Origin of the sequence: Leptolyngbya sp. Heron Island J (genome assembly GCF_000482245.1) — a bacterium.
Classification (GTDB): Bacteria; Cyanobacteriota; Cyanobacteriia; order Phormidesmidales; family Phormidesmidaceae; genus Leptothoe.
In genome coordinates this window covers 1-115,343 of sequence record NZ_AWNH01000014.1, presented here as the reverse complement: position 1 = coordinate 115,343, position 115,343 = coordinate 1, and the positions used below count along the sequence as shown (strand labels likewise).

The following is a 115,343-nucleotide window of genomic DNA, read 5'->3' as shown; positions in this document are numbered from 1 at the left end:
TTATCCGTTGATAAATCTTTAGGATTGAGGTGGGATCGCTGGATATGTGGTGCTTTCTTGTCAAGATTCAGTTTCTTGTATAATTAAGGGCCGAACGTTTTATGGCGTTAATTTTCCTTGCCTAATAAGCTTAAGTAAGTGTTATTGGCTGATACTTTGCTCTTTGTCTATTTATATTGACTATCCCTAAATAAATTAGGTTAATTAGATGGATTGCTAATCAGATTTTTGTCTTAGCACGTTCAAATTTTTGTAACCATACGACCTATTTAATTAGGTATAAACCCATACAGAATTGATGTTTTTGTAGTGATTGAAGACAGAAAACTTATTGTTCAAGATATTGGATTGATAGCCTATGAATTGGCTTGGCAGTACCAAAAAGAAATGGTATCTAAACGCAAGCGTGTGCCTACTACCAACGATGCCTTGATATTGACTGAGCACCTGCCGGTATACACGCTAGGTACCGGCTCTCAAGACCGGTTTATCCATTTTGACCGCACTGATTCACGCTACAGCGTCTATCGGGTAGAGCGTGGTGGAGAAGTCACTTACCATTGTCCAGGGCAATTGGTGGGATATCCTATCTTGAACCTGTGTTATCACCGCAAAGATCTACATTGGTATCTGCGTCAGCTGGAAGAGGTTGTCATCCGCACGCTTGATCACTTTGGCTTGATGGGTGAGCGGATTCAGGGGCTCACAGGTGTGTGGGTTGACGGCTATAAGTTGGCTGCTATTGGCATCAAAGTAAGTCGATGGATCACTATGCACGGGGTTGCTTTAAATGTATGTCCGGATTTATCAGGATTTCAGCAAATTACTCCCTGTGGTATTGCCGATCGACCTGTGGGTTCAATGGTGCAGTTTTTGCCCCATGTCACTATCACAGAGGTGAAACCCGTTTTGGTGCGGCAGTTTGCTGAAGTTTTTAACCTGCTAGTTTCAGATAATAATGAACCCCAAGTACAGCTATGGGATGATTCGAGCAATATCAGCGATATAAAAGTTTAGGTATGGTTTGACGAACGGTTTGCAATCTGTAGGGGATACCGTGAATAGACCTGTCGATCTTGGATTAAGCCAGCTACTGATTGTCATACATAAACTTAAAATTGGCCCTAATCATACCGAAGCATAGCCGTTTAGAATAGCGAACGGGGCTGTCGGAGCCATACAATGGTCTGATAGCGGACATTAAGCCTATGCCCGATTACAGTTTTCCTAAGGCCAAGCCCTCAGATGGTTTTCACTTGGCTGCCAAGAGTTTAGTTAGCACCAATCAAAACCTAAGCCTTTCATCTTTGGTTAAACCTGTTCAGGAGCCTTGGAATCGCTCCCAGCAGAGGGGATTGTGTAATCCTCATCCTGAGATTAATGCTTTGCTGAGGCCCTTAATGTTTCATGCTGAGCCGTTGGCTCCCTTACGTCAGCGTGATGAGCAGGCATTGGAAGATATCTTTGACGATATTGAGGTTGAAGATATTTTGACCGATGTTTGCATACGACTCAGGCAGCTTCACCCAGAGCCTTGCTGGGAAGATGACCCGTTTGATTTTTTGCAGGAGTGAGTATGCGTGTTCCCTGTCAGAGCCCATGGCTCTGGCAGGGAACTGCCGTTGCTAGAACGGAATCTCGTCATAGTCAGGAGTCGTACTGGCGGGCTGACTTGTTTGGCTTGTTGGTGCTGGGTTTGATGCCGCCGGACTACGGTTACCTTCAGCGATAGGCGGTGCTTCTGCCATGATCATAGACTGCAGATCGGTAATCCGATGCAGACGCTGGACAGTAATCTCTGCCTGTTTTTCACGAAATCCCTCGGGTCGATCGACGGTTTTCATGGTGAGACGACCTTCAATCACTACTCGATCACCAGGGCCATAGCTGGCCTCCTGAATGGTTTGAGCTAGATTTCCCCAGCCGATGGCCTTGAACTGAGAGGGACTATCGTCCGGACGGAGGCCCGCTATTTTGACTTTAAATTCGGCAATGGGGGTTTGATTGTCCGAGGTATAGCGCAACTGCGGTACCTCTACAATCTCTGCCATGAGGATGCAATGGTTCATACTACTTGTTCCTCTCGAATGCCTTGCTCTTTTTCAATGAAACTTTGAACCCGCTGGCGGTAGTCCTGTAGATGGGTGTCTACCCAGTCACGATCGGCGCTATTGGCAAAAATGTGAACCAGTGGATCGCCAGCGTCCGGCAAAATCAACACCCAACTATCGCGAGTACGATCAATTACTTTCACCCCATCAACTAGTTCAAGGGTATCAGCAGGATGACTTTCCACAAGATAGCGCATGAGTGCCCCTTTGATGGTCCATGGACAGCGTAGGGTTTGTACCCGATGAGAAATCCGAGGCAAATCACCCCAGATGCGTCCCAGGGACTGCTCCTGAATGGTTAACATTTCGATTAACTTGGCGATGCAGAACATGGCATCAAAGCCCGGATGGAGCTGAGGAAAGATAAAGCCCATGTCGCCGCTGCCGCCAAGGACAACGTTACTGCTAGCCTGACAGGCTTCCATCAAGGCCGTGGGGTTGGCTTTGGTTCGTACGACGTTGCCGCCATGACGTCGGGCAATTTGTTCAATGGCTCCGGACGTATGTACAGGTACTACTACTGTTCCCTGGGGATGGGCTGTCAGAATCATATGGGTCATCAGGGCTGTGAGCATTTCCCCGCGAATGGGTGATCCGACTTCGTCCATTAGGACGAGCTGTTCACCGTTGGCTGATACCTGTACTCCAAACGTAGCCTGTAGGGCCTGTACTACTTGTCCTAGCTGACCTAGCATGGTCTCACGTTCAGTACTTGAGGGAGCCATTTGACTCAAACTGGCGTTGAGAACGACTGCATCACAGCCAAATTTTCCTAGCAATCGAGGTAGAACCGCTCCAGAGACAGCATAGGCATAGTCAATGACGACTTTCGATTTGCTGTGACGAATAGAGCCGACATTCAGGCGTTTTTCAAATTCGGTGGTGTAGGTGTCTACCAGGTTAGCTGGGTAAGATACCTCACCAATTTCGTGAATTTGCGATCGCCTTAAATTTTCCTTAAAGTAGGAACCCTCAATTTTCTTTTCTTTACCTTTCGGGATATCAATGCCTTTCTTATCAAAAAATTCGATCAGGAGGTGATCTGCTCGATCCGGGTGTATGCGGACATGAATTCCACCGGCTACATCCAAGGTTGGAATAATCACGCGGGCGACTGGAATCGCGGTGGCTTCCAGATTCTGTACATTGATACCTACGGACATCAGACCGGCAATCAATGAACGGGATACCATCCGGGCAATACTGCGCTGATCCCGTGAAACGGTGACATGGGAGCCGGGTTTTAAGGTAGATCCGTAGGCCGCTCCTAATTTGACTGCGAATTCAGGGGTGATATCAATGTTGGCTAGACCTGTTACCCCCCGCTGACCAAAGAGATTACGTTGGGCAGTGTTACCCCAAATTAGGTTGATATTCAGAGTCGCACCAGATTCAATCCGCTTACTAGGCCATACCCGCACACCAGGGCTAATTTGCGCTTCTTCTCCTACGGTAGATAGGGCTCCAACGACGGCTCCTTCCAGCACGTGAGCCCGACGATCGGCACGGGTGCCCCGAGCAATCACACAGGCTCTTAAATGGGTTTCATCGCCAATAATGGCTCCATTCCAGATAATGGGGCGTTTGAGGTCGGCATCACTGCCAACGGTGACATTGTCCCCAATGACTGTACCGGGCTCCAACGTGACCCGAGCGCCAATGCGGCAGTTGCGACCAATCAAGACCGGTGGTTTGATCACAGCGGTCGGATCGATGTGGGTGTTTTGCCCTATATGTACACCTGGAGAAACTTCAGGGTAGGCGAAATCGACCAATACTTTGCTGTCAAGGGCATCATATTGCGCCTCGCGGTAGGCTTCAAGGTGGCCGACATCACACCAGTAGCCTTCGGCGACGTAGCCATACATGGGGTCACCTTTTTCCAGCAACAGCGGGAAGAGATCCTTGGAGAAATCCTGTTCCTGATTAGCAGGTAAATAATCGAGCACCTCAGGTTCCAGAATGTAGGTGCCGGTATTGACCGTATCTGAGAAAATTTCACTGGTGGAGGGCTTCTCTAGAAACCGCTTGATACGACCCTCTTCGTCAGTAATCACTACACCGAACTCGATCGGGTTAGGCACCCGAGTCAGCACCAAAGTTGCTTTAGATCCTTTCTCTTTATGAAATCGAATAGCTTCTTTGAGGTCAAAATCAGTAATGCTATCACCGCTAATGACTAGGAATGTGTCATTGAGGAGTTCGGCAATATTTTTGACACAACCTGCTGTCCCTAAGGGCTGATCTTCTTCAACCGCATAGGTCATTTGCACGCCAAAGTCATGGCCATCTTGAAAATAGTCACGCATGACGTCAGGTAGATAATGCAGCGTGGCAATCACTTCCTTGATGTCGTGGCGTTTGAGTAGATTGACAATGTGTTCTGCAATTGGACGATTGAGCACAGGAACCATGGGCTTAGGCAGGTCACAAGTCAGGGGTCGAAGCCGGGTGCCAGAACCACCAGCCATGAGTACTGCGCGCATAATTCCTCCTGTGGGTATGTGAGAATTCAAACAATTGTTATTGGGGGGTTAACCGTACATGACCAACGACGTTAACCTTTGAAATGCACCCGTACAGTGTTTGCTGCGGGTGATGCTGTCATTACTTCATGTGCAGTGTTAATTGTACTTGCTTTGTTAAGCTGGCCTTCATATTCATTAAGAAGACCTTCAAAATACTTAGTCTACTGCTATGGCGTACGGTTGGCTGTGTTCTAGGCCCTTTACTATTGGTCTTAGGTACCCTTTGGACCAATTTGCTCCGTGCGATCGCTACTCTAATCATTGCGAGGATATAACCCATGCCTACTCTCTTAGGATTCATACTGCTGGCCGGTTACGGCTATGGAGCTTGGCGGTTTTGGACTGGCTTTAACCGCACTAATTTTAGTAGCGGCAAGCTCTACCTGACGCTGCTGTGGCCAGTTTTTATTATCAGTGCTTCCTATCGTCAAAATTTTACCAAGGCCCTGAAGGGACGTTAGAAACCCAGAAAGAGCGACAACGCGCGTTTGTATAGGTGTGAAATAGGAAAACCAAACATGGTGGTAGGTCAGCTGCAGGCAGTTGCTCAACGATTTGACCGGGAGTATCGGGGGGAAGCCTTTGAACTGCCAGACGAAATCGAAGAAATGGCTGTGTTTAGAGAATGGGTGGCTGGTAGCTTGACCCCTCGGATTACCACTAAATTTTGGGAATTAGCGCGACCTAAAAAAGGCCAACGCTGTCTGGATATTGGCTGTGGTCTAAGTTTTTTGATTTATCCCTGGAAAGAGTGGCAGGCAGTTTTTGTCGGCCAAGAAATTAGTAAAGTGGCCCATGCCGCCCTGAACCAACGTGGACCGCAGTTAGATTCAAAACTCTTCAAAGGAGTCCAGTTGGCCCCTGCCCACAAACTTGATTACGAACCCGCCACCTTTGACCTGGCCATTGCAACGGGAGTCAGTTGTTATTATTCCCTGGACTATTGGGAGCAAGTCATGACAGCTGTAAAACCCTGCTTAAAGCCAGGGGGATACTTTATATTTGACGTCATCAATCCAGAAGAAGAGGTGGCAGAAAACTGGGCAATTTTGGAAACTTACCTTGGGGCAGAAGTGGAGCTAGTGGACTTAAAGCAATGGCGAGCCTTAATCAAGCGGATGGGGGCTAAAATCACGAAGCAAGCCGCTGGTGAGGTATTCCATACCTATCGAGTGCAGTGGCCTTGAGCATGGGCACGTGATACCGATAGGGCTGGAATAGGCGGCAGTAAAAAGATGAAGCGTTTGCCAGTGCTGAGACTGGTGTAATCCTTTGTATTGATTGACGGGCGTCAGCGGTCATGGGGCATAGACCTAGGCTTGACTGATGTTTACAGACCTATGTTTGAGGAGAATACCCTTGACGGTGACGCCTGAGGTGCTATCTTGGTGTCTAAAATTTTGCGTCAGCGATTTTGTTTGACAGCTTATAGTTAAGCTTAAACCGCGTCTAAGCTGAAGCCTGTAGTATCTTCTATGGCTAAACTTCAGTTCTGGAGGTAGACAAAGCTGAACTGTTTGGTTGCCAAGCGTGACCTTGACCGCTATATTGCCTTCCATTCACTAGTACTCTTTTAGCTGTTCTATTGACCTTAACTGTCGGCCCTACTGTCGATCGTGCTTATGTCGCCCAGTCCCTCGCTACCCTTTAATTCACTTCCCGAGGGTAGTACCCTACCGGGTGGCACTCCCGTTTTTGCGCTCAAAGAGCTGGTGGCACGGCTGCAGCGGGAGCAGTATAAAATTCAGGATTTGCTGAGTTCTTTAGGATTTGCCCTGAGAAGTCTCAACAATATCAGTCAGTTTTTAGAGCTGATTCCCATGATTGCCAGCCGCGTCACTGACGCTACGGGTGGGGCGCTGGTTTTGTTTCGTCCCAATGGCCAATTGCGGCTTGAGCGTCTTTACTGCCCGACTAACGATACCTGTCAAACCGTGCGCTATGCCTTGGAATCGGCCACGCGGCAAATTACCTCTTCGCTGTCAGCGTCCCTGGGAGGGAAGGGCACCGATGGAGAAGCGACGGCTCTGACTCATCAAGCTGCCCGCAGTGCTATGGTGACCCTTGATCAGCAGCTAAATCACTTTTTGGCTCCCGATCTCAAACTATTTGGCACATCCATCATTGTTCAAAATGTTGAGCGTGGTCGTCTATATGTATTTAGCGATGATGGTGACTATGCCTGGACAGAAACTCGGCAAAAGTTAGTACGGCTGGTGGCTGATCAAACAGCCGTCGCGATTGAAAATGATGAACTGACTCTAGCCCTACGCAAAAAAGAGCGTCTGGATAGAGAGCTGGAGCTAGGCGCAGAGATCCAGGAGAAGCTGCTGCCGCGCGAATGTCCGGTCATTGAAGGTGTGGATCTGGCTGCCCGCTGTCAGACGGCTCAAAAGGTGGGGGGAGATTACTACGATTTTATTCCGACTACCTATGATCAGCTGCGTAGTCCTGCAACTCAGCTATCATCAGCGCAGCCCTGGAGTGTTGCCATTGGTGATGTGATGGGCAAGGGAGTCCCAGCCGGTTTAATTATGACAATGCTACGGGGCATGTTGCGAGCAGAGGTACTTAACGATCACTCTCCTGGACAAATTTTGCAGAATCTTAACTGCGTCATGCATAACGATTTGGAAAGTTCCAATCGGTTTGTAACGCTGTTTTATGCAGAATATGATCCCAGGACACAGCTATTTTCCTATGGCAATGCGGCGCATAATCCGCCGTTGCTATGGCAGGCTGCTAACAATACCATTAGCCGACTAGATGCCGATGGCATGCTGTTGGGGTTAGATATTGATACTCGCTACCACGAGGGACAAGTTCAGCTCTATCCCGGTGATGTAGTGATTTTTTATACCGATGGTTTTACTGATGCTGCCAATATTCGTGGGGAGCGGTTTGACGAAGACAATTTAATTAATGCTGTCAACTGGGCGTGTCGGAATCTGGACAGTTCTCAGGAGATCCTGGAGTATTTGTTTAATCTGCTATGCCACTTTATTGGACCTGATCGTTCTAAGGATGATGATACGACCCTGGTGGTGATGAAGGTGACCCAACCAGCAGAGTTTCGACAGTTGTCTGCAATTGAAGACTAAGCTGTTTACAAAATTGTGGACGGCTTGATGTTATTTATGTGTAGTGCAATGATCGGTTTGCTTAATTATCTACCAGTTTTTAGCAAGCCCCATGAAAATTGACACCTATGCAGGTACCTTTGGTGATTTCTCAATATCTGTCGCACCCATACTGGAGCAACCAGCCGCTGCGGTCCCTCAGCCCATCATTGCGCAACAGTTTGAAGATAATTTCTTTGATCGCTCTGGAGATATCATCGGTAACTTTGTTGAGTCTGGGCAGCTGTGGGCATTGCTAATTGGTGTGGTTCTGGGCTATGTAATCCGAGGGATTACAACTTACTAGTGCTATTGCAGGAGTTTTTACGATTTGAACATCTCATCTACCCCCTGGAGTCAACGATTTGAAACGGGGTTACATCCGGTTATTGCTGAGTTTAATGCCAGTATTGGATTTGATATTGCCCTGGTTGAATATGATCTGACGGGTTCTCAAGCCCATGCCAAAATGCTGGCTAAGGTTGGCATCATTTCTGATGCCGAAGGCCAACAGCTGGTGGAAGGATTAGAAACGATTCGCCAGGAATATCGGCAGGGAATGTTTACGCCAGGGGTAGATGAAGAAGATGTTCACTTTGCGGTGGAGCGCCGGTTGACAGAGCTGCTGGGACCTCTGGGTAAAAAGCTGCATACTGGGCGTTCTCGTAATGATCAGGTGGGAACGGATATTCGGTTGTATTTGCGATCGCACATCCACACAATTTGTATCCTGCTCAGAGACTTCCAAAAAGCTCTGCTTGCCCATGCCGAGAGTCATGTAGACACCCTAATTCCGGGATACACCCACCTTCAGCGAGCCCAACCCCTTAGCTTGGCCCATCATTTGTTGGCCTATGTAGACATGGCCCAACGTGACTACGAACGTCTCGGGGATGTTGCCAAGCGTGTCAATACCTCTCCCCTTGGAGCTGGTGCTCTGGCCGGAACTACCTTTCCCATCGATCGCCAGTACACCGCAAAGGAACTTGGATTTGAGCGCATCTACGCCAACAGTTTAGACGCCGTCAGTGACCGAGACTTTGTCATCGAATTTGCCAGTGCCGCTAGTCTCATCATGGTGCATCTGTCTCGTTTAGCAGAGGAAGTGATTTTTTGGGCTTCAGAAGAGTTTCGATTTGTCACTCTCATGGACAGCTGTTCCACTGGCTCCAGCATTATGCCTCAAAAGAAAAACCCTGATGTTCCAGAACTAGTACGGGGTAAGACAGGACGAGTGTTTGGCCATTTGCAGGGATTGTTGACCATGATGAAGGGGCTACCTCTGGCGTATAACAAAGACCTGCAAGAAGACAAAGAAGCACTGTTCGATACTGTTAACACTGTGCAGGCTTGTCTCCAGTCCATGACAATTCTTTTACATCAAGGACTTGAGTTTCGTCCCCAACGGCTGGCAGAAGCAGTGGCGAGTGACTTTTCTAATGCTACTGATGTGGCTGACTATCTGGCCGCTAAGGGAGTCCCGTTTCGCGATGCTTATAATTTGGTAGGTACTGTGGTCAAAACGTCCCTGGCAGCTGGAAAGCTGCTGAAGGATCTCACCCTGGATGAATGGCAGGCGATGCACCCTGCATTTGAAGCGGATATTTATGATGCGATCGCACCGCAGCAGGTAGTTGCTGCCCGTAATAGCCTGGGTGGTACAGGTTTTGAGCAGGTTAGACAAGCCCTGGCCAAAGCCCAGCAAATGGTTGAATCAGTTGATTAACCTAAAGCTACCTTGAACACAACAATGGGACGGTCTAGAAACATTTCCTAGAACGCCCCTACACCGTCCCATTGATTTTACCGATACCGAGAATCGTTCCAATCGTAGGTAGAAGAAGATGACGGCGGCTTAGGCGCTTGATAGTCGTAGTTACGCTTAGGATGCCAGGATGTTTCACCATACGTACCTGGTCGCCAAACCGTGCTGTGGTGGTCATGGTGGCTGTCATGTTCTGCCCCATAGCTAGCCGTCGCATACTCATCTGCCGCATATGCGGCTGCGTAGGATGGCTCATTGGCGACAGGATGACTGTCGGTAGTAGCTCCTCGTCTGGCTGCTCCGGCTCGCTGACACTTACGTAATAATGACTCCCAGGTTAGGTTAGGCTGTCCTAATGCAATCCTAAACTGTTCTAACAAGGCCATATTTGCCCCGCCTGCATGGGAAGCAGGACGACGTACCAACGGACGAGATGCTCGTAGAGGGTCTACTTGAACTGCTGCGATTGCCCGCCTGACAGCATTGCCAATGTCTTTGCGGAGTTCATGCTTAGCTTTGTGATATTGAGATTGCCAACCTTTTTCACTAACGGCATAGAGAGAGGGCAGCCGATTTAGAGCGTAGGTTTCTACCTCAATCGGCTTAACATACTTAAGAACACGAGTCGGTAGCTGGCGCAGCTGCTGCTCTACTTCTTCAGCCACCAACAGTTCCATGACGTTAATGTATTCCCGTGGTGGAGGTGCTTTTACATCAACCATGGCATTTGTCACCTACTTAACAACAATCCCGGCATAAAGCCCTTTAAACCAGGTCCCTGAACCTGTGTAATGTTGCAACTGAATTTCAGCTACATCATTAGATTCGGTGACACATCCAAAAAGTGACACTCAGGAAACGCTTCGAACGTAAGAAGGCATTAACTCAGTAAAAACAAGCACACCTTCTACGCAGGAATAGATCCAAACCGCTACGTGCTTTTCCGGATCACTGTTCGCAAATCGGGACAATTAATGATGGGAAACCTTTAAGTTATCCCTATGTGCCCGTAACTACGAAGCTTTATACAGGGGGTGTTACACCCTATCAGTATAACTATTGCATTGCCAAGTTACGGCGCTATTTGCGAATAGCTATTTTTCTTATAGAAACCCTGAAACAATGAAAGGTAAATGACGATTTACTCGGTTGACTAAGGGTTTTTCAACCTAAGGATATAAATATAGGTTAGCGTTTATCTTGAAAAAGAAGTATTACTTAAATTAAGTACATGTATTGACTGTAGAACAGTGCCAAAGTAGTGGGGACGACTAGGCCGAAATGCCTTGATTTGAAGGTGTTTGGCCGCTGCTTTCGATCGCCTATACCTCTACAGCATCCCTGTGAATTTATTGCTTCTTCAGAGAAATAATTCTAGCCAATATGTCACATTGGCGGTATTTCTGTGCTAATTCGAGGAAGTACTTGATTGAGATTTGTCTTAGCCTTAGAAAAGCAAGTGAAGCACTAACTGGCCTCTATTTGAAGCAGGCTGAAGACCATCAGCTAATAACCAGATTTGTCTTTAGTCAAATACCTCCTGAATTGTTGGATGGGTAGTAGCCTAATGTCAGACAAAGGCACGTATCCGTACTTTCACGGAGACGCCCTTTACAGCCCTTATCCACAAATTTTTACATCTAACGATGGATAATTGACTAGGGGGTGTCTCCCCACGCGTTACACAAATGGGCGTTGCTGATCCGAACTATGATTTTCTCTCAAAGATGTCACTATGTGGCGTTTCTAATCGATCGGTTCATCCGGTAAATCAGCAACGGCCAAAAACGAATAACAGGGCTCGAATAGTTTGAAGCGATAAACAATAAACGGGCGATGAGAGAACACAGTTTGTAAGCCGATTCTCCAGGGTTTGCATAGGAGAAAGCACTGATGCATGGGGACAACCTAACCTAGGTTATCCTATGGGGGATCTCTATCTTCATGCTCCCAGTTGATATATGGCACTTAATTCTGGTGATTCCATCGTAGCCCAATGCACTGAACTGATTGAAGGTCTGATACAGGCCACTCTCAAAGGGAAAATCAGCTCTAAGGCCCAGGTGTATCGTCAGTTAGAAGATGGTTTGCCAGTAGGGAGTGGGGAAATTTTTGAGCGCTGTTTAGCAGAGCGCATGCAAGCGGCAGAGCAGGATCAGTCATCGAAAGGGCCACGCACTGTGCGAGCCCTAAAAGTGGTGCAAGGAGAATGGGTCAATTTACAAAAGACGCGGCAGCGCCAGCAAAAAGTGTCAGCTGCAACCGCCCAAATTTCCTCGGTTGATGGGGAGGATCAAATAGATATCCTGCTCAAACTATTAGATCCCAACCAGCCTGAACCTCCCACCCGTGATCAGTTGCAACAGCTGGCTCAGTCCCTGACTGCTGAAAATAATGAAACCTTGGGAAAAGGCATTACCTCAGGCCTGGCGGCTTATAAGAATTTGGAGGGAGAGTTGATTAGCTGGCTCTACGAAGCCGGAGGTCGAGATATCGGTTTTGGTTCGGAACAACGTCGGGGACCCTGGCAGTATTGGGCCAGACGGGTGGACTATCCTATTCCCCAGAAATTATTTGATACCCTGGCGAAAGGAGAGTCCGTAATCGCGTTAGCAGAGGAATGGAGTTGTCTGGATGAAAGTAGCTGGGTACAGCTGGCAATTTTGCTTCATTATCTCAAGCAAGGCTTGGTGAAGTGGTTTGATCAACAACCCTACAATGTGAGACTTGGGAAAAAACTCTCCTATTCTACCTTCTTAATCTTCGCCACCATTGAAGCCAATTTAGCCCAGGGATTCCAATCTAGCCGACCCCACTTAGGACAAGGTTCATTCCAACTCATGCAACAAAGTCTCCGTAGCTTTGCCCAACGCGATGATTTTCCGTTGTATGGCGGTGTGTTTGTTGCCTTTGACGGCGGATATTTGCAAGATACTCTGGATTACTTCAGCGAACCCCTAAAGCAGATCCCTGGTACCCAGGATAAGGCGCGGTTATTGACATTGTTAGGGTATTCTCAACGCACCTTGGGGCGTTATGATGCAGCACTCATGTTTCATCAGGAGGCTCTTGAAATTGCCACCGCTGCCGAAGATCAATTTTGTGTGATTGCTAGCTTTAACCATCTGGCACGGGTGCATGTGCTACAGAAAAACTATGGAGAGGCTAGAAATTTTAGCCAACGAGCCTTGATTATGTCTCGCCAACAGGGAGATTCTTTGGGAGAGGCCAATGCCCTGGTGAACTATGGCTACAGTGAGGTATTTGCTGCTCGGGCTATCGATACGCCGGATCTCTCAGTATATGAGCAAGCGATTGGCTATCTAGAGCGGGGAAGGGATTTAGCCGAAACTCTGGGGGATTCTCAAAGTCAGGCACTAGCCTATAACAGTATTGGTATTGCCTATAGTATTGCGAGCCAGCCAGGGTTAGCGATTGAGAATTTAGAGAAAGCGTTGCCCCTGACCCAGGCGGCGGGAAATGTGTATTTGCAGGGGATAACCTGTACGTATTTGGCGGAGGCGCAGCGGGAGTTAGGGAATAGGGAAACTTCGTTGCTGTATGGGGCGTTGGGAATGTATTTGTTGCATCAGATTGGATCGTCGGAATGGCGGCAGGGGGCAGGGTTGTTACGGGTAATTTCAGGGGAGTTGGGTGCTGAGAAGTTTGAGCAGGTGTTGCAGGAGCAGCGGCGGTCGATAATTCAGTGGATTGGGGTAGATGGGTTTGATTATTTGGGGACGTTGTTGGCGGCGTATTGAAGGTTGTCACAGGTGGGTGTTTTGTAGGGGCGCACTGCTGTGCGCCCGATGAAATTATGAGCGATTGGCCTAGATTGCCAAGAGCGTACGCGTTACGCCCCCACGGCTCCCGATGTGATTCCTACCTAAACAACAGTCTCGCTTCAATGCTAGAAAAATTGTCTAGCCTATGGTGAGATATGCTCTAAACAAAGTCGGCTACGGTGATTGTGCTGGCGCTAACGCCTTCGACAATACCAATAATAGTGCTACTGGAGGTTATCGAAATCTCAGCATTGCCGGTTGAACTATTGTCTGTAATAGTTAGTTGCCCAAAGCTGAGCGAACCCGTTAAAGCAAACTTGTCAGTGCCATCAACAAAGTCTGTAATGGTGTCGGTACCTTGACCGATGATAAAGGTATCGCTGCCATTGCCACCAGTTACGGTATCAGCGCCGCCACCACCAGTGAGGACATCGGTACCACCACCACCGAGTAATGTGTCACTGCCATTGTTGCCCAACAGAGTGTCAGCACCACCGCCACCTTCAAGAGAGTCATTCCCAGCCCCACCTCTGATAGTATCGGCACCACCACCACCGAGTAATGTGTCATCGCCCCCTAAGCCTCGGATGGAGTCATTACCCCCTAAGCCCTCAATGGTGTCATCCCTGCCAGTGCCATCAAGTGTGTCGGCACCGGAAGTTCCGGTAATGGTGCCGGGGTTGCTAATGTCAGGCAAAATGGTATCTACTAAAATAGCGCCAGTCAAATCAGCGCCGTTGAGATTGGCCCCGGTAAAGTTGGCTTTGGTCAGGTCTGAATTTATTAGCAGCGCATCTTGGAAATTGCTGCCTAGGAAAACACCAACCTCTAAGCTAGCTGTTGTAAGATTTGCATCCGTAAAGTTAGTAAGACCGTTGCCAACGGCTTCTTTCAAGTTTGCACCGACGAGACTTGCCCCAGTGAAGTCTGCACCATTGAGTGTAGTTTTCTCCGCAAAGACACTATCTAGAATAGCTCCGTCCAATTCAGCTCCGGTGAGATTTGCTTCACTGAGATTGGCTCCGGTGAGGTTTGCACCGCTTAAATCGGCATTTGTTAGGTCAACTCCACTAAGGTCAGCCCCGGTCAAATCAGCACCTTCAAAGTTAGCACCGCTTAAGGTAGTATCGGAAAAACTAATACCGGTTAGTATCGTCTGTGTATCATCGGCAGGATTACCTGGTGTACCCGGATCGAAATTACGAAAATCAGCCCCGGCTAAATTGAGGTCGTCAGCAATAAAGTTAGTTAAATTGGCCCCTCGAAAACTGATATTGGTTGAGGTTGTGCCCTGAGGAGCCGAGGCATCACTCCACGACACATTACTCAGGTTGGCCAGATCGAAGGTAGCGTTGCTGAGGGTAATGTCTGAAAAGCTAACGTCTGTGAAGTTAGCACCTGTGAAATTTGTATTGACGATGATATTTTCTTCGAAACTAGCCAGCTGAAGATTGGCATTTGTAAAGTTAGCGTCTGTCAAGTCAGCAGCTTTGAGACTGGCTTCAGTTAAGTCTGCTCCAGAAAAGTTAGCCTCTATTAAAAGAGGTCGGTTTGACTGTTCTCCACTGAGTTCCGCTTTGAACAGGTTTGCACCCCGTAGATCGGCATTGGTGAGGTTGATGTTGTTGGTGCTAATCTCAGATAGATTCCCATCTCGCAGGTTAGCACCTGTGAAATCAACGTTCTCTAAGGTTGCCTTGAAGAGGCTAGTTGTTGGGAAGTTAGTACTGGGTCGAAAATTGGCACCACTGGCATCTACATTGAACCAGGTTGTTTCTTCAAAGTTAGTCCCTCGCAGTCGTGTGTCAATAAATGAGACATTGGTCAACTTTGCTTTGAAAAAGTTAGAACCATTGAGATTCTGTCCACTGAAAATATTGCCAACTAAATCCTGCTCGCTAAAGTTGAAAACAGTCATGGTAGATACAATCCTTAAGTAGAACTAAATGGGAAAATGAGTGTGCTGCCAAACACGTATGCGCTACGAAACGTAGAAATGCGCACACAAACAACACTCGCCCTCACCAGATCTCTGGCTACTAGCCAGGTCACATACCGGTCCCAAGTGATTGTTCTAAATCTTGAAAAATTGTTGCAACTAAAATTCAGACCACTACAAACTAGACATATGGAGCTAGCCAATAGGTCACCTGAGATTTGTTTGTTTCGATACTGAAGAATAGGTTTGAGAAAGTAATTCTGTCAAACAACCTAAGAATAATCTAATTAAGTCTTCAGCTGTGTGACAGATCTGTAACTTGATCTGCTAAATCTTGTTAAACTACCTTTAATGAAGGGAACCAGAGCTTAGAGATCTAATTCAGAACGGACTCAAACAAGACATTGAACAGGCTGTACAAGATTAATTCCTCCAAATAATTAGAAAATTCTAATAATTAGAATTTTCTAATCAAGAGTAAGAGATTTATCCCATAGATCTTGTTATCAATCCTGAAAACAGTCATACTTTGCTTTACTCCATCTGACACATGGGTCTATACGACTATACGAGCAGCCGATAACCAACTCCACGTACTGTTCCAATCACACCAGACCCCATTTTTTTGCGGAGATAACCAATATAGACTTCGACAATATTAGATCCAGGATCATAATTATATCCCCAGACCTTGTTGAGCAACTCTTCCCGACTAACTACCTGACCGGCTGCCCGAAATAATACTTCCGCCAGAGCATACTCGCGAGTGGCTAGCTCAATAGACCGATCTTCTACTTTAACGATTCGTCTACGTAGGTCTAAGACCATATTACCTGCTGACAATAGTGTTTCCTCGGTATCTTCTCGGGCAGCACCATCGCGTAATCTTAGGCGAATGCGGGCAACCAACTCTTCAAACTGAAATGGCTTGGTCATATAGTCATTGGCACCACCTTCGAGTCCAGCCAGCTTATCTTCAATGTTGTCCCGAGCGGTGAGGATAATAATAGGAAAGCTTTTTCCCTGACTCCTGAGATGTTCTAAAATGTTAAGTCCGTCTTTGCCTGGCAAACTTAAATCTAAAATCATCAGATCGCAATCATGGTGTTGAACTCGATTAAAAGCCTGCTGGGCATTGCTAGCGATGGAGGGGGCAAAATTGCGCGATCGCAACCCCTTTTCCAAAAACTCCGCAATGCCCGGTTCATCTTCAACGATCAAAATATTAGTCATAGCGAGCCATCTCCATAGGAGGGTCTAGAGGGAATATCAGGATGAATGTAGAGCCCATTCCTGGTTGACTATTCAGCCGCACCTCACCACCATGGGCTACTGTGATTTCTCTAACAATTGCCAGGCCTAAACCTGCGCCATCTGACTTACGGCGACTCTTAGATGCCCGAGCAAAGCGTTTAAATATATGCTCTTGTTCTTCCAAGGCAATGCCTTCGCCAGTATCCATGACCCAAAACTGCACAGATCTATTTTGAATTGAAGAGCCGAGAACAATGGCATCTTGAGGCTGAGTATGCTGAGCCGCATTTTGGGCAAGATTGATCACCGCTTCCGTAATCCGCTGGCGATCACCCACTAACTTGCCATTGGCAATCGTCTCTAGCTGCCAATTACGCTCAGCCAGCATACTAATCTTTGTAAATAATTCTTGGGTAAATGATTGCAAGTCGATTAAGTCAAATCTTAAAAAGTCAGGACGCTTTGCTTTGGCCAGTAACAGCAAATCTTGAACAAATCGATTCATCCGATCAAGTTCATTGATCACCAAATCAAATGTTTGCTGCTGCTCTTGTGAGACGCACTCCATTACCTCAAGCTGGCCACGGATAATTGTGATTGGTGTACGCAGTTCATGACCTGCATCATTCACAAAGTCACGTTGCGTAGCGAAGGCAGATTCCAAGCGATCCATCATGTCATTGAATGTCCCGGTCAAGTCAGCCAGCTCCCCTTTACCTTGCACTGGAATACGCCGGGTCAGATCAGTTGCTGTAATAGTACGAGCTGTCTCTGCTAATAGGCGCAGGGGGGATAACACCCGACCAGCCATCATCCAGGCAATTACTAGTGTCATTAACAACACAAACACCATAATTTTAAAGACGCCATTCAGCACGTCAAATGCTTCTTGCCGTTCTCCTGCATTTAAATGCAGAGCAACAAAAGTACCCAATCGCTGATCATTGGCCTTAATCGGTCGTACATGAAACAAAACACTCCCTACATCTGGATCGCCTGTCTCCTGTTCACCCTGGTAGGGGTGATTTTGCCTGATAAAGCCCTGAAATAAAGTAGACCCAGGCTGCAGTAGCTGAGGTCGGGCCTCAACACTAGCTAGATAGAACTCCGATCCTAAAAATGTCAAAAAAATTGTGTCATCTTCAGGGATGCGCCGTGTGACATAAAGCTGAAAGACCTGCTTTAAATCCTCTTGGTTATTAGGCGGCAACATTAAGTCTTGAGATTCTAGCTCTGCCTGCCCTAAACCAAATCTTTCTAAGACTTTATACTCGCCGTTCAGCAGCCCTTCAAAAGCTGCCATATCCTCAATTAGCTCTTCTCGCACACGGGCATTGACCTGAGAAATGACAAAATAACGCATCAGGGGTACTGCCATAGCGACACAAAGTCCCAACAGCAAAACGTACCAGAGCAAAATGCGAGTTCGAGCTTCTCCAGTCAGCGTTTGCCAACTCCGACGGGGCAAAAAATAGAGCGTCTGGAATAAGCTGCCGTACCGAAGCACAACAGGCCTAATGTAGTAAGAGCCTCAACTGGGTAACACTAATGGGCCTGCAATGGAGAAAAGTATGGCCTACCAGAGATATATGCTTCAAATCTCCACTTACTGAGCTAAGCCAGCCAATATTAAAAACACTCATGGTAATGCCTCTTATTTTAAAGTTAGTATCTTAAAAGAACTGGTGAGAAGGTCTTGCACAAGACCATTCTTACCAACACATGATGCATTAGTATTCCATAAAAGTCACATTTGCATCACACTAGGCGCACATGTGGTGCATGGACAAAACACTAAATTTCTATAGTAAGTACGAGCCTGAACAATTTCTACTTCTGCATAATTACTTAACTTCAGCCAGTCTCTTAAAAAAATGAACGTTTAAACGCTTGACTTATTTTTGAAATTGCGAGCATGTCGTCACCCATATATTACCAGGTCTCTTTCTCTTCTGTTTGCCAGCCAGTCTTATTATTCTTTATCTCTATCATCACTGGCTGAAGCAATCTGTAATCTCTCTTCTAACCAGAGCAGTGCGCCATCGCCTATCCAGTAGCGTCTACACATGCAAATCTCAGTGATTGTGGCTGATTTTTCTATTTTTTGGATGCCTTTACTCCTATCTTTTAGGACAGTTTTACTCACAACTATGGCCGAGCTGTTCAGCTCTTTCCTAATATTTATCAATGGGTTGCCAAAGTAATCCCCTGATTCTGCCACTTATGACTATCTTCTCCTATCTGTGTGGACTGCTCTACGGATGGTTGTAGTATCCCATGGGCAGCACAAAGCCTTTGTTGTTCAAGCTGTCATTGTCGGCATGAGTACATTCTGTAGCCTGCTGGGGCTGTATAGCGTTGTGTGGCATCTTCAATGCACAGAACCAGAATACCTTAAGCACCTGATGGCGAGCCCAGTACTTGACGTGAAGAGTCTTTTTTCGCCAGGGCAAGTTATGTACCGGATCAAGCGGTATACACCTTGCTCAGACCTAGCTTAGCCAAGCCTTTTCGATAGGCAATGGATGTCTTATCTGCTTCAATGTGGTACTCGGTCCGTAGATCCAGGGGCAAATCCTCGGGATACTGAGCTTCTACGATTTCTTGATCTTCGGTAAAAATTTGTCGATTAAATTCGTAGACCGGCTCCAGGGGCTGATCTTGGTCAAAGTTGCGACATAGGGGAGAAAACAGCCGCGTCTTGCGGGCTGAAACCGGAGATGGGGCATTCAAAATGCATAGCCGCCCACCCTCGGGAAAGTGAACGCGTAAAATAGCGGCGAAGGGCAGAAACACATCAAAGACCCGCAGCCATTGAAAATTATCCGGAGCCCGATGCTGTAGGGCCTTTGGGAAATTGCTCACCGTGCTTAGATACTCTGCCCGGAGGCCATGGGCCATGGGTGTGACCGTGTAGGGGGGCACCTCTGGATTATCACGACTAGCAAAGGCTTCGTGGTGGACCCAGGCAAAGTGGGCCACATCAAGAAATCCTTCCATCTGACGACCGACTGCCGCGTTGATATCGAGGCTATCGGGCAAGATCGGCTGATAATCGGGGCTATCCCATTCCGGTAGCTGAGGTAAGTTGGCATCGCTGCCGTCTCCGGTGAGAGTGGTCCACACTAGGCCATAGGCTTCGCGGACAGGATAGGTTTTGAGGCAGAGCCTGGCTGGGATGTTGGCCTGGGGATTGGCAGGAATCAGTGTGCAGGCTCCACTGGCGTCGTAGTGAAAGCCATGATACTTACAGATCAGCTGGTCGTTTTTGATATGTCCCATACTCATGGGTACACCCCGATGGAGACACAGATCATTGGCGGCGGAAACGCCCTGACTGGTGCGCCAAATCACCAGACGCTGATCTAATAGGGCGACGGCGACGGGGCTGTCAGTGATGTCTTTGCTAAAGGCGACGGGGAACCAGAAGGGTGCGATCGCATCCCAATCACTTTCAGAAAACGTACATCCTCGGGGGTAGTGACCCAATGATTTACCTTTTTCTATTGAAACCATAACTACCCCAGTCTACTAAAGCGTGTCTGTAGGAAATTCTATACTCGCTATCGTTGCCAACTGTCATCGCTTTGTCTGTTGCCGTTTTGACGGTTTTTAACGGCTGCCATCATGTTTACCGACGGGCCATGGAGGCTGTGGCGGAGGACGGAGGACGAAAAAAGTGGTCCGAAGTTGACAGGTTTCAAGGTTCTAAATTTTCTTCCACTGGCTCGTTTCCTGCTGTGTCTGGCTCATTTGTCCCGAGCCGTAGACAAAATCTGCACTATAATCTTTTAGTCTTTTCAATCGCACTGATAAGGTAAAGGTATCGTTACCCCCAGTTACATTTCTTAAGAAAAGGTACATAATGTATCTGGCCACTTATAGATTGGTTTCGGCTTTGAAGCCTTTGAAATCGCTCACTGAACAGGAATGACATCCTTCGTGCTAGGCAATTTACCATTTCCAGGACAGGGCGGCGACCAGGTTGTCAGCAAGGCAGTTAGTACTGCCATCGCAGCCTTGTTTAAGCGTACAGGCAAGCTTGAGGCAACTGTACGAGCTGAGCCTGTGGCTAAGCTTCTGCAGGGGAGCGTTGATGGCTTTGACTTTGTCGGCCACAGCATGCTGATGTACAACGGTCTTCGCATTAAGGCGATGGAACTGTTTGTGCAGGCTGTATCCCTCGATTTTGGTGCCATATTCAAAGGTCAGATACGTCTGAAGCAGCCCACCCAAGCATCGATGCGTGTAGTGCTGACTGAAGATGATTTGACGACCTCATTCAATACGCCGTTTGTGGTTGAAAAGCTCCAACGGATGGAGTTTGAGGGGCAAGCTCTCCATTTCAGTAATACTGAAATGAATCTGAATGATGATAGAACCGTTAGTTTAACCAGTCAGGTGCGCATAGGCAGTAGCTCTGCTGCACCTCAGTTTGTCTCGCTGACTGCTCGTGTGGAAGTGTATGACCGCACTAAGCTGGCATTTGTGGATGTGAGCTGTGGAGGAACGGATACGGACGTTGCCCTGGGTGAAGCAATTGTTGCCCATGTTAATGCCCTGTTAGATTTAGATTCATTTGCCCTAGATGGCACTCAGCTGCGTATTGATAAAATCCGTATGCGGAATAAAGAAATGATCTTCTACGGTGTTGCTCATATCAACCAGTTTCCTAAGAAAAAGTAGTGATGCAGCTGTAGAAAGCATTCAAAGTTAACGCTTACCGGCGACATCAGTCGTTTGAATACTAAAGAAACTACAGGGCCAACGGGTAGCTATCTCCGTTGGCCCTGTAGTTTCTTTAAACTGGGCAACCAATAATGGTGCGATCGCAAAAATAATTGCCGCCCAATTAATTGATAAACTCCGACGGTAGTTGTGTAACCAACCAATTTCTCCTAACAACAAGCACAGGTTAGCCCACCCCAAAAGTGAGATAGACTGCCCGCCATATTTAGAGAGGATTGTTTGGGCCGTATTTGGAATGGATTTTGCGATCGCACCACAGACTTCACCTGCGACAACCCTGTGTGAATAATGCCCGAGTCGTTTTGATAGCCGCCATAATAGTTGATTGGCGACCAGTTGGGACTAACGGGCAGAGGGGGTGGCGCGAAGTTGCTAAATTCTGCGGCTCCGTAGACGGGCTTACCATCCACAATCGTCAGAACAGATTCCAGATGCTTAATACGTTCCTCTGGTATAGAGAAATAGTCTTCTGAAAGTACTGCCAAATCAGCTAACTGACCGGGCACAATGGCTCCCTGATTACCTTCTTGGTTAGAGAACCAGGCAGTTGCAGCGGTGTACAACCTGAGCGCATCCATCCGAGCCAAACGATTATCTTCAGTGTATAGTGTGGTGCCGCCAACAGTTTTGCCAGATGCCAGCCAGTATAGTCCAACCCAAGGATTATAGCTGGCCACGCGAGTACCGTCAGTGCCAGCGGCCAGGGGAACATCTGCGGCCAGAATTTTCTTGATCGGTGGCGTGTGTTTGGCGGCTTCAAAGCCATAGCGTTCAATGAAGTATTCACCTTGGTAGGCCATGCGGTGTTGAATCGCGATACCGCCACCCAATGCTTTGACTCGTTCGATGTTGCGATCGCTAATGGTCTCAGCATGGTCCAAGATCCAGTGCATGTTGTCAAAGGGCACATCTCGATTAACCTGCTCAAAGACATCTAAAAATCGGGTGATGGATTCATCGTAGGTGGCATGGAGACGGAAGGGCCAGTTGTTTTCTGCCAACAGCTGAATCACCTCGGTGAGCTGACCTTCCATGTCTGCCATTAGGTTAGGTCGGGATTCGGTAAAGTCTTCAAAATCGGCGGCGGAGAACACTAACATTTCACCGGCACCATTAAGCCGATAGAAATCATCCCCTTGCCCAGGGCTAGCAATGTCAATCCAACGCTCAAAGTCTTCTTTCTCTGCGCCCGGATTTTGCGTGAACAGATTATAGGAAACTCGTACGGTGAGTAAGTTGTCGTCGTGAAGCTTTTGAATAATCTGGTAATCATCGGGGTAGTTTTGGCCTCCACCGCCGGCGTCGATTACCCCAGTAATGCCCAGGCGATTCATTTCACGCAGGTAGTGGCGAGACGAGTTTATCTGATCTTCGAGACCAAGGATGGGACCTTGTGCGATCGAAGCATATAGAATGGCCGCGTTAGGCTTGGCAATCAGCATGCCGGTTGGATTGCCCTGACTATCTTTTTCAATCACAGACCCCGTTGGGGGAACAGTGTTGCGATCGATGCCAAGAGCTCTAAGGGCAGCCCGGTTGAGCAATGCCCGGTTGTATAAGTTAAGGATAAAGACTGGCACATCTTGAGACACTGCGTTAATTTCTGCCAGGGTGGGCATCCGCCGTTCAGCAAATTGAAATTCGCTCCAACCGCCGATTACGCGCACCCACTGAGGGGCCGGAGTTCTAATTGCCTGGTCTTTCAACATGCGTAGGGCATCAGCAAGAGAGGGTACTCCATCCCAGCGCAGCTCCATGTTGTAGTTCAAGCCACCGCGAATCAGATGGGTATGGGTGTCGTTCAAGCCCGGAATGGTGGTGCGACCATTGAGATCAATCAGTTCGGTCTGATCGCCTCTGTAGGCCATAATCTCTTTCTCTGAACCGACTGCTAGAAAGCGATTATCTTTAATAGCAACAGCTTCTGCAAAGGAGTGGCTGCCGTCCTGAGTGGCAATGCGACCATTATGCAGAATCAGATTCGCTTTAGCATCAACCGGATTTTGGCCCCAGGTTCGGCCTTTATTAAGGAGAGTTGTAGAAAACCCGGTGGCTAATGCCCACTTGAGAAAACCTCTTCTATCAAAACCTTGAAACTTACCCATGATGATTACCTCCGTTGATAACTATCAAACAAACAACCACCTGAAGCACAATTACATAGTCTGCTGAGGTTCCAGGTTGTGGCCGCAGAATGTTCACACCCAAGTGTCCCTCAACCTGTCGAGCATCGGCGGCGATGCCCCTGATCCATTCTTCGTATCCAGCTTCATGCCCCGATCTCACCTTTATTTGCCCGTGCGCGCGCGGTAGCTCATCATCAATCCGCGATAAAGCGGGATATGGTTAGACAACAGATTGCCCAGCCCCTCCATATCGTTGCGCCAATCACGGTGCAGTTCACACGCAACCGCAAACCAGTTGAGCAACTGCACGCCAGCAGCACTCATCCGTTCCCACGCTGTGGCCCGGACACCCTCATCGAATGTGCCGGAGGCATCCGTAACTACAAATACCTCAAAGCCTGCCTCGATTGCTGACAGTGCCACAAAGGCCACACAAACATCGGTAACCACCCCGGCAATGAGCAGCTGTGTTTTGCCAGTTGCCTTAACAGCAGCTACGAAGTCCTGGTTGTCCCAGGCATTGATTTGTCCAGGGCGAGCAATATACGGTGCATCAGGAAACGCTTCCTTGAGTTCTGAAACCAGAGGACCATTGGGGCCTTCTTCCATGCTGGTGGTCAGAATGGTAGGCAGGTTGAAAAACTTCGCGACATCTGCCAGGGCAAGAACGTTATTCTTAAACTCATTGGGAGGATAATCTTGCACAAGAGAGACTAACCCCGCCTGGTGATCTACCATCAGTAAAGCAGCATTATCCTTATTCAAGCGATTGTAGTTATACGACGTAGCCATCTAACTCTCCTCTTCTATATCTTTTTAAGAGCAAAAAAACAAACTTCAAACTGAGGTAATAACCTGATGGTTTTAGCATCCTCTCGTTTGTAAGGAGGCAGAGGGATCTTCTAGCATACCGAGGTTTTAACAATTCCCCTCCATCCCTCTTAATCAGCAACCGTGTACACACCTCTCGAAAGGAGTTCAAAATCTTGCATTACCCTTCTTATCCCCCTTTGCAAGGGAGAACACAGCCCTCTCCCTTGCAAAGGGAGAGTTAGAGGGAGTTAGTCAACTGTAAATGCTATTTACGATCACTTGTGTGTACACAGTAGCCCTTAATAAGAGGGAAAACTGCAGAAAGTATGATGTTACTCATTAACAAGCCCTAAGCCATATCCTCTGTTTGATTAAGCATAATCTAGCTAATCCACAGAGCAAAAATCTTTTCTATTCTTGCGATCTTTCATCCTTTGTGGCGTTTATTTGTTGTTCAACAAGAAGATCTTCAAAGACAAGGCGTTTGCCCCCAATTTGAGGCAATTGTAAGATGTGACTCCTGTTGGCAAGAATCGATCAGATCGCTTGCCTGGAAATCATCTATTTTAGAAACTATTGTCTAGTTTCAGTCACATCAAGTTAGTCCGGACATAAAAAGCTATGGATGGATTTAATACCAGCTCTGCCTTGTTTCAAGAGCCTAAATTTTATGAGCCAGGGTTTATGAAACCAGGGCTGATACCCCTGATGATATCTGGGACTGGCTCAATGGATATCCTCACACAGTAAATGTATCCAACTTGGATTGGAATTGCTCAAGCCACTGACCTTGGGGATACTGCAACGGCCCAAATGTATACAAAGATTGCCGCCATAGTGGAACAACACCTCTGGATATTAGAATCGCACTGTAATAAATGTTGATATGTAAAAACAGGCGTTGCTGAGCCTCGGGATGATTTAATCTGAAGAGCTTTGAGCTCTTTATCAGGTGAGTTAATAGGTGTATCTCTTAAATCAGCAATAGCAAAAAACAAAAACACAATATTTCTAGCAAGAACTGACAAGACTTGATGTCTACCTTTCCCCTTAGAATACTCCTGACGTAAGTGAGGATGCACCACACACAATGAATGCCATTGAAGCCATTTACAAACGGCGCGCTGTCAAACAATATGACTCCGACCATAGGCTTTCCGCAGAGGAAGAGCAAACGCTATTGACAGCAATGATTCAGGCACCTACTAGCTTTAACATTCAGCACTGGCGATTTGTGATTTTACGAGATCCAGAACTCCGAGCCAAAATCCGCAAAGAATACGGTAACGATCAGGCTCAAATGACCGATGCTTCATTACTCATTCTGTTTGCGGCTGACATGAAGGCCTGGCAGAAGAATCCCGAGCGCTATTGGGCCAATGCGCCTAAGGAGGTGTCTGATCTGTTAGTGGGATGGATGGGACCATTCCATGAAGGACGGGAATGGCTACAGCGAGACGAGGCGCAACGCTCGATTGGGATGGCAATGCAGACCGTAATGCTGGCAGCGCAAGAGCTAGGGTATCAATCCTGTCCGATGATTGGCTTTGATCTGGCCAAGGTGGCTGAACTAGTTAAGCTACCAGATGATCATGTGATTGGGCCGATGGTGGCGATTGGTAAGGGGATTAAAGAGCCCTGGCCCAAGCCTGGTCAGTTACCCCTTGAACAACTTGTGGTTGAAAATTCTTTTTAGAGAAAAGGCGTACTCGTTATGGATGTCAATACTAGCTTTGTTGGTTTTGCATTAGCAGTCTGCCTGGGTTTGGTGCATGTATTTGCTAGCCGGACCCAGTGGGTACGTCGTATTCCTCAACGCTGGTGGGTGTCAATTGCAGGCGGTGTGTCGATTGCTTATATTTTTCTGGATATTCTTCCTGAGTTGAGTCAGGCCCAAGCCGAAGTGGAGCACAGCAGCGTACCGCTTGTGGCCTATTTGGAAAACCATGTTTATATTCTGGCATTAGCGGGTTTAGCTATTTTTTATGGGTTAGAGAAGTTGGCGTTGAGGTCGCGATCGCACCAACAAAAAACAAAAGGCAGTGACTGCACCCATCCAGGTGTTTTCTGGCTCCATATCAGTTCTTTTGCTCTCTACAATGGCATACTCGGTTTTCTGCTATGGGAGGCTGAAAGCCATGGATTAGTCGCCTGTCTGTTGTTATTTTTCGCCCTGTCTCTACACTTTTTAGTCAACGACATTGGCCTACAGGAGCATCACAAACAGGCCTATGATCGCGTTGGGCGTTGGATTTTAGCTGCGGCTATTCTCCTGGGCTGGATATTAGGACGTGGCATGCACGAAACTGGAGCTGCTATCGCTGCAATTTGGGCCTTAGTGGCAGGTGGCATTATCCTCAATGTGCTCAAAGAAGAATTACCGGAAGAACAGGAGAGTCACTTTGGCATGTTTGTTACAGGCGCTGTTTGTTATTCGGCACTGCTGCTAGTTCTTTAGCCTAAATTTTGCTAAGTGAACACTTGACGGTTTGCTGCAATGGCTGTGAATAAACTATTGCAGCAAGCCGTTTCTTTGATTACTAGTTTCATGCGATCGCAACTGCGACAGGGTCCGAAGTATGGGTCTACAAGGCGTCTGATTACTTGGTAGCTGAGGCTTCGTTTGTTTTGGGCAGCAAGATACGCTGCTAGGTAGACAAGTGCCCGGTCTTCACATAAATCAGACAGCCTGCATCACTGAACGGCGTGTGGATGCTGTCGGGAGGGTTGCGTAGCCAGGTGCCCTGAGGATATACACCGTGCTCATCCGCGAACGCACCTGCGAGTACAAAAATTTCCTCTCCACCCCAGTGACGATGGGACTGAAACCTTGTCCCTGGTGCCCACTTCACCAGCGCCACCTGCTCAGTACCGTAGGCGTGGAGCGGCAACACCTGGAGCCCTTCTACTAAGCCAGGAGCCCAACCCGCCTGAGTGGTGTCAATAGTGACCTGTTGTTGATCCTGTGGGTCCATTTGCCGCAGCTTGACCAAAATGGTTGCGCCTTCTTTGCTGTGGGGCGTGTGGCTGGAACCCACGGGATTCCGCACATAGGTGCCAGGTCCAAAGTCGCCGTGCTCGTCAGAGAATACCCCTGCTAACACAAAAAACTCTTCACCGCCGCCATGGGTATGGGCTGAAAAGTAGCTACCGCGGGCATAGCGGACAATGGAAGTCGCTCTGGCAACTTCTTCTCCATCCCGTTCCAGCATGCGGCGTTGCACACCGGCCATAGGAGAATCAACCCAAGGGAGATCGTCGCTAAAAACAACAGCTCGTTGATTCAGATCAGCATAGATTTTCATGGCTTAAACCTCTTAAAAAAACTGTTGAGTGGTATTTGGTGCCGTTGGGTCGGCTAGTTGTATTGGTTACGTCCAGCCATCACACCACCGTCAACGTCCCAAACTGCGCCAGTGACCCAGGTAGCCTTGCTGGAGAGTAGAAAGCTAATGGCTTGCGCTACATCTTCTGGGGTGCCTACACGGCCAATGGGATGGAACCCATTAAAGCTTTGTAATGTGCCATGTACCTCATCTTTGGGAATAAACCCTTCGTAAATTGGAGTTTCGACCACGGCTGGAGATACGGCGTTGACGCGGATGTTGTTGCTAGCTAACTCCATGGCCAGGTGTTGAGTTAAGGAATGGAGCCCGGCTTTGGCCATGGAATAGGCCGATGAGGGCGTGGCCTGGATGGCTTGTTTGGCCCACATGGAGCCGACATTGACGATGGCTCCACCTTCACCACGTTCTATCATCTTCTTAGCCACTGTTTGAGTGAGGAAGAAGGTGGCTTTGTTGAGGTCGAGGTATAGGTCGTAGTCAGCTTCGGTATGCTCTAAAAATGCTTTAGGTAAAAAAACTCCAGCCGCGTTGACCAACAGGGTGGCATCGGCATGTTTTGTCGCTAGAAGATCGCTCAGCGCCCGACGTTCTTCCGGTTTAGTAATATCGGCTTGCTCACCGACCACAGGTCCATATGCCTGGAGTTCCTTGACAGCAGCCTGGAGCTTTGCAGCTCGTCGGCCAATCAGAACGGCGGACCCACCCCCTTGCAAAACTAGCTGGGCAACACGTTTACCCATACCGCTAGTACCGCCAATTACGATAAGCTTTTGTCCTTCGAATTGTTGAGTCATTGGACTGTCTCCTTTTTAAATAAATTACCTACTAGTAGGTAGGTAAGCGAGTAAAAAAATTAGCCAGCGGTGCTGAGGGTTGCTAACAGAGGTTTGGCAATGGCATCAAACGCCATTTCGCTATCTGTTGCCGCACGGGCTATCAGCTGTGCCCCCTGGACCGTTGCCAGCAAAAGCGAGGCTTCAGTCTCGGGAGAGATGCGCGGTTGTAGGTGACCGGCGGCTTCCCCTGATGCCAGTAGATCTGTGAGCCAGGCTTGTGTCTCTGAAAGGAAAATTCTGACCTCCTCTTGAATGGAGTCGGGTAGGACTTCAATTTCAGCGGACAACATGCCACACAGGCACATCTGGCGTTCGCTGAGGCCACTCCGGTAGAGCCCCACAAACTGTTGTAGCTGCTGGTGCGGGTCGGACTCAGACTGCTCAATGGCTTTCAACTTTTGCTGAAAGTTGGTGTGGTATCGCTTAACCAACTCCTTACCGAGTGCTTCCTTGGAAGGGAAGTGGTAATGAATGCTAGCCTTACGAATGCCTACCTGCTGTGAGATATCGGCGTAGCTGAAGGCGCTATACCCCCGACAACGTACGAGATCTTGAGCAACATTCAGAATTTGTTGAGCCGTTCCTTTCATAGTTAGATTGTCTACCTACTAGATGGTAGATGTCAACCCTTTAATAAATTTTTTTGCGGTTAATGGGTGGCGGGCTCAATGGGGCTGTCTTCTGTTGAGTCCCAAGTTGACTATTCCCAACCCCTTTCCGGCCTTCTTTGGTAAAGGAGATGAGGTTGCCTCAGAAACCGAGAATGCCTCGCGATTTTAGGCGTGATCTTGGTAAGCCACTTGCTTTAAATGTTGTAGGTGGTGAGATGACATTTACCCCATATTTAATTTAACCCCGTAGCATGCTTCTACTACTTGCAAAAAAGACTCGACGACGGGTGATTGCTGATGCCATGCGATCGCAAGCTGCACCTCAGGAGTAGGTGGTTGTATCGGACGATAGGCAATGCCAGCCTGGGCAAGCCGACTCGACTTCGGCAGCAAGGTAATGCCCAAACCAGACGCTACAAATCCCAGAGTCATTAGCAGATCATTGGTTTCCTGCTTAACTTTGGGCGCAAATCCTGCCTGGTGGCATGCATCTAAAAGTCGCAACAATAAACCGCAGCCATCATTACTGCGCCCCGTCACCCAGGGTTCATCAGCAAGCTGACTTAGGTCAATGTGTTCTTCGCAAGTTAATGGATGGCTGTCAGCCAGAGCTACTATCAGCGGTTCAGACAAAAGTGGTGCAACTTTGAGTCCATCCTCTGCAGCAATGGGCTCAATCAGTCCCATGTCGAGTTGCTCTTGTTGTAATGCCTCCACCTGCTTGCCAGAGGGCATTTCTTGCATAATCAGCTCCACGTCTGGAAACTGGGTGCGAAACTGACGAATGATTTCGAGAATCAGCTGATTATGGGCAGCCCCTTCAAACCCCAGAAACAGCTGTCCCGCTTCACCATGGGCTACCCGTCGAGCCGCTCGAATACCCTGCTCCATCTGGTTGAGAATTTGGCGGCACTCTGCCAAAAATACTTCACCTGCTGGCGTTAACGCGACTCGTCGATTGGTGCGTTCTAGTAGTGTGAATCTCAGCGTCTGCTCTAAACTCTGAATTTGCCGACTAAGTGGGGGTTGAGCAATCTGTAATCGCTCTGCCGCGCGGGTGAAGTTTAATTCCTCTGCTACCACCATGAAATAGCGCAGCTGACGGATTGAAAAATCGGCATCCATATTTAAAAGGTATTATTGCTCGCTGATTGAGTATTGGACGGTATCGTTGACGGCATCTATTATAAATCTAAAGAAAAAACAAAAAACCTATTAATTCTGTAGTCGAACTATCTTAGACGTGGCCGAAGTTAGCCATTTTGAACTTCCACCGAAACTCTTCTTTTGATCCGCTGATGCGACATCTAATTGTCCAACTTTTGGAGGGAATGAAGACAACAGGGCCGGTCGAACAACTCTATACAGACTCTTTTCTTAATGCCGTAGCCGTGCATCTTCTAAAAAATCATGTTGCCTGCAAAAGGGATATACCTGACTATGATGGCGGTCTTTCCCGATATCAGCTGCGTCGTACCATTGACTATATCCGAACCCATTTAGATCAGGATATTAAGCTGGCTGATCTTGCTGAGTTGTTAGGTATGAGTCAGTACTATTTTTGCCGCCTATTCCGTCAATCAATGGGCGTCCCACCCTACAAATACATCATTCAACAGCGAGTAGAACAGGCTAAATGGCTGCTTCGACAACCGCAGAAAATATCCATTGCTGCGATCGCACTAGAATGTGGATTTGCTAACCAAAGTGCTCTCAATAAACATTTCCGTAATCTCACTGGCACAACACCTAACGCTTATAGGAAGAGACTTTGAACAGGGCACAATGATCGAATTGGCCGGTTATTTCAACAATTGATAGGCGTATCTCCCATTCTTATCTGAATTCTGGCGTTACTAAATGACGGGATGAATTTTGGCTGATTTTGAAAGCTTTGATATGGCAACTCTTCAGTAATTCGATGAAATGCAATGCATTCACAGATTTAGCAACGCCGACGTCCGACCCACAATGCCATTAATCTTGTATTGATAGACATGTATCAGTACCCTTCTATTTTACGCCGATGATAAACCGACCCACCAACATCTACGACCACTACCATGCCCATGTTTATTTCGATGAAAACTCCGTGACGACAGCTGTCGCCATGTGTCAGGAGGCTGGGGAGCGTTTTGGGGTAACGGTGGGTCGAGTACACCAGAAACTGGTTGGCCCTCACCCTCGTTGGAGTTGCCAACTCGCATTTGATAAAAACCAGTTTGATGGATTGCTCCCATGGCTTGAGAACAACCGGAAGGATTTGACAGTACTTGTCCATGGACTGACTGGAAACGATCTTGACGATCACACCAAACACGCTTCCTGGCTTGGAGAGCCTGTTGCGCTCAATCTGTCGATTTTCAGGGATTAGACTCGCTATCAAGGATGTAGCTGATATGAGCGTACTCTTGGGAGTGGGTAAGAGTACGCCTGCAATCAATGACCCCTATCAGGGTAAATAAAACATACTTTTCCATAACTACCCTATCGAAACTCCATACCTTTTCCATAACGACGAAAGTGGTAACCAGCAATTACTGTTGGAGATATTAGAGGACAGTTAAGAACTCACGTCTGCCTACGCCATGGGCTGTTTTTATCTTGACTGAATACTCCAACAACGAAACACTTTCGAGAATTAAGGAACCACTCATTGTGGCTAACTCTGTAGTGACCAATCTAATACCTGAACCCACCGGACCCAACGGAGAAGCTGGCGAACCAACATACCTATCGTTTCTCAATCGAACCGATGAAATCGCTGTTCAAAACGTAGTGGGTCTAGATCTTGCCAGTGCTGCCTTTGAGTATGCCACCGTTTAAGAGGTGTGTGATGAGAATTGCTCACGATATTACTCAATTAATTGGCCATACTCCTCTGGTACGGTTAAATCGTATTCCCCAGGCCGAAGGCTGTTTGGGCAAGATTGTGCTCAAGCTGGAGGGGATGAATCCAACATCGTCTGTTAAAGATCGCATTGCTCTCAGTATGATTCAATCAGCTGAAGCAGCTGGAGATATTTGTCCGGGTCAATCGATTTTGGTCGAAGCGACGGCAGGAAATACAGGCATTGCCTTGGCAATGGCGGCAGCTGTGAAGGGGTATTCTCTGATGCTGACGATGCCAGATGACATGAGTCTGGAACGGTGTAAGTTGCTGAGGGCTTATGGTGCAGAGTTATTGTTGACACCAAAACATGAGGGTATGCGGGGGGCGATCGCACTGGCGGCTGACGTTGTGGCTACGAACCCCAATGCTTACATGTTGCAACAGTTTCAGAACCCCATCAATCCTCAGGTACACTGTCAAACAACCGCCCATGAAATCTGGACTGATACTGAGGGACAGGTGGATATTGTTGTCGCTGGTGTGGGTACGGGTGGGACCATCACTGGCATTGCTTCTAGCCTCAAGCCGCGTAAACCCTCCCTGCAAGTGATTGCTGTAGAACCAGCGGCCAGTCCTGTGCTATTGGGAGGGAAGCCGGGACCCCATCAAATTCAAGGGTTGGGAGCTGGGTTTGTACCCGATTTAATGCGGGTTGACCTGCTGGATGAGGTGATACCCGTGACGGATCAAGATGCGATCGTTTACGGTCGCCGATTGGCTAGTGAAGAGGGCATCTTGTCTGGTATTTCCACGGGTGCTGCCCTTGGTGCTGCCATTCAGGTGGCGCAGCGTCCGAAGAATAAGGACAAGCTAATTGTAGTAGTGCAACCTAGTGCAGGCGAGCGTTACTTGAGCACTAGTTTGTTCAACAATTTGACGGCTCAGTCGATGGCTGTCGCCCAGCCACTGAAACAGTTGATTTCTGACGAGACGATCTCAGCTGTCACGGTCCCAAGCTATCACCGTACCTATGCGTCAGTGTCTTCCTAATCACTAGCTCGAACTTTGAGATCAGGACTCAGTGTCATGTTTGTTATTGCCATGCGACGGCGGTTGCGATCGCCACCAGAGACTCGATGTGGTTTAACCACCCATTATTTCATACCTCACAGGGCTTCCAATCGTTTGTGACTGTTCAAACCAACCAACAATTACTCAACTAAAGGAGATTATCATGACATTACAACTTGGCGATATTGTTCCGAACTTTACCCAGCAAACTACCGAAGGTGAAATCAACTTTTACGATTGGGCGGGTAATGATTGGGTCGTATTGTTTTCACACCCGGCTGACTATACGCCTGTTTGCACCACCGAACTGGGTAGCGTGGCTAAACTCAAGTCTGAGTTTGCCAAACGAGGGGCAAAGGTGGTTGCTCTCAGCGTAGATGGTGTAGAGTCCCACCAGGGCTGGATTAGTGACATTAATGAAACCCAAAATACCACTGTCAACTATCCCATCATTGCCGATGATGATAAAACCGTTGCAAACCGCTACGGCATGATTCATCCCAATGCTAATGCCAAAGTCACCGTGCGCACGGTGTTTGTGATTGACCCCCACAGGAAGTTGCGATTAACGCTTACCTATCCCCCTAGCACAGGGCGTAATTTCAATGAGATTTTGCGTGTGCTAGATTCACTGCAGTTAACCGATAACTACAGTATGGCCACCCCTGTTGATTGGCAAGATGGAGAGGATGTGGTGGTTTCACCCGCGATTTCCACCGATGCTGCGCAACAGAAGTTTCCTAAAGGGGTAACCGAGATTAAGCCCTATTTACGGATGACGCCCCAACCTAATCGATAGCTTATCCGGCCTTGTCGTAAGGTGCGTCACACAGAGTGGTGACGCATCAGACTCTTGTTTATCAGGGTGCGTTGGGCTATATTGCCGCAACACACCCTACCGCATTGCTCTAAGCGTCTCATATGATTATCCGCATTGCTCAACTCGATGATATCGAAACACTCTTTGATATCAGAACCAGCGTTACTGAAAACCATCAATCTCGCGCAGAAATTGCGGCCTTAGGCATCACCCCTGAATCGATCGCTGAAATGCTACAAACCGATTGCTGTGCCTGGATTGCTGAAATTGATCATCAAGCAGTTGGCTTTGCCATCGCCAATAAAACCGACAAAACAATTTTTGGTATATTTATTTTGCCTGACTATGAAGCATGCGGTGCCGGTCGTCGCTTAATGCAAGCTGCTGAAGACTGGCTATGGGCTGCAGGCATTCCAGAAATCTGGCTGGTGACAGAAAATGATCCTAATCTGAGGGCCTATGGGTTTTATTTACATCTGGGATGGATACCGGTGGGTATTGAGTCCGAGGGACCGTTTGCTGGTGAAATGAAGTTTATCAAAAAACAGAATTCAAGGCTTTGCTGTCAAAGTGATCACCAATTTTCTTCTAGTTGATGTGAATCCTTAGAATCATGATGGACAAATGCAGCTCATGTGGTGCAGAAACGCCCCGATCAACAACAGGAGTCACCCATGCCTATTTAGATGCTTCGCCAGGATGTTGGGCGAGATACGGCGAAGTGTTAGCACGGGAATATTCCAATGCCCAGTACTTTGCGGTGCATGCCATTACGGTTGATGCTTACGCCATTCAGCATCCTGGCACCGAAGGTCCTCAGACCATTAATTCCGTTAATTTACACCTAGCCAGTTTGTATGGGTACTACCAAAATCATGTCGAAATTGGCCAGCTCTCCCAGTTCAAGAGTGATCTCACCAAGCGCAAAGAGCAGTTTCGGTGGTTACCGCCTCCCCAAGATTTAGGAAGCATAACTATTAACAATATCTGGCAAGCTGATACGGCTGAGCAACACTGTGAACTGGTTCTGCAGTGGGGTGAAATTGTGTTTAACTGTTGGCGCGAATATCATAGCTATATTAAAGAGATTTGTTCATGAATACGCTGTGAATTTCTAAGACTGCTGGCAGTAAAGGCTTCTGGTGATCGGAAAAATAGTCTGTTTGTGGCACCCTATCCCTGCATTTCCATAGCGCCCAGATTTTTTAGAATTGCTTTTTGAGAATCTGTTAACCCTGTTACCCCAGTAATGTTCATGCCTTCGTAGGGACGCTTAGCCCTGAGAGTTTTCAGACACTCTCCCGTTTCAGGGCTCCATAGCCGAACGGTTTCATCCAAGCTACAGGTAGCCAACCAGGTGCCATCGGAGTTCCAGGTGACTCCTCTCACTTCATCGTCATGACAATTGAGGATGCGATCGCAATTGCCAGTAACCACATTCCATAATCGCACCGTTCCATTTTGGGACGCACTGGCCAACCAACGTCCGTCAGGATGCCAGGCGATTGACCAGATCTGGGCTGGATGTTCCAAGGTTTTCAAGCATGTTCCCGATCGCCAATCCCAGAGCTTCAGTGCGCCGTGCCTCACTAAGCCATCGTCAGAACTGCTGGCCAGCAAGTGTTGACAGCCGATAAGATCCGCAACAGTTGCTGGTGCAAATGCGAGGGTATATACGGTTCCTGTATGCCCTTCACAGGTCTGCAGACATTCTCCAGTGCTACCATCCCATATGTAAATCGGCCCCACCTGAACACCACTGGCTAAGATGTCGTCGGTCTCATGCCAGGCAACGCTGTTCACAATAAATTGATGTTTCAGAGTGTGGTGACATTCCCCTGTATCCGCCTCCCAAATTTTGACGGTGCTATCAACAGAGGCACTGGCTAGCTTTTTCCCGCTAGAATTCCAGGCGACGGCCAGGACGAGATTAAGATGTTCTTCAAAAATGAGAATACACTGAGCGGTTTCAAGGTTGAATAGCTTGACGGTTTTATCTTGCGAAGCACTGGCGAGAGTTTGACCGTTCGGGCTAGAGGCAATGGCCCAGATCAGACTGCTGTGGGCCTGGATTGTGTGGCAACAGATGCCAGTAGCGGTCTCCCATAAGCGAATGGTGCCGTCTTGATGGGCGGCTACCAGGTGTGGGCCAATGCTGCTGATATCCCAAATCGCTAAGCTATAGCCCTGCCAGGTTTGTAAACACTCTGCCGTTTTAGTGTTCCATAGTTTGATAGCTTGATCATCTCCCCCACTGGCCAGGATGTCTCCCGTTTGATTAAAGGCAGCGGACCAGACATTACTGATATGTCCCTGGAAAACCTTTAACAATTTTCCTGTGGCCGTTTCCCACAGTTCCACCACTGCATTTTGACAGCTGGCCGCCAGCATATGACCATCCTGGCTAAAGGTCAACGACCAGGCAATTCCCCAGTGACTGTGCAATGTCTGAATGCATTCATTGGTTACCAAATCCCAGATCTTAATCGTGCCGTCCTGGGCGCTGCTCGCTAACAGTGTGCCCTCACTATTGAGGGCAACTGACCACACCAGAGCCGTGTGACCGGATAACGCCCGCAGCTGTTTTCCTGATGTCGCATCCCAGATCAAAATTCTACGGTCGCCATCAGGATAGACTAAAAGACTACAGGTATCCCCTGACGATGTTCTACATTTTCCCCAAGCCACGAAGGCAAGACGGGGGGCATTGATATTCAATGTGTTGACCAGTGCTCCAGTTTCGACATCCCAGATATTGAAGCAGGGACCCAAGCCGACACTAGCCACCTGCGTACCATCCGGACTCCAGGCAATATAGCCAACGGGGGGGCCATGGTTGAGGCTGTTTACACACCGCCCGGTTGTCACATCCCATATTTTCACCATCCCGTCATAGGACCCACTGGCTAGCCAGCGGCCATCTGGGCTAAAAGCAACTTTCCAAATCCAGGTGAGGTGAGCTGAATAGACAGCCTTTATTTGCCCGTAGGGCATCTCTCGCAGGTAAATATTCCCCTGGGTATCTGAACTGGCCAGCAGCTGGTCGTCTGGACTAAACGCTACGGACAAGATATTGCTAAATGTCTCTGTAAAAAGAGATTTTGTCAGATCGCTATGGGCAAAGTTAACATCATGCAGCTCCACTTGCTGTAGACAGGCGTGCCAAATCTTGAGATTGGAAAAATCGAAGTTGGCAAGAGGTAGTCCTAGGTGATGACAAATATTGATGACATTACCGCCACCATAGCCTGAGCCCTGGAGCCCTAACTGCCGTAACCTGGCGAGTAGGTGATGTATTTGTTGTTCTAGCGCCGGAAGGGGCGTGCAGACGCGGCTGAATTCTTGGGCAATGGGTCCTAAGATTAGCTGTTGCTGGCTGTCGCGGACATATTCCACCACTGTTGTTTTCACCAGGGCATGGCGAGTTAATAAATCAAGGTTCCCCGTGGTTAATTCACTGACAATTTGTTCAATGAGACACCCACAGACATATTCCATAATGACGGGCTGTTGGGTGTAACGTCCCTTTCGTTTTTCCAGTAGGTTGCGCCGACAGAGGGCTTCTAGGGCATCCAAAATCCGTCCTTTGGAGACGGGGGGGACTACGTCTTCATGTAAGTCTGTGACCGTAGTCCACTCCCGATTAATGGCGAGCCAGTACATCAGGGTGTTTTCCAGTGCCGACAGCCGCGCAAACTGTTTGGCAAGCAGGGTACGCACTCCATTAAACAGGGGGGTATCCTGCTCTAAAAACAGATTAATGTTGCTGTCAAACAGATCCTGAATGGAGGTAGCGGCAATTTTGAGGGCCAGGGGATTACCGCCATAGGTGGCAATTAATGTTTGGCAATCAGCGGTGGAACCGGCTAATCCCTTTGCGGTCATTAGGGCGGTGGCCTCTGTTGCCATGCCAGGGACAATTTGCGATCGCACCGCTAGTGCCGCCCCTTCCTGGGTAGCCAACACCTCCGGTTTTTCTCGGCTGGTAATAATTAAGCAGCTCTGGTGCGGAGTGTCTCCCACCATTTGCAGCAGTTGTTCATAATCTTCATAGCCAGTCCGAAAAGAGCCCAGGGGTTGGGGTTGCAAAATCGTTTCTAGATTATCCAACACTAGTAGGCATTTATGAGCCCGCAGATGTTGCAATAGCGCATCAAGTCGGGGGCGAGCATCCCGCTGCTGGGACAGGAGAGGCACCCACTGGGTTAAGAGAGTTCCCAGGGATGGGGCATTGCGTAAACTACGCCAAACAACAATCTCAAAGTTATGCTGCAGCTGTTGCACCAGCTTAGCGGCCAGGGTGGTTTTACCAATTCCCCCCAGCCCCAAAAGCCCTACCAGACGGCTGTTATCCTGCAAAATCCAATGGGAGAGTGTAGCCAGCTCATGGGTGCGCCCCACGAAGAAAGATACATCGGGGGCCTCTCCCCAATCGATATCGGGCTGTTTGGCTGGCGGTGGGGCTGGCAACTTCACTGCACCAGGGCTAGTGGCTGTCTCCACTGGAGTTTGGTAGCGATGCAGGGCCTGCTGGAAGTTGGTTTTGCTAACTTTTTCCCCGAGGGCCTCAGACAGGACTCGCCATAGCTTGGGGCCAATGTCCCGTTTCAGATAGTTGATGGAATAGCCGGAATCTGCGGCGATTTGCTCGTAGGTGCGGTTTGCGATCGCGCCTGTAATAATCGCTGTTTCCACATCAGATAGGTAGCGTCCCGTTTCAGTAAAGACAGCTGTATTGGCCGCATTAAGGATGAGTTCTGTAGTTGTCATGCTGCTAACTAAGCCCCCTCGACCACGGCACCAACACGTCAAAACTGACTAAGGAATGAGGATTCAACTAGCTCCTATCTTTTGCCGTACAGGCGTGCCATGGCATGCCTATGCAGACAACATTGTTGGATCTGATAAAATCCTGATCCCTAAGAACTGACTAAATCTTACCTTGATCGAACAGGTTACCCCTTATATCAATTGGTCGGGTAAACATAAACGGACGGTCAAAGGGATTAATCTAATCACCTTGTACTACACCGATCTATGCGGTCATTCGTATCCCATCGACTTTTGCATTGACGATCAACGGGAGGGCAAAACCAAGAATGACTATTTTAGAGAGATGGTGCTCGACGTTAAGCCGTGGAGCATTAAACCGACGGTAGCTTATTCTGGCTCATGTAACTGAAGCCACCTGGGCTTGACACCATTAATAGGTTTTTCTCAATGGGTACTTCTATTTCTCAATGGGTATTTCTATATATACTCTCTAAGTACCAGAGATATTAATCATAGCGCTGCCCATTTGGCATAGTTGCCTGGTACAGATTTGCCTGATGCAGTAATGTACCCGTTAGGTCAGCACCCGTTAGATCAGCCTCTTTGAGATTGACTCCGGTCAAATCAGCATAGCTGAGGTCAGCCCCTTGTAGATTAGCCTCGCTAAGATCAGTAGGGAAACTCCCAGGCCGATAATCTTTGGCTAATTTAGCGCGGCATAATTTAGCCTGAGATAAATCAGCACCTCGGAGAATTGCACCGCTTAAAAGCGCGTAACTTAGCTCTGACTGACTGAGATTGGCATGTCCTAGATCGGTCCTCTGGTCTGTATTTGAACGTAAATCAGCATCAAATAAGCAAGCCATTCTTAAGTTGGCATTGCTCAAGTTTGCTCCACATAAGCTCGCTTTAACCAGATTGGCCTGCTCTAAGGTGGCGTCATTCAAAAGTGCACTACTTAAGTCTGTTTCTCGCAGCTGTGCATGCTTCAAATTAGCATTGCGTAAATCACTGCCCCAGAGAATGGATTCACTCAGGTTGCTATCCTCAAAATTAGCACGACAAAAGTGTGTACGCCCCAAGCGCGACTGTCTTAAGTCAGAGTTACTCAGGTTAATATCGCTTAAATCAAGTTGAAGCAGCTCAAGCTCTAAAAGTCTCAATCCAGAGAAATCGCGTTTACCAACATTATAGGCACTGAGAAGTTCATTGCTGTCCATAGCTGTATAGGGAGTGAATTCTTTAAATTAGCATGAACTACCGGATCGCTTAGCAAACTTCCATGGATGAGAACAACCATGGAAGTCATTGGATATTTCCGAGTACTAGGAGTTATTTCACCCAGATTGAGAGCTCGTGTGGGTTCTCCACTTTGTTCTATCGTACCGTTTCTCTCATGGCTTCGGCATCAATGGGGCGGAGCAGATAAAGATACAACAGATCCCCTAGGGTGCTGGTCACCAGGGTAGCCTTTCTCAAGATTTTCCAAATTTTAGGGGCTGATCCTTCGGCAATGGCTTTCATTTTTAGATTGCGGGCAGCGCATCGGTCCAGTCGCTTAAAGAATTCAGGATGATCGACATTCAGAATCACAGGGAATGCACGGGCTGAGGTGTTGTTGGTTTCGCGGATAACGTCGATATCAAACTGGGTGGCGTCGAGACCCAGCGTTTCATAAAACTTGGTGCGTTCGTGGACAGTGAGACTGTGGGTGGCAAAGACGGAGAGTAGAAAAAAGCGGCTCCAGAGACGAGATTGCCAGGTTTTCCACATGTTGGGTTGCGATCGCAACAACGCTTTAAAGATATCGCCATGGCGGTTCTCATCCTGACACCAGCTTTCAAAATAATTAAACAGCGGATAGAAGCGATTCTCAGGCTGCTGTTCTAAATGCCGATGAATCAGAATATAGCGCCAGTAGCCAATTTTCTCGGATAGATAGACCGCATAGATAATCCACTCCACTGGGAAAAACGTATAGTTTCGCTTTTTAGTGAGTTTGCCAAGGTCTAAGGAGATATTAAAATCTGCCATCGCCTTATTCAAAAAGCCAGCATGGCGGGCTTCATCTCGGGCCATCAGTGCAAAGATTTCTGCCAGCATTGGACTGCGGTTCTTGAGCTTGCGAGATAATTCCTTAAACAACAGAAATCCCGAAAACTCAGAAACACAGGAGCGCTCCAGATAATCTACAAATGCCTGTCGCTCTTCTCCCTGAATATGATCCCAGGTTTGCTTAAAGTCCTCGTTGCGCACAAAGTGATGACGATTATAGTCAGCCCTCATTTCCGATAGCATTGCCTGTAAATCCACCTCGCCTGCCGAAAGATCTAACGCCGCCGCCTTCTCAAAGTCGGTGGTGTAAAAACGTGGCGTCAGCAGGTTCTCTTCAACCTGGGATTTTGGACCCGTGGCAAGCTTGGCAGCGGATGGAGTAGTACTGACCATAGAGTTTTTCTACCTCAAATATCCATTCATAACTTTATAGGTATTAAAAGAATAATATGATCTGACCTAGATACACTAGGTTTCACATATTTTTATTTTTTGGCCATGGTTTCCATGGGTCTGCTCCTCTATAGGCAATAATGTCGGTCTCAAAAAGTAAAGTTTTGAAACTAAAAACAGAATGTAATTACTTAATCGCTATATGGTGATTAAAGCAAAACCTGTTGAAAAAGATTTACCCATGAGTCTTCAAGTTAAGCGATCGCAGGCTAATGCAGCTGCGGCTATCTCCGGTTCCCCCCCATTGCCACCCAGCGATAGTCGCCAGCGCTTCAAGCAATATGTAAAAACGTTGCAGGATAATATCTGTTCTGCCCTAGAGCAATTAGATGGCCAGGCAAAATTTCAAGAAGATAACTGGCAGCGTGACAGTGGTGGCGGTGGCCGCACCCGTGTGATTCAAAATGGGCGAGTGTTTGAACAGGGGGGTGTTAATTTTTCAGAAGTGTGGGGAGATACCCTACCGCCAGCCATCCTCAGCCAACGTCCGGAGGCGGCGGGCCATGAATATTATGCGACGGGTACCTCCATGGTGTTGCATCCGCGTAATCCTTATGTGCCCACCGTGCACCTCAACTACCGTTACTTTGAAGCCGGCCCCGTATGGTGGTTTGGCGGTGGCGTCGATCTAACCCCCTACTATCCCACCGTGGAGGATGTGGTTCACTTCCATACCACCCTCAAGCAGGCCTGCGATGTGCATCATCCTGAGTTCTATCCTGCGTTTAAGCGTTGGTGCGATGAATATTTTTATCTCAAGCATCGTAAAGAAGCGCGGGGTGTGGGCGGTGTCTTCTTTGACTACCTGGACTATCGCGGTAATCTCTACTCCGGTCCTAATTTAACTGGGGATGCGGCTACCTACAGTCAGCAGGTAGGCCCCGTTACCCAAAGTTGGGAAGATTGGTTTGCCTTTGTGCAAAGCTGCGGTAATGCGTTTTTGCCCGCCTATCTACCCATTGCCGAACGCAATCAGGATAAACCCTATGGCGAACGGGAACGAGAGTTTCAGCTCTACCGCCGGGGACGCTATGTCGAATTTAACCTGGTGTATGACCGGGGTACCGTATTTGGTCTACAAACCAACGGTCGAACTGAGTCCATTTTGATGTCGCTGCCGCCCCTAACTCGCTGGCAGTATGGTTACGAGCCCACAGCCGATACTCCAGAGGCTGATCTGACGAATTTCTTTCTTAAGCCCCAGGATTGGGTGAACTGGGTGCCGACACCTTAATAGCATTACCAAAGTTTCCTGGCAAGGGACAACGATGAGAATCTCCAATCAATCATCTGTAGATGCGAAGGAGGGCTCCCAACTCCTGAGTAAGCAGCTTTACTATCCCTTGCCTTTTTTCTTCCAGACGTTCTTTTGAAGATCGTTTTTGTTTGAGCAACATTCATCATTTGAGGTTATTTCCAATGGACCATAATTTAGCATCCTGTCTGCGAGAAGGCACTCAAAAGTCCCATACCCTGGCAGAAAATACGGCTTATATGAAATGTTTTCTCAAGGGGATTGTGGAAAGAGAACCCTTTCGTCAATTGGTGGCCAACCTATACTTTGTATATAGCGCCCTAGAAGAAGAAATACGCTGTCATGCCCATCATTCCGTAGTGGGTCCGATGTATTTTTCCTTGTTAGAGCGAGTGTCTCAATTGGAAAAAGATCTCGCCTTTTACTATGGTGACAATTGGCGTAATGAGATTACGGCCTCCCCCGAAGGCGTCCATTATGTGAAACGCATTCGGGAGCTATCCAACCAGAATCCTTCGTTACTGGTGGCCCACGCCTATGTTCGCTACATGGGCGATCTCTCCGGAGGGCAGGGCTTAAAGGCGATTATTCGCTCAGCCCTTGAATTACCAGAGGGTGTCGGCACCGCCTTCTATGAATTTGTCGATATCCCAACGGTGGAAGCTCGGCGTGCCTTTAAGGAAAAATATAGGACTGCGCTCAATTCCCTGCCGATTGAAAAGAGCCTGGCACACCAAATTGTGGATGAGGCCAATCTAGCATTTCAGCTCAATCGCGATGTCATGCATGGGCTGGAGCCATTGGTGAAAGCAGCCATTGGCGATCATGTATTTGATCTGATTACTCGTCAGGATAAGCCGGGTAGTACGGAACATCGCCATCATCGGTCTTCTGAACAGATCTCTGAATTGGTGTCTGCAGAATAACTCCTCAGGATTCCTCCTCTCTTATGGACCTCCAATCCCCCGCAAGGGGGATTTTTTTAGCCCTTAAATCTGCTTAGACAATGAAATCTTTGCTTCAAACCGTTGAATTTAATGCCGATTTAATTCAAAAATATAATCAGCCTCTGCCCCGCTACACCAGCTATCCGCCAGCGACTGAGCTCACAGAGAACTTTGATGCCCGATCGGTTGATGCGGCCTTTGCCACCGGCAATTATCAAAAGACACCGCTTTCTCTCTACTGTCATATTCCCTTTTGCCAGAGTGCCTGCTACTTCTGTGGGTGTAATACCATTGTCACCCAGAATGCGGCGGCGACTCATGCCTATCTCGATGCTCTCATTTGCAATATTGAGCAGGTTGCGGCTCGGACGGATGCAAACCGAGTTGTTAACCAGCTCCACTGGGGTGGGGGTACTCCCAATTATCTCACCCTGGAGCAGGTAAAGCTTCTATGGCAGGTATTACACCAGCATTTTTCCTTTGCTCAGGATGCTGAAATTTCGATTGAAGTGAATCCCGTCTCCCTTAGCCGCGATTATGTTCTGGGGCTGCGAGAGCTTGGTTTTAATCGGATTAGCTTTGGCATCCAAGATTTTAATCCCCAGGTCCAGGCGGCAATTAATCGGCTACAGCCAGAAGAAGTGCTGTTCCAGGTGATGGACTGGATGCGAGAGGCGGCCTTTGACAGTGTTAATGTTGACTTGATCTATGGTCTGCCCTACCAAACCCTGGCCACATTTAGCGACACTATTACTAAAACCCTATCCCTAGATCCAGACCGGATTGCGGTGTTTAACTTTGCCTATTTACCGCACATGTTACCGGTGCAGCAGAAACATATTGATCCGGCCACATTGCCGTCTCCATCGGAAAAGCTCGATATTTTGCACATGACCATTGATCAGCTGACTCACCGTGGCTATCAGTTTATTGGCATGGATCATTTTGCGAAACCAGATGATGAATTGACCATAGCGCAACAAACGGGGCAGCTACACCGCAACTTTCAAGGGTATACTACCCAGCCAGAGTCCGATCTGCTGGCCTTTGGCATGACGGCCATTAGCATGTTCCAAAATGTTTATACCCAGAATCATAAACAGCTGAAGGGATTTTATGATGCCATCGCGCCAGGGGGACAGGTTAGCACTCACCAACTCCCGATTGAACGCGGTGTTGCCCTCAGCCAGGATGACATTTTACGACGGGCCGTGATCATGGAATTAATGTGTCAGTTTGAGCTATCGAAAGGCGCGATTGAAGAGAAATATCACCTCAATTTTGAGCAGGATTTTGATACGTATTTTGCGCGCGAACGTCGAGATTTAGAAACCCTGGCTGCAGATGGTCTGGTGCGGCTGACACCGAATCATATTGAGGTCACCCCTGCTGGACGTTTGCTGGTACGCAACATTGCCGCCGTGTTCGATACCTACTTGCGAGATCGCAAAATTCGTCAATTCTCCCAGTCGGTTTGATTGCCGTTCACAATCACTGCACCCTTTTGATATCAGGAGGACCCTGTATGCGTATCCTTATGATTCAACCCAACTACCATTCAGGTGGGGCTGAAATTGCAGGCAATTGGCCACCTAGTTGGGTGCCCTACGTCGGGGGAGCTCTCAAGCAAGCGGGCTTTGATGACATCCGCTTTATTGATGCCATGACCAACTATATCGAGGATGAGGCCCTGGCTGTTCTGATTCAGCAACATCAGCCCGATATTGTCATGGCCACAGCGATCACCCCGATGATTTATAAATCCCAGGACACCCTGCGGATTGCTAAATCTGTGTGCCCTGATGCGATCGCAATTATGGGCGGTATCCATCCCACCTATATGTACCGTGAGGTGTTGCAAGAAGCCCCTTGGGTGGACTACATCATTCGGGGGGAAGGAGAAGAAATTAGCGTCAACTTAGTTCGAGCCATTGCCGAGGGCCGAGACTCTCAGGACCGTGAGTCAATTTTGGGCCTGGCCTATTTAGATGATGCCGGTCAGGTGGTGGTCACACCGGCCCATCCGCCGATTCGTGATCTAAATACGCTCTCCCCCGATTGGACCTTACTGGATTGGGACCGATACATCTACACACCCCTAAATGTGCGGGTGGCCGTGCCTAATTTTGCCAGGGGCTGTCCTTTTCGCTGTCGGTTTTGCTGCCAGTGGAAGTTCTGGCGGAAGTACCGGGCCCGGAAGCCCAAGCTATTTGTGGATGAAATTGAGCACCTGGTCAAAGAACACAATATAGGATTTTTCATCCTGGCCGATGAGGAGCCCACCATCAGTAAGGCTCGCTTTGTCAGTCTGTGTGAAGAACTGATAGATCGCAACCTGGGTGTTCATTGGGGCATTAATACTCGGGTGACCGATATCTTGCGGGATGAGGCCGAACTGCCGCTGTACCGTAAAGCTGGTCTGGTCCACGTGTCGCTGGGGACAGAAGCAGCGGCCCAATTAAACCTCGATGTCTTTCGTAAGGAAACCACCATTGCCGATAATAAACGGGCGGTAAAACTACTGCGTGACAATGGCATTGTGGCGGAGGTGCAGTTCATTATGGGCCTCTCGAATGAAACCCCTGAGACTATTGAAGAAACCTACCGCATGGCTCGGGACTGGAAGTCAGACATGACCAATTGGAATATGTTTACGCCCTGGCCGTTTGCAGAACTGTTTCAAGACCTCGAAGATAAGGTCGAAGTGCGAGACTTTTCTCATTACAACTTTGTGACGCCCATTATCAAGCCCGACAATATGACGCGAGAAGCGGTGCTGAAGGGGGTTCTGCGCAACTATGCTCGCTTCTATGGCTGGAAGTTTTTGGAATATTGGTTTACCCGTGATCCGTTTAAGCGACGCTATTTGTTGGGATGTTTATGGGCGTTTGTACAAACCACCCTCAATCAGCGTTTCTATAATCTCAAACGGGTGAAGCGTAAAGGGATGCATGCGGAGATTGAGCTGGGCTTTGATCAATCTCGGATTCTCTCTGCTGAAGATATGATTCGGCTCAAGGCGGCCAAACTGGCAGATGTTGAGTTCGCGAGTGACGTTTCTGCCTGTGGCGCGCCAGCAGCAGAGGTGAGTGAGTCTGCTAACGGTGCCATAGACGATGTGCAAGTGGTGATTGTGGATGGGGATGAAGCGGCGCGTATTGCTTTGCGGAAAGGATTGCGATCGCAAGCTGGCATCGAAATTGCCAGTGAAGCCACCAACGGTGAAACAGGACTGATATTATTAGACTCCATCGTTGTTGACGTCGTCATCGTCTCCGAGCCGCTGCCGGATATGTCCCTCTCGGAGTTTATGCAACGGGTTCAGCAACAAAATAGCTGCCAATCTTTCCGGCTGCTGATCTTGACGGATGACCCCACATCCTTGCCAGACATTGACTCCGTGAAAGTCGCCCATAGCCCACACGGCAGCTCAATGGAGCATCTGGCTCAGATCATTCACACCTGCCAATTCGATGAGATAGTCCTGAATCCCCAAGTGTCAACAGTCCCATCAGCCAAGTCTTCTAGTGTGGCATCCAGTCCCTAATTTCTATCCGCTCGGACCTGATTACTCAAGTGAATCTAGTCCAAAGCGGGTAACAGCGCTCGTCTCAGTAATCTACGTAACGACCTTAGCTCGCCTTTGTCCAAATGGCTAGAGAGTTTCCCAGGAAAGCACAGTAGTTACGACGACTTTTCAAGCTTTTCTTTTAGCTATGTTAGTTACCCCCTGTGACATGCAGAAAATATCTCAACAAATGCTAGAACCCTGAATTTATCGTTCTGTAACGATTGTACGAATGGATAAAGTCAAGCTTAGGAATCAGAATTTATTAATGTCCAGCTTTTCGCCCTCATCCTAAATCCTTCTCCCCCTGGGAGAAGGACTTTGAATCTGGCTCCCTCTCCCCCTGGGAGAGGGCTGGGGTGAGGGCTATCCGAACATCAGCAAAGTCAACACTGTTTACTCCCCATTCCTTAGCCAATAAAACTAAACCGATGAACGCATTTCCCTCTCTTCAAATTGGTTCATACATTGCTCGTTATCCCATTATTCAGGGTGGTATGGGGGTGAGGATTTCCTGTGCTTCCTTAGCCGCTGCCGTTGCTAACGAAGGAGGTATCGGCATCATTTCAGCCTCAGGGTTAGGGCTGAATTCTCCCTATTTCGATGCTGATGAACCCAATCCTAAAAAGCGTCACCATCAATTTCTAACCGCCAGCCGATTGGCCTTAATCGATGAATTAAACACGGCTCGCCGCCTGAGTCCGACGGGGATTATCGGGGTGAATATCATGGTGGCTGCCCGTGAATACGAACTGTTGGTACGGACCGCTGTTGAGCACGGTGCAAACGTCATTGTTGCCGGCGCTGGTTTGCCGTTGCAATTACCAGCCCATACCAAGGATCATCCAGAAGTGGCGCTGATCCCCATTGTCTCTAGCGTTCGCGCCGCCAAATTGATTTGTCGTAAATGGCAACGGCAGCAAGACCGCTTGCCCGATGCGTTTATCGTGGAAGATCCTCAGTTAGCGGGTGGCCATCTGGGGGCGACGGCAGACACCCTTAACGATCCGGAGTGGGCGGCAACGGCTGTCATTCCCGCACTGGTTTCTTACCTAAAAGACGAGTTTGAGACTCCCATGCCTGTGATTGCCGCTGGTGGCATTTGGGATCACCATGATATCGTTCAGGCGCTGGCTCTAGGGGCCAAGGGCGTGCAAATTGGCACTCGGTTTATTACAACCCATGAATGTGACGCCGATCGTCGTTACAAGGAATTTCATCTCAATGCCAGCCCGGAGGATGTGAGGTTGGTACCCAGCCCGGTGGGTTTACCAGGGCGCGCTTTACTCAACCCCTTTGCCGAAAAGATTATGGCCGGCACCCCCAATCCTCGAGGAAAATGCCTTGCTAATTGTCTTAAGAGCTGTAAATTTCGCGATCAGCACGAGACCTATTGCATTCTGCGAGCCCTGGATCGGGCCGCTCGGGGGGATATTGAAACCGGGTTAATTTTTGCCGGTACAAATGCGGGTAGATCGCAACGCATGATGTCAGTTGCCGAGCTCATGGAAGAACTGGTTACACCGTCACCAGTGCAGTTGACTTGACTGCACTGGCACTGAGCACAAGACGAGAACCCCATGGGGCATCTACAAACCCGAAGTCCGATGCTGGGACAATACCATGGCTGTTAGCACCGTGCTCGGATACTTTGCCGCTTGCGCCACATCCAATACTTAATATTTGATTAAATTACTATATGGTGATATATTCTTGTACATAAGATTGATTTTGATAAATCAATTGCTATTGTGTTTACTCTTCTGGATTAAGTCGGTGCTAATAACATGGTTCAAGCTTACCTTGCAGTTTTTTCTTTAGTCGTGGTCGTCGCGATCCTGTTTGTTGTTGGTGATGTCTAGTCCTGGGATGTAGCCGTTGCTTTTTTATAGATTTTTGCAAGCAGAATGAGGTACAAACGATGTTGTTTCGTCAGTTGTTTGATCAATCAACCTGGACCTATACCTATTTGATTGCAGATTTGGTGACCCGAGAGGCAGCGCTCGTTGATCCAGTTCTAGAGCAAGTGGAACGTGATTATAGGCTCTTGAATGAATTAGAATTGGTGCTGAAATATTGCTTGGAGACCCATATCCATGCTGACCACATCACAGGTACGGGTAAGCTGCGAGAGTTAACTGGGTGCGCAGGCGTTGTCCCCCAGAATGCGAATGCGGCCTGTGCCAACCGCTATCTCCACCATGATGAGATCCTGGTGGTTGGTAACGTTAATATTCAAGCGATTGAAACCCATGGTCACACTGATAGCCATATGTCATATCTGGTGAATGGCACTCATGTGTTGACGGGGGATGCCTTATTTATTCGCGGCTGTGGGCGTACAGATTTTCAGAGTGGTGATGCCGGTACGCTCTACGACCATGTGACCCAGCGACTGTTCACGTTGCCAGACGAGACACTTGTTTATCCAGGCCATGACTATAAAGGCCAGACGGTCTCTACGATTGGCGAAGAGAAATGTTTTAATCCTCGGTTCGTTGGCAAAGATCGGGCCAGTTTCATCCAGTTTATGAATAATCTCAACTTGCCTGATCCTAAGAGAATTATGGAAGCGGTTCCCGCCAATGAGCAATGTGGAAAAGTTGTTGTTACAGCATGATATTGCTGTTGATATAAAGGAACTTCCTGCTTAATGATTTGGTTAATTGGTCATCTTTTAGCAGTCTGTATTGGTCTAAGTTTAGGGCTGATTGGTGGCGGCGGTTCTATCCTGGCAGTGCCTATCCTGGTGTATGTCATGGGTTTGGGGTCTAAGGGTGCGATCGCAATGAGTCTCGTGATTGTCGGCACGGTCAGTCTGATTGGTGCCATTCCCCACTGGCTTCAGGGTAATGTCAACCTGAAGATAGCCGTAATTTTTACACCAGCCGCTATGCTCGGTGCCTATATGGGAGCCCGGATTGCAGGCTTACCGTTTGTTACGGGGACTTTTCAGCTAGTTTGTTTTGGCCTGGTCATGGTGATTGCGAGTATTTTTATGATTCGCAAGAACCATTCGAAATCGGCTTTAGCCCATGCTGGAATGTCTATTGATAATGCTATAGAAAAAGACCATGGCCATCATTGGCTCTTGATACCTGTAGAAGGTATCGGTGTGGGGGTGCTCACTGGATTTGTTGGTGTGGGGGGTGGGTTCATGATTATCCCCGCCTTAGTATTACTGGGCGGCATTCCCATGAAAGAAGCCATCGGCACCTCACTGTTAATTATTGCCGCCAAGTCAGCGACAGGGTTTCTGGGCTACTTAAACCAGGTGAATGTGGATTGGGCTTTAGTCACCTCCTTTACATTAGCGGCCAGCACTGGCACAATTTCAGGCTCCTATCTGACTCGATTGATTGATGCCAAGCAATTACAAAAGGGATTTGGCTATTTTGTTCTCGCTGTCGCAATTTTTGTTCTGATCAAGCGATAGGTCGCCATCGCTTCTGTGACAAAATTAGATCTTAGATCGCGCTTCAACTTTACTAAGGGTTGAGAATTTAATAACTTGCCGATCTCTCCCCTCTCGGGAGGGGTGCCGGTCAGGCGGGGTGGGTTTTGGTCACTTGCGCTAACGGCCAACCCACCCCATTGCCCCTCCCAGGAGGGGATAGGTGATCTCATTTTCATAGGTTATTTGGGATTTTATTGAACCCTCATTCCTTAGGAATGAGGGTTCAATAAAATCCTATCTTTTGTCTGCAGACAACATTTTGGATCTGATAAAATCCTGATCCCTAAGGCTTCTGTGCTTAGATAATTCCCCCGTTACCCCATCACTCATCCGCCCATCTACAGTCTTAACCTGGGACTTTTTTGTGCAATCCCCTAAGGCCGCTGCTGGCGCTGCTGCCTAACCAGGAGAAAACGTGTGATTTGTTTTCTCACAATGTTTTTTATCCATTCAATAACAGATCATTTGACGCGCTTTTCTGCCATAATTAATGAAAATAATTACCATTAAACTGATTATGGTGTTATCCGAATTACAGCGTGGTGAGTTGGCCGTTGTTGATCAAGTCAGTTCTGGACACAACAATCAGGCATTTGTCTACCGTCTGGCTGGGTTGGGACTCATGGCGAATAGTTCGGTGAGGGTGCTGCGCAAGGTGGGCTTTGGCGGTCCCCTCCATATTCGAGTCGGTGCGACTACGGAAGTGGCCATTCGACGCAAAGAGGCCGAACAGATTGTTGTTCGCCATGTTGAAACCCTGTGCCCATAGAACCAATAACTTGACAGTGCCTGACGGTTGCAGCGTGGGCATTTGCTGACTTGATTGAAGTATTCTTTGGTGCAGTTATGGTTCATCAGGGCAGAACAACAACCATTCAACCGGAAAAAGGTGTGAGGCGAGTGGCCTTAATCGGCATGCCTAATACGGGTAAGTCAACCTTTTTTAACCGGATTACAGGAGCGTCTGCGTTTGTGGGCAACTGGCCAGGGATGACGGTGGCATTGCTGCAGGCTCAGGTGGAAATGGGTGGCATCTGTACAGAGTTTGTCGACTTACCGGGTATTTATAATCTCAAGGGGTTTTCAGAGGATGAGGCTGTTGTCCGACAGTTTCTCCATGACTTTTCGATCGATTTAATTGTTGTTATCCTGAATGCGGTTGAAATTGAGCGCCAAATACGGTTGCTCTTGCAGGTGCAGGCCCTGGGTTACCCCACGCTGGCTATCCTCAATATGGCCGATGAAGCCAGACGCTATGGCATTCGCATTGACGATGATCAGCTCGCCCAGCGGTTGGGCGTGCCGGTTCTCCTAATCAGTGCTAAGTACGGCCAGGGCTACGGCAGAGCCTATGCCGCCATTGCCCAGCAATTAACGGCACCGTTGTTAGCGCATCGAATTCGTCATGACAACGATTGTTGGGGTGATGATGACATGGCGATCGCAGCTGAGATGAAGACCCTCTTAGCCGATATTGTGAGCTGGCCATCTCAGTTGGCAATGACCCTAACGGCGCGATTAGATCAGGTGTTATTGCATCCGATTTTTGGACTGCCGCTATTTTTTCTCGGCCTCTTCCTGGCCTTTTGGTTGATTTGGACGGTGGGTTTGCCTGCCCAGGGGGTGATGGGGCAGCTAACGGATGGCATCCAGGCTTACCTGATTGAACCGCTGCTGAGCTTTTTTCCGAACATCATTCAGAATTTTGTGATTAACGGTGTTTGGAATGGCATTGCCACGGTGGCGTCTTTTGTCCCCCTGATTATGTTGTTTTTTATGTTGATGGCAGTTTTGGAGGATAGTGGCTATTTGTCTCGTTCGGCGTATTTGATGGACGCCTTTATGGAAAAGCTGGGGCTGGATGGTCGCAGCTTTGTGCTACAAATGCTGGGCTTTGGCTGCAATGTGCCTGCTTTAATGGGCACTCGGGTGATGCGATCGCGGCCGCTGCGGCTGTTAACGATGCTGGTGATTCCATTTTCGCTGTGCTCAGCCCGGTTGCAGGTATTTGTCTTTATTCTGGCCGCTGTTTTTCCCGATGGCCGGGGTGCGATCGCCCTTTTCTCGCTGTATCTCCTCAGTTTTGTCGCTGCATTAATCACGGCGGTGCTGTTCCAACCGATGTTCAAGCATAACGAACCCTTTGTTTTAGAATTACCACCCTATCGTTTTCCTACCCTACGCCAGGTGGTACTGAGAAGCTGGATTGAAGTCAGAGATTTTGTCACCCGAGCTTCGGGATTTATCCTGTTAGGATGCATTGCCGTGTGGCTAGTCACCTACTTACCCATAGGGTCAACGGAGTTAGACACCCTTGGCGGGCAGATTGGGCAATGGCTTAGCCCGGTAATGGATCCGATTGGTATTGAGCCTCAGCTAACCCTGGCGCTGATCTTTGGCTTTGTGGCTAAAGAGGTCGTCGTGGGCTCTCTGGCGGTGATCTACGGATTAAATGATGCTACCGTTGGCCAAACGCTGGCTGAACAACTCACCTTTATTCAGGGATATAGCTTTTGTATCTTTTGCCTGCTCTATACCCCCTGTTTGGCCACCGTGGCTACCCTGCTGCAGGAGTCACGGTCCTGGAAATTTACCCTCTTTTCCCTGGGATTTTCGCTCATCCTCGCCTGGGTTACCAGTTTTATCTTCTATCAAGGTGCCTTACTGTTGGGGATGCACTAATATGCCTTAAACACATACGTCCTTTGACAAACATCAGTAGTTTAAAGACAAAATTCGCCCCTGAGTAAAGTTGAAGAAGGTATGCTTCTCAGCGAGCTCAACCCCCTCTAGCAGATCGTCAGGCTTGTGGCCAGCCACTTTCAAACACATGGGACAAACACACATATGTATGCCTTTTTCAATGAGCTTGGGAAGTAAGGTTTGGGTGGATTCAAACTCTCGAAATTCAATCGGCTTAGAGCCTTTGAGAGGAATTGCAACTCCCTTGATATCAAAGAATATCAGGACATCTTCATCCTCAGCCATCATTTCAGCTAATGTCAGGGCCATCAAAATCCGTTGAGGATTTTCTGCACCTCGACTAATGTGAATAAATAGACCATCTCTGGTAGTAGCCGCCATTAAATACGCTCCTGATGCAAAAACTTAAGTGCCTCACAGGGTTACTGTGGCATTGCCTACAGGGGCTAACTGTTTGGTGGCTATGCCGGCAATATGAGGACCAACAATCGGAAATGGAATTTGAAAATGGTCATAGTCCATGGGGACAAACCCTGCTTCGTCTAAGACTTTCCAAATTTCACGATTGGGATGACAGTTATCAAACAAAGTTTTCCAAGCAGGGGCAATCGTATCTTGAAGGTGACGGGACCAGGTATTCGATTTGGCAGCGACATGTTCGAGGAAAATAAATGTCCCACCGGGTTTAAGAACCCGGTGGATTTCCTCCATAGCCTGCTCTAAGTGATTCACTGAACAGAGCACATGGGTACTGACCACCGTATCAATGGTATTGCTCTTGGCGGGTAAGTTCTCGGCAGTACCTTCATGGAGTTCAACCTGTTGCAACCCCTGTCGTTTAGCCTCCTCTTGTAGATAAGAATGCATAAACCGGTTCGGTTCAACACCCAGCCAATGAATGTCTGTCGAGTAATAGCTGAGATTCGCTCCGGTCCCAGGACCAATTTCTAGAACATGACCGTGCAGATTACTCAGAAGCGCCTGCTTGAGATCGCCCATATTGGCATGGTGCTCACAGCCTGTTACTTTGATCGCCCGTAGATCGCCCGCCGTTGCTTTTGCCATACCCCAGGCCATCAAGCGCTTTTGTAGTTGAGAAAGGAGAGAAAATTGCATGGTATTTGGTGTTGGCTAAGCTGATTGTTGCATTGTGGATTGGGAGTCTGGAACGGGGCCAAAAATTCTGTCGCTAAAGCGAACGTACCAGGCTGCTGCCTGTACCTGAATGATGTAGGCCATGGCGATAATCAGGGCAATTTCAGATCCTTGTTCTTTGCCAAAGGCGGTCATGGCAATGGCTAATGCAATTGATAGGTTACGCATGACAGTACCGTAGACTAGTGCGATCGCATCTCCCCGCTTAAAGAAGAACTTACCGATGAGTGTGCTGAAGAGAAAATTCCCCACATATAAGATCGCCAGGGGAATCAAAAACGAAAGCAGTACTAGGGGATTGGCAATAATATCTTTGGCTTTCAGGGCCATTGCGACAAAAACGATCCCTAAAACACCCAATGTGGAAAAAGCGGGGAATTTCTGCTTAAGGTTTTTCTGATATTTATCTGCTCCAACAATTTGAATCAGTGTGATCCGGGTGACAAACCCCAAAACCATGGGTAAGAAAACGATGATAATAATTTGCTTAAAAATACTAGCCAACGGAATCTCCACCACTGCCCCCATTAACCACTTGGCATAAAAGGGTGTGGCAATTGAGCCCAAAATCAATCCAATGACCGTCATCTTAATGGCCGCACTAATATTGCCCTTGGCAAAGCCTGTCCAGGAAATGGTCATGCCGCTGGTGGGTAACAGGGAGGCCAACAAAAGCCCCAGGGCCACCAGGGGTTGGTCCGCAAAAAATAGCCTTCCCATGCCAAAGGCAAAGAACGGAATCACCGCAAAATTAATCAGCTGGGTGAGCAATTGGACCTTATAGTCTCCTCCCGATAGCACCTTCTGAATTTGCAAATTAATCATCATGGGGTAAACCATGAGAAAAGTCAGAGGAATAATCAAGGCTGTCAGAGGAGTCGGATTAGCGACAGCACCAAAGATCAGACCCGCGATCATAAATACAGGAACAGACCAGACTAAATTTTTCTGGATGAACCCTAATACCTTCCACACGACAATTATTCTCCTTGTTCGTCAAGTTTTTGCAAGTAGATCCGTGAATTACGCTTTCAAGCGATCGCGGTGGGTGGGCAAACCTACTTTTTGCCAGGCCATCATGCCGCCCGTGATATTAAACACTTGGCTAAAGCCCAGTTTGGCCAAAATCTGAGCGGCCATGGGACTGCGGTGAGCTGTTAGACAAATAACCGCGAGAGGTGCATCTCTGGGAAGTTCCCAAAACCATTGGGGCAGTACCAGGTGGCGTAATAGCGGCACCTGAGCCATCAGAATGCGCGGTAGGCTCAGATTAATGGCATCAGGAGCATGAAAAAGATTGTATTCAAGCCGACTCCTGACATCGATCAATTGCGAGACTTCAGCAGATTGAACAAAGTCTTCTGGGGACAGGTCAATAATAGTTGGCTTAGGGGGTGATGCGGAGACCATAGAATTTTTCTTAGAAAGAGTGTTCCAGGCAGGTGCGATTATCTTGCCATCAAGTCAGAACAAGACAATCGCACGCGCCAATGTGGGTTAGCTGTTGGCTGTGAGAGCAGATGTCATCTCTAGAGCTACAGGTGTTGCCTCTCCATTCGCTAATAACTCAGGAAAGTGGTGGGCATTGGGAGCATGCATGGATTGAATCCCCAGGGTTGCTCGGTTAATCAGATCGGCATAGCTGGGAATAACTCGCCCCTGGCTGTCTAATATGGACTGATTAAAGTTAAAGCCATTTAAGTTAAAAGCCATAGTGCTAATGCCCAAGGCCGCAAACCAGATGCCGATGGTGGGTAAAGCGGCTAACAGAAAATGAACCGAGCGGCTATTGCGCATGGCGGTGCCAGGAATGAGCAACCGTCCCAGATAGCCAGCATGACTGGCGAGTAGATTATAGGTTGCTTCCTGTTGACCAAAGCGATAACCAACGTTGGTGGACTCTGCTTCAGACGTTTCTCTGACTAAACTGGCGGTCACTAGGGAGCCATGGAGAGAACTGAGGAGAGCGCCACCCAAGATGCCAGTCACTCCCAGCATGTGAAGTGGATGCATCAAGACGTTATGCTGAGCCTGTAGCGCTAACATGAAGTGGAAAGTACCGGAAACTCCTAAGGGCATCCCCTCTGAGAAACTACCCTGCCCCATGGGATAAACCAACAACACAGCGGTTGCAGCTGCAACAGGAGCAGAAAAGGCCACGGCAATCCAGGGACGCATGCCCAGACGATAGCTCAATTCCCATTGGCGACCGAGATAGCACCAGATCCCGATTAAAAAGTGAAACACAATTAGCTGGTACGGGCCGCCATTATAGAGCCACTCAGCCACCGAACTGGCTTGCCATAGGGGATAAAAATGAAGGCCAATGGCGGCTGAAGTTGGCACAACTGCGGCAGAAATCAGATTGTTACCACTCAGAATTGATCCCAAGACAGGTTCACGAATGCCATCTAAGTCAACGGGTGGGGCTGAGATCAGTGCGATCGCAAACACCATGGTTGCAACCATCAGGGTGGGAATCATCAACACACCAAACCAGCCAATATAAAAACGGTTTTGTGTGCTCGTGACCCACTCAGAAAATTGTTCCCATAGGCTAGGACGATCAAGGGCAGATGGTCGCTTATATTCTATTAATGTACTCATCAGTTAAACCTCCAAGATGTGTAAGAGAGTTTGAAGGGGCTACCTGACTGATTACTTTGACGGGCCTGAGGCGAACACTGGTTTTCCAATGTGTAAGCTAATCTCAAGTCAAGTAACCTAGCCTTATTGACTCAACTACTTAGCCTTAGATGCATCGATAATGGCTAAGAAGCCTTAAGTGAGCGATAGGACGAAGTTGAGCGACTTAATCACTATACAACTAAGTAGCTATTTAGTCAATAAGTCGATTGTTTTCGAGATATCCGGCAGCGATTTGAGTCAATGGAACCCCAGCGAAGAGGAGCTAAGATTCCATTAACAAGGTCATTAGCCAACTGTTTGCTGAGCCTGATCGATTAAGGCAATTTCTACAGTAATCCAATGAACCCCAGGGATGGTTTCAACTTGTTCGATAATATTGTGGACTGCAGCTTCATTCTTGACAGAGCCAGACAGAAAGACTGCACCATTATCTACGTTGACCCTTAAGTCATCCTCATTAGAGATTCTGGAACTGATATTTTGGATCAGATCCTGATCGCTTTGAAAGCCTGTTTGTTCCTGTGCTATGCAAAGGCCATTGCACTGATCTCCTCTAGGCGAAATATAGAGATCTTCCTCAAACTTAAAAGTCTCCTGGTTGGGCCGTTGATGACTGATGTTTGAGATGGAAGATATGGGTTGTGGTAAAGCAATTGCGGGTGAGCCCATGATTGGAAACGTTAAGATAACGATTCCAAATAGCGCCATTAGAGTCTGGACTAGCTTTTTGGGTTGTATGTGCAACAAACTCACAAGCATGGTCGCGATCGCAATTGTAAAGACGACTGCAAAGAGATTACTCATCGCTTAAACTCCAAAGCTTAAGAAACATTTAAACCAACAGATTTATTCCATTAGGGTGTTCTCCCGTGGCCGTCGAGTTTTAAAAAGATATTCGACTGGACAAGAGATTTTTGAACTTTAGCCACAATTAATTTGTGACTGAGTTATGTTGAAACTATAAGTTGGGTTAAGAAAAACTACCTTGACATAAGTCAATTTAGAGATAGTTTTTTCGCTTTGAAGACTTTGGAGGCCATTATGATTCAGTTATCTCAGGAGTTAAGAGAATTACTTGGGAAAACCCAGCTTTTGCAAAACCTTTCAGATGAGAGACTGGATCGAATTGCCAAGATTGCAATCATGCAAACCTTTCAGAGTGGAGGCTTGCTCTTCTCTGAGGGGGAAAGGTGTCAGGGGAGCTTTCTACTGCTCTCAGGGCGCATAAAGGTGTTTAAGATTTCTGAGACAGGTCGGGAGCAGATCATGGGCTTGTTAGGTGCCGGAGATTGTCTGGCTGGTGTCCCCGCCTTTGATGGGCAGTACTATACAACATTTGCTGTGGCTTTGGAGGTGGTTAAACTCTTATATTTCCCCCGCGAAGCCTTTCTAAGGCTACTGCAACAAGATGCCATGCTGGCCTTTAACCTACTGACTATTTTCTCCCATCACTTGCGCAGGTTCTCCCAATTAATCGAAGATCTATCTCTTAAAGATGTGTCCGGCAGACTGGCGGCTTATATTTTGCTGCTCAGTTATCAGACTGCTAATAGCCGGGGTGTGGAGTTGGCAATCACGAAAGGACAATTGGCTGCTTTTATGGGTACGATTCCGGAAACCCTTTCTAGAGCATTACAAAAAATGGGCCATGACGGTTTGTTAGCAGTAGATGGCCCTAGAATTAGGATTCTTGATTTTCAGCGGCTGCAAGCCTTGGCAGGAGACTATACCCCAAATCATAGATGCCTTTACATATAGAATCCGGAAGTCTTGATTGTTTTTATTAATCGTTATATGGTTATATAAGATCTGAACATATTCCCTAATGAAATCGATGCAGGCACAAGCCGATAGGTGCTGAAGTCCTATGAGAGAAGCCGTGGCTCAGTAGGCCGGAATGCTACCTAATCTTCTGTGCAAATATCATGGGTAAATTTTAATGTTCAGGTGTTTAACCATTGCTGATCTAAAGCAGGAGATCTAAATCCGATATGTCTCATTCTGTAGCCGATCAAACGCTTGATTTCTATAGCGATACCTACCGCGATGCCTTTACTCGTATTAATGGCATCGTCATTGAAGGAGAGCAGGCAGCTTACGACAATTTTTTATGCCTGGCAGATCTGTTGCCAGAGCAGTCCGAAGAATTAACTCGACTGGGCAAAATGGAAGGTCGTCATCGTAAAAGTTTTGAAGCCTGTGGCCGAAATTTGAATGTTATTCCTGATTTGGCATTTGCCAACCAGTTTTTTGCTGACCTATGTCAGGCTTTCCAAACGTCGGCAACCGACCGTAAGGTGGCCACCTGTTTGTTGATTCAATCATTGGTGATAGAATGCTTTGCGATCTCAGCTTACAACGTCTATATTCCGGTTGCTGATGAGTTTGCTCAAAAAGTGACGAAAGGAGTTGTTGCCGATGAGTACCACCATCTCAATTTCGGAGAAGTTTGGCTTAAAGCACACTTTGAGACAGTCAAGGCAGAACTCGAGACTGCTAATCGCCAAGTGCTTCCTCTGATCTGGCGGATGCTCAATCAGGTTGAAGCGGATCTGCAAACCGTAGGCATGGATAAGCAAACACTAATAGAAGCCTTTTTGGTGAACTATAGTGAGGCACTCAAGGAAATTGGCTTTAACACCCGTGAGATTTTACGCATGGCTAGTCATGGTCTGACCAGCTCTGACCAACGCTAATTTTCTCCATGGGAGCGCAGAAGCTATTTTGTGGTGCTAGGCTTCAGTCAAGCAATTATGGCTCAACAACGCTCCCTCTCATTTAGTTCTCTCTAGTGCTGAGATTGTGCACATATCCACCCGTTGCTGGATCAATGGAGATATAAGCCAAACCATCTGCTTTCCAGGCATTAATTCCCCCTGCCATATGGGCAATTCTATCAATCCCTGCACGAATACATTTTTCAGCAATCAGCCGCGATCGTCTGCCTGACCCACAATACAACACAATGGGCTTCTCCACTTGTATTGGTAGTTTCCTGGGGTCAAAGGAGGCCATGGGAAACAGCATTGCTCCAGGAATATGCTCAAATGCATATTCCTGAGGGGTACGTACATCGATCAGAACAATCTCATGGCGTTCAAATCGTGCCTGTATCTCATGAGTAGTGAATGTTTCGAATATTAACCCATGCAGCTGTTCAGCTACGGCCATAGTTTTATGCTCCTAAAGGCTATTTATTTTGATTAGACTTAAGGGAATCAGATACACTATATAATCAATTAGTTATATGCGCAAGCTGTCAAACTCTGCTTTTCTTGCCATTATTGTTACCAATAACGGAATGGTGAGCGGCTTGCTCTGACCATTCCGCCGTTGAATGTGATAGGTAGCTGGATTATGCGTTACGTATTTCCCTGCACCACCAATACTGAGCAGGAAACATGATGTAGAACATAGTTGCTCACACTGCCCAGAAGCATTTCGGAAACACCTCCCAGACCTCGACGCCCCAAGATGATCAAATCGGCCTCCCATTCCTGGGCCAGATCGCGGATCAAGGGGCCGGGATGACCAATGGCACATCGAGCCTGAACCGGAATCTGCTGATCTGTTGCTTTGTCTGCATAACCCTTTAGCCAATGGCGGATTTCATTGAGCTTCTCATCTAATTGACTCTGTTGAAAACTAGCAAATGCACCCGATAAATCCGTCTCCATTTCAATTGCCTCAAAGGAGCCTAAGCCCACATGAAAGTCCCAATCCAGAGCAGTGAACATCATTAACTGGCTGTTGTTGTCCAAAGCTGTTTTTACAGCCTTAGCAAAAACGTCATCCGCTTGTTGAGAACGATCCAGGGGAACCAAAATTTTCGTAAACATTTCAATCTCCTAATTTTCTGAAGCAAATCATGCGTTCGTACTTTGCTCGTGAGGCGCGCTTTAGAGAATTACGCAGCAGAGGGGATGGAAGTATCTGTCGTAAAACGAATCATCAGATGATCGTCTTCTAATTTAGCTCCTGCTGGTTGCAAGGCTGCCAACGCCTGTGGGAGAACCAGATTGCGACGATGGTTGCCAATGCGAATGTTGAGTTCATCCCCCGTCTTATGCAAATGGATTTGCTCCTTGGGAATATTGGGAAGATAAACATCTAGGCAATACCCCTCAGACTGTTGAACGACGCGGAGTGTGGTCTCCCGGTAGTAAACCTGGGTCGGATCGTCATCGCCATAGAGAGTATCTTTCAGTCGCTCTAGGGCCGCCAAACCGCAGAGTTCTTCATTGTAAAGCGGCACTTCTTTGATGGGTAATGGTTGAAAGTTTTCTTGAATTTCCTGGCGATACTGTTGTTGCATCTCCTTCCAACGGGCAAAGAATGGATCGCTCACCTGTTCAGGAATAATGCGATTGGCGATCACCAGATCAGTTGCCACATTGTATAAACTCAGGTAAGCATGAGCCCGAAGAGACTCGCTAATCACCATTTTTTCGGGGTTGGTGACTAATCTCACCGTAGTTTGAGTGCTATCCGTGAGCACTCGCTCTAGAGCTTCAATTTGTTCATAGAACTCGTAGGGAGCATCCATCACCTCTCGATCGGGTAGTGAGAAACCCGTCATGCGCTTGAAAATGGGTTCAAACACAGGGCTCAGGGTATTGGCCATTCCCTGGAAAGGCTTGTAAAAGCGACGCATGTACCAGCCAGAAATTTCTGGCAAGCTGAGCAAACGCAGGGCTGTGCCTGTAGGGGCCGAGTCCACAATCAGAACATCAAAATCTCCCGCATCGTAATGGCGTTTCATCCGCACTAGGGCAAAAATTTCGTCCATTCCAGGCAGGACTGATAGCTCTTCTGCCTGTACGCCATCCATGCCCTGAGCCTGGAGTACGTCTGTAATGTAGCGTCGCACTGCTCCCCAGTTCTGCTCCATTTCTCTCAGGGCATCGAGTTCAGCCCCCCACAGATTGGGCCGAATCAGCGTTGGCTCATGGGACAATTCTAGAGCAAAGCTATCCGCCAAGGAATGTGCTGGGTCCGTACTCAATACCAGCGTGCGATATCCCAGTTCTGCTGCGCGCAGGGCAGTCGCTGCTGCGACCGAGGTCTTACCCACTCCCCCTTTTCCAGTCATCAAAATAATACGCATTCGTAAAAACCTCTTAGTTGATCACACCCACCAGGGTTGTTCATCAGTACGGGGGTCAGTCTCGTTCCAGGGGTAGATCCAGATGGCATCATCCTTAACCACCACATGAACTATCTTCAGGGGGAGAGGTGCAGGCCCACGCACAACGTTACCCTCCGGATCGTAAAGAGACCCATGGCAGGGACATTGAAACTGCTGATCTACGGGATTCCAGGGGAAGGTGCAACCCAGGTGAGTACAGTTATCAACAATACCTCTAGCCCCTAGAGAGCCATCGTCTTGGACGATTAAATACGTCGGTTCGCTGGCCAGTCCTGCAATCAAAGCACGAGTTCCAGGCGGATTAGCAAGGATTTGACTGGCTGGAATCGGATTGCCTAGTTTATCTTTTGCGAGAATTCCTCCTCCCTCAGATACCTCCCGAGGTGGGATGAAAAATTTGGCGACCGGGTAGAGGGCTGAACCAGCGGTTGCAGCAACTGTTGCCCCCGTTAAAAAGTTGAGTAGTTGCCGTCGCGATAAGGACGGTGCCTCATAAGGAATTGCGTTTTCCATGATTCAATTCGAATTCAGTGATTTCAAAAACATTCGGTCATAGATGAAATGTATGGGGAGAATAGGGAAAGAGACAGAAGGACTGTTGCTGTGATTGTCTCGGTATCTCCCCATACCAGTATGACGTCCTCAAGATTACAGGGATAGAACTCCCTGGCTTTGTCATACGTATTAGGTCAGCGAAAGGTTTTTAACTTGTTTTGATGTTTAACAGTATAACTAAGTAGTAATGGAATTGTAAATTAATTTATCAAGTACTTTATGACTTCTCTGGTTTGATTGAAGCGCCCAACGCTCTATAACTTGGGCCAATCATGGAACGCTAAAACAGATGATTCAGTTGACAGAATAGCATTTGCTACATAATATCTATATAACTATTTAGTAGATAAGTAATGAATGCCTGTCTGCCAGAAATCTGAGTCTGTGGCTGATCAGGTGTTTGATTTAGAACACGGAGGATAAGATTGAAGTATGGCAAATGTTGTTGTGATTGGGGCCGGTCTGGCAGGGCTGCCTGCAGCCTATGAGTTACGTCACTTGCTACCAAGCAAGCATCGGGTGACGCTAATATCCAGCGAGCCCAAATTTACCTTTATTCCAGGGCTGATCCAGGTGGCTTTGGGACTGAAGCCGCTGGAGCATGTGCAGTTGGATCTATCGCGGCTGGCACAGCGTCATCATTTAGATTGGGTGCCTGGTAGGGTGACAGCCCTTGATCCTCAGGCTCGCTCTATTACAGTCGAGGGGGAGAGAACAATTGAGTATGATTATGTTGCGATCGCAACCGGTGCTTCCCTGGCATTTGATCAAGTTCCCGGATTAGGACCCCACGGAGGCTACACCCAGTCTGTTTGCACCCCCGACCATGCCCTTGAGGCCCATCAAGCCTGGCTTGATTTTCTCAACAATCCAGGACCGATAGTTATAGGCGCAGCTCCGGGGGCGGGCTGTTTTGGCCCCGCCTACGAATTTGCTCTGATGGCCGATCACGAATTACGTCGTCGAGGATTGCGTGATCAAGTAACCATTACCTATGTCACCCCAGAGCCCTATGCGGGGCATCTAGGCGTCTCTAATGTGAAAAATGCGAGAGAACTGACTGCCAACTTGATGCACGAACGAGATATTACGATCATTGAGAACACAGCTATTACCGCTGTGGATGAACAGACCGTTACTCTGGACGACGGGCAACAGTTACCATTCAAATACTCGATGATCTTGCCCGCCTTTCGTGGAGCCAAATTTATTCAAGCAGTGCCTGGTTTGGGAGACGCTAAAGGGTTTATTCCGGTATTGCCGACCCAACGTCATCCAGACTTTCCCAACATTTATGCCGCAGGTGTCAGTATTAAACTGGCGCAGCCTGACCAAACCCGTATTCCCATCGGGTTGCCCAAAAGTGGCCAAATGGCAGAAGCCATGGCCACCGCAGTTGCCCACAACATTGCTGTTGAGCTGGGAGCGATTCAAGATTCTCTTAAAGTTCCAACCTTAGAGGCTTTGTGTTTTGCAGAGTTCGGCGATACTGGTATTGCCTATATTGCCGCCCCCGTTCTGCCTGATCCAGAAACCGGCAAGCGGAAGCGATCCTATGCAGTGCGTGGCCCATGGGTGGTCTGGGTAAAAGCAGCCTTTGAGGAATATTTCATGGTCAAAATGCGTACAGGAGTTGGCATGCCCTGGTTTGAGAACTTGGGATTACGCATTCTCTTTGGTCTACAGATGCTGAAGCCAACCACCATCAACTATGAACAAACGATGGTTAGCCCCTAAGCGTTCCATTGAATGAGATTTGGCCTTTGTTGATACTCAGCCTATGGAGACTCAACCTGATCCGGTGGACATCTGTCCAGTCATGTTAGAAAAGCGCTTTAAGCAAATAGCACAGCGATTTAAGCTATTAAGCGATCCCAGTCGGTTACAAATTCTCTCTGCTATTTGTAATCAAGAACGCAATGTAACTGAGATTTGTAAGCGAACTCGTTTAAACCAAGCTAATGTCTCTAAACACCTGCAGTTGCTTAAATGTTCAGGTGTTGTTGCCTGTCGACGAGTCGGTAACTGTCGCTATTACCGGATCATCGATAACGATTTATTGTCCCTCTGTGCCAAATCTCTGTTAGAGATCGAACAATTAAGTTTACCTTCCCATACAGGAGGCGATATTCATGTTCAGAATTCTATCCAAGACTATGCTGGCCTTCTCGCTAATCGGGCTTGTTATTCTCGGCTACCCAGCGATGGCCCAGGCTCAGCCGGAACCAGCCCAACTTGCCAAAGCTGTTCAGGAGATTGAAAATTTAGATGCTATGCGTAGCGGGCTAGCGGCTTATCTGGAAGATGCTGCAGAACCACCGACGGCTGAGACCATGAAGCAAGTGTGTAAACCCGTCGGTATGAAAGCCATGCAACTCAGCAAAGAGAACGGTTGGCAGGTGAAGCAACTTGCCAAAAAGTATCGTAATCCAGCCCATAAACCCGATAGTCTTGCAGCTACTAATGCCCTGTCTACATTTGAGCAATCCCCAGAGTTAATGGGATTTTGGGAGAAAGAGACTTTGAATGACCAGACTGGCACTCGCTATTATCGTCGCATCACTGTGGAAGCAAGCTGTTTAGCCTGTCATGGGCTCAAAGGTAATCGTCCTCAGTTTGTCAAGGATAACTACCCCCAAGATTTGGCATATAACTTCAAGGTAGATGATTTACGCGGTATGTATGCGGTATTTATTCCCGATTCAGTGCAGCAATCGGTTCAAACTGCACTGAGTGAATAAACTTGGTAGATAGGCATCATTAGGAGATTTTTATGATGTGGCAACGTGTACGCCAGCTGATTCTTTGGCTGATTTCTTTCAGCATACTATTAATCCTGCTCCTGACAGGGGTTGAAAATCTTGCAGTGCCAGCAGCCTCTGCCGCGATTCGCCAATTAGAAGAGGCTCCTGGCCAATTTGTCTATCAGTCGCGTCAGACCCTGCGCGATCAGCACAGTAATAGTTGGCAAGCGATCGCATTTAAACGCATTCGTCCAGATGGCAGCAGCTTTTTCTATCTCCGACTGGTTGGATTTCCAGGCATTGCAGAAATTGACCGATCGCAGCCCCTGGAATTAACCGACTCTTTAGGTAAGCTCCTAACTGCAAATGATGCCTCTCAACAAATTTTTACGGACGCCGCTGTCCCTGAACCCAACGTTGGCCAATATGATTTGGCACCGATTGTATCCGAGTTACAAGCAGCCATTCCTTTGAAGCTGACTTTACCAACAACTCAAGGTCAGCCAATTGAACTCTTGGTATCACCAGCCCTTGTCCAAGAGTGGCAGGCGCTATTTACTCAATTGTAAACAACCCTAGATCCCAAAATTCGAGCAACCAAGCTATTAAATCTAAGAGGAAGAATCATGAGACATAGATGTCGTCAACGCTCCCGTCATCAATATTGGCGCAAATTAGGTGCCACGGGGCTTTGCAGCATGGTGCTCTTGGCACCAGCATCTCCCATATCTGCTAGTTCTCGTCTGGATGATAGAACGCAACAAGCCATGATTGATGCGATCAATGATGAGTATCAAGCGAGAGCATTTTACACGGCAGTCATTGAAAAGTATGGAAACGTTCGGCCATTTAGTAATATTGTTCAGGCAGAAGAACGCCATGCCCAGCGTTGGTACACTTTATTTGCACGGTACGGGCTCTCCGTTCCTGAAGATACCTTTGCTGGTAATGTAGAAGCTCCCGAAACCCTTCAAGCAGCTTGTGAAATGGCGGTTGCAGCAGAGATTGCTAACGTACAAATGTATGATAGTTTTCTTGAATTTGTGAAAGAACCCGACCTGAGGGCAACGTTTACCCAATTGCGTAACGTGTCACAAAATAATCATAAGCCAGCATTTGAACGTTGCGTTAGCCGGCTTGCTGGCAGAGAACCTGGATACGTCAGTATCATAGGGAAAGGAGGATGTTCGAGATGGGTATAACGCTCTTATCTAAAGACTTTTAAGCGATTGCGAACCTGCTCAGCTGTGATATTCTGAGCGATTCCTGGGGAGAGAGAATCAGCCTGTTACTTTGCCTCCGAATATATCTCAGAAGTTCAAATGTGTTGCCAAAACAACGTCACAGAATCTTGTAACTGAGATTGAGTCATGCTCCGAATCTCTCCCGTCACCTACTGTGGCACTCTTGCAAAGTGCATCGAAAGCGTCACGATTAACTGAGAAATAGAAGAAGAGAAGCTTGACAATTATTTCGCTACATAGTTATATGGTGATTAAGCGTAAGCTTCTCAATCAAGTTCTTCTCGCTACAAGCAACATGGACTTATGACTAATACACTTCAGAAATATCAACAGGTCAGTTTGTGGGAGCGCTTTTGCGCATGGGTTACCAGCACTGAAAACCGGTTATATGTTGGCTGGTTTGGTACTCTTTTAATTCCGACTGCCCTAGTCGCTACGATTGTATTTATCCTGGCAATGGTTGCCGCACCGCCTGTGGATATGGACGGTATTCGAGAGCCTATTAGCGGCTCCTTGCTTTCTGGCAACAACATGATCACCGCCACGGTTGTGCCCTCATCCAATGCCATTGGTCTCCACTTTTATCCCATGTGGGAAGCAGCCAGCCTTGATGAGTGGCTCTACAATGGTGGTCCTTACCAGATGATCATCTTTCACTTTCTAATCGCTATCTATGCCTACATGGGGCGTCAGTGGGAGTTGAGCTATCGCTTGGGGATGAGACCCTGGATTGCCGTAGCCTATTCTGCTCCTGTTGCGGCTGCCACTTCTGTTTTATTGGTTTATCCCATCGGTCAAGGAAGTTTTTCTGATGGCCTGATGCTAGGTGTTTCCGGCACGTTCAACTTTATGATCGTGTTTACGGCAGAGCATAATATTCTCATGCATCCTTTCCATATGCTTGGGGTAATTGGTGTATTTGGTGGAGCCTTGTTCTCGGCCATGCATGGTTCATTGGTGACATCGTCTCTAGTAAGAGAAACCACCGAAGTTGAATCCTTAAATGCGGGCTACCGCTTTGGCCAGGAAGAAGAAACCTATAACCTAGTTGCAGCCCATGGCTACTTTGGTCGACTGATCTTTCAATATGCCTCTTTCAATAACAGCCGGTCTCTACACTTCTTATTAGCCGCCTGGCCCGTTGTTGGTATTTGGTTCGCAGCCCTTGGTATTAGCTCCATGGCTTTTAACCTCAATGGCTTTAACTTTAATCAGTCAATCTTGGACAGTGAAGGTCGCGTGATTAACACCTGGGCAGATGTTCTGAACCGAGCCAATTTAGGCATTGAAGTCATCCATGAGCGCAATGCCCACAACTTCCCACTGGATTTGGCAGCTGGAGATCCACAGCCTGTCGCTCTGACAGCACCAGCTATCGCCGCATAAGTTCGGATTGGTTCCTTAATTCAAAATTTGATTTGTTTACCATGGGGAGTTTTCTACTCCCCTCTTTTGTCAACAGTTCGTGTGAAGCATCTATATGACAGAAAATTCAGTCCAGAAAAATGCAGCAGCCAAGACGCCCTTGAATTGGACAACTGTTACCTTTTTTACACTTGTTCATATTCTTGCTTTGCTAGCTCCCTGGTATTTTTCATGGCAGGCTTTGGGCCTTACCTTATTTCTCCACTGGCTCTTTGGTAGTATTGGCATCTGCTTGGGATATCATCGGCTTCTCAGCCATCGCAGTTTCCAAGTGCCAAAATGGCTGGAATATTTGATTGCCGTTATCGGGACATTAGCCTTGCAGGGAGGACCAATCTTCTGGGTGGCCGGACATCGCTTGCACCATGCCCATACAGAAGATGAACAGGAAGATCCCTATTCTGCTAAGCGAGGATTCTGGTGGAGCCACATGCTCTGGATGCTATATCCCGAGGCCAAGTTTTTTGACTCAGACCAATACAGCCGTTATGCTCCAGATTTAGCCAGAGATCCTGTTTATCAATGGTTAAATCGCTATTTTCTACTCTTGCAAATTCCTCTGGGGGTATTGCTATATGGCTTAGGCGGTTGGTCTTTTGTTATTTACGGCATCTTTCTGCGAGCAGTGTTACTATGGCATAGTACCTGGTTTATAAACTCGGTTACCCATATGTGGGGATATCGTACTTTCACTACTCAAGACAATTCTCGAAATCTCTGGTGGGCTGCTATTTTGACCTACGGAGAGGGCTGGCATAACAACCACCATGCCTATCCTAATGTAGCTCGGGCTGGATGGCAGTGGTGGGAAATTGATGTCACCTGGTGGGCCATTTGGCTATTGAAAACGCTTGGACTTGCTAAAAAAGTTGTTAAAATACCTGCCCATGCGAGTCCACTACTCAAGTAGATTCTTTAACTACTCTTTACAAGGAGAGTCACTATGCCACTGACTGAAAGACCGACTAATCTTCCCCCAAATCATCTCAATATTATGGGGTATGTCAACCGTTCTGAAGTGAATGGTCCCGGATGTCGGGCAGTGGTATGGGTGCAGGGCTGTTTACGAGAATGTCCGGGGTGTTTCAATCCGGACTCCTGGTCCTTTGAACCTAATCAAGTAGTTTCTATTGATGAGCTAGTTCAACGTGTTCTCAGTGAACCTAAAAATGAAGGAGTTACCTTCTCAGGGGGTGAACCTTTTTGGCAGGCCGTTGCATTGGCCGAAGTAGCTCGACGGGTTAAAGCCCATGGGTTAAATGTGATGTCCTTTAGTGGATTTACCCTAGCAGACTTACAAAAAGAAAATGCCCCGGAAGGATCTCAAGCACTGTTGGAACAACTTGATATTCTCATCGATGGCCCCTACATTGAATCCATGGCTATTCATGAGCCCACATCGCCTGTTTCATCCCGCAATCAGCAAGTACGGGTGTTTAATCCTGCTTTAGCAGACCAGATTACATGGGCCAGCGATCAGATAGAGGTCCATGTGTTCAAAGATGGTAGCCGATTGATTACGGGCTATCGTGGATATTCAGAGACTGAAATTTAGACTAACCCAGCACTCAATTTTGTCTCAACCAGCGTTCATCATGCTCAGGAATCAGAATTTTTAATGTCCAGCTTTTTGCCCACTCTGCGAGAAGCCACTCAGGCATCTTCATCCTAAATTCTTCTCTCAAGGAGAGAAGAACTGTGAATCTGGCTCCCTCTCGTCCCGAGAGCTACCGTGTATACATAAGTTGGAGAGTAGTACCAGTTTTCGAACCCTCATCCTAAATCCTTCTCCCTCAGGGAGAAGGACTTTGAGGCCAGCCTCCTTTTTCCCTGAGGGCTACGGTGTACACACAAGTACTGGAAACTAGCGTTTTTAGCCTCACCCCCTCTAACTCCGCCTAAAGCCCTCTGGGCATGAGCTAAAGCCCTTGGTAAGGGGAAAACTGGAGTTTTCCCCTTACCAAGGGCTACTGTGTATACCATATCTAGAAGATTAGACTGAAAAGTCGCTCTAGGTACTGCATTGGCCCTCACCCTAAATTCCTCTCCCAATCCTGGGAGAGGGACTTTGAGATCGTAGGAAATTTTCTGGCAAAAAATCTGTATAAGGTGGAGAACGCCTATCCATAAAGGTCTAGCTCCCCTTCTCCCAGAATTGGGAGAAGGGGTTGGGGGATGAGGGCCTCCGACAAATGACGCAACTCTCCGATTTATGATACACGGTAGCCCCGCGAGGAGAAGGGGTTGGGGGATGAGGGGAGGGCTATCCGAACATCAGCAAATTCGACACTGTTTGCTCCCTATTCCTAAGAAACAATCAGTGTCTAGTTTTTTCTAAAAGCTATTGGCCTATTGATTTTGGTTAATGCTCTCACGACTGCAGTGATACATAGCTGAGTATGTTGTTTACTTAAATTGTTGAGATCTGTTTTTACAGATGGCAATGATTTTGTAGAGCTGGTGGTATCTCCTGGGGTGGTTCAAGTGTGGCAAACACTGTTCATATCGATTGAGAAGCGATATCTAAGATTAATTACGAAAACTCATCTATCAATTTTGATAGTCGCGCCATAGTTGCCTTAATCTCTTCGGGGGTTTTATGTTCCACTCCCATGGCCACTAGCAACAGTCCCAAATCGACAGCATCGTTAAGTTTTAAGATTAAACCTAAGTCTTCAGTATTGTCTAGCAATTCTGGCTGACGGCTCGGATTTTTAACCTTAAAGTCCACATGCACCATGGATGGATTTTCTTGCTCATGTCCTGGAATCTCTTCAACCCGAGCAACCTTAGTACCTGCAACCGTGACACTGGCATGGTTGCTGATGACGGTAATCTCACTAGTAGCTAAATCTTGAGTCAAAAGCTGTTTTGTTTTCATAACTACCTTCTATTCGTATCTACTATTAGCCTAGTAAAGTATTAATTAATTATCTCATTATATGAGCAATTTATTATATAAAATGCGTTCAAAATATACTTTGTAATATCTGTAAGGATCTAGAGAGACGATTAACGTCTTCAACTAAAAACGATTATGGGTAAATAGCATGGCGGTCAGAGAGCCTGACGACACTGTTTAAGTACAAAAATATAACTTTTTAATCATATGGTGTAATAATAATCTCCAAGCTGTGTATATAGCTGGTTTATGAGCGAGCAACCCTGGCAATTTCAAGAAACGATTCTATCCTTGCAAACAGGTTGGTTAACCTTGCTGGGAGAAAAACTGAAAACACCTCAGGGTGAGCGATTAGATTATTGGCGTGTTGAAAAAGCAGACTCGGTCATTGTATTACCTGTGCATCGGCAACACCTGCTGCTGCCGCCACCGGTCTATCGCCCTGGAGTAGGTCAATCTACCTGGGATTTTCCAGGCGGTCGATGTCCTGACGGTCAAAGTCTTCAATGTGCCGCAACAACTATTCTCGAACGGGAACTAGGTGTTGCTGATTCAGGGCTATCTTGTCTGAGCCCGATTAACCAAACCGGCTGGCCCATTAATAGCTCTTTTTCAAATCAGCGTTTGCATGGCTTTGTCGCTGAGATTAAGCCTGATGTTTCCCTGGTGCCTGAAAAACTGGGAGCGACTTACCCACTGACTCACCTAGGCATCCAATCTCTATTGGACAGGCTGATATGTCTCCAATGCAGAGGTCTATTTATGGAATGGTGGATGGCTGAAGGGGATGAGCTACGTGAATGTGAATGAAATTTTCTTAGTAGCGCAGGTACTAATGTTTTATGGGCACCAAAATATGATGAGAATTTGGGCTTAAAATGGCTAGATGCCCTAATTTTTTATTGAGGGACTGTTTATTCGATCTGATTACCCAAAACTCTAGACCCTTGATGTAGGCAGGTATGTTAAATCTCACCCATCTATAGCCTCAACCTGGGACTTCAGTATCAAGGGGAAGGCTATGGGCATCATGTCCAGCTGTCTTCAACATATTGAGAATTTGGTTAAGATGTTGGTGTCCACGGATGAGCAATGAAAATTCTAAGATTGCCGATTGGACTGGTAGACCCGTAAACATACGATGGTGCTCCACTCCGACAATATTGGCCTGGGTTTCAGCAATGATTTGAGATACAGCTGCCAAAGCGCCAGGAATATCGCGAATATTCACCTGTAGCCTTACTAGACGCTGGTCTCGAACTAGACTACGTTGCAAAATTGAAGAAAGAATCAGTAAGTCAATATTGCCTCCGCTGAGAACAATACCTACTGTCTTCCCAGTGAATCGTTCGTGCTCCTTTAGCAGGGCCGCTAACCCCACCGCACCAGCCCCTTCAACCACGATTTTCTCAACTTCTAAAAGCAGTCGAACCGCCTGTTCAATTTCTGTTTCTTCCACCAGGACAATATCATCCACCAGATTTTGAACGATGGGTAATGTCAAACTGCCTGGGGTTTTAACGGCAATCCCCTCAGCAATCGTGCTACAGCCAAAACAAAGCTGTTTACCAGCAATTGCCTGATACATGGATGGATAGCGAGTAGTTTGTACACCAATGATGTTGATACTGGGACGCATCTGTTTAGCCGCAATGGCAATGCCAGAAATTAAGCCACCGCCGCCAATGGGGACAATGATGCTGTCGAGGTCAGGACAATCCTTTAACATCTCTATGGCAACAGTTCCCTGCCCGACAATAATAAATGAATCATCGTAGGGATGAATTAATGTAAGCTGACGTTCCTGAGCCAGTTGTTGGGCCAGGGTTTTAGCTGCATCCAGGGTGTCGCCATAAAGATGTATCTCTGCACCAAAGCTTTGGGTGCGTTCAACTTTGACACTAGGAGTGAATTGAGGCATGACAATTACGGCTGGAATCCCTAACCGTTGGGCATGGTAAGCAACTGCCTGGCCATGGTTGCCTGCTGACATGGCTACGACACCTTGCTGCTGCTGTGTGGTTGACAGCGACAGCAGTTTGCAGAGGGAACCGCGATCTTTGAAAGAACCAGTAAACTGAAGATTTTCAAATTTTAATGCAACTCTTGTATTTGTCAGCTGTGAGAGTTTGGTGGAGTAGACACAAGGGGTATGGACAATGCCTGAGTGGATTTGCTGAGCAGCCTGGCGAATTTGATCGAGGGTAATGGTCATTGGCAGTTCCTACAATAGCGACGGCAAGACTATCGAGTGAGGTCCATGTCTGCCAGTGCTGCCAACAGACGATTGATCTCAGCTAATGTGTTGTAATGCACTAGACCAATCCGTAACAGTCCACCTTGATCTTCAACTCCCAGTCTGTGTGTTAGATTGAGGGCATAAAAATTGCCATGCCACGTAAAAATTCCTTGTTCTCCTAATGTTTTTGCAATAGCTGCTGGGGGATGCTTTGTCATGCGAATTGCCACTGTTGGTAAACGCCACAGTATCTGTTCTGGTGCAGTAATGCCATACACTGTTATCCCTGGCAGCTGTAACAGTCCCTCAATCAATACCTGACAAAGTTGTTCTCCAGAGTGACGAATTGCTGTCATCGCTGCGAATACAGCCTCACGACGATTGCTCACTTGGGGAGATACAAGCTGTCCCAAGTCTGCTAGATACTCTATAGCAGCAGTCATACCAGCTAATCCTTCATGGTTCTGGGTGCCGGTCTCCCATCGATCGGGAATCACATCTGAGGCTGGTCTCACCTTATAGGGATGCAGCCGCTCCAGGTGTTCTCGTTTGCCATATAAAACACCCATATGGGGACCAAAAAATTTGTAGGGAGAACAGACTAAAAAGTCACAATCGAGCTGGTGGACATCGATCGGCCCATGGGCGGCATAGTGGACTGCATCCACATAGACCCAGGCTCCAGCATCATGGGCGAGTTGAATAATTGTTGGCAAATCATTGAGGGTACCCACCGCATTGGATGCATAGGTGATAGCTAAGAGGCGAGTACGGTGATTAAGCTTACTGATTAAATCTTTAAGATCTAGGGTGCAGTTTTCAGGATGTATGTCGACGGTGTGAACGATGATACCCTGTTCTCTTAATGCTAACCAGGGAGCTACATTGGCATCATGGTCTAAACAAGTGACTAAAATCTCATCCTCTGGAAGTAGCCCACGGCCAATGGCACGACTGATGGCAAAGGTGAGGGTGGTCATGTTGGGACCAAAAACAATTTCGTTAGGGTTACATCCCAAAAAATCAGCCATGGCCCCATGGGTCGCTGCTATAACCTCATCGGTACGCTGACTGGTGGCAAACGCTCCATGGGCATTGGCATTGCTATGGATGAGATAATCTGTCATGGCATCCATCACCCGTTGGGGCACCTGGGTGCCACCGGGACCATCGAGAAAGGCGATCGGGCTACCATTCATTGTCTGAGCCAGGGCTGGAAACTGGGAGCGAATCCAATCTAGGGGTAAAGTGACGGTGTCAGGAGCGGGAACAACAACAGATTGAGACACTGGAAATACTCCTTTACTCAGGGAGATTAAAGGGAAGATCTGGGCAGGTGAAGACAAAGACATCGCGGTAGCCGCTTTCCTCTACAGCCATAATTGGGGTAGTGTAGTGGAAAAACTGGTGGTCATTAAATACGAGCAGCTCTCCAGGATTAAGCACCTTACGGAAAACGGGGTCAGATCCTTTTAAAATAGATAGTTGGGTTTCAGCGCCTGATACGCCATGGCGAGCGATGCAAAGAATCCCAACCAGATCGACACCGTCATGGTGAATGCCCTCGGGGGCAGGATTACCCGTCTCGCTCTGGTCTGCGGTCACGCGAATCTGATGTACGCCCACTTCATGAAACGGTGAACATTGTCTGCAGAACTCAAAAAATGTGAGGAGGGTTTGCTGAAACGCATCAGATTGAACCAGTGATCCAGACAGTTCTTCATAGTCTCGCTTAACATTACCCAATAGGGGATTGTAGGTCTTGCTCTGATAGAAAAATGCATGGGGCAACTGCATCAGCTGTTTGTTTTTTTCTTGAAAATGAGAAAATCGCCGAAACCGGTAATGACCTTCCAGGTAGGGATCGGGTGGTAATCTCTCAAAAAAGGGTTGGATAGCCTTGAGGTTGCGATCTCTAATGGTTTCAATCGCATAGCTACTCAGACAGCTAAATTGTTTTCTATTTGATATCGTTTGAATTGTCATGGGTTGTTCCTTGCTCAGGTGCAGATGTGGTTTGAAAATTCTTATCCCTTTAACGTTTTGGCGAATAGAGAAGCAATTTGTTGCGAGGCTGGAGAGACATTGTCGGCTGCGAGATGCACATCAAAGAGGCAGAAAGACTCAGATATACGTGCCTGATTAAATGCCTGGCGGAGTTGTTCACCCGTTTTGATCAAAAAACCCCTACCGCCCATCAACTCAGCTAGCTGGGCATAATCCAAACGAGGAATCTTCACAAAGTCCGCTGTTTGATGGGCCATCATCCGCAATGACGCATAGGCACCGTTGTTAATCACAATCACAATCGGGTTCAAACCTAGACGTTTAGCTGTGAGTAACTCCATCCCCGTCATCTGAAATGCCCCATCCCCTACCAAGACAATGGTCCGCCGGAAAGGATCAGCAAGCTGGGCTCCAATCATGCCAGGAATTCCAAATCCCATACTGGCGTAGTAGGCTGGACTTAAAAAGGATGTACCCTCTTTCATCCAAATATCATCGGCTGCAAAAATAACATCTCCTGAGTCTGTTACCAGGAGAGTGTCACTGTTGATAAACTGATTCAATTCATAGATCACTCCTCCCATGGATAGTGTGCCAGGAGAACGGGCAACACGAGGAGCTATGGCCATAATGGATGATGGATCACGATGCGGTAAATCCTGACTTTTCACCAATGCACGAATAAAATCGCCAAATCGAACATTGGGATATTGGTGATGCTTCACCGAGATATGCTCTGAGGTCGCGGAAATGGCATAGGCTGGCTCTAAGTGAGCGCTAAACAGACCCAAGTTAATATCAGTCAAAAACGTGCCTAACATTATCAGACAGTCGGACTCTTCCACCACATTGGCCACATACTTATTGCCAACCGCCCCGTTATAGATGCCAACATATTGAGGATGACCTTCCGGAAATGCAGATTTCCCCAGCATTGTCGAACAAACGGGGATACCCAATCTTTCCGCAAAATTGACAATTTGTGACTGTAAGCCAAATCGATGCACCTCTGTACCCACCAATATAACGGGCGATTTAGCCTGGTTTAGCATCGTCAGTATTTCCGCAACAGCTTCTGCCAGCGTGTCTGGATCTGTCTGTTTCAATGGAATCGGTGGATAGTCAGCCAGCTCAATCTCGGCATAGACCATATCGCGAGGAATTTCTAAATAAACAGGCCGCTTAAACGTCAGGGCCTGATCCAAAGCTCGATGAATTTCAAGATCGGCTGTTGCCGGATTATCCAGTGTGGCCGCGTAGATAGTCMCCTCATCGTATMCCCGCCGTTGGGAATCAAAGGATTTGACCTTGTGGTGTAATAAGTCTCTCTCATGGCGTTCCTGCAGTCCTGGCCCTCCACTTAAGACGACCAACGGTGACTTTTCGGCATAGGCTCCCGCCACGGGGTTCACCATGTTCAAACCACCCACACCATAGGTGACAACAGCCAACCCCAAACCTCGAATGCGTGAATAGGCATCAGCGGCAAAGCCAGCCGAGGGTTCATGGGTCATCACAATAGGTTGAATCTCACTTTCAGCCAACGCATCGTAGAGCGTTAAGGCAAAATCTCCAGGAATACCAAACGCATGTTGCACCCCTTGCTGATGCAACATATTAAAAATATGTGGTGCCAACTGAGGCATCTTACTTCCCCCAAAGGCTTGACTTTAATTTAAAGAATTAAGTCGATCCTAATCTCTTTTCTATGTAGATCATGGACGAATCAAAATAGAATGTGTGGATTTTGTTAAGAAAAAAAATATGATGGAGGACTCGTTGAAAGCAAACGTTTTTCCAGGTATAGAATTCAGGGCTCAGAAGTCAGAAGTCAATCGGTGACTATATTCCGACTTCTATCTTCTGAATTTTGGATTCTTCCTACATCGGATTTTTAAGATTAAGGGGTACCCATAAAAAGCTGTGGTGACCATGTTACAAGAGATGCCAGAACCCTTGATATCAGAAAGGAACAAGCTATGATAGTAACTGTAACAATAAACATCTTCTAACAGCACTTGATTACCCGTCTGGGACATCACCTAAAACGGAGAATCTTTTCTTGAAGAAAACGGTCAAAACCCAAGGGGCAATATTGGTACCCTCACTGGTTCCTGGCTCCTGATTTCTGACGCCTCAACCTAACCAGGATTTCTCGATTTCCCTTTTAGCTGTTGGCAGCTTTGCTTTTGTTTTAGCGAGAATAGGGCAGCCATGCTTTTGATCACAGGTTCCCAAGGTCAAATTGGTAGCGATTTAGTCACCGCGCTGCAAAACCGTTATGGTGTCGATCAAGTTCTAGAAAGTGGTCGTCGAGCTAGCGATAAAAATCTTTATGAAACTCTAGATGTAACTAATCATCAACGTTTTCGAGAAATTATTAGCGCCTATAAAATTGATACGATTTATCACCTGGCAGGTATTTTATCTGCCAAAGGAGAGTGTTATCCAGAGCGCTGTTGGCAGGTGAACATCCACGGTCTCAAAAATGTGCTTGAACTAGCCAAAAAATATTCCCTTAAAGTGTTCTGGCCTAGCTCTATTGCTGTATTTGGCCCCCATACCCCGAAACAAAACACACCCCAAACTACGATCGAGGATCCCGCCACCATGTACGGTATTACTAAGGTGACGGGAGAACTGCTTTGCCAATATTATGCACAGCGTTTTGGCGTGGATGTTCGGAGTGTTCGGTTTCCTGGCATCATTAGCTACCAAACCTTACCCGGTGGCGGCACCACAGATTTTGCAGTTGAAATGTTTTACGCTGCCCTACAACAGACTCATTACACCTGTTTTGTTAGGCCAGATACTCGATTACCGATGATGTATATGCCCGATGCTATTGGCGCTATGCTCAAGCTGATGTCTGCAGATGCGGCAGCACTGACCGTGCGTTCTAGCTATAATCTCACCGCCATCAGTTTCTCTGCCGCTGAGCTATTTGCAGAAATTCAGAAACATGTGCCCACCTTCACCTGTGACTATTGTCCTGATTACCGCCAGGCGATTGCTGATTCCTGGCCCTCGATAATTGACGATACTCAGGCTCGACAAGATTGGGGTTGGCAGCCCACCTATGGCCTATCGGCCATGGTGAAAGATATGTTGCATCAACTGGCAATGCGGATTGAAGGCTCTGGTTTCCCTGTCGCTGGCTTCGACTCCGCTCAGCCAGCTAAAAGTCTGTCTATCCAGATTAGTCAATAGAAGAGGGTTGAGCGGAGTCGAAACCCGTCCACTACCTAGAGGTATTGCTATGTTAACGTCTGTCTCCACTAACTTTGAGGACATTCTCACAGACATTCAACAGTCTGGGTTATACAAAGCCGAACGGATGCTTTCGTCCCCCCAGGGCGCGCAGGTGAGCGTTCAAGGGCAAGCAATGTTGAATTTCTGTGCCAACAACTATCTGGGATTGGCCAATCATCCAGCCTTGATTGAGGCGGCGAAGTCAGGTCTTGACCAATATGGGTTTGGGCTGTCGTCGGTGCGGTTTATCTGTGGCACTCAGACGATTCATAAACAGCTAGAGGCCAAAATTGCTCAGTTTTTGGGGACAGAGGATGCCATTCTCTATAGCTCCTGTTTTGATGCCAATGGTGGGTTGTTTGAAACGCTGCTGGATGCTGACTGTGCCGTCATCAGTGATGCTCTGAACCATGCCAGCATTATTGATGGTATTCGCCTCAGCAAAGCCCAGCGCTATCGCTATGGCCACAGTGATATGGAAGACCTTGAGACTGCGCTACAGGCGTCTCAGAAGGCAAAACGACGTTTGATTGCCACGGATGGGGTATTTAGCATGGATGGTGATGTGGCTAAGCTCAAGGAGATTTGCAACCTGGCCGATCGCTACGATGCCATGGTGGTGGTGGATGACAGCCATGCCACCGGATTCTTTGGACCCACTGGGCGCGGTGCTATTGAGCACTGTGGTGTCATGGGGCGAGTGGATATCGTCACCAGCACTCTGGGTAAAGCCTTGGGAGGAGCTTCAGGCGGGTTTACAGCCGGGTGTAGATCTGTAGTGGAACTTTTAAGGCAGCGATCGCGACCTTACCTATTCTCAAATACCCTAGCCCCGGTCATTGTCTACACCAGTCTCAAAGCTCTGGATTTAATTGAACAGAGCCATGATCTCAGGGAGCGATTAAATGAAAATACACGCTATTTTCGGCAGCGCATGTCAGCCCAGGGATTTGCCATTGCACCTGGCACCCATCCCATTGTGCCAATCATGCTCTATGACGCCCATCTAGCTCAAACTATGGCAGCAGAACTTCTGAAAGAGGGCATCTATGTGATTGGTTTTAGCTATCCAGTGGTGCCTAAGGGTAAGGCCCGCATTCGGGTGCAGATTTCTGCCGTCCATAGCCGTGAGCATCTGGACCAGTGTATTGGGGCGTTTACAAAGGTGGGCAAACAAATTGGCTTAATCTAGTGCAACTGTAGGATATCTTAGCAACTGGCTTCGCTTGTTACTGGTTATTCGTTACTCGTTACTCGTTATTCTGCAACAAACCTAAGACATCCTTCCCAAACTTTATCTACGCAATCAGCTGTAATCCAGGGCCATGGCGCTTACTGCGATAAGCTGTAGCTCTGCGTATGCGCTGTTCAGCTATCTCAATTGCAATTTGTCGAGGGAGCTTACCCGTACTTGCAACGTTTTCCAATATTAGAGTTGTGTTCTTGCGAATTTTTTCCTCAATGGTTTGAAACGCGATCTCCTTGGTACCACCGCCATATTCTACGGCCCCACAAATCACACCACCCGCATTGGCAATAAAGTCAGGGATGACCAGGATATTGCGGTCATGACAGATTTGTTCTGCCTTAGCTGTAAATGGAATGTTGGCTCCTTGAATAACCAGTTTAGTCTTGAGCCGATCTACGTTGTCAGCGTCAATAACATCGGGTCTAGCCGCAGGAATCCAGATATCACAAGGAACATCAATAATAGCATCACGAGACAGTTTACCTCCGTCAGCATAATCAAGCACACTCTTGCCTTGATGTTTTAATTCTGTCAGTTGATCAATGTCGATGCCATCAGCATTAAACAAGGTGCCCTGGGAGTCGGTTACAGCAATCAAAAGGGCTCCCCTGGCGGTTAGAAAATTGGCTGCATGCAGCCCTACTGAACCAGCTCCTTGAATCACAAACTTGGCTTTGCTCAGATCAATAGAACAAAATTCGCTGGCCACATCGGCAACAACGCTAAGACCATAGCCAGTGGCTCCAATTTCATCTAAGGGAATACCACCAATTGCTGATGGTAAACCAATGGCTCTACCTGTTTCCTCCTGCACCCAAGCCATACAGGCTTCATCTGTGCCCATGTCGGGGCCGGGAATGTAGCTAGTTATTTCTTTAATGGCTACCCCGAAAGCTCTCATCAAGGTTTCTTTTTTTACTGCAGGCACTTTTGGGTTAGTAAGAATAGCCGCTTTCCCACCACCATGGGGGAGATTGGCTGCTGCATTCTTAAACGTCATGGCTCGTGCCAGTCGAAAGACTTCTTCCGTAGTGACATCGGGAGCCATGCGAACGCCTCCCATGGCAGGACCACAAGCAACGTTATCTACCACGAGAATAGCTTTTAATCCGCTATGGTGGTCATAAATATGAACAATTTTGTTTGGCCCTAGAGAGTCACCAAACTCAAATATATTCTTCATTATAGGTTTCCTCCGAAGTGACATTTCACTGTCAAGGTATTCGGAGCACATTAGGAGATACCTATAGTGTGAAGAAAATATTTAATACTGTGTTGATTTTGACAAAAAACATAATGTCTTAGCAAAAATCCTTAGGCTTCATATTTCACCAGTGCCCACAGGGGCAACGTGCGAGGTTCTTTAACCTTAAAGACATACTCGCTGTAATCAGCTAAATCGTCGAGCTGAACAAAGGTTAGAAAAACCTCTGTAGCAATTAGAAACAGGGATCTCACTAAAAAGAGGGAATTTGCATTATAAAAACTCCAGGTAGTGCATATGTACTTCAATCCTAGCAAATATTATTTAGTGACTGCAGAGAGAACTTGTCCCCGACATTCGCCAAACCCAATTTTTTTGTAACCTGGTGCCTCACAATATCCTCGTAAACTGATTTCGTCACCGTCAGCCAGAAAAAAGCGCTGTTCTCCCGTGGGTAACTGGATGGGCTTTTTGCCCTGGTGGGTAATCTCTAAGAGTGAACCCCAGGTATCCGATGTGGTGCCTGAAATCGTGCCACTGGCTAATAAATCCCCTGGCTGTAGATTACAGCCGTTGCTGGTGTGATGGGTAATCATCTGGGCAGCTGTCCAATAAAGTTGGGCAAACGATGCCTGACTGAGGTGTATAGGCGGTATATTTTCCTGCAACATCTGGGCTGATCGTAACCATACCTCCACAGTCAGCTTAATTCCAGTCAAATCATCAGCCATCTTTAAATAGGGGAGTGGTTGTGGATCATCTACAGGGCGCTCAAAGGATGGGCAGCGGAAAGGGACAAGCGCATCCAGTGTGACAACCCAGGGAGACAGACTGGTGGCAAAACTTTTACCTAAAAAGGGGCCTAAGGGTTGGTATTCCCACGCTTGAATATCGCGGGCAGACCAGTCATTGACCAAGCACAGGCCAAACAAATGGTCTTCGGCATGGTCAATTGCGATCGGCTGTCCTAAAGGGTTTCCCTGGCCAATGAATAGCCCTACTTCTCCCTCATAGTCGAGGCGTTGACTGGGACCAAACCCTGGGAGTTTTTCTGAGGCTGCAGGGTGCTGTTGGCCTTGGGGCCGATAAATGGGAGTGTCACTCACCACAATGGATGAGGCACGGCCATGATAGGCAATGGGAATGTGTTTGTAGTTTGACAACAGTGGTTGATCGGGGCGGAATAACTTACCAACGTTGGTGGCATGATTAATCGAGGCATAAAAATCGGTATAGTTGCCAATTTGAACAGGCAACAACATTTTGACATCGGCCATGGGCACCAAAATCTGTTGCTCAGGAGGCGTGGTTGATATTTCAAGTAACTGGCTAAGCTGATGGCGCAAGGTCTTGATAGCTGGTTGTCCCAAAGCCATGAGCTGATTCAAATTGGTGGCCAAGCAGGCGGCTTTGACCAGTTCTGGTAAATCATCCAGGATATTGTGTTGGATGCAAATCGACAAATCCACAATGTGTTTACCAATGGCCACTCCTATCCGGGGCTGTGATTGATGCCGTTGAAACACACCAAAGGGGAGATTTTGGATAGGGAAATCAGTGTCTAGAGTGTTGGCACTGGCGACCCAGCTTTGTCGATGTGGGTCATGGGTGGTGTCAGGTAGAGAGGACATAGGACGGTATCGACGCAGGATCATTGAACAGCTTCAAACGGTAAAGCTCGGCCAAGGGTGCTTGGAAAGAACAGGAACCAATTCCTAAGAAATAACGGCTGCGTACACGGGCAAGGATATCTAATGGTAAATGTCCCGCTATTGTGGATAGCTCTGATTCCTGTAACCAGAGGGGGCTATGGCAAATAATCTCGTGTTCCGAGAAAATTAGATCATTGAGGGTATCGATTTGTAAAATGCTAGCAATCTCGGCTGCAGTTGCCCCATAGCCATAGGCAAAAGCGGCTGCGATCGCCAGATTAAGAAAGCCATGCATCTGAACCGAATCACCGTTGGGCAAGGTTTGCCAGCTGTGTAACGGATGGTGTAGTCCGGCAGTCGCTTTAAAGGGAAGTCGGGCCGCAGCGCAGGTGACCAGAAACTGGGCTAGGGCTTCAACGGTGGGAAAATCAGCTGCGGTCAGCCCCCCCGTACGGACCTTGACAGCTGCTCGAGTGCCCTGGAGGACGGCAATGTAGTCAGTGAGTGTCGCATCCAGAGGCACTTCAAAAAAGAGAGTGCTGCGGGGAGGTAAGTGGGGGATGAGAGATGCGATCGTGTCAGCGCCAACTCGTCTGTTCGTATCTACTGCGCCCAATTTAAATTCAAGTGCTGAAATTGTAAATCGGCTTGGGTTTTCTAACCACGGCGCTAACATCTCTAATGCTTGGATTGAGGGAGGTAGAACAACACTAAGGGGCCAGAAGGCAGCGGCATATTGTTGAGCCAAGTGATTTAAACAATCTTCAAACTGTGTTAGCTGCGACAGGGGTAGAACAAATCTACCGAGCATCCAACGATGGGCAGTGGTGTTGTAATACTCATAGGCAGCAACCGCTGCTGGCAAATTTAACCGTGCAGGAGGGAAGAGTCCTGCATAGTCGACTAACGTTGATAGAAGTAATCGGAGAGAGGGGGCGACCATGGGTGATCAACGCATGATGGAGCGTACGTAATAATTTGTGACGGGGATTAAGGAGAAAGAAAATTGACAGGAATAGCAGCGATGGATCAAACCATACTAATTATAATCTCCCCTACCAATCTGATGCATTCGCTATAATGGGCATGAGACATCTTGGTAAGAGTGTCACTAATGCTGATAAGCCTCTAATGGAGGCGATTATTATCCCTGCGCTAACCAGACTTGAAGTATCTGTGCTAGAGGTGTTTTGTTATAAACTCTTCTAAACCATTGCCTAGCTAGCTTTTGACCTGAGATTCAAGCCGAAATAGGGCTTTAGGGAGGAGGCTATTTGGGGTTATGAAGACTATTTGTCCCCTGGTGGGTTTGGATCATTTGGAATTTTATGTGGGTAATGCTAAACAGGCCGCTTACTTTTATGAGCAGCAGTTTGGCTTTGCCCCCATTGCGTTTCGCGGCTTAGAGACTGGCTATCGTAAGGCAGCCTCTTATTTACTACAGCAAGGTCACATTCAATTTGTGTTGAGTAGTGGTCTAGGGGATGACAATACCATCAGTGAGATGCTTGCCCGTCACGGTGATGGTGTGGCTGTAATTGCGTTTACAGTGACCGACGTCCGTCAGGTTTATCAAACATTGTTACAACATGGGGCAACGGCAGCAATTCCGCCAACGAGCATTGACACTGAGGCCGGTCAGTGGAGGTTTGCAGCTATCCATGGCTATGGAGATGTGCTCTTTAAGTTTGTTGAACGTCGCCACGGCATATTTGCCCCTGGATTTGTACCCTACTCTGAAACTATTCCTTCCCGGAGAGAAACCGGTTTATTTGAGATTGACCATGTAGTGGGTAATGTCGAGTTAGGAGCGATGGACCGATGGGTTAACTTTTTTATCCAGGCCCTGGGGTTTGAACTGTTGGCACACTTCGATGACAAAACCATTGTCACTGAATACTCGGCCCTGATGTCCAAGGTGGTCCAAGATCCAACCGGCAAGATTAAGCTACCGATCAACGAGCCTGCGCCAGGTCAGCGCCAGTCTCAAATTGATGAATATTTGCAATTTAACAATGGACCTGGAGTGCAGCACATTGCCCTAGCCACCCGAGATATTATCCATACGGTGCGACGGCTGAAAGCAGCCGGTGTGGCTTTTCTGAAGACTCCGCTGACTTACTACGACAGTTTAGAAGCACGGGTGGGGAAGATTAAGGAGCCTATTGATGAGCTGGCTGAGTTAGGTATTTTAGTCGATCGCGATGCCAGGGGCTATTTGCTACAAATTTTTACCCAGCCGGTGGAAGATCGTCCCACTCTATTTTTCGAGATTATTGAGCGACATGGGGCTACTAGCTTTGGCGAGGGTAACTTTAAAGCTTTGTTTGAAGCTATTGAGCGAGAGCAGGCCCGCCGTGGCAACCTTGAGCCGGTCGGGAGGATGGCATGACCTATTACACTCACCTGGGCCAGATCCCCCATAAACGCCACACCCAATTTCGTCAGCCCGATGGCACTCTCTACCATGAGGAACTGATTGGTAACCAGGGATTTGCTGGCAATCACTCGCTGGTGTACCATCTGCGCCCACCTACGGAGATTGCGCAGGTGAATGTGATTGGGGTAACCCGGTTGACCTATGAAGAGTCTGAGGCATTACGACCGCGACATTTTAGAACAGCAGAGGCCGGGGGAGATGCGAACTGCCAGGTCGACGCGATCGCATCTCGCATTCCCTTACTCTCCAATGCCGATGTCACCCTTGCCATCGCCCATCCTAACAAGCCCATGACCTACTGGTATCGCTTTGCCCATGGGGATGAACTTTTGTTTATTCACCAGGGCAAGGGGCGTTTGGAAAGTCAGCTGGGAGAACTTCACTATCGCTCAGGAGACTATCTAATGATTCCGGCAGGTATTCTTTGGCGGCTGATACCAGAAAGAGGAGTGGCGCAAATCCATCTATCACTGGAAGCCTCGGGGCATATCCGGACACCGCAGCAATATCTCAGTCCCCAGGGACAATTTTTAGAACAGGCTCCCTACTGTGAGCGCGATATTCGCCCACCGGAGAGACTATTGACCCATGATGAAATTGGAGTCTTTGAAGTACGAGTGAAAGCCAGGGGCAGCCTCACCCAATACTGTTACACCCATCATCCCCTAGACGTGGTGGGATGGGATGGCAGTGTATGGCCCTACGCGTTTAATATCAAAGACTTTGAACCCATTACCGGACGGGTTCATCAGCCTCCATCTGTGCATCAAACATTTGCAGGACCTAATTTTGTCGTGTGCTCGTTTGTCCCACGTTTGTTTGACTATCATCCCCAGGGAATTCCTGCCCCCTATAACCATGCCAATGTCGACTCGGATGAAGTAATTTACTACGTCGAGGGTCATTTTATGTCCCGTAAAGGCATTGAGCGTGGTTCGATTACCTTCCATCCCAGCGGACTGTCCCATGGTCCTCATCCCGGTACCTATGAGGCTTCCATTGGTAAGTCTCGCACCGAAGAACTGGCGGTTATGATCGACACCTTCCGACCGCTGCGGGTAACAACCCAGGCCAGCGCTATTGAGGATGTTGATTATGTCTATAGCTGGTTGCCCTTGAAATCTCGGAAATTAACACTTCAATAAAACAACATTTCGCTAAGTTGGGTTTCATTGCTGCAACCCAATCTACCCCAATTGTCCACCCGGAGTTCCTACCATGACCTATACACTGCTTTCTCCGCCTAAACCTCTAAAAATTTCTTCCCGAATTCAAACTCGTCTCTATCGCGGTGAGCTAGCATCTCAACAGGTTGAGACGTTTCAAGGCTTTTTAAGTGAGGTTGAACGACGATTTTTACACCATCGTATTATTTTAGACAATGCCTATACCCACTGGTTTAGCCAGGGTTTAGCCAGTGATCAAGAATTACGTCACTTTGTTCAACAGTTTTCAGTATTTTCAAATCAGTTTTTAGTCGCTGCCCTCAATAAGGTAATCAATGCCCCCACATTGGACCAGTCACGGGCCAGTCGTGAGATTTTACTCAATGAGCTGGGGGTGATTTATCGTAATCCTAGGGCTGTAGACAAGACTCTCACTACCCTGAGCGAGAATGACAAAGATCGTCAGGGAGATCCAGCCTTAGTTAGTACTGAAGGCACTGTTGACGGTGGTATTTGCCGATTTCGGGCTGCCCACTTTGAGTGGCTTTTGAGCGTCGCTGAAGGCTTGGAACTGACCTATGACGAGTTGGGACAGCGTAAACACGGCAGTGCTACAACACTCCACTTTTGCGATGAGCTGATTCGTCTCTATGGCAGCGACGATCCCAACATTGCCGAAGGATCCAGTTTTGCCGTCGAAAACTGGGCCGCCGCTGGCTTCTGGCAAGAGCTAGAAGACGGTCTCTTAAAAATAAAACAGAGTCGCCATCCTCAGCTAAAGCTGGCTTTCTTCACCTGGCATAACCGGGTAGAGGCCCAGCATGCTGGCCATACTTTAGAAGAACTGGAGTCGGTGTACTTCCATCCTGGATTTAATCACGACAAGTTTCTTGAAGGGGGACAAGAGATTTTAGAGGCGATTGCTGTGTTTTGGGATGGGTTGAATGACGATCGCCTGAAGGGAGAAGACGTTGCTAGTTCTTAGTTCTTAGTTAGTTGCTATTCGGTGTGAGCTAAATAGAGGCCTTCAACTTAAAATCCAACACTTAAAACTCTCTCCCAGAGGTCTTTGCCATGTCTCTTGCTACTCTCCCCAATAACCAATCTGTCTGGTGTCCCACTACTGACCAGATCCAGCGTACGAATATTACTGCCCTGCAACGCCAGCTGAGGTTCGATAGCTACGCTCAGCTATACCAGTGGTCCATTGAACATCGCGATCAGTTTTGGCATCAGATGATTCAGCGGCTGGGCATTCAGTTTCAACAGCCTTACACCACTGTTTTGGACCTCAGGGACGGTGTGGAACAGCCCCACTGGTTAGTGAATGCTCGATTTAATATTGTGGAGAGCTGCTTTTTAGCACCCAAGACGGATACGGCGGTGATTTTTCAAGCGCCAGGTGAGCCGCTGCAGTACTGGACCTATGGTGAGCTGGAGCGGTTGGTGAACCGAGTGGCGAATGGACTGGTGGCGGCGGGCTATGGTGCGGGGGATGCGATCGCAATCGTCATGCCCATGACCGTAGAAGCCGTTGCCATCTATCTCGGCATCATCAAAATGGGGGGTGTGGTGGTTGCCATTGCCGATAGTTTTGCCCCGGTAGAAATCGCTACGCGGCTCCACCTGGGGCAGGCGCAGGGCGTCTTTACCCAAGTCAGCCTGCGACGACGAGGTCAGGAGTTGCCCCTCTATAGCAAATTGGTCATGGCTGTTGCCCCCCGGGCTGTGGTGATGCCCACAGAATTGCCCTGTAGCCTACGTCCAGGAGATCTAAGCTGGGATGATTTTCTGAGTGAGGATGATCAGTTTACGGCGGTCCCGTGCCAGCCAGATACCCCCCTCAACATTCTCTTTTCCTCTGGAACGACAGGAACTCCAAAAGCTATTCCCTGGACCCATACCACCCCAATTAAGTGTGCTACGGATGGTCACTTGCACCACGACATTCATCCAGAGGATGTGGCTGCCTGGCCCACTAGTCTGGGTTGGATGATGGGCCCCTGGCTGATCTACGCTACTATGCTCAATCAGGCGACGATGGCCCTATATGGTGATGCGCCCCTAGAACGCGGATTTGGTGCTTTTATTCAAGCTGCTGGAGTCACCATTTTGGGAGTCGTTCCCAGTTTAGTCAGTGCCTGGCGGCGCAGCGGCTGCATGACCGATCTAGACTGGCATCGCATCAAAGCCTTTAGCTCCACAGGTGAATGCTCAAATTCGGCGGATATGAAGTTTCTGATGGCCCTGGGGGACCACAAGCCGGTGATTGAATATTGCGGCGGCACAGAGATCGGTGGCGGTTACATTACCGGCACCCTGGTGCAGCCCGCTTATCCATCGACATTTTCCACCCCGGCCCTCGGGCTAGCGGTGGTTATCCTTGATGACCAGGGCCATCCCAACAATACGGGTGAAGCCTTTATTGTCCCGCCGTCCATCGGCCTATCCACCACGTTACTCAATCACGATCACCATCAGGTTTACTTTGACGGCACCCCGTACTGCCCGCTACGCCGTCATGGCGATCGTCTGGTAAAACTGCCTAATGGCTATTATCGAGCAGAAGGACGAGTGGATGACACGATGAATTTGGGGGGCATCAAAGTCAGTGCCGTTGAGATTGAACGGGTGCTGCAAGCGTTGCCTAATGTGCGAGAGGTTGCTGCCATTGCCAGCACATCCCATGGTCCCAGCGAACTGGTAATCTATGTGGTGCTGAGTTCATCTGAACAACCTGCTGATTTGCAGAACTGCTGTCAGCAGGCAATTCGACAATCTTTAAACCCTCTTTTCCGGATTAAAGATGTTGTCATTGTTAATGAACTTCCCCGTACAGCCTCCCAAAAGATTTTGCGACGAGAACTACGAAGACAGTATAAAAACCGAAACCTATGACCTAGAAAGACTTGAACCTAGCCCTAGCTCGAAATTGACCTGTTGCTGAAACGATAACAACTGTAAAGTACTGTTGCGAAAGCAGGGAAATTGTGTTTGCTATAATGAATGTAAGAAAACACAAGCTTGACACCTATTGTCTATCAAAATACTACAAAATACTGTCCAGGCTTGTTTTTCTTAGAGATAGAGCGTCTTACAACATTTATATTGAAACGAAAAAAGACTGGTCTACCTCTGATGATGCTACGTGTCCCGATAGCCAACATACTCATTGCGCCTAAAGGTCGTTCGTTTTGAGTGTGTCACCTTGAAAATTGGATAGCTATTGAGGCAGTACTATTCACACTTGTCGTAGAGCGCTAACAGCTGTTGGACATAGCCTGAGTCGTTAAATTTCAACAGGTCAGCTCCGCTAGTTAAGAGAGGTATTCTTTGGGACATTCCTGTAAAGGACTCTACACCACACCATGTGAATCAGTCACTAATAGCTGGTAAACGTGGGCTTTTGCGGAGCCCAAGGAGGATCTTATGGATACACCTGGAACACTATCATTAGAGCAAGAATTTCAACTTAAAGTCCTAAGGGAACAGGTTGAAAATCTTGCACCCACTCAAGCTCAAGAGTATTTGCTTGAAGCCATGCGTCAGCTCATGCTGAAAGATAATTGGATCAAGCACACGTTCAAAGAATGTTATTTGAAGCTATAAAGCCATGCTCAAAGGCGTGTAAGTGGGCTGATCGAGTTACTCGATCAGCCCTTGGGTTAAGGAGGTTACCATGATTAAACAAATGGCTTGGCTATCCCAGGATGAGGGAACAGAGAAAATTTTGCATTTGCGCATTGAAAAGGGAACACCCTGGCGTCCTTACACCATGTTCCCTCAGTTTACAATCCCTGATCATATGGCGATTGGTTCACGAGGATTCTCCACGTTTCAAAAACTGTTGCGTGAAGGTTGGGAGATTATTGCCAGCGATAAGGCCAATCAGCTATCGCTGTCTAATGGCTCAGAGCCAGCATAAGGGATCGATAGATACTTTAATCACTGACTACTAAGTACGGCGATGCCAGATTTTTGATTGTCTGGTGTCGCCGTATTTAGGCTCAATCCCCATGAAGAGAGTCTTATAAAGCCTCTGGAGATTGTTTTCACTAAAAAGCTGGTGATCCGACTCGAACGGATGACCGGCTGATTACAAAAGAAATGCTCAAAGGCTAAATCTTTGGTCTAAAAAGGCTTGCAGGATAAATGGAAAGTCCTGTGCTAATTCTTCGCGTTATCTTTCGTAAAGAATTTGTCGAGAAGTGGCGGGGGTGAGAATTACTCAGCGATTCTATTTTTGTACTAAAGATGGAGCGATTTCCAGGTTAAAAGTCGTTGCTCCTAATTGGTTGTTGAAAACATGGTGAAAGACTGACCCCAGACCTACCAGATAGCTTTCACTATAGGGGGGCGCTATAAATGTAATGCTGGTGGGAATACCATTGCCTTGGAAGCCATTAGGGATTGCGATCGCACTTAAATCCAGCAAATTTACAAAATTCGTATAATATCCCAGATTAGAATTTAGCCTCAGGGGTTCTGCTTTAATCTCCTCAATGCGATAGATCGTCCCCGTTGTGGGTACCACCAAACAGTCAATCTCTTGCCAAAGGGACTGAATTTTTCGCTTTAGCGTTTCCATTGCGTATATACCTTCAAATGCTTGAGATGCGGTCATATCTTTGGCTCCGAGAATAATCTCACGGGTGATAGGAAACACACTATCTAGATTAGCCTCGATAAATGCCCCTACTGAGGCATAGCGCTCTGCTACCCAAGGCCCATTAAACAATAAGCTGTTAGCCTGCAAGAACGGTTCGTAATCAATTTCGATACAGACTCCACCTAAATTTGTGAGGGCTTTGATAGCGTTGTCGTAGCAGGTTTCTACATCTGCATTGCCAAAAAACTCTCGCTGATTAGCTCGAGGTACCCCAAATCTAAAGGATTGCTGGGTCTGATCAGAGTTTAAAGACGCTGGAGGAACAATAGCTGGCCGAGAAAAAGGATTGTCTGGATCATACCCTTGGGCAATTTCTAGTACAGTCTGGGCATCTATTGCCGTCAGCGAAAAAATTGAAAGACAGTCCAATGTCCTACAAGCTTCAACCGTATGCCGAGTACTCAATAAGCCTCGCGTGGGCTTCAGACCGACAATGTTGTTAAATCCAGCCGGTACCCGTCCAGAGCCCCCTGTGTCTGTCCCAATGGCAAAAGCCACTAGCCCATGGGCAACAGATAAGGCGGCTCCCGAGCTGGACCCACCAGGGATATGGTCTTTTGAGAAAGCGTTATGGGGAGCCGTATATCCAGTGCGTATCCCCACGAGGCCTGTGGCAAACTGGTCTAGATTGGTTTTGCCGATGAGTATGGCCCCAGCATCAAGTAGTTTTTGAACGGCTGTATTGGTGTGGGTGGCGTTGTATGCAAAGGCCGGGCAGGCTGCCGATGTGGGGATGCCTGCCACATCAATACAGTCTTTGACACTGAAGGGAATGCCCCACAGAGGGAGTTGCGATCGCTGGCTTGCGGACATATTAGTCAGAGCCATAGCTCGTTCAATTAGTGTTTCTTCCGATAGCGTGTAGATCCAAATGCCATCGTCTCCGCGCTGTTTCAGCTTGGTGATAATGGTTGTAATCATCTGGACAGGCGTGAGTCTTCCCTGGGTATAACTTTTTTGAAGAGAAGAGATAGTAAGGAGAATATCTGTGTCGGTTTGCTGAGCCATAATTGATTTCTTTATGGAATACGTATCGCCCAGATTTTGGCATCAAGTGCAATGGGGCGAGCTATGGGAACAGCAGTATAGAGACAACGCTGTTTTCTGACAAGGGGAGGCAGGGTTTCGGGGCTTTGATGGATTTTCAGAACAAATTTTATCGATCCATAAATTTTATTGATTGATAGAAACGACCGTACATAAAGATTGGTAGTGAACGATACGGCTCAAATCTCTACAGCTGTCAAAGTATTTTCTAACGTGCGAGGTATTGGCATCAAGCCATCAGCACTCATAAGCATTGGAGGCGACCATGCAGCGATCAGTAACCCGTTTTTTTAACCGGCGTAAGTTTTTTGCACTCAGTAGTTTAACGGTTTGTTCCTTAACCCTGGCAATAGCCTGTGGGCCAACAGCGGACGTTAGCCAGCCCGTTGAAGAGACAGCAAAAACAGCCGCTGTTGCTGCATCACCGACATCAGATTTGCCTAAGGTGAGAGTAGGATTTCAGACCGGTGATATTAATAACATCACCATGGTTGCTTACAACGAAGGGTACTTCGAGCAAGTGGGCCTGGATGTGGAACTAAGTCCCTACTCTTCCGGTGGAGCGATGGTGCCTGCCCTGGCAGCGGGTGAAGTGGATATTACCTGGTTCTTTCCTTTCCCTTCACTGACAGCGTTTGCCACGGGTATTGATATTGAGGTAGTGCTTTTAGACCATGCTCCCCTGACGGCAGAACGCTTGATTGCGGGTGAATCGGCAGCAGATGTGCCTAGCCTCAAGGGTAAAAACGTTGGGGTGACCATTGGCACCTCCGGCCACCATTCTCTCCTGGCTGCCCTGGATCAAGCGGGGTTGAGCCAAGACGACATCAACATGGTAAATCTAAAACCGTCTGAAATGGCGGCGGCCTTCTCTGCCAAGCAGATTGATGCTGCTTGGACCTGGGAGCCGGCGGCTGGCAAGCTCAATGAGCTGGGGGGTAAGGACATCGCCACAGCAAAATCAGTGGGAGCCTATGCAGTTGCTCTATGGGCTGCTCGTAAAGAGTTTGCAGAGGCCAACCCTGAGGTGATGATCAAGTTTATGGAAGCCTGGGACATGGCCCAGCAGGATTATTTGGCCGATCTAAAATCTGGGCAACAATGGGAAGCCGAACGTCTAAATCTGACGCCTGAAGAGTTTGGAGCCATGGTTGGTCGGCAAGGATCAACAGTGGTGTTAATGGCAGATCAGCTGACTGACGAGTGGCTGGGTACCCCTGGACAGCCTGAGTCCACTAATCTGTATAAGGCTTATGAGGAATATGCTGTGTTCCTGGTGGATCAGGGCCGATTGGATAGTGCGCCAGAAGATTTGACGCCATTGATTAATTCTTCCTACGTGGCGGAATACCTGGAGTCGAAATAAGCGCCTAGCGTTCCATCCACACCCAGTTAAAGACCTGTCTAATTTTTGTCAGTATGTCCCAATCTCCTGTCCAGGCAACGGTTAGCTCTCGTGAGCAGCAGGGTCAACTTGAGGGAACTCAAGCTGAGATTGTTGCGTTAGATGCAGTCTCCTTTGGGTACAGTCGTAGGCGCTTGGTGCTACAAGACCTAAACTTGAGTATTCAGCAAGGAGAGTTTTTAACGTTGTTGGGGCCATCGGGATGTGGAAAATCGACTATCCTAAATCTGATCGCTGGATTTTATAAACCATTAGCGGGTACTGTTGCCCACGGTGGAGAGGAGGTCAAGGGGCCATCCGCCAGGCGAGGGGTGGTCTTTCAAAGTAATGCCCTGTTTGATTGGATGACGGTTGAGCAAAATGTTGGGTTTGGCTTTCGGTTTCAATCGCTTTCAAAGTACGAAAAGCGACATCGGGTGGAAACTATTATTAACCTGGTGGGGTTACGGGGTAATGAGCGCAAGTACCCCTATCAGCTTTCGGGGGGAATGCGGCAACGGGTGGCGGTGGCTCGGTCCATGGTGGTGCAGCCGGAGATTTTATTGATGGATGAACCCTTTGCGGCAGTAGATGTTCAGACCCGTGAAGGGTTACAAGAGGAGTTGTTAAAGCTTCATGAGCAAGTAGCTGGGGCTATTTTATTTGTTACCCACAGTATTGAGGAGGCTGTTTTTCTAAGCGATCGCATTGTGATTTTAGATCGCAACTTAGGCGGTATCGCCCACAATATTGAGATTCACCTGCCTGAACCCCGTTACACGGCGATGAATCGGGTGTCGGATGCGTTTAATCAGTATCGAACGGATCTCTATTTGAAAATGAAGGCGATTAGTTAAAGGCGAAGAGACGTTCCATGGAACGTCTGTAGGTCAGAGGGGAAATAACCTGATGCAGTTGAAGGTGTCTAAACAAGACGGGGTGCCTGCTTTTAAAGGGCAGGATCTGCAAACCCAGGCATTGCGTGAGAAAGGGGTGTTGTTTTGCGTTGCGATCGCAATCCCCACCCTGATCCTCATCCTCTGGGAAATCACCACTCGCATGGGTTGGATCGACGAACTTTTTCTCCCCAGTTTATCTGGCATTATCACCGAGTTCTTAGCCATGACCCGAAAAGGATATGCTGGCACCCCTGTCCTGAGTCACGTCCTAGGCAGTTTGCGGCGGGTATTCACGGCCTTTAGCATTGGCACCGTTGTCGGGTTACTTCTAGGTTTACTTATGGGTTACTACAAGTATGTTCGGGCGGCCTTTTATATCGTCACTGAGATTCTGCGACCGATTCCCCCCCTGGCCTTTATTACCCTGTTTATTCTCTGGTTTGGTATCGGTGAAGTCTCCAAAATTTTAATTATTCTCTATGCTGGAGCCCTGATTGTCATGCTCAATACGATGGCCGGTGTGCAGTCTTGTCCTAAGGATAAGATTTTAGCAGCCCGCACCCTGGGGGCTAACGATCTAGCTATTTTTCTATATGTGATTCTACCTGCGGCATTACCCAATATCTTTACCGGCATGCGGGTAGCGTTGTCTGTAGATTTTGGTATTTTAGTCGCCGCTGAGCTGTTGGCAGGGGATATAGGCATTGGCTACATCATCCAAGATGCCAGTGTTTTCTTTAATGTAGAAGCACTGTTTGTTGGCATTTTGATGATTGGTTTTTTTGGGGTGCTGTCCGACTTTCTCCTCAGGGCGATTGCCTCAAAAGTTGTGCATTGGCAGGGCTAGATTTTTTGATTGAATCTTTAGAAATGTTGGCTATGAGGCATATGTCATCCAGGCCCCCTAAATCCCCCAATACTGGGGGACTTTGAACCTTTTCCCTTGAGGAATTCTAAAAGAAATAATCTCTGAAGCCTCCATTGTTGGGGGGTTGGGGGCCTCCGATAGGTTTGCCTTACATCAGGATATTTCGCCAACAGCATCAAACTCAGAGGTAGGGGAGGGCCTCAGTATTTCACTGATTATTCAACTGATCACTTACCGGAGTGCATTCAATGTTAGAAACCCTCTCTACCCCATCACAACTGACCGATCTACAGGAACAGATTCTCGCAGGTATCACCCAAGAGAAATGCGTGCAGCTGATCAAAGACCTGGTACCCACTGGACAACCGGGCTGTGGTAATTCCATTGACCCGGAAGCTCCCATGGCCCATGAGGAAGATATCTCGCGACAGGTGGGACAGCATCTACAGTCCCTAGGGCTAGATGTGGAATGGGTATCGGCCATTGAAGGTAGACCCAATGTAGTCGGTCGCTGGAATGATGGACTACCTGGACCTTCTCTCATTTTTAACGATCATCTGGATACTTACCCCTCCTGTGATCCAAAAGAATGGCATATGTCGGGCCATAACCCCTACAACGCTACCCTTCGCGGCAAGTATCTCTACGGTCGAGGCACGTCCGATACCCGTGGCAACATGACCTGTCAGCTGATTGCCATTGAGATGCTGCGTCAGGCTGGGGTAAAAATCAACGGCGAGCTGATTTGTGCCTACACTGTAGATGAAGAGCGCCATGGCAAGGCAGGAGCGCTACATTTGTTGAATGACTACGGCCTCACTGCCGATTATGAGATTACGGCGGAGCCCACCTCCTGGACCGAGGGAGACGACTGGGGCATTGGCATCGCCCTGGCTCACTCAGGTCTATGTTTGGTGGATATTGAGACCACGGGGGTAAGGTCTCACATTTGGCGTCCTGATGAAGGAGTCAATCCCGTATTGCACATGGCGCAGCTGATCGAGACATTGCGCAACACTACCTTTACCCACGACGCACCACAAATTTATGGCCCCACACAGCCCAGCATTTGCCCCGTCAAAATAGAAGCCGGACAAATTGGGGAAGGGCAGTTTACCCCACCTTCTTGTAAAGCCAGAGTGTGGGTCATTGGTCTGGTGCCGGGTATGACCTATGAGTCCATTGTGCAAGATATGGAAACGGTGATTGCTGAACTACAGGCCAAAGATCCCACCTTCCAAGCGACGATTACCCAGGTAGAAGGAGAAACGTTTGTGCCTGCCTCCATAGAGGTATCAGAAAATGCAGAACATGTACAGGCGTTATCGAGAGCGTACCAGCAGATTTTAGGTAAAGATCCAGTCCTCTATCGCAAGAATGCTTACTGCGATACGCTCCGTTTTGCCCACAGTGGGATTCCGTCCATTACCTTTGGTCCGGGTGAAGATGGTTGGCCGCCGGTAAATGAGTTTATCGACATGGATAAGGTTGTCGCCGCGACAAAAATCTATGCATTGTTTCTGTTGGACTTTTTTAAGGTACAGCAGGGCTAGCCATCTGATCTCGGGAGCAATCAAGTTTCAAGGTAGGCGTAATTCCAACAGACAGTCCATCTCACACACGCCCTAGCTTTGCTAGGGTTTTCTTTTGATCATGAACGTCCATCAAATTACGGTTCCAGCTAGACCCTATTCTTTAAAACTCGACCTGGCGCATACAGCGCTGTTGGTGATCGATATGCAAAATGACTTTTGTACCCTGGGGGGGTGGGCCGATTGTAAGGGGTTTGATGTGAGTCAGACTCAGAAGCCGATTAAACCTTTGCAAACATTACTACAGTCATTGCGGCAAACCCCCGTGACGATTATTCATACTCGTGAGGGACATCGTCCGGATTTAAGTGATTGTCCGCCCCATAAGTTGGCGCGTTCTAAAAAACAAAACGCAGAAATTGGCAGTGAGGGAGTTATGGGGCGGTTGCTAACCCGAGGTTCCAAAAGCCATGACTTTGTGGATGAGCTGCAGCCGATATCAGGAGAGATTGTGTTGGATAAGCCAGGGAAAGGGGCTTTTGTAGCGACGGATTTGGATTTAATCTTGAGACAGCGAGGGATTCAGCAGCTGTTACTTACAGGGGTGACAACAGAGTGCTGTGTGCATACCACATTGCGAACGGCCAATGATTTAGGCTATGAGTGTTTGCTATTAGAAGATTGTTGCGCCTCGTTAAAACCAGAGTTTCATCGGGTATCGGTAGAAATGACCCAGACAATCTTTGGTTGGGTAACAACGTCTAAACAATTGCTGACAGCCGTCAATCTACAGGCTGCTTGATAGGCGTGTGCGGCTACATTGGCAAAATTACGCTAGAAAATTATTGGCATTGCTGATCCTCGGGATGGTTTTAGCTATAAGGTCCGTCAAATAGCAACGGCTACAGATTGGCCCATGTCCTAAATCAGCGATCGCAAGTTATTATCGCTCAAGGTTTAGTGAGGCTTAGTTGAATGGCAAGTTTTGAGCAGGCTTATCCCCATATCACCTCATGGGTCCAAGATGGCTGCTTGGAAATTGGCAGTATTAGCTACTATGATGACTCGTTTATTCGCGCAATTGATGAAGGAGGGACTGTTTGGGAGAGTCCTGCACAGTTTGAGACTCTAGATGAGGCATTGGCAGCGGCAGATAGGGGAATTGCTGAATGGTGCAGTATTAATATGCCTGAACTTGTTGTAGAAAAGGATGCTCAGCCGTCATTTACAGCAAAGCAGGGGCAGTATTTGTCATATATTTATAATTACACTCAAATTCATGGACGTCCGCCAGCACAGGCTGATATTCAGTCATTTTTTAGGGTAACGCCACCGACTGTGCATCAAATGATCTTGAAGTTAGAAAAAGAGGGTTTGCTAGCACGGGTCGCTGGTGAGGCGCGCTCATTGCATGTTTTGATTCCAGCAGAGCAGTTGCCAGTACTAGTGCGACCATAGAAATCTGCAAAAATAAATATTTTTCAATATTGTTGTGGTAGCACATATATAACTCCCCTATGTTGAAATTTATGCGTCAAATATTGAATATAAGTTCTGTGAATTTGGGACTATCCTGCAAACGTGACGGATAACATTCAGCAAATCAGCATCATGGAGCTTATCTGGTATTGAATTATAAGTCAGGCACTCTAAATTCCCTTTGAAGATGGATATTAAATTAGAGAACTTTATAGGTAGAGTATTTAATAAGTATTAATTCCTCTCGCTAGTTAGAAAATGTCAAAGTCTGGCAAATGGAAAAGTAAGCTTATTTCATCCAGTTTGCCTCTGGAGTTTGAAGCAGCCAAGTTTTTGGTTTCTCAAGGTTTTTCAGTTAGCGCTGATTATACTTATGCCCGTGATGACTCTGGGGTTGTCAAAGATTTTTCAGTTGATCTGCAAGCCACTGCCTACTTGCCTTTTTCCCAGCCAGATAGAATAACCGCTCAGCTTGATTTGTTGATTGAGTGTAAACAACGAAATCCCAATGTAAGATGGCTCTTTCTCCCAGATCCAAATCCTCCTGACTTCTCACCTATTACATTTGGCAGGACAATTCGAGCCATCGATAATTTTTCGTTAAAGTTCTTCCGACCAAGTGCAACAACTGATTTCGATGCATCTATTAAACATTGTTATAAGGGAACAGAAATAGATGAATCCAATGGAAATGTTTATGATTCTGAGCTAAAACATGGTATTTCGCAACTGCAATATGCGCTTCCTCGTTTGCTCGCAGAAACAGCTTTAGATAACTTGCGCAAACATGAAGATGACAACATACCTTTCCTCATATGTCCAATTCTTCTTACAACTGCCGATTTAATGGTAGCCAAACGAAATTTAGATACAAGCATGATTGAGTCAGCTCAATGTCTATCAGATATCTCAAAATCTGTTCCATATTTAGTCCTCTATTCTGATTATGGTCCAGATTTTCAAAAACACTGCATCAAGGAGTGTATTCAATTAGGGAAAATAGAGTCCAAAATTCTTGATAAGTTTGATAGAAAACGATTTGAGGCTGGAGAATATAGCTCCATCTCAACTTCCTTTCTTTGTCAATGTCTTGCAGAAGGTATGCGAGCTGATTTAGTAGACTACTTTACACAGTTTGTAATCTGCCAGACTTCTAGTCTCAAAAGTTTAATTCGTGATATTAAAAAAATATCATCTATTTCTGCTCGTACATTAAGAGCATATAAGTGAAACTTTCAGCATATTCTTCTGCTACTTGCTGTTAGATATTGTTACCGAAACATCTAATAAATGCACGGGCAATATTAGGTTTAGTGTGCCTCAAAATATATTTACATCGTCAATACATTTGCTAAACTATTAACATAGATGTGTATTTTTACTCAACAGTATTATATTTATCTGGAACAATGAAAAAGTACAAATCAATCCCCAGAAGCATGATGGCGTAGCGTTTCAGCGGCTTGCTGAAGCATTCTTTGGTCCGCTTCTGGTTATTGTTGGCACTAGCCGTAATGACGAAGCACGAGATGCCATTATCGGGCTAGATAGGCGTTGAAATCTCTTGTACGTCGTTTTCATTGAGCGCGAGGACGACATGATCCGCATCATTTCAGCTCGTAAGGCCACACGTAAGGAACGTGAATACTATGAAAACTGACGCATTGAAAAAACGGTTAGACAGGAATCGCCCAATGACAACAATCACAATTCGGATGCCCGAAGATGTGATTGAAGACTTGAAAAGGCTTGCCCCCTTACTTGGTTTTTCGGGGTGTCAACCGTTGGCTCGTGCCTATATTGGACAAGGTCTTCGTGCTGATTTAGAGCGTTTAGAAGGAGATACTGTATCCGTGCTGATCGCTAGCTTAAAGCGCCGTGGTGTCAGTGATGAAATCTTGCAGGAAGCCCTTGGGGAAGTTACTCAGCGATAGCTATACGTTTACTGCTCGCCACGTCCCATTACAGCTAGGCCAATGCCACCTAAAATCAGCAAAGACGCCAAGACCAATCGTGTGCTCAATGTCTCTTGCAAGAATAAAATCCCCCCTAATGCAGCAATCACAGGCACTGCTAACTGCACCGTTGCCGCCCGCGTTGCCGTTAGGCCCTTTAGCGCCGCATACCACATTGCATAGCCCACACCAGAGGCCAGCGCCCCTGATAACAAGGCTAAAACCACACCCGTCAGAGTCAAATGCATCTCCGATAGGCTGATCAGACTCACCCCAACGGTAAAGGGAACAGCCCGTACAAAATTAGTCGTTGTATAGGCTACTGGGTCCTGGCTTCCACGACCGAGCAGCGAGTAAAATCCCCAAGCGACACCTGCCATCACCATCAAGATAGAACCCACCACTGGCGGCGCTGCCAAACCGGGTGATACCAGATATAACAATCCCATCAGCGCCAGTAGTAATCCTGCCCATTCCAACGGATGTGGCGTTTCTCCCTGTTTTAAGGCAGCTACAATCATCGTTACCTGCACTGAGCCAAAAAGAATTAAGGCTCCGGTGCCTGCGGCTAGTTGCAAGTATGAAAACGAAAAGGTAACTGCGTAGAGAAACAGCATCAATGCGGCTGTCCATTTGCCCTGAAGTTTTACAACAGACGTTCTTTGAGAGAACGTCATAATAGCTAACAACATGGCTGCGCCAGAAACTAATCGCAGCGTCATAAAACTGGCTGCATCAATGGAGCCTGGACCCAGGGCCATGCGGGTAAGTAAGGAATTGGCGGCAAACGCAATTAGCGTGCAGCTAGTCAGAATTGACGTTTTCAGGGCAGGTGCATGATAGGACATGGATTTAAGGTAAAGCCATTCCTGGTCTAAAAGCCAACGCGCTCAGTGTCTGAGGATCGTTAAACAACAAACAGATGCTTATAGAGCTGTTGTTGTCTGATTGAGTATATGATTTTCTGTCCGCTCTACAGACGGAGAAAATGTATGATTCAAACCAGTAGCGATCGCAGCAAATACCTGTGACAAAGGAGCCTCTCCATCGGCTAAAGGTAAAGGCTGACCCCTATCACCTCCCTGACAGATCTGAGGATCGATGGGCACCTGGCCCAACAGCGGCACGGATAGTTCCTGGGCCATTTGCTCTCCCCCACCGCTACCAAAAATTGATGTGCGCTCCCCACAGCAGCCACAGATCAAGTAGCTCATGTTTTCTACCAGACCGAGGACGGGCACACCCACCTGACGAAACATATGGATGCTACGTCGCACGTCTGAGACTGCCACCTGTTGCGGCGTTGTTACCATCACCACGCCGCAGATGGGGCTCTCCTGAATAATAGTAATCTGGGCATCGCCGGTACCGGGGGGCAGATCAATTAAAAGATAGTCTAACTCTCCCCAATCCACGTCTTGGATAAACTGGGTAATAATCTTATGGAGGACAGGACCACGCCAGGCTAAAGGATGGTCAGGCTCTGCTAGCAGTCCCACCGACATGACCTTAATACCATGGGCCTCCAATGGTTTGAAGCGCTGCCCCTCCGGTGTGTCAATCACCTCAACCGTAGTTTGAGCAAGTCCCAACATCTGGGGCACATTGGGACCGTAGATGTCAGCATCGAGCAGACCCACCTTGGCCCCGGTTTTTGTCAGGGCAGCGGCTAGATTCACAGCTGTGGTGGACTTGCCAACACCTCCCTTGCCGCTGGATACGGCCAGCGTCGTGTGCACACCAGGAATTGTGCAAATCTGAATGTAGGCTTTTTGACACCACTCTAAATCTCCCAGGGCTAACTGGGCCTGTTCTTTGAGCTCATGTTGATGGACACCGATATAAAGCTTCAGATACACATAGTTATCCACCACTCGCAGGTTTCGCACCATGCCCAGGTCAACAATGTTTTTGTTGAGAATCGGTTCAACAACCTGCTTGAGACATCGAATAGCCGCCTGTTTGCGGATGGCTATCACCGGGCTATCGGGGATGGCATCGGGGGACTGGTGAGGGGCACGAACAAAGGGAGAATCATGGTTAGGCATTGGACGCTTCCGCTAGCTGATCCTGAATCTTTTGGATGGCCCGCTGAGAGAAAATTTGTACATCCCGATCTGGGTCATCGAGAGTTTGTTTTAGGGCTGGTAGGACCTCAGGATTACCTAAGTTACCCAGGGCAATGGCGGCATCTCGTCGCACATCGGAATACTCGTCAGAAAGGGCTTTGATCAGGGTGGGAATGGTCTCATTGGTGGCAACTTTTTGTAGGGCGCGGGCGGTAAATTTGCGCACCTGCCAGTGGTCATCGGCCAATGCCTGGGTTAGGGCTGGTGTGGCCGCAGTGGTGGCATGGAGGTCAAGGGATTGGGCTGCGTTACGCCGCACCTGCCAGTCTGGGTCGGTTGCGATCGCACTACACAACATCGGCACCACAGTCTCATCACTCAAATACCCCAGGGTCAAAATAGCCGAACGTCTGACCTCATCATTGATATCTTTGGCCAGGGCGAGGGCAGGCTCACAGCGCACCACCTGGTTTAGATACCGCAGGGTAACAACAGAGGCCTCCCGCAGTACCGGATTCTCAGACTCAAAGAACGGCAGAATATAGGGCAACGCCTGGGCATCGTGAATTTTGCGCAGCAGGATCAGCACATTCAGCTGCACATTTTCGTCATCGACTTGAATCGCATCCAACAGCTTGAGTAAATCGTCAGGAGCGACCAGTTCTTTCAGGGCAGATAGGGCCTCTTCGCGCACCTCGGGTTCATGGTCAGACCTTAAACAGTCCAACAGCGGCGGGATAACCACTGGGTTTGCCATTTCCCAAAGAGCGGTTACGGCAATCTCCTGAACCCTCGGACTCTCATCATTCAAGCTCTGGATCAGGGCGTCAATGGCATCTTCATCCCCCAGGTGCTGTAGTGATTTGGCAGCCACCAAGCGGTCGTTGAGGTCTTGCGATCGCAACATTTCTACCCACTGCACCACTTCTGGATCAAGGTCGGTATGGGCCATGGTGAGTTTTTCTCCCTAACGCAGTAGAAACGGAATCTGAACAGTAATGGCATTGGTGGGACATTCCTTCTCACAGGGAAGGCAAAACCAACATTCGTCGTATTTCATATAGGCTTTGCCAGTCTCAGGGTTTTTTACCAACACATCCAGGGGGCAGACTTCGATGCAGGCCGTACATTTTTCGAGACATTTAGATTCGTCCACAATTACTGGGACATCAACACGCTGGGTGGTTAGAGCCATAGATGGGTTTCTCAATTAAAGAACAGAAATTTTTCGTCCTTTGTAGAGGCGTTCCATGGAACGCCTCTACAAAGGATCCCTACCGTACCGCCACGTCATACACTTCCTGCTGAAGATCCACCTCCACAATATAAGGAGTTACCGAGCGCTTAAACATTTCCATCTTGCCCGATTCTGTTTTCTTTAAGTTCACATGACAGAACCATTCCTCATCATTTTTCTCAGGATAATCCAGACGATAGTGATACAGTCCCCAACGACTCTCCTTACGATAAAGAGATGCTCGGGCCGCCATTTCGGCACAGTCCCGGATAAAGTGCACCTCCATACAGCGCATCAGCTCATGGGGGTCTCGGGCTCCCATCAGAGCCAGGGTTTCGTGATACCGCTCAAAGGCCGCAAGACCAATATCCATCTTGGTAGGAGATTTGGGCGGCTGTAGATAATCATTCACATAGCGACGCAGCTTATACTCCACCTGGGTGTGAGGCACGCCATCAGGACGGTCCAAGGGGGCATAAATTCGAGCTTTTTCTGTTGCAAGAAACTCTGGGTCGGGGTCCACATGCTCTAGGCCTTGGACATACTCCATGGCATTGATGCCGGACAGGCGTCCAGAAACAAAAGCTCCAATCATGTAGTTGTGGGGCACACTGGCCATATCACCAGCGGCGTAGAGACCGGGCACGGTGGTTTCAGCCTTGTCACTGACCCAAACGCCGGAGGCGCTGTGGCCACTGCAAAGACCGATCTCTGAAATGTTCATCTCCACCCCGTTGGTGCGGTAGTCTTCCCCTCGTCCTTCATGGAAACGCTCACGGCTGGGGCGTTCATTGGACCAGAGCACCCGCTCAATTTCGGAAATGGTGTCGTCATCCAGATGATACATCTTCAGGTGTACCGGCCCCTTACCAGAGTTCAACTCTTTCCAGGTTTCCAACATCATCTGGCCACTCCAGTAGTCGCAGCTGATGAAGCGATTTCCCTCGGCGTTGGCGGTGTAGGCTCCAAAGGGACTGGCCACATAGGCACAGGCGGGACCGTTATAGTCTTTGATCAGAGGATTGATCTGAAAACATTCAATATTGGTCAGCTCTGCTCCAGCATGGTAGGCCATGGAATAGCCGTCACCTGCATTGGTGGGATTCTCATAGGTGCCATAGAGATACCCGGAGGCCGGTAGCCCCAGGCGACCGCAGGCCCCGGTACACAGCACCACGGCTTTCGCTTGAATAACAACAAAGTCTCCTTTGCGCACATCGAAGCCGACAGCTCCAATCACCCGCCCTTCTTTTACCATGACTCGCGTGGCCATTACCCGGTTGGTGACCCGTACCTTATGGCGTTTAACCTGGCGAGAAAGAATCTTTTTTAGGTCTTTACCTTCGGGCATGGGCAGTACGTACTTGCCCACGCGGTGTACTTGTTTTAGGTCGTAGTTACCTTCAGTGTCTTTTTGAAATTTAACACCCCAGCTTTCCAGCTCTTGGATGACTTCAAATCCCCAGCGCCCGGTTTGGTAAACATTTTTTTGCTCTAAAACGCCGTCGTTGGCAATGGTAATTTCTCTCACATACTGTTCTGGGGTGGAGTTGCCGGGGATCACGGCGGTGTTGACGCCATCCATGCCCATTGCGATCGCACCGCTACGACGAATATTAGCTTTCTCAAGGATTAAAACATCGGCATCGGGGTTAGCCTGCTTGGCCTTGATACCCGCCATCGTACCGGCGGTACCTCCACCAATCACTAAAAAGTCTGTTTGCAGATGCTGAGTATTCACACAAAAGTCCTCATTTCCAATAAGGTGATCAAACCTCAACCGGTTGGAGGCTCATCAAAAGCAAGCATTAGCTAGTACTTTCTTAAGCCATGGCTTCAGCGGTGTGGTTTCTATAGAAAACTCGCGGTCTAATCTAAAAATCTCAAGTGTCGAACATGGCTTCGTTAAGCTGGCGTTGTTTGGAAATATGCATACTTTTCCATGTCCGTTATCCCTATTCTAAAGAGACTCAGTGATCGCCTCAAGATCCTTTGTATCAAAAAACACTGTTTTTCGATTCAACTTTTTTATATACTCATAAAAATCAGAAATAGTATGTTTAGCTGTACGGCCATTAAATTAGGTAATTAAGAGACTAATTAGAGAGGTTACTTGTGCCAAATTTGATTGATTTGGTTACCTGATCGAGTCTTACAGTAGGCCTTTAAATCGTCGCCTAGTTCGCTAGCGATTTTGTTGTGGAAATTTATCATTTAAGAGTCTTTTTAGAGGTCGCACGCTACCTAAGCTTTACCGAAGCAGCAGATGCTCTAAACCTGACCCAGCCTGCTGTGAGCGCTAAAATTAAGTCCCTGGAGGCCAACCTGGGTGTCGATCTATTTCATCGGCTTGGTCGCAAAATAAAGCTAACCACGGTGGGCAGCTATTTACTCGAAGCAGGCCCTAGTCTACTGGCGTTAGAGAGTCGTTTAATCAATGAAATTAATGAAATTAAACAGGGAAAATATAGCCGTTTAAAAGTTGGCTGTACTGTCAGTATTGCTAGCGGATGGTTATCTAAAATCCTGTTTAAGTATCGTCAGAAATATCCTGATATCGAGCTGAAATGTTTGCCCTTTGACACATCGCAACAGCTACATCAAGCCATCACATTGGGAGAGATTGAAATTGGTTTTGCCGAGACAAATCTCAGTGAATTTGATGAAATAGACTCATTGCCCATTGATAGTTTTCAATATTTCTTGATGGTAGCTGCTGATCATCGGTTGGCCCCGTGCCAATGGCTGAGCCTGCGCGATCTAACCTCAGAAGCATGGGTATTTCCAGGTGCGGGTACACCAGGGCGAGTGGCTTTAGAAGCAAGGCTTGCAGAGTTGGGTATGCACCTCTCGGACTTTGCCCACCGAGAGTTTGTCCAATCGGCTAGCTTATTAAGCACATTTTTGACCCAAGGGCACTATCTAGGCTTTGGCTCCAGCTTACAGCTTCAAACAGAACGTCAAGCCAAGCTCTTGGTTACCATTCCCTTGCAGGAGTTTGCTCTGGATTATCAGCTGTTTATGCTAACGCCTAAACGACTCTCCAGGGCTACCCCACGCCACGCCCAAAAACATCGCGCCGAAATCCAACCCACTGAACCCCTACAACAATTTATTCAGCTGGTCTCCAAAGAGTCTGAACGGGCTCAGCGGATTAGAGCACAGAAATCATCCTCCAAATCGGCTACGACGGCCCACTTACAATCCCCTAGCCTATGGCTACGCCAGGCTCACGGAGCCTCTTCAGAAACCTTGACGCTGGCTATCGGTACCCAAAACAAAACCATACAAACGGTAACTGCGGGGGTGATTATTCAACGATTGGGACTACTCGAACATTTTTTGCCCAGAAGCGGTCAGTACAGCAAGACAAACTATCAAATTAAATGGCATGACTTTACTTCGGGAGCTCCCATTGCCAAAGGTCTGCAAACCCAACAGCTAGACATCGGTATTTTAGGAGATTACCCTTTGTTACTCAGTGGTCTGGCCGACAGTCTAACCTCAGAGAGTAACTCGTCTTCTGCTACCAAAACTCGATTAGTTAGCTTTGTTGCCAGCAACCCTGATGGGACAGGGAATACCATTATTGTTCCTGGTCGTTCTTCCCTAAGTAGCTTAGATGATTTACGAAATCGAATACTTGCCGTTCCCTTTGCATCATCTGCCCACGGAATGGTGATGCGTACGCTGTTCCAGGCCAATCTACTCCATGAAGTCACCTTAAACTCAATTGATAACCTGAGCATTGATCGCCTCACCCCCCGTAATGACCAGGCCGATGGCTATGCCTATTTTGCTCCTCTCCATGAAATTGCCAGTCATCACGGTCGGTTCAGGCGTCTAGTTGATGCCCCTGATTTGACAGAATTACCGACATTCCATGGGATTGTTGTCAGAGAGTCCTTTGCTGAACAGCATCCAGAACTAGTGGTTGCTTATCTGAAAGCCTTGATTGCCGCTCAGCATTGGTATATCAACACACCGAGTGCTCTTTCCCTGGTTAGTAATTGGGTCAGGTTAGATCCTGAAATTGTTTCTAAAACCCTTGATTACCAACAGTCAAATCGCACGGGACTGTTTTTCCCAGAAACGCAAATTCGCATGGACTGGATTACAGATCATATCCAACAACTCAAAGTCGTTCCAGGTAATGAGCAACTGGGTGAGATTGATGTCAATAGTTGGATACAGCCTGAATTCTTAGAAACGGCTATAAACTCCTTCTAAGAGATGCTGTTGCTGATTTAAAGGATGAACCGAACTGTTGGATATGCTCTGTGCCAATCTCTTTCAGATAAAGTCATATCGAGGATCAGCAACGCCAAGATATCAATAAAAGACCTTGATTAACCCCAAACTGAGTAGTGAAATAAAGAACCATGCGGCTCCCCCTAGATAAATTGGTTTGAGACCAGTTTGTTTCATCTTCAGGAGGTCTGTTTCTAACCCCATGGCAGCTAATGAAATAGCCAAAAGAAATTTATTGCCTTGAATTAAACTATCTTTTAAGGCTGAAGGGAACAGATCTAGACTATTGATTCCAATGAGTACCACAAAGCCTAAAATAAACCAGGGGACAGGTAACTGTCTGGGTTTAAACGAGGCAGAACGCAGACGATGACCGAGGTCTGATCCCATTGAGATAGATCTCAGCGTCAGCATAATCGGAACTAGAAATAGCATTCGAGCTAGCTTAGCTACTGTGGCTAGTTCCCCACTAACATCTCCTTGTTGAAAGGCTGCTGCTACTACCTGAGCCACCTCATGAATAGACGTTCCAGACCATACACCAAAAGCGGATGGTGTGAGCTGGAGCATAGTTGAGAGCACAGGGTAAAGTAACATTGAAATTGTGCCAAACACTGTCACGATCGTAATGGCATAGGCTACATCTTCGTCTTTTCCCTCTACGAGAGTATTTGTAGCAACTACAGCCGATGCGCCGCAGATTGAAGTACCTGCTGCAATTAGATGGGCTAGCTTACGGCTAACGCCAAGCTGACGCCCTAACCAACAGGTAAATACAAAGGTAGAACTGACAGTAGCGGCAACAATCATTAGCCCGACGGGACCAACCTGGATCAGCTGGAGTAAGCTTAGCTGTAGTCCCATTAAAATAATCGCTAACCGTAAAACGCGTTTGAGCGAAAAGGTGATGCCTGGCTGGCAGACTTTGGGAACTCCAGCTGTATTTTTGACCAAAATACCCAAGAGGACAGCTAAAATTAAGGGACTAAATAATCCTAATCCTGGTAGCTGTTGTAAGCCTGTTGCAAGTAAGGCTATTCCAGTTGCCAAAGCTAGTCCAACCAGCGTCGTCGGGCCGGTAAGGTTAAGCATGTGTTGTATGGATAAAATACCCAGATGTTGGAGAGACGTTCCATGGAACGTCTGTACATTCAATTAGTATGAATCTAGTTGATTTTATTTCCTAGTGAGTCTCCATACTCTTTAGTGTTTCTTCTCGAATTAATTCAAAGACCTGACGATTAAGCTGGCTAAACTCTGGCGTTAGCATGTCATCAACATGGCGAGGTCTAGCTAGGGGAATATCTAACTCTGCTTTGATGCGACCTGGTTGTACACCCATTACAAAAATGCGATCGCCCAAAAAGACCGCTTCTTCGATATCGTGGGTAACAAAAATGACCGTAGTTTTTAATGTCTCCCAGATATTGAGCAATAACTCCTGCATCATGTGACGAGTTTGAGCATCTAAGGCTGCAAAGGGCTCATCCATCAACAATACTGAGGGTGAATTAACCAAGGCCCTAACAATGCTGGCTCGCTGCTGCATTCCGCCCGAAAGCTGTCTGGGGTAGGCATTGCGATATTTGCCCAGCCCCACTAGATTTAGATATTCTCCCACCATATCCTCTCGTTCTGCTTTGGGGATACCCTTAATCTTTAGACCAAACTCAACATTTTGATAGGTTGTTTTCCAGGGGAGTAACGAATACTGCTGAAAGACAAACCCTCGATCGGCCCCTGGTTTTCTAACTTGTTTTTGGTCGACCATGACATAGCCAGCCGTGGGTTTGATAAAACCGGCAATAATATTCAGCAGCGTGGATTTACCACATCCTGAGGGGCCTAAAAGACAAACCAGTTCCCCCGGCTTTATGTGTAAATTGACCGAATCTAAAACCTGGGTGGAGTGGCCCTTTCGATTAAAGATCATCGAAATTCCTTCCACGTTGACCGAGCCTTTGGCTTTAGATGTTGTTGCCGCTGATGCTGTCACAGCCTCTTTTATCATGGTGGGCACTCCTAATGATTTAAGCATCCTGTTTTTTGATCACACGCCAGGGCATCAAGGCCGCTGTGCTGCGCCCAACCGCCCACGAACTCAGGGCCCCCATCAATCCAATCAGCAACATGCCCATGACAATGGGAGGATAGTTGGATGTAACATAGGACTCCCAGGTAATGTAGCCCACACCGTACCGGCCAGCCAAAATCTCAGCAGTCACTAAGCAAAACCAGGCATTGCCCATGCCAATGGTCAATCCACTGGCAATACCAGGCAAGGCTCCTGGAATGACAATATCTTTGAAAACATGCCATTGATTGGCCCCCAGACATTGACCTACCCGAATTAAGACAATGTCGTGCAGAATATTCTCAACCGCACGAATCGTGCTGATTAAAACCGGGAAGAATGCGCCAATAAAGGTGATATAAATCATTCCCGTCTCGGCGTTGGGAAACATTAAGATGGCGAGCGGAATCCAGGCGACAGCTGGTATGGGTCTAAGCAGTTCTAATGCTGGCATTAAAAGATCTTCAGCAATTTGAAACCAGCCAATGATAATCCCTAAGACAATCGCCAAAACAGATGCTACAGCAAACCCTACCAATACCCGTACCACGCTAGAGCGGATATGCACCCAGGGGTCACTGGTAAAGAAATCAACAGTGGCTTTTGCCACCTCCCATGGAGAGGGGATCAGCTGAAAGTTAATAAAGAACTTAAAGCCAATCATACATAGGATTTGCCAGATGCCAAAAAAGAGGATTAGGGCGATCAACCGCCTGATGGAGCGGCCTGACAAGATGACCTGTAGGGTTTGATATAAGCTTGACATCGGACTAGAGCTGCGAGTCCGAACGTGAGATTGAGGCAGGGTGCTAGCCATAGGAGAGAATTATTAACGGAATGTTTGAGACGCTTACGTATTCCTAACCCGCCAACGCTGGTACAGCCTCCAACAGTGCCTGCTTCAAATCCTCCATAGTTAAACGGCTAATGCGAGCTGGCTGAGGTCCGTTGGCATAGGTCTGTAACAGACTCTTAAAGGTGGTTACCTGGCCACCGGACTCAGAAGCAAACGCCTGGGCATCGGCTTCTAGCAAAAAGGCCGATACTTCATCTCCATTTTTGACATAGTGAGAATTCTCCGCAAACAGCTTCCAACCTTTGTTGCGATCGTGAACAAAGATCACATCAGAAGCTTTGCCATCAGTCTGTAGCTCGTTGAGCTTTTTGATCATGTTGGGAATGGTGGCAAAATTAGTCACTGTAGGCTCTTCTTGAATCCACAGCTGGGCTGCCATTTTTGGCTCTTCAATCGGCTCGTTGGTGAGGGCGTCATTTCCGGTGATGACATAGCTTTCGCCCACTTCAATCACTTCGTCATAGTTCAAGCCCATGTTGTCCATGGCTGTTTTTAAGAAGCTTTCATCGACCCACTGGGTAACATCGTCTGGGTTGACCGGGGATTCAATTTTGCCCAGACTAATCAACGTGGCAATACTGTTTTTGAGCGCTTCTAACTGCACTTCACCAATACTTGGGTTTATAGGCTGTAGCCCAGACGGCCCCAGGAACATATAAACGACTTCTTTCTCGATACCTGACCATTCTTCAATTTGGGCAGAGATCTCTTCAGGCTTCTCTTGAAACGTTTTGTTAGCTTCCAGCATTGCCTGAAGATAGGCCTGAACGATTTCGGGGTGCTCTTCGGCAAAATCTGAACGAACAACAATGCCGTGTAGGGTGGGAACGCCTGTTTGGGCTCCATCAAAAATCTTCTTGGCAAATCCTCGGAAGGGGAATAGTTCTCCAAAGGGCACAAAGTCAGCGTGGGCATCAATTTGACCCGTACGTAGGCTGGTACCACCGACTTCCGGTGCTTGGCTAATCAGTTTGACATCTGACTCTGGGTCAATGCCAGCGTCGCTCAAGGCTTTGAGCACCATGCCGTGAGCTGCGGAGCCAAAAGGAACGGATACAGAGCCTCCTTTTAGATCCGCTAAAGAGGTGACATCACTGTCCTTGGGAACAACGACCGCATTGCCTGCTCCATTAGGGCTATAAGCCAGGGTGCCAATAAATGTGGAGGTAACTCCCTCAACCTCCTCTTGGAATTTAATCAGATTAATAACGGCTGGAAAATCTCCCATTAAACCAATATCAATCTGGTCAGCAAGCATTTTGTTGGTAATAGGTGGTCCTGAGGTGTAGCTAGACCATTGAATATCGTATTCTACATTTTCGTACTTACCTGTTGTTGGCAGATGTTTTTCTAATAACCCTAATTCTCGTACGGTGGCACCACCGACAGCCGTGTTAATTACCTGGTCTTGGGTACCAATAGAAATACGGATCACTTCTCCATTGCCTGTACTGGCTGTATTGGCTGAACCCTCAGCATTTTCGCTGGGGCCAGAACAGGATGCAATCAAAACTGAAGAAAACGTCAAGGCACAAGAGAGAGAAAGTCTTCTGAACCAAAGATAATGAGACTTCATGGTGGGGACTCCTATCAATTTGCTTCATTTAATCGATGATAACCATAAAGTATCTGTATCTCTATTTACAGATATCTTTGATCGAGGTGTTAGCTCAATAAGGGTTTTGATTAGATCCATAGATTTCTTTTATTGGAAGGTGCCGCTTGCTCTAATAAGGGATCAGGATTTTATGAGTCCAAAAATGTTGTCTGCAGAGACGTTCCATGGAACGCCTGTACGACAAAAGATAGGACCTACTTGAATCCTCATTCCTAAGTCAGTATGTGAGGTCTACGGTCCAGGAAACAGGGACGGCATCCACAGCCTTGAATAAGGCTGTGGATGCGTGGCTTGATTTTATTCGATAAGACTTTACTTCTAAATGGACGGTTAGTAGCGCGTAAGAATATCCTTCAAGTTGAGTACAAAACCAGGCAAAATATTGCCACCTTCAATCTGTTGGGGAGATTTCAAAAATTCCACAGGCTGGCCTGGTTGATAAATCTCTATGGTCTGATCCTGGGGATTAAGCAACCATCCCAAACGCGCTCCATTTGCCTGGTATTCCAGCATTTTGGTCTGAAGTGTTGTCAGACTATCGGAAGCAGACTATAACTCGATAACAAAGTCAGGGGCAATGGGTGGAAAATTTTGCCGCTCTGTGATGCTCAGGGCTTGCCAACGGCTACGTTCAACCCAGGCAGCCTCAGGGGAACGCTCTGCACCATTGGGTAGCTTGAAACAAGTGGATGAATCGAAGGTATACCCTAATTGTGTTTGCCGATTCCAGATGCCAAGATCAATGGTGATATCGGCATTACGACGACCACTTTCGCTGCCTGTGGGTGACATAATAATCAGCTCTCCCTGGGATGAACGTTCAAATTTAACGTCAGGATTGGCACGACAAAGCTGGTAAAACGCTTCGTCGGTTAACGTGCCAATGGGGTCAAGGGTGATGGTGAAGGCTGTCATGGCTGGAGGGTTAAGGTTAGCCGTTACTAGTTTGATTGTAGAAGATAGGGCGCAGAGGTGGGGGAGTGGAGGAGCAGAGGGGTAGGGAAGCAGGGGAAAAAGATGTCAGGCTGCCCAGCAGCATTAGCCTGACATCTTCATACTGATATTCCGATAGTGCTCCACTGGTAGGCAGATCTGTGGGCACACCTGTGCCCTGACTATTATCGATAAACATGGACTCTGAGCTCCAAATAAACAACGAGGAGGAAATCAGATCAATCAATTAGCCACCCCCTGCATAGGTGCAATCCGGAGGGCATCAGGTACATTAAACCTGCGTTCCCAGGCTGCCTTAATCAGCTTGGAGGGTGTATGTCACCAGCATAGTGTTGGCGCACTCGCTGGTGGCGCTAAATTATGGGTTCTGTGGTGAGATCGGTAAACCCGATTGAAAAATGGACAATCGTGTAGAGACAATCTCTTGTGGCTGCCCTTGGATATAGGGGGCAAGTAACCAGGATTTCGTATCGGGTTTACCTGAACAGCAAGAACCTTAAAGTTCAGGAACCTCTATCTTTTCGATGGCTTTGGCATACACTCGATCAATCATTGTTGCTGAGTTGCTAACCCAATTGGCAATTTGGATACTGGAGATACCCGCTTCTCTACATAGATTGCAAAAGCTATGCCGAGTTTGATATGGATTGCGATACTCAATATCATTCAGTGATGCCATGACTGTTTGCCAGGCACGATTGGTGAAGTTATTCCAGGTGATGTAATTGCCTCGGGGGCTGGGAAAAAGAAGCTATTCCCGTTGCATATGCTCAGGCTTGATTTCTGCCAACAATTTGGCTAACTGAGCATTAATGGGAAACTTTCGAGCCCGCTGGGTTTTTAAGCCATCTTTGAGGGTGTAGCCATGGCCTGAATAGACTCGCGATCGCTCGAAGGAAATGCTTGTTTCGTTAACATGTTTCCATCGCAAAGCGACAACTTCAGAGGGTCTACAGCCGGTTAAAAACAGAGATTCTACCATGGCAGCATAGCTGTTGTAATAGCGGTTTTGTTTGAAGGCTTTGAGGATGAGATCGCGTTCCTGATGGGTAAACGGAAAAATCTCAAACTCTTCATTGCTCACCTTTTTGCGCTTGATATCCGCCGCCATGCCCTCAAACCGGTTGGTGTCCAGAATGCCTGATTTCTTCGCCCATTTGCAACAGGTCGATAGCTGGGTCAAAATGCGTTTGGTCGAGTCAGCTGGAACATGGCCAATCAGCAAGTTTGAAACTGCCTGAGGTTCATCCAGCTGTTTGACCTCACAGCGCTCCAGATGTTTGGCTACCCAGCGCTACATTCTGATAGTTGACAGCGATTTACCCGCCTGACGCACCTATATATATTTGGCCCATAAATCAGGTAAATCTAGGGGGACGTCCTCCTCAATGGGCTTTGATTCCGGCACCTGAGCTATTGCTAGCTCAGGTTTATACCGCTTCATAGGTGGGTCAAATTCGCCATATTCAATATCCCGCTGCACTTCAAACGCTTTGTCCTGGTCCAATTTCTATACTATTTTTTCGCGTTATCCTTCGTAAGGAATTCGTTGAGAAGCAGATGAGTTGCTCGTTACTCAGTTGTTCTACTATCATAGCTAGCCTGATGCTCTTTACCGATTTCTCTAGCAATAACAGAGGCTGCACCTGTGCCTAAGCCCATGGCTACGCTTGCCAAAATGGACACTACTGGAAAAGTAAAACTGATAGCTGCTAGTTCATTCGTGCCTAACTGAGCAATAAAGTATGTGTCAGCCAGACTAAACGCCAATATTGCTAAGACACCCCAAACCATGGGAAGTGATAGCTTGAGGAGCTGATGAGAAACTCGACCTGTTGTGAGAGAAGACTGCATTACTAAGTTGGAGGGTTTGGCAGGCTGCGGCTTATCAAATTTCAGTGACAAGCTCAATAGGTGTTGCAGGCGATAAGAAATTATTGCGATCTTGGAGAAGAAATTCGCTATAGTCGGCTAAATCGTCTAAGCCTAAGCAAGTCAATGCTATTTCTGCACTTAACCAGAACAGAATTTTCAAAAGGAATTTAGGCCAATAAATTTGCATGGTCTGGTGTCGCTCGTGAGCATTAACTTGCTTGCTAGAAAATAAGCGCTTAAGCCGACTTTTAAGCTGTTAATGGGTTAATGCCCATCTTGCCAGCAATAAGGCGTAGGACTGCAATCTGTTGATTGAAACCCAGTACTATGAGCTTATTCAGGACTGCTGTTGCCGGTGCAGAGAGCTGATAGTCCTGCGGTACTGGAACAACATCTCCAGAGCGCATCCACTCGGCTAACTGATACCAAAATGCCAGTTTGTTGTTGCTAGTCAGGCATCCGTAATCTCGAGTCATGGCATTGTTAGTTCCTGCGACTAAATCGCGCATAAATTGCAGTTGCTCTTCATGAGATAGATTAGCCACTTGATAGATTAAATCTCCGGCTAATTTGATCCGATCTGTTGCGCCAGAAGCCGCAGGCGTCACTAAGCCTCCCATGTTTTC

Annotated in this window: 110 protein-coding genes and 2 pseudogenes; 58 read left to right on the top strand and 54 right to left on the bottom strand. The window is 47.7% G+C overall.

The genetic code is table 11. The annotated features are described in order from the left end of the window. Positions 1-309: 309 nt before the first annotated feature. Both lipB and N836_RS76920 read left to right on the top strand, forming a co-directional pair. The gene (gene lipB, locus N836_RS44140; protein ID WP_023071008.1) at positions 310-1,017 is read left to right on the top strand and encodes a lipoyl(octanoyl) transferase LipB; all 708 of its coding nucleotides are present in this window, start codon (positions 310-312) and stop codon (positions 1,015-1,017) included. A gap of 191 nt (positions 1,018-1,208) precedes the next feature. Further along, a complete protein-coding gene (locus N836_RS76920) occupies positions 1,209-1,574 on the top strand; it encodes a hypothetical protein (protein ID WP_023071007.1) in 366 nt (121 codons plus the stop codon). 51 nt (positions 1,575-1,625) lie between these two features. Here the strand turns inward: N836_RS76920 and N836_RS44130 are convergent, their stop codons facing one another. Beyond that, positions 1,626-2,069: a single-stranded DNA-binding protein gene (locus N836_RS44130; protein WP_023071006.1), complete on the bottom strand. Its 444-nt coding sequence runs from the start codon at positions 2,067-2,069 to the stop codon at positions 1,626-1,628. Next, positions 2,066-4,597 carry a mannose-1-phosphate guanyltransferase gene (locus N836_RS44125; protein ID WP_023071005.1) on the bottom strand — a complete coding sequence of 844 codons (2,532 nt, stop codon included), beginning with the start codon at positions 4,595-4,597 and terminating at the stop codon, positions 2,066-2,068. The genes N836_RS44130 and N836_RS44125 overlap by 4 nt, the downstream gene beginning before the upstream one ends. A gap of 320 nt (positions 4,598-4,917) precedes the next feature. Between N836_RS44125 and N836_RS44115 the strand changes: the two genes are divergently transcribed. The 5 genes from N836_RS44115 (at position 4,918) to argH (ending at position 9,484) form a co-directional block, all read left to right on the top strand. Beyond that, on the top strand, positions 4,918-5,100 hold the full coding sequence (locus tag N836_RS44115) for a hypothetical protein (RefSeq protein WP_023071003.1): 183 nt from the start codon (positions 4,918-4,920) through the stop codon (positions 5,098-5,100). A 57-nt stretch (positions 5,101-5,157) separates the two neighbouring features. After that, positions 5,158-5,826 carry a class I SAM-dependent methyltransferase gene (locus N836_RS44110; protein WP_023071002.1) on the top strand — a complete coding sequence of 223 codons (669 nt, stop codon included), beginning with the start codon at positions 5,158-5,160 and terminating at the stop codon, positions 5,824-5,826. Between the two features lie 435 nt (positions 5,827-6,261). After that, positions 6,262-7,740 carry a PP2C family protein-serine/threonine phosphatase gene (locus N836_RS44105; protein ID WP_023071001.1) on the top strand — a complete coding sequence of 493 codons (1,479 nt, stop codon included), beginning with the start codon at positions 6,262-6,264 and terminating at the stop codon, positions 7,738-7,740. A 91-nt stretch (positions 7,741-7,831) separates the two neighbouring features. Beyond that, positions 7,832-8,065 (top strand): hypothetical protein, encoded by a 234-nt coding sequence (locus N836_RS44100; RefSeq protein WP_023071000.1) that lies wholly within the window; start codon positions 7,832-7,834, stop codon positions 8,063-8,065. Between the two features lie 24 nt (positions 8,066-8,089). Continuing rightward, complete coding sequence (gene argH, locus N836_RS44095) at positions 8,090-9,484, top strand: argininosuccinate lyase (RefSeq protein WP_023070999.1); 1,395 nt, start codon at positions 8,090-8,092, stop codon at positions 9,482-9,484. Between the two features lie 77 nt (positions 9,485-9,561). On the opposite strand, the gene N836_RS44090 is transcribed toward argH, so the two are convergent. Together N836_RS44090 and N836_RS76350 are read right to left on the bottom strand one after the other, a co-directional pair. Beyond that, on the bottom strand, positions 9,562-10,245 hold the full coding sequence (locus N836_RS44090) for a late competence development ComFB family protein (protein WP_023070998.1): 684 nt from the start codon (positions 10,243-10,245) through the stop codon (positions 9,562-9,564). A 1,024-nt stretch (positions 10,246-11,269) separates the two neighbouring features. Further along, complete coding sequence (locus tag N836_RS76350; protein WP_161634926.1) at positions 11,270-11,422, bottom strand: hypothetical protein; 153 nt, start codon at positions 11,420-11,422, stop codon at positions 11,270-11,272. A 62-nt stretch (positions 11,423-11,484) separates the two neighbouring features. Between N836_RS76350 and N836_RS44085 the strand changes: the two genes are divergently transcribed. Continuing rightward, positions 11,485-13,284 carry a tetratricopeptide repeat protein gene (locus N836_RS44085; RefSeq protein ID WP_023070997.1) on the top strand — a complete coding sequence of 600 codons (1,800 nt, stop codon included), beginning with the start codon at positions 11,485-11,487 and terminating at the stop codon, positions 13,282-13,284. Between the two features lie 184 nt (positions 13,285-13,468). Here the strand turns inward: N836_RS44085 and N836_RS44080 are convergent, their stop codons facing one another. The 3 genes from N836_RS44080 to N836_RS44070 form a co-directional block, all read right to left on the bottom strand. Further along, the gene (locus N836_RS44080; protein ID WP_023070996.1) at positions 13,469-15,226 is read right to left on the bottom strand and encodes a pentapeptide repeat-containing protein; all 1,758 of its coding nucleotides are present in this window, start codon (positions 15,224-15,226) and stop codon (positions 13,469-13,471) included. A 585-nt stretch (positions 15,227-15,811) separates the two neighbouring features. Beyond that, positions 15,812-16,480 (bottom strand): response regulator transcription factor, encoded by a 669-nt coding sequence (locus N836_RS44075; RefSeq protein WP_023070995.1) that lies wholly within the window; start codon positions 16,478-16,480, stop codon positions 15,812-15,814. Then, positions 16,473-18,008, bottom strand: a complete 1,536-nt coding sequence (locus tag N836_RS44070; RefSeq protein WP_023070994.1) for a sensor histidine kinase — start codon at positions 18,006-18,008, stop codon at positions 16,473-16,475. Before N836_RS44070 ends, N836_RS44075 begins: the two co-directional genes overlap by 8 nt. A 449-nt stretch (positions 18,009-18,457) precedes the next feature. Between N836_RS44070 and N836_RS78130 the strand changes: the two genes are divergently transcribed. Next, the gene (locus N836_RS78130; RefSeq protein WP_161634925.1) at positions 18,458-18,583 is read left to right on the top strand and encodes a hypothetical protein; all 126 of its coding nucleotides are present in this window, start codon (positions 18,458-18,460) and stop codon (positions 18,581-18,583) included. A gap of 384 nt (positions 18,584-18,967) precedes the next feature. Here the strand turns inward: N836_RS78130 and N836_RS44060 are convergent, their stop codons facing one another. After that, positions 18,968-20,017 (bottom strand): aromatic ring-hydroxylating oxygenase subunit alpha, encoded by a 1,050-nt coding sequence (locus N836_RS44060; RefSeq protein WP_023070992.1) that lies wholly within the window; start codon positions 20,015-20,017, stop codon positions 18,968-18,970. 414 nt (positions 20,018-20,431) lie between these two features. Between N836_RS44060 and N836_RS44055 the strand changes: the two genes are divergently transcribed. Then, positions 20,432-21,187 carry an LmeA family phospholipid-binding protein gene (locus N836_RS44055; protein ID WP_023070991.1) on the top strand — a complete coding sequence of 252 codons (756 nt, stop codon included), beginning with the start codon at positions 20,432-20,434 and terminating at the stop codon, positions 21,185-21,187. Positions 21,188-21,214: 27 nt separating this feature from the next. Here the strand turns inward: N836_RS44055 and N836_RS44050 are convergent, their stop codons facing one another. From N836_RS44050 to ycaC, 3 genes are all read right to left on the bottom strand, one after another. Further along, complete coding sequence (locus N836_RS44050) at positions 21,215-21,409, bottom strand: hypothetical protein (RefSeq protein ID WP_152532053.1); 195 nt, start codon at positions 21,407-21,409, stop codon at positions 21,215-21,217. Continuing rightward, positions 21,400-23,355, bottom strand: coding sequence for an amidohydrolase (locus N836_RS44045; RefSeq protein WP_023070989.1), 1,956 nt, complete (start codon positions 23,353-23,355; stop codon positions 21,400-21,402). The genes N836_RS44050 and N836_RS44045 overlap by 10 nt, the downstream gene beginning before the upstream one ends. 183 nt (positions 23,356-23,538) lie before the next feature. After that, positions 23,539-24,168 carry an isochorismate family cysteine hydrolase YcaC gene (gene ycaC, locus N836_RS44035; protein WP_023070987.1) on the bottom strand — a complete coding sequence of 210 codons (630 nt, stop codon included), beginning with the start codon at positions 24,166-24,168 and terminating at the stop codon, positions 23,539-23,541. Between the two features lie 1,111 nt (positions 24,169-25,279). On the opposite strand from ycaC, the gene N836_RS44030 reads away from it, so the two are divergent. Next, complete coding sequence (locus N836_RS44030; RefSeq protein ID WP_023070985.1) at positions 25,280-25,885, top strand: nitroreductase family protein; 606 nt, start codon at positions 25,280-25,282, stop codon at positions 25,883-25,885. Positions 25,886-25,903: 18 nt separating this feature from the next. Further along, entirely contained in the window at positions 25,904-26,647 is a 744-nt protein-coding gene (locus N836_RS44025) for a hypothetical protein (protein WP_023070984.1), read from the top strand. A 190-nt stretch (positions 26,648-26,837) separates the two neighbouring features. On the opposite strand, the gene N836_RS44020 is transcribed toward N836_RS44025, so the two are convergent. The 4 genes from N836_RS44020 to N836_RS44005 form a co-directional block, all read right to left on the bottom strand. Then, positions 26,838-27,494, bottom strand: a complete 657-nt coding sequence (locus tag N836_RS44020; RefSeq protein ID WP_023070983.1) for a cupin domain-containing protein — start codon at positions 27,492-27,494, stop codon at positions 26,838-26,840. Positions 27,495-27,547: 53 nt separating this feature from the next. Beyond that, the gene (locus N836_RS44015; protein ID WP_023070982.1) at positions 27,548-28,330 is read right to left on the bottom strand and encodes an SDR family NAD(P)-dependent oxidoreductase; all 783 of its coding nucleotides are present in this window, start codon (positions 28,328-28,330) and stop codon (positions 27,548-27,550) included. Between the two features lie 59 nt (positions 28,331-28,389). After that, entirely contained in the window at positions 28,390-28,962 is a 573-nt protein-coding gene (locus N836_RS44010; RefSeq protein WP_023070981.1) for a TetR/AcrR family transcriptional regulator, read from the bottom strand. Between the two features lie 243 nt (positions 28,963-29,205). Continuing rightward, positions 29,206-30,108 (bottom strand): LysR substrate-binding domain-containing protein, encoded by a 903-nt coding sequence (locus tag N836_RS44005; RefSeq protein ID WP_023070979.1) that lies wholly within the window; start codon positions 30,106-30,108, stop codon positions 29,206-29,208. 206 nt (positions 30,109-30,314) lie between these two features. On the opposite strand from N836_RS44005, the gene N836_RS44000 reads away from it, so the two are divergent. From N836_RS44000 to N836_RS72840, 7 genes are all read left to right on the top strand, one after another. After that, on the top strand, positions 30,315-30,758 hold the full coding sequence (locus N836_RS44000) for a helix-turn-helix domain-containing protein (RefSeq protein WP_200867382.1): 444 nt from the start codon (positions 30,315-30,317) through the stop codon (positions 30,756-30,758). A 251-nt stretch (positions 30,759-31,009) separates the two neighbouring features. Continuing rightward, positions 31,010-31,357, top strand: coding sequence for a DOPA 4,5-dioxygenase family protein (locus N836_RS43995; protein WP_023070977.1), 348 nt, complete (start codon positions 31,010-31,012; stop codon positions 31,355-31,357). A 284-nt stretch (positions 31,358-31,641) separates the two neighbouring features. Continuing rightward, positions 31,642-31,809 carry a hypothetical protein gene (locus tag N836_RS76345; protein ID WP_023070976.1) on the top strand — a complete coding sequence of 56 codons (168 nt, stop codon included), beginning with the start codon at positions 31,642-31,644 and terminating at the stop codon, positions 31,807-31,809. A 10-nt stretch (positions 31,810-31,819) separates the two neighbouring features. Next, positions 31,820-32,866 (top strand): cysteine synthase A, encoded by a 1,047-nt coding sequence (gene cysK / locus N836_RS43990; protein WP_023070975.1) that lies wholly within the window; start codon positions 31,820-31,822, stop codon positions 32,864-32,866. Between the two features lie 184 nt (positions 32,867-33,050). Then, on the top strand, positions 33,051-33,686 hold the full coding sequence (locus tag N836_RS43985) for a peroxiredoxin (protein ID WP_023070974.1): 636 nt from the start codon (positions 33,051-33,053) through the stop codon (positions 33,684-33,686). Positions 33,687-33,808: 122 nt separating this feature from the next. Next, the gene (locus tag N836_RS43980; RefSeq protein WP_023070973.1) at positions 33,809-34,303 is read left to right on the top strand and encodes a GNAT family N-acetyltransferase; all 495 of its coding nucleotides are present in this window, start codon (positions 33,809-33,811) and stop codon (positions 34,301-34,303) included. A gap of 17 nt (positions 34,304-34,320) precedes the next feature. Next, positions 34,321-34,806 carry a DUF5946 family protein gene (locus N836_RS72840; RefSeq protein WP_152532052.1) on the top strand — a complete coding sequence of 162 codons (486 nt, stop codon included), beginning with the start codon at positions 34,321-34,323 and terminating at the stop codon, positions 34,804-34,806. A gap of 74 nt (positions 34,807-34,880) precedes the next feature. On the opposite strand, the gene N836_RS43970 is transcribed toward N836_RS72840, so the two are convergent. Then, positions 34,881-38,477 (bottom strand): NB-ARC domain-containing protein, encoded by a 3,597-nt coding sequence (locus tag N836_RS43970; protein ID WP_023070971.1) that lies wholly within the window; start codon positions 38,475-38,477, stop codon positions 34,881-34,883. Positions 38,478-38,679: 202 nt separating this feature from the next. Here N836_RS43970 and N836_RS74385 point away from each other — a divergent pair. Continuing rightward, a pseudogene (locus tag N836_RS74385) lies at positions 38,680-38,859 on the top strand (IS701 family transposase); the annotation flags it as partial. Positions 38,860-38,986: 127 nt separating this feature from the next. On the opposite strand, the gene hetL reads toward N836_RS74385, so the two are convergent. Further along, on the bottom strand, positions 38,987-39,700 hold the full coding sequence (gene hetL / locus N836_RS43965; protein WP_023070970.1) for a heterocyst differentiation pentapeptide repeat protein HetL: 714 nt from the start codon (positions 39,698-39,700) through the stop codon (positions 38,987-38,989). 157 nt (positions 39,701-39,857) lie between these two features. Further along, positions 39,858-40,928, bottom strand: coding sequence for a magnesium-protoporphyrin IX monomethyl ester (oxidative) cyclase (acsF, locus tag N836_RS43960; protein WP_023070969.1), 1,071 nt, complete (start codon positions 40,926-40,928; stop codon positions 39,858-39,860). Between the two features lie 202 nt (positions 40,929-41,130). Between acsF and hemF the strand changes: the two genes are divergently transcribed. From hemF to feoB, 9 genes are all read left to right on the top strand, one after another. Next, positions 41,131-42,222: an oxygen-dependent coproporphyrinogen oxidase gene (gene hemF / locus N836_RS43955; protein ID WP_023070968.1), complete on the top strand. Its 1,092-nt coding sequence runs from the start codon at positions 41,131-41,133 to the stop codon at positions 42,220-42,222. Positions 42,223-42,407: 185 nt separating this feature from the next. Continuing rightward, positions 42,408-43,169 carry a biliverdin-producing heme oxygenase gene (locus N836_RS43950; protein WP_023070967.1) on the top strand — a complete coding sequence of 254 codons (762 nt, stop codon included), beginning with the start codon at positions 42,408-42,410 and terminating at the stop codon, positions 43,167-43,169. Positions 43,170-43,249: 80 nt separating this feature from the next. After that, the gene (hemN, locus tag N836_RS43945; RefSeq protein ID WP_023070966.1) at positions 43,250-44,668 is read left to right on the top strand and encodes an oxygen-independent coproporphyrinogen III oxidase; all 1,419 of its coding nucleotides are present in this window, start codon (positions 43,250-43,252) and stop codon (positions 44,666-44,668) included. A gap of 47 nt (positions 44,669-44,715) precedes the next feature. Continuing rightward, entirely contained in the window at positions 44,716-46,737 is a 2,022-nt protein-coding gene (gene bchE, locus N836_RS43940) for a magnesium-protoporphyrin IX monomethyl ester anaerobic oxidative cyclase (RefSeq protein ID WP_031291665.1), read from the top strand. A gap of 452 nt (positions 46,738-47,189) precedes the next feature. Then, positions 47,190-48,305, top strand: a complete 1,116-nt coding sequence (locus N836_RS43935; RefSeq protein ID WP_023070964.1) for an NAD(P)H-dependent flavin oxidoreductase — start codon at positions 47,190-47,192, stop codon at positions 48,303-48,305. Between the two features lie 374 nt (positions 48,306-48,679). Beyond that, positions 48,680-49,378 (top strand): MBL fold metallo-hydrolase, encoded by a 699-nt coding sequence (locus tag N836_RS43930; RefSeq protein ID WP_023070963.1) that lies wholly within the window; start codon positions 48,680-48,682, stop codon positions 49,376-49,378. A 33-nt stretch (positions 49,379-49,411) separates the two neighbouring features. Then, positions 49,412-50,194 (top strand): sulfite exporter TauE/SafE family protein, encoded by a 783-nt coding sequence (locus tag N836_RS43925; protein ID WP_023070962.1) that lies wholly within the window; start codon positions 49,412-49,414, stop codon positions 50,192-50,194. Between the two features lie 511 nt (positions 50,195-50,705). Beyond that, positions 50,706-50,984: a FeoA family protein gene (locus N836_RS43920; RefSeq protein WP_023070961.1), complete on the top strand. Its 279-nt coding sequence runs from the start codon at positions 50,706-50,708 to the stop codon at positions 50,982-50,984. Between the two features lie 77 nt (positions 50,985-51,061). Then, a complete protein-coding gene (feoB, locus tag N836_RS43915) occupies positions 51,062-52,897 on the top strand; it encodes a ferrous iron transport protein B (protein WP_023070960.1) in 1,836 nt (611 codons plus the stop codon). Positions 52,898-52,930: 33 nt separating this feature from the next. On the opposite strand, the gene N836_RS43910 is transcribed toward feoB, so the two are convergent. The 6 genes from N836_RS43910 to N836_RS43885 all read right to left on the bottom strand — a co-directional run bounded on the left by N836_RS43910 (position 52,931) and on the right by N836_RS43885 (position 57,526). Then, positions 52,931-53,299, bottom strand: a complete 369-nt coding sequence (locus tag N836_RS43910; RefSeq protein WP_023070959.1) for a DsrE family protein — start codon at positions 53,297-53,299, stop codon at positions 52,931-52,933. A gap of 33 nt (positions 53,300-53,332) precedes the next feature. Next, complete coding sequence (locus N836_RS43905; protein WP_023070958.1) at positions 53,333-54,034, bottom strand: class I SAM-dependent methyltransferase; 702 nt, start codon at positions 54,032-54,034, stop codon at positions 53,333-53,335. Positions 54,035-54,049: 15 nt separating this feature from the next. Continuing rightward, on the bottom strand, positions 54,050-55,048 hold the full coding sequence (locus N836_RS43900; protein ID WP_023070957.1) for an arsenic resistance protein: 999 nt from the start codon (positions 55,046-55,048) through the stop codon (positions 54,050-54,052). A gap of 48 nt (positions 55,049-55,096) precedes the next feature. After that, on the bottom strand, positions 55,097-55,483 hold the full coding sequence (locus tag N836_RS43895; RefSeq protein WP_023070956.1) for a rhodanese-like domain-containing protein: 387 nt from the start codon (positions 55,481-55,483) through the stop codon (positions 55,097-55,099). Between the two features lie 87 nt (positions 55,484-55,570). Beyond that, positions 55,571-56,680 (bottom strand): photosystem II q(b) protein, encoded by a 1,110-nt coding sequence (psbA, locus tag N836_RS43890; protein WP_023070955.1) that lies wholly within the window; start codon positions 56,678-56,680, stop codon positions 55,571-55,573. A gap of 327 nt (positions 56,681-57,007) precedes the next feature. After that, positions 57,008-57,526 (bottom strand): BON domain-containing protein, encoded by a 519-nt coding sequence (locus tag N836_RS43885; protein ID WP_023070954.1) that lies wholly within the window; start codon positions 57,524-57,526, stop codon positions 57,008-57,010. 237 nt (positions 57,527-57,763) lie between these two features. Here N836_RS43885 and N836_RS43880 point away from each other — a divergent pair, with 237 nt between their 5' ends. Both N836_RS43880 and N836_RS43875 read left to right on the top strand, forming a co-directional pair. Beyond that, positions 57,764-58,480, top strand: coding sequence for a Crp/Fnr family transcriptional regulator (locus tag N836_RS43880; protein ID WP_023070953.1), 717 nt, complete (start codon positions 57,764-57,766; stop codon positions 58,478-58,480). A gap of 233 nt (positions 58,481-58,713) precedes the next feature. Next, a complete protein-coding gene (locus N836_RS43875; protein ID WP_023070952.1) occupies positions 58,714-59,418 on the top strand; it encodes an aldehyde oxygenase (deformylating) in 705 nt (234 codons plus the stop codon). Between the two features lie 82 nt (positions 59,419-59,500). On the opposite strand, the gene N836_RS43870 is transcribed toward N836_RS43875, so the two are convergent. The 4 genes from N836_RS43870 to petC all read right to left on the bottom strand — a co-directional run bounded on the left by N836_RS43870 (position 59,501) and on the right by petC (position 62,384). Further along, a complete protein-coding gene (locus N836_RS43870; RefSeq protein WP_023070951.1) occupies positions 59,501-59,893 on the bottom strand; it encodes a rhodanese-like domain-containing protein in 393 nt (130 codons plus the stop codon). Between the two features lie 191 nt (positions 59,894-60,084). After that, the gene (locus tag N836_RS43865) at positions 60,085-60,561 is read right to left on the bottom strand and encodes a universal stress protein (RefSeq protein WP_023070950.1); all 477 of its coding nucleotides are present in this window, start codon (positions 60,559-60,561) and stop codon (positions 60,085-60,087) included. A gap of 68 nt (positions 60,562-60,629) precedes the next feature. Beyond that, positions 60,630-61,829: a TRC40/GET3/ArsA family transport-energizing ATPase gene (locus N836_RS43860; protein WP_023070949.1), complete on the bottom strand. Its 1,200-nt coding sequence runs from the start codon at positions 61,827-61,829 to the stop codon at positions 60,630-60,632. A 21-nt stretch (positions 61,830-61,850) separates the two neighbouring features. Next, on the bottom strand, positions 61,851-62,384 hold the full coding sequence (gene petC / locus N836_RS43855; RefSeq protein ID WP_023070948.1) for a cytochrome b6-f complex iron-sulfur subunit: 534 nt from the start codon (positions 62,382-62,384) through the stop codon (positions 61,851-61,853). Between the two features lie 474 nt (positions 62,385-62,858). Between petC and N836_RS43850 the strand changes: the two genes are divergently transcribed. The 8 genes from N836_RS43850 (at position 62,859) to N836_RS43820 (ending at position 69,394) form a co-directional block, all read left to right on the top strand. Then, positions 62,859-64,163 carry an NAD(P)/FAD-dependent oxidoreductase gene (locus N836_RS43850; RefSeq protein WP_023070947.1) on the top strand — a complete coding sequence of 435 codons (1,305 nt, stop codon included), beginning with the start codon at positions 62,859-62,861 and terminating at the stop codon, positions 64,161-64,163. 43 nt (positions 64,164-64,206) lie between these two features. Next, positions 64,207-64,686, top strand: a complete 480-nt coding sequence (locus tag N836_RS76915) for an ArsR/SmtB family transcription factor (protein ID WP_081716790.1) — start codon at positions 64,207-64,209, stop codon at positions 64,684-64,686. After that, entirely contained in the window at positions 64,631-65,167 is a 537-nt protein-coding gene (locus N836_RS43845) for a Tll0287-like domain-containing protein (RefSeq protein WP_235071031.1), read from the top strand. Before N836_RS76915 ends, N836_RS43845 begins: the two co-directional genes overlap by 56 nt. A gap of 32 nt (positions 65,168-65,199) precedes the next feature. After that, positions 65,200-65,739, top strand: coding sequence for a DUF3122 domain-containing protein (locus N836_RS43840; protein ID WP_031291658.1), 540 nt, complete (start codon positions 65,200-65,202; stop codon positions 65,737-65,739). A 129-nt stretch (positions 65,740-65,868) separates the two neighbouring features. Further along, positions 65,869-66,372 carry a ferritin-like domain-containing protein gene (locus N836_RS43835; protein ID WP_023070944.1) on the top strand — a complete coding sequence of 168 codons (504 nt, stop codon included), beginning with the start codon at positions 65,869-65,871 and terminating at the stop codon, positions 66,370-66,372. A gap of 345 nt (positions 66,373-66,717) precedes the next feature. Then, entirely contained in the window at positions 66,718-67,800 is a 1,083-nt protein-coding gene (psbA, locus tag N836_RS43830; protein WP_023070943.1) for a photosystem II q(b) protein, read from the top strand. A 94-nt stretch (positions 67,801-67,894) separates the two neighbouring features. Continuing rightward, positions 67,895-68,749, top strand: coding sequence for an acyl-CoA desaturase (locus tag N836_RS43825; RefSeq protein WP_023070942.1), 855 nt, complete (start codon positions 67,895-67,897; stop codon positions 68,747-68,749). 33 nt (positions 68,750-68,782) lie between these two features. After that, entirely contained in the window at positions 68,783-69,394 is a 612-nt protein-coding gene (locus N836_RS43820; protein WP_023070941.1) for a 4Fe-4S single cluster domain-containing protein, read from the top strand. A 978-nt stretch (positions 69,395-70,372) separates the two neighbouring features. Here the strand turns inward: N836_RS43820 and N836_RS43815 are convergent. After that, a complete protein-coding gene (locus N836_RS43815; RefSeq protein WP_023070940.1) occupies positions 70,373-70,720 on the bottom strand; it encodes a hypothetical protein in 348 nt (115 codons plus the stop codon). A gap of 270 nt (positions 70,721-70,990) precedes the next feature. Here N836_RS43815 and N836_RS43810 point away from each other — a divergent pair, with 270 nt between their 5' ends. Next, the gene (locus N836_RS43810; RefSeq protein ID WP_023070939.1) at positions 70,991-71,551 is read left to right on the top strand and encodes an NUDIX hydrolase; all 561 of its coding nucleotides are present in this window, start codon (positions 70,991-70,993) and stop codon (positions 71,549-71,551) included. Between the two features lie 178 nt (positions 71,552-71,729). On the opposite strand, the gene N836_RS43805 is transcribed toward N836_RS43810, so the two are convergent. From N836_RS43805 to N836_RS43790, 4 genes are read right to left on the bottom strand one after another with little or no spacing between them, the layout of a single operon-like run. Further along, the gene (locus tag N836_RS43805) at positions 71,730-72,956 is read right to left on the bottom strand and encodes a threonine ammonia-lyase (RefSeq protein ID WP_023070938.1); all 1,227 of its coding nucleotides are present in this window, start codon (positions 72,954-72,956) and stop codon (positions 71,730-71,732) included. 29 nt (positions 72,957-72,985) lie between these two features. Further along, the gene (locus tag N836_RS43800; protein ID WP_023070937.1) at positions 72,986-74,269 is read right to left on the bottom strand and encodes a cysteine desulfurase-like protein; all 1,284 of its coding nucleotides are present in this window, start codon (positions 74,267-74,269) and stop codon (positions 72,986-72,988) included. 13 nt (positions 74,270-74,282) lie between these two features. Further along, a complete protein-coding gene (locus N836_RS43795; RefSeq protein ID WP_023070936.1) occupies positions 74,283-74,966 on the bottom strand; it encodes a 2OG-Fe dioxygenase family protein in 684 nt (227 codons plus the stop codon). Positions 74,967-75,007: 41 nt separating this feature from the next. Further along, a complete protein-coding gene (locus N836_RS43790; RefSeq protein ID WP_023070935.1) occupies positions 75,008-76,633 on the bottom strand; it encodes an alpha-keto acid decarboxylase family protein in 1,626 nt (541 codons plus the stop codon). A 568-nt stretch (positions 76,634-77,201) separates the two neighbouring features. Between N836_RS43790 and N836_RS43785 the strand changes: the two genes are divergently transcribed. Together N836_RS43785 and kbl are read left to right on the top strand one after the other, a co-directional pair. Then, a complete protein-coding gene (locus N836_RS43785) occupies positions 77,202-78,197 on the top strand; it encodes an NAD-dependent epimerase/dehydratase family protein (RefSeq protein WP_023070934.1) in 996 nt (331 codons plus the stop codon). Positions 78,198-78,246: 49 nt separating this feature from the next. Continuing rightward, positions 78,247-79,431: a glycine C-acetyltransferase gene (gene kbl / locus N836_RS43780; protein ID WP_023070933.1), complete on the top strand. Its 1,185-nt coding sequence runs from the start codon at positions 78,247-78,249 to the stop codon at positions 79,429-79,431. 106 nt (positions 79,432-79,537) lie between these two features. Here the strand turns inward: kbl and N836_RS43775 are convergent, their stop codons facing one another. The 4 genes from N836_RS43775 to N836_RS43765 all read right to left on the bottom strand — a co-directional run bounded on the left by N836_RS43775 (position 79,538) and on the right by N836_RS43765 (position 83,287). Next, positions 79,538-80,671 (bottom strand): Glu/Leu/Phe/Val family dehydrogenase, encoded by a 1,134-nt coding sequence (locus N836_RS43775; RefSeq protein ID WP_023070932.1) that lies wholly within the window; start codon positions 80,669-80,671, stop codon positions 79,538-79,540. A gap of 131 nt (positions 80,672-80,802) precedes the next feature. Then, on the bottom strand, positions 80,803-80,946 hold the full coding sequence (locus tag N836_RS75620) for a hypothetical protein (RefSeq protein WP_023070931.1): 144 nt from the start codon (positions 80,944-80,946) through the stop codon (positions 80,803-80,805). A 66-nt stretch (positions 80,947-81,012) separates the two neighbouring features. Next, the gene (gene fahA, locus N836_RS43770) at positions 81,013-82,323 is read right to left on the bottom strand and encodes a fumarylacetoacetase (protein ID WP_023070930.1); all 1,311 of its coding nucleotides are present in this window, start codon (positions 82,321-82,323) and stop codon (positions 81,013-81,015) included. Then, positions 82,307-83,287, bottom strand: a complete 981-nt coding sequence (locus N836_RS43765; protein WP_063624651.1) for a hypothetical protein — start codon at positions 83,285-83,287, stop codon at positions 82,307-82,309. Before N836_RS43765 ends, fahA begins: the two co-directional genes overlap by 17 nt. A gap of 339 nt (positions 83,288-83,626) precedes the next feature. Between N836_RS43765 and hppD the strand changes: the two genes are divergently transcribed. From hppD to N836_RS43735, 6 genes are all read left to right on the top strand, one after another. Then, positions 83,627-84,736, top strand: a complete 1,110-nt coding sequence (hppD, locus tag N836_RS43760; RefSeq protein ID WP_023070927.1) for a 4-hydroxyphenylpyruvate dioxygenase — start codon at positions 83,627-83,629, stop codon at positions 84,734-84,736. Continuing rightward, entirely contained in the window at positions 84,733-85,929 is a 1,197-nt protein-coding gene (locus N836_RS43755; protein WP_023070926.1) for a homogentisate 1,2-dioxygenase, read from the top strand. The genes hppD and N836_RS43755 overlap by 4 nt, the downstream gene beginning before the upstream one ends. A gap of 73 nt (positions 85,930-86,002) precedes the next feature. Then, the gene (locus N836_RS43750; RefSeq protein ID WP_023070925.1) at positions 86,003-86,935 is read left to right on the top strand and encodes a hypothetical protein; all 933 of its coding nucleotides are present in this window, start codon (positions 86,003-86,005) and stop codon (positions 86,933-86,935) included. A gap of 89 nt (positions 86,936-87,024) precedes the next feature. Then, complete coding sequence (locus tag N836_RS43745; protein WP_023070924.1) at positions 87,025-88,848, top strand: AMP-binding protein; 1,824 nt, start codon at positions 87,025-87,027, stop codon at positions 88,846-88,848. Between the two features lie 531 nt (positions 88,849-89,379). Then, complete coding sequence (locus N836_RS43740) at positions 89,380-89,559, top strand: NblA/ycf18 family protein (protein WP_023070923.1); 180 nt, start codon at positions 89,380-89,382, stop codon at positions 89,557-89,559. Between the two features lie 70 nt (positions 89,560-89,629). Next, positions 89,630-89,875, top strand: a complete 246-nt coding sequence (locus tag N836_RS43735) for a hypothetical protein (RefSeq protein ID WP_023070922.1) — start codon at positions 89,630-89,632, stop codon at positions 89,873-89,875. Positions 89,876-90,187: 312 nt separating this feature from the next. Here N836_RS43735 and atzF read toward each other — a convergent pair whose 3' ends face one another. Then, a complete protein-coding gene (gene atzF / locus N836_RS43730; RefSeq protein ID WP_023070921.1) occupies positions 90,188-91,627 on the bottom strand; it encodes an allophanate hydrolase in 1,440 nt (479 codons plus the stop codon). Between the two features lie 304 nt (positions 91,628-91,931). Between atzF and N836_RS43725 the strand changes: the two genes are divergently transcribed. The 9 genes from N836_RS43725 to N836_RS43695 all read left to right on the top strand — a co-directional run bounded on the left by N836_RS43725 (position 91,932) and on the right by N836_RS43695 (position 99,762). Then, positions 91,932-93,032 carry a taurine ABC transporter substrate-binding protein gene (locus N836_RS43725; protein WP_023070920.1) on the top strand — a complete coding sequence of 367 codons (1,101 nt, stop codon included), beginning with the start codon at positions 91,932-91,934 and terminating at the stop codon, positions 93,030-93,032. Between the two features lie 53 nt (positions 93,033-93,085). Continuing rightward, positions 93,086-93,907, top strand: a complete 822-nt coding sequence (locus tag N836_RS43720; RefSeq protein WP_023070919.1) for an ABC transporter ATP-binding protein — start codon at positions 93,086-93,088, stop codon at positions 93,905-93,907. A gap of 64 nt (positions 93,908-93,971) precedes the next feature. After that, the gene (locus N836_RS43715; RefSeq protein WP_235071030.1) at positions 93,972-94,796 is read left to right on the top strand and encodes an ABC transporter permease; all 825 of its coding nucleotides are present in this window, start codon (positions 93,972-93,974) and stop codon (positions 94,794-94,796) included. Between the two features lie 269 nt (positions 94,797-95,065). After that, positions 95,066-96,370: a M20 family metallopeptidase gene (locus N836_RS43710; RefSeq protein WP_023070917.1), complete on the top strand. Its 1,305-nt coding sequence runs from the start codon at positions 95,066-95,068 to the stop codon at positions 96,368-96,370. A 100-nt stretch (positions 96,371-96,470) separates the two neighbouring features. Then, positions 96,471-97,151 (top strand): cysteine hydrolase family protein, encoded by a 681-nt coding sequence (locus N836_RS43705; RefSeq protein WP_023070916.1) that lies wholly within the window; start codon positions 96,471-96,473, stop codon positions 97,149-97,151. A gap of 173 nt (positions 97,152-97,324) precedes the next feature. Further along, a complete protein-coding gene (locus tag N836_RS76910; RefSeq protein WP_006517760.1) occupies positions 97,325-97,807 on the top strand; it encodes a LexA family protein in 483 nt (160 codons plus the stop codon). 279 nt (positions 97,808-98,086) lie between these two features. Next, positions 98,087-99,058 (top strand): hypothetical protein, encoded by a 972-nt coding sequence (locus tag N836_RS43700; RefSeq protein WP_023070915.1) that lies wholly within the window; start codon positions 98,087-98,089, stop codon positions 99,056-99,058. Positions 99,059-99,392: 334 nt separating this feature from the next. Further along, positions 99,393-99,488 carry a hypothetical protein gene (locus N836_RS78125; RefSeq protein ID WP_442785771.1) on the top strand — a complete coding sequence of 32 codons (96 nt, stop codon included), beginning with the start codon at positions 99,393-99,395 and terminating at the stop codon, positions 99,486-99,488. A gap of 34 nt (positions 99,489-99,522) precedes the next feature. Continuing rightward, positions 99,523-99,762: a hypothetical protein gene (locus N836_RS43695; protein ID WP_235071029.1), complete on the top strand. Its 240-nt coding sequence runs from the start codon at positions 99,523-99,525 to the stop codon at positions 99,760-99,762. 8 nt (positions 99,763-99,770) lie between these two features. Here N836_RS43695 and N836_RS43690 read toward each other — a convergent pair whose 3' ends face one another. The 5 genes from N836_RS43690 to N836_RS43670 all read right to left on the bottom strand — a co-directional run bounded on the left by N836_RS43690 (position 99,771) and on the right by N836_RS43670 (position 104,830). Then, on the bottom strand, positions 99,771-100,631 hold the full coding sequence (locus N836_RS43690; RefSeq protein WP_023070913.1) for a DMT family transporter: 861 nt from the start codon (positions 100,629-100,631) through the stop codon (positions 99,771-99,773). A gap of 78 nt (positions 100,632-100,709) precedes the next feature. Then, positions 100,710-101,831 (bottom strand): Mrp/NBP35 family ATP-binding protein, encoded by a 1,122-nt coding sequence (locus N836_RS43685; protein WP_023070912.1) that lies wholly within the window; start codon positions 101,829-101,831, stop codon positions 100,710-100,712. Further along, on the bottom strand, positions 101,824-102,804 hold the full coding sequence (locus N836_RS43680) for a HEAT repeat domain-containing protein (protein ID WP_023070911.1): 981 nt from the start codon (positions 102,802-102,804) through the stop codon (positions 101,824-101,826). The genes N836_RS43685 and N836_RS43680 overlap by 8 nt, the downstream gene beginning before the upstream one ends. 15 nt (positions 102,805-102,819) lie before the next feature. After that, positions 102,820-103,047: a 4Fe-4S dicluster domain-containing protein gene (locus N836_RS43675; RefSeq protein WP_006517750.1), complete on the bottom strand. Its 228-nt coding sequence runs from the start codon at positions 103,045-103,047 to the stop codon at positions 102,820-102,822. Between the two features lie 79 nt (positions 103,048-103,126). Beyond that, positions 103,127-104,830 (bottom strand): fumarate reductase/succinate dehydrogenase flavoprotein subunit, encoded by a 1,704-nt coding sequence (locus N836_RS43670; RefSeq protein ID WP_023070910.1) that lies wholly within the window; start codon positions 104,828-104,830, stop codon positions 103,127-103,129. Positions 104,831-105,288: 458 nt separating this feature from the next. Here N836_RS43670 and N836_RS43665 point away from each other — a divergent pair, with 458 nt between their 5' ends. Continuing rightward, positions 105,289-107,319, top strand: a complete 2,031-nt coding sequence (locus N836_RS43665) for a LysR family transcriptional regulator (RefSeq protein WP_023070909.1) — start codon at positions 105,289-105,291, stop codon at positions 107,317-107,319. A 102-nt stretch (positions 107,320-107,421) separates the two neighbouring features. Here the strand turns inward: N836_RS43665 and N836_RS43660 are convergent, their stop codons facing one another. From N836_RS43660 to N836_RS43615, 11 genes and pseudogenes are all read right to left on the bottom strand, one after another. After that, on the bottom strand, positions 107,422-108,432 hold the full coding sequence (locus N836_RS43660) for a YeiH family protein (RefSeq protein ID WP_023070908.1): 1,011 nt from the start codon (positions 108,430-108,432) through the stop codon (positions 107,422-107,424). Positions 108,433-108,523: 91 nt separating this feature from the next. Beyond that, the gene (locus tag N836_RS43655; RefSeq protein WP_031291640.1) at positions 108,524-109,351 is read right to left on the bottom strand and encodes an ABC transporter ATP-binding protein; all 828 of its coding nucleotides are present in this window, start codon (positions 109,349-109,351) and stop codon (positions 108,524-108,526) included. Positions 109,352-109,370: 19 nt separating this feature from the next. After that, positions 109,371-110,231 carry an ABC transporter permease gene (locus tag N836_RS43650; RefSeq protein ID WP_031291638.1) on the bottom strand — a complete coding sequence of 287 codons (861 nt, stop codon included), beginning with the start codon at positions 110,229-110,231 and terminating at the stop codon, positions 109,371-109,373. Positions 110,232-110,274: 43 nt separating this feature from the next. Next, positions 110,275-111,846, bottom strand: coding sequence for an ABC transporter substrate-binding protein (locus N836_RS43645; RefSeq protein ID WP_031291637.1), 1,572 nt, complete (start codon positions 111,844-111,846; stop codon positions 110,275-110,277). A 372-nt stretch (positions 111,847-112,218) separates the two neighbouring features. Beyond that, a pseudogene (locus N836_RS43635) lies at positions 112,219-112,803 on the bottom strand (Uma2 family endonuclease). A gap of 16 nt (positions 112,804-112,819) precedes the next feature. Next, positions 112,820-113,020 carry a hypothetical protein gene (locus tag N836_RS43630; RefSeq protein ID WP_023070901.1) on the bottom strand — a complete coding sequence of 67 codons (201 nt, stop codon included), beginning with the start codon at positions 113,018-113,020 and terminating at the stop codon, positions 112,820-112,822. A 318-nt stretch (positions 113,021-113,338) separates the two neighbouring features. Next, the gene (locus tag N836_RS72835) at positions 113,339-113,521 is read right to left on the bottom strand and encodes an integrase family protein (protein WP_023070900.1); all 183 of its coding nucleotides are present in this window, start codon (positions 113,519-113,521) and stop codon (positions 113,339-113,341) included. Between the two features lie 72 nt (positions 113,522-113,593). Next, positions 113,594-114,067: a tyrosine-type recombinase/integrase gene (locus N836_RS72830; RefSeq protein WP_023070899.1), complete on the bottom strand. Its 474-nt coding sequence runs from the start codon at positions 114,065-114,067 to the stop codon at positions 113,594-113,596. A gap of 111 nt (positions 114,068-114,178) precedes the next feature. Then, positions 114,179-114,349, bottom strand: a complete 171-nt coding sequence (locus N836_RS76340; RefSeq protein WP_023070898.1) for a hypothetical protein — start codon at positions 114,347-114,349, stop codon at positions 114,179-114,181. A 65-nt stretch (positions 114,350-114,414) separates the two neighbouring features. Next, positions 114,415-114,696 carry an MATE family efflux transporter gene (locus tag N836_RS43620; RefSeq protein ID WP_023070897.1) on the bottom strand — a complete coding sequence of 94 codons (282 nt, stop codon included), beginning with the start codon at positions 114,694-114,696 and terminating at the stop codon, positions 114,415-114,417. 269 nt (positions 114,697-114,965) lie between these two features. Further along, a partial coding sequence (locus tag N836_RS43615; protein ID WP_023070895.1) for an orange carotenoid protein N-terminal domain-containing protein occupies positions 114,966-115,343 on the bottom strand: 378 nt, incomplete at its 5' end.

Coding starts and splice junctions, on each gene's coding strand:
- petC (WP_023070948.1), bottom strand. CDS start 62,384: ATGGAAAACGCAATTCCTTATGAGGCACCGTCCTTATCGCGACGGCAA.
- N836_RS44030 (WP_023070985.1), top strand. CDS start 25,280: ATGAATGCCATTGAAGCCATTTACAAACGGCGCGCTGTCAAACAATAT.
- N836_RS43620 (WP_023070897.1), bottom strand. CDS start 114,696: ATGCAGTCTTCTCTCACAACAGGTCGAGTTTCTCATCAGCTCCTCAAG.
- N836_RS43835 (WP_023070944.1), top strand. CDS start 65,869: ATGGTGCTCTTGGCACCAGCATCTCCCATATCTGCTAGTTCTCGTCTG.
- N836_RS44125 (WP_023071005.1), bottom strand. CDS start 4,597: ATGCGCGCAGTACTCATGGCTGGTGGTTCTGGCACCCGGCTTCGACCC.
- N836_RS44020 (WP_023070983.1), bottom strand. CDS start 27,494: ATGAAAATCTATGCTGATCTGAATCAACGAGCTGTTGTTTTTAGCGAC.
- hppD (WP_023070927.1), top strand. CDS start 83,627: ATGAAGACTATTTGTCCCCTGGTGGGTTTGGATCATTTGGAATTTTAT.
- N836_RS43840 (WP_031291658.1), top strand. CDS start 65,200: ATGATGTGGCAACGTGTACGCCAGCTGATTCTTTGGCTGATTTCTTTC.
- N836_RS44115 (WP_023071003.1), top strand. CDS start 4,918: ATGCCTACTCTCTTAGGATTCATACTGCTGGCCGGTTACGGCTATGGA.
- N836_RS43970 (WP_023070971.1), bottom strand. CDS start 38,477: ATGACAACTACAGAACTCATCCTTAATGCGGCCAATACAGCTGTCTTT.
- N836_RS44025 (WP_023070984.1), top strand. CDS start 25,904: ATGGATGTCAATACTAGCTTTGTTGGTTTTGCATTAGCAGTCTGCCTG.
- N836_RS44080 (WP_023070996.1), bottom strand. CDS start 15,226: ATGACTGTTTTCAACTTTAGCGAGCAGGATTTAGTTGGCAATATTTTC.
- N836_RS43755 (WP_023070926.1), top strand. CDS start 84,733: ATGACCTATTACACTCACCTGGGCCAGATCCCCCATAAACGCCACACC.
- N836_RS43650 (WP_031291638.1), bottom strand. CDS start 110,231: ATGGCTAGCACCCTGCCTCAATCTCACGTTCGGACTCGCAGCTCTAGT.
- N836_RS72840 (WP_152532052.1), top strand. CDS start 34,321: ATGATGGACAAATGCAGCTCATGTGGTGCAGAAACGCCCCGATCAACA.
- N836_RS44015 (WP_023070982.1), bottom strand. CDS start 28,330: ATGACTCAACAATTCGAAGGACAAAAGCTTATCGTAATTGGCGGTACT.
- N836_RS43660 (WP_023070908.1), bottom strand. CDS start 108,432: ATGCTTAACCTTACCGGCCCGACGACGCTGGTTGGACTAGCTTTGGCA.
- ycaC (WP_023070987.1), bottom strand. CDS start 24,168: ATGGCTACGTCGTATAACTACAATCGCTTGAATAAGGATAATGCTGCT.
- N836_RS43820 (WP_023070941.1), top strand. CDS start 68,783: ATGCCACTGACTGAAAGACCGACTAATCTTCCCCCAAATCATCTCAAT.
- hetL (WP_023070970.1), bottom strand. CDS start 39,700: ATGGACAGCAATGAACTTCTCAGTGCCTATAATGTTGGTAAACGCGAT.
- N836_RS43750 (WP_023070925.1), top strand. CDS start 86,003: ATGACCTATACACTGCTTTCTCCGCCTAAACCTCTAAAAATTTCTTCC.
- N836_RS43910 (WP_023070959.1), bottom strand. CDS start 53,299: ATGGCGGCTACTACCAGAGATGGTCTATTTATTCACATTAGTCGAGGT.
- N836_RS43675 (WP_006517750.1), bottom strand. CDS start 103,047: ATGGCTCTAACCACCCAGCGTGTTGATGTCCCAGTAATTGTGGACGAA.
- N836_RS44075 (WP_023070995.1), bottom strand. CDS start 16,480: ATGACTAATATTTTGATCGTTGAAGATGAACCGGGCATTGCGGAGTTT.
- cysK (WP_023070975.1), top strand. CDS start 31,820: ATGAGAATTGCTCACGATATTACTCAATTAATTGGCCATACTCCTCTG.
- N836_RS44055 (WP_023070991.1), top strand. CDS start 20,432: ATGACATCCTTCGTGCTAGGCAATTTACCATTTCCAGGACAGGGCGGC.
- N836_RS43695 (WP_235071029.1), top strand. CDS start 99,523: ATGACAACAATCACAATTCGGATGCCCGAAGATGTGATTGAAGACTTG.
- N836_RS43680 (WP_023070911.1), bottom strand. CDS start 102,804: ATGGCCCATACCGACCTTGATCCAGAAGTGGTGCAGTGGGTAGAAATG.
- N836_RS43980 (WP_023070973.1), top strand. CDS start 33,809: ATGATTATCCGCATTGCTCAACTCGATGATATCGAAACACTCTTTGAT.
- N836_RS43905 (WP_023070958.1), bottom strand. CDS start 54,034: ATGCAATTTTCTCTCCTTTCTCAACTACAAAAGCGCTTGATGGCCTGG.
- N836_RS43880 (WP_023070953.1), top strand. CDS start 57,764: ATGATTCAGTTATCTCAGGAGTTAAGAGAATTACTTGGGAAAACCCAG.
- N836_RS43865 (WP_023070950.1), bottom strand. CDS start 60,561: ATGTTTACGAAAATTTTGGTTCCCCTGGATCGTTCTCAACAAGCGGAT.
- N836_RS43920 (WP_023070961.1), top strand. CDS start 50,706: ATGAAAATAATTACCATTAAACTGATTATGGTGTTATCCGAATTACAG.
- N836_RS43645 (WP_031291637.1), bottom strand. CDS start 111,846: ATGAAGTCTCATTATCTTTGGTTCAGAAGACTTTCTCTCTCTTGTGCC.
- N836_RS44090 (WP_023070998.1), bottom strand. CDS start 10,245: ATGGTTGATGTAAAAGCACCTCCACCACGGGAATACATTAACGTCATG.
- N836_RS43775 (WP_023070932.1), bottom strand. CDS start 80,671: ATGAAGAATATATTTGAGTTTGGTGACTCTCTAGGGCCAAACAAAATT.
- N836_RS43810 (WP_023070939.1), top strand. CDS start 70,991: ATGAGCGAGCAACCCTGGCAATTTCAAGAAACGATTCTATCCTTGCAA.
- N836_RS43925 (WP_023070962.1), top strand. CDS start 49,412: ATGATTTGGTTAATTGGTCATCTTTTAGCAGTCTGTATTGGTCTAAGT.
- N836_RS43815 (WP_023070940.1), bottom strand. CDS start 70,720: ATGAAAACAAAACAGCTTTTGACTCAAGATTTAGCTACTAGTGAGATT.
- hemN (WP_023070966.1), top strand. CDS start 43,250: ATGAAATCTTTGCTTCAAACCGTTGAATTTAATGCCGATTTAATTCAA.
- N836_RS44000 (WP_200867382.1), top strand. CDS start 30,315: ATGAAGACAACAGGGCCGGTCGAACAACTCTATACAGACTCTTTTCTT.
- N836_RS43885 (WP_023070954.1), bottom strand. CDS start 57,526: ATGAGTAATCTCTTTGCAGTCGTCTTTACAATTGCGATCGCGACCATG.
- N836_RS43875 (WP_023070952.1), top strand. CDS start 58,714: ATGTCTCATTCTGTAGCCGATCAAACGCTTGATTTCTATAGCGATACC.
- N836_RS43740 (WP_023070923.1), top strand. CDS start 89,380: ATGGATACACCTGGAACACTATCATTAGAGCAAGAATTTCAACTTAAA.
- N836_RS43705 (WP_023070916.1), top strand. CDS start 96,471: ATGAACGTCCATCAAATTACGGTTCCAGCTAGACCCTATTCTTTAAAA.
- N836_RS44010 (WP_023070981.1), bottom strand. CDS start 28,962: ATGAAAGGAACGGCTCAACAAATTCTGAATGTTGCTCAAGATCTCGTA.
- N836_RS43725 (WP_023070920.1), top strand. CDS start 91,932: ATGCAGCGATCAGTAACCCGTTTTTTTAACCGGCGTAAGTTTTTTGCA.
- N836_RS43935 (WP_023070964.1), top strand. CDS start 47,190: ATGAACGCATTTCCCTCTCTTCAAATTGGTTCATACATTGCTCGTTAT.
- N836_RS43735 (WP_023070922.1), top strand. CDS start 89,630: ATGATTAAACAAATGGCTTGGCTATCCCAGGATGAGGGAACAGAGAAA.
- N836_RS44105 (WP_023071001.1), top strand. CDS start 6,262: ATGTCGCCCAGTCCCTCGCTACCCTTTAATTCACTTCCCGAGGGTAGT.
- N836_RS76910 (WP_006517760.1), top strand. CDS start 97,325: ATGGCAAGTTTTGAGCAGGCTTATCCCCATATCACCTCATGGGTCCAA.
- N836_RS43785 (WP_023070934.1), top strand. CDS start 77,202: ATGCTTTTGATCACAGGTTCCCAAGGTCAAATTGGTAGCGATTTAGTC.
- N836_RS43930 (WP_023070963.1), top strand. CDS start 48,680: ATGTTGTTTCGTCAGTTGTTTGATCAATCAACCTGGACCTATACCTAT.
- N836_RS44110 (WP_023071002.1), top strand. CDS start 5,158: ATGGTGGTAGGTCAGCTGCAGGCAGTTGCTCAACGATTTGACCGGGAG.
- hemF (WP_023070968.1), top strand. CDS start 41,131: ATGGTGATTAAAGCAAAACCTGTTGAAAAAGATTTACCCATGAGTCTT.
- N836_RS43630 (WP_023070901.1), bottom strand. CDS start 113,020: ATGTTTATCGATAATAGTCAGGGCACAGGTGTGCCCACAGATCTGCCT.
- N836_RS44085 (WP_023070997.1), top strand. CDS start 11,485: ATGGCACTTAATTCTGGTGATTCCATCGTAGCCCAATGCACTGAACTG.
- N836_RS43950 (WP_023070967.1), top strand. CDS start 42,408: ATGGACCATAATTTAGCATCCTGTCTGCGAGAAGGCACTCAAAAGTCC.
- N836_RS43700 (WP_023070915.1), top strand. CDS start 98,087: ATGTCAAAGTCTGGCAAATGGAAAAGTAAGCTTATTTCATCCAGTTTG.
- N836_RS76350 (WP_161634926.1), bottom strand. CDS start 11,422: ATGCATCAGTGCTTTCTCCTATGCAAACCCTGGAGAATCGGCTTACAA.
- kbl (WP_023070933.1), top strand. CDS start 78,247: ATGTTAACGTCTGTCTCCACTAACTTTGAGGACATTCTCACAGACATT.
- N836_RS43895 (WP_023070956.1), bottom strand. CDS start 55,483: ATGGTCTCCGCATCACCCCCTAAGCCAACTATTATTGACCTGTCCCCA.
- N836_RS43745 (WP_023070924.1), top strand. CDS start 87,025: ATGTCTCTTGCTACTCTCCCCAATAACCAATCTGTCTGGTGTCCCACT.
- fahA (WP_023070930.1), bottom strand. CDS start 82,323: ATGTCCTCTCTACCTGACACCACCCATGACCCACATCGACAAAGCTGG.
- atzF (WP_023070921.1), bottom strand. CDS start 91,627: ATGGCTCAGCAAACCGACACAGATATTCTCCTTACTATCTCTTCTCTT.
- feoB (WP_023070960.1), top strand. CDS start 51,062: ATGGTTCATCAGGGCAGAACAACAACCATTCAACCGGAAAAAGGTGTG.
- N836_RS43765 (WP_063624651.1), bottom strand. CDS start 83,287: ATGGTCGCCCCCTCTCTCCGATTACTTCTATCAACGTTAGTCGACTAT.
- N836_RS43655 (WP_031291640.1), bottom strand. CDS start 109,351: ATGATAAAAGAGGCTGTGACAGCATCAGCGGCAACAACATCTAAAGCC.
- N836_RS72835 (WP_023070900.1), bottom strand. CDS start 113,521: ATGGCATCACTGAATGATATTGAGTATCGCAATCCATATCAAACTCGG.
- N836_RS43685 (WP_023070912.1), bottom strand. CDS start 101,831: ATGCCTAACCATGATTCTCCCTTTGTTCGTGCCCCTCACCAGTCCCCC.
- N836_RS76920 (WP_023071007.1), top strand. CDS start 1,209: ATGCCCGATTACAGTTTTCCTAAGGCCAAGCCCTCAGATGGTTTTCAC.
- N836_RS43870 (WP_023070951.1), bottom strand. CDS start 59,893: ATGGCCGTAGCTGAACAGCTGCATGGGTTAATATTCGAAACATTCACT.
- psbA (WP_023070943.1), top strand. CDS start 66,718: ATGACTAATACACTTCAGAAATATCAACAGGTCAGTTTGTGGGAGCGC.
- N836_RS43710 (WP_023070917.1), top strand. CDS start 95,066: ATGTTAGAAACCCTCTCTACCCCATCACAACTGACCGATCTACAGGAA.
- N836_RS44100 (WP_023071000.1), top strand. CDS start 7,832: ATGAAAATTGACACCTATGCAGGTACCTTTGGTGATTTCTCAATATCT.
- N836_RS43985 (WP_023070974.1), top strand. CDS start 33,051: ATGACATTACAACTTGGCGATATTGTTCCGAACTTTACCCAGCAAACT.
- N836_RS44130 (WP_023071006.1), bottom strand. CDS start 2,069: ATGAACCATTGCATCCTCATGGCAGAGATTGTAGAGGTACCGCAGTTG.
- N836_RS43825 (WP_023070942.1), top strand. CDS start 67,895: ATGACAGAAAATTCAGTCCAGAAAAATGCAGCAGCCAAGACGCCCTTG.
- bchE (WP_031291665.1), top strand. CDS start 44,716: ATGCGTATCCTTATGATTCAACCCAACTACCATTCAGGTGGGGCTGAA.
- N836_RS44060 (WP_023070992.1), bottom strand. CDS start 20,017: ATGGTTTCAATAGAAAAAGGTAAATCATTGGGTCACTACCCCCGAGGA.
- N836_RS43995 (WP_023070977.1), top strand. CDS start 31,010: ATGATAAACCGACCCACCAACATCTACGACCACTACCATGCCCATGTT.
- N836_RS43805 (WP_023070938.1), bottom strand. CDS start 72,956: ATGACCATTACCCTCGATCAAATTCGCCAGGCTGCTCAGCAAATCCAC.
- N836_RS43690 (WP_023070913.1), bottom strand. CDS start 100,631: ATGTCCTATCATGCACCTGCCCTGAAAACGTCAATTCTGACTAGCTGC.
- N836_RS43845 (WP_235071031.1), top strand. CDS start 64,631: ATGGCCCAGGCTCAGCCGGAACCAGCCCAACTTGCCAAAGCTGTTCAG.
- N836_RS44005 (WP_023070979.1), bottom strand. CDS start 30,108: ATGGATGCCGATTTTTCAATCCGTCAGCTGCGCTATTTCATGGTGGTA.
- N836_RS44045 (WP_023070989.1), bottom strand. CDS start 23,355: ATGGGTAAGTTTCAAGGTTTTGATAGAAGAGGTTTTCTCAAGTGGGCA.
- psbA (WP_023070955.1), bottom strand. CDS start 56,680: ATGAGTACATTAATAGAATATAAGCGACCATCTGCCCTTGATCGTCCT.
- N836_RS43860 (WP_023070949.1), bottom strand. CDS start 61,829: ATGCGTATTATTTTGATGACTGGAAAAGGGGGAGTGGGTAAGACCTCG.
- acsF (WP_023070969.1), bottom strand. CDS start 40,928: ATGGTCAGTACTACTCCATCCGCTGCCAAGCTTGCCACGGGTCCAAAA.
- N836_RS76915 (WP_081716790.1), top strand. CDS start 64,207: ATGGAGACTCAACCTGATCCGGTGGACATCTGTCCAGTCATGTTAGAA.
- N836_RS43850 (WP_023070947.1), top strand. CDS start 62,859: ATGGCAAATGTTGTTGTGATTGGGGCCGGTCTGGCAGGGCTGCCTGCA.
- N836_RS43795 (WP_023070936.1), bottom strand. CDS start 74,966: ATGACAATTCAAACGATATCAAATAGAAAACAATTTAGCTGTCTGAGT.
- N836_RS43720 (WP_023070919.1), top strand. CDS start 93,086: ATGTCCCAATCTCCTGTCCAGGCAACGGTTAGCTCTCGTGAGCAGCAG.